This window comes from Deinococcus puniceus, assembly GCF_001644565.1.
GTDB lineage: Bacteria > Deinococcota > Deinococci > Deinococcales > Deinococcaceae > Deinococcus > Deinococcus puniceus.
Genome location: NZ_CP011387.1, coordinates 1,113,084 through 1,227,695, shown reverse-complemented (window position 1 = coordinate 1,227,695; position 114,612 = coordinate 1,113,084). Strand labels below are relative to the sequence as shown.

Below are 114,612 nucleotides of genomic sequence, written 5' to 3'. Positions count from 1 at the left end.
GCAGAGGCCAGAATCGCATCTTTGGAAAAGAAGCCGCTCCAGATCGGAATGCCCGAAATAGCCAGCACGCCCGCCAGAGAAACGATGTGGGTAAAGGGCATGAATTTCCGCATCCCGCCCATCTGCCGCACGTCTTGCTGATCGTGCAGGGCGTGAATGACCGCGCCCGCCGCGAGAAACAGCAGGGCTTTGAAGAAGGCGTGGGTGAGCAGATGGAACACGCCCGCCGAGTACGCATGCAGGCCCACCGCCATGAACATGTAGCCCAGTTGCGACACGGTGGAATAGGCCAGAATCTTCTTGATGTCGTGCTGGTTGAGGGCTGAGAGCGCACCGTAGAGTGCCGTCAGGCCGCCGATCCAGGCCACCCACAGCGAGGCGTTGGGGGCCAGATCGTACAGGAAGTGGCTGCGAGCCACCAGATACACGCCCGCCGTGACCATCGTGGCCGCGTGAATCAGGGCCGATACCGGGGTGGGGCCAGCCATCGCGTCAGGAAGCCAAGTGGTGAGGGGCAACTGGCCGCTTTTGCCGATAGCGCCCACCAGCAGGAACAGGCAGGCCAGTTCTATTCCGGCCACTGCTACCCGCGTGGATTCGGCGCGTTCGGCCAGCTCGGGAATAGACAGCGTGCCGTACAGCTTGTAGATCAGGAACATGCCCAGCATGAAGCCCAAGTCGCCGATGCGGTTCATGATGAAGGCTTTGCGGGCAGCGTTGGAATTGCTGATGCCCTCGCGGTTGCTTTCATCGGCCAGTTGGGGATTGGTGGTGGCGGCGTGGCGTCCGGCGTACCAGAAGCCGATGAGGAGGTAAGACGCCGTGCCCACGCCTTCCCAGCCCACGAACATGAGGGGGTAGGAGTCGGCCAAGACCAGAATCAGCATCATCGCCACGAAGAAATTCAGGAACGCAAAAAAGCGCGTGAATTTGGGATCGTGGCTCATGTAGCTCAGGGAATAGACGTGAATCAGGAAGCCGACGCCCGTGATGATCAGGGCCATCAGGGCGCTCAGTTGATCGAGGTAAAAGCCGACGCTGAGGTTGGCATTCAGGGCCATATTGGGCAGCCACGTCCACAGAATTTCGTGGGAGGGCGTGTCAGTTTGGCCGAAAAAGCGCACCAACGCGACTAGAAAGCTGGCGAGAACCGCAGCCGAACCCAGCAGGCCGCCGGATTTGCCGGGAAACAGGCGCGGCAGGCAGATCAGCAGGGCGAAGCCGAGGAGCGGAAACAGCGGGAGAAGATAAAGGGGCACTGTCTGCACTCAGCCTTTGAGGGTGGCGAGATCATCCACGTTGGTGGTTTCCCGCTTGCGGAAGATGGCGATGATGATGGCGAGACCGATGGCGACTTCGGCGGCAGCCAAGGTCATGACGATGAACACGGCGGTTTGCCCGGTCAAGTCGCCCCACGAGCGGGCAAAGGCGACGAGGGCGATGTTGGCGGCGTTCAGCATCAGCTCTACGCTCAGGAACACCATGATGGCGGTGCGGCGGGTGAGGACGCCGATCATGCCGAGCGCGAACAGGAGGCCCGACAGCGCGATGTAATACGTGGTGGGAACCATCAGGCACGCCCCCTTTCTTCCAGTGTGGCTTCTTTCAGTACAGTTTGTTTGAGGGCCGCTTGTTGGTTCACCGCTTCAAAAATCAGGCCAGTCTCCGGAGACAGCACGCCAGCGGGTTCGGTGTCTGGCACGCCGTCCGGCTGGGGCACAGGCCGCTGCACCAGCGCCACTGCGCCCACGATAGCTACGAGCAGCAGCACACTGACTGCCTCGAACGGGAGCAAAAAGCGGGTGAGCAGCGTTTCGCCAATGGCGCCCGCTGTGCCGTCACGCAGAGCCGCCGCCGATTCGGTCAGGGGGCGGGGGTCTTCGTAAGTGAAGGCCAGCACCACGAAGGCCCCGGCCAGCAGCGTGCCGCCGATGCCCGCCAGTTCGCGCACTAAGGGCACCGGATCGCGCCCGGTCACGGGTTGGTTGGCATTGAGGAGCATGATGACGAACAGGAACAGCACCATGATGGCCCCGGCGTACACGATGACCTGTGTGGCCGCCAAGAATGAGGCGTTCATGGTGGCGAACAGACCGCCCACGCACAGCAACGTGGCGACAAGGCCAAGTGCGGCATGAACGGCGTTGCGGGCAGCAATTGTGATGACACCGCCCACGAGCGCCAGAGCGCCGAGAATGATGAACGCGAGCATCATTGAGGGTACGTCACCCCCTCCAATTCGGCTCTGGGGCCGCCTTCCACCTTGAAGCCGAGCCGCACCGGTTGACCTTTGCGGGCGGCTTCGCGGCGCTGGGGCAAGCTGCCTTCCACACCCACCAGCATGTCTTCTTTGGCATACACGAAGTCGCCGTAGCGGTAATCGGCCATCTCGAACTCGTTGCCCATGACCACCGCTCCGGTGGGGCAGGCTTCCTCACACATGCCGCAGAAGATGCAGCGCAGCATGTTGATCTCGTACACGCTGGCGTAGCGTTCGCCGGGGCTGGTGGGGTTGGCGGGGTCGTTTTCGGCGGCCTCCACGTATATGGCGTAGGCGGGGCAGGCGGCGGCGCATAGGCTACAGCCGATGCACTTTTCCAGGTTGGTGCCGGGGTGGCGGGTCAGCACATGCCGCCCACGAAAGCGGGGTTGCAGGGTGGCCCGCTGTTCGGGGTAGCTGACAGTCACGGGCTTTTGAAACAGTTTGCCGAGCGTGATGCCCATGCCCTTGGCGATCTCAAGGACGCCCATAGTTGCCTCCGGCAGTGAAACGAGTGAGTGATAAGGAAATGATTTGGAGTGGGCAGAAGACAGGCAAGATTAACATTCAGTCTCCCCCGGCAGGCCGCGCAGGACTCAGGTTTACGTCTTCGCGGCGAACGGTGGGAGCCGTCCACAGCACGCGCATCCGGTCACTGAAGCCGATGAGCAGGGCCACGCCCGTGACGCCCAACAGAATGAGGAGCCACACGCGCAGGCTGCCCGTTGTAAAGGCGATGATGGCCGCCGTGAGTACCGTGTTGGCGAGGGCTACAGGCAGCAGCAGCTTCCAGCCAAAGCGCATCAGTTGGTCGTAGCGCAGGCGGGGCAACGTGGCACGCACCCAGATGAACAGGAACAGGAACGCGGCGATCTTGGCGAACAGCCAGATGAAAGGCCAACTGGCGATGCCGGGGATCAGGCCCTCCAGGAACGCTGGCCCCCGGTAGCCGCCAAAAAACAGCGTTGCCATGACCGCCGAGGCCGTGATCATGTTCACGTATTCGGCCATCTGAAACAGTGCCCACTTGATCGCGCTGTACTCGGTCAGGTAGCCCGCCACGATTTCTTGTTCGGCTTCCGGCAGGTCGAAGGGGGTGCGGTTGGTTTCGGCAAACGAACTGATCAGGAACAGCACGAAGGCCGTGAGTTGAAACATGATCAGCCAGCCGCTGTTGGCCTGCCAGTTGGTGATGGCGTGAAAGGACGTGGAGCCGACGAGCATCAGCAGGCCGAGGACGCTGAGGCCCATGCCGAGTTCGTAGGAAATCATCTGGGCGCTGGAACGCAGGCCGCCCAGAATCGGGTATTTGCTGCCCGACGCCCAGCCGCCGAGGAAGATGCCGTACACGCCCATAGACGTGATCGCCAGCAACGCCAACAGTCCGGCGTCGAGGTTGTACACCCAAGGATCTGCCCCGAACAAGCTTCCGGCAGGGCCAGCAGGCAGGCCACCAAAGGCGGTTAGCGCACACCCGATGGCGATAATTGGTGCGAGAGTGTACACCAGCTTGTCGGCCAGCGTAACCGTCAGGTCTTCCTTAAAAATGCTCTTGATGGCGTCAGCGAGCGGCTGCAAGAGTCCCATCGGGCCGACGCGGTTTGGCCCCAGCCGAATCTGCATGCGGGCCAGCAGCCGCCGCTCGATCAGGGTCATGTAGGCGAAGGTGGTGAGCAGGCCGAGTGCCACGCCCACCCCCTTGAGCAGCGTAATCAGCAGTTGAATAATCCAATCCGGCATCAGTCGTCGCTCCCTGTGACCTGAGAATTGGTCAGCTGTGGGCCGCTTCCCGCCATCGGCAGTTCCCACTTGTTGTCCACCAGACTCTCTATGCGGTCAACCCAAGTGGCCTTCCACGGGTCAGGCTTGAGGGTCATGCGCTCCGTCCAGAGCTGCGGGCGGTGCGTTTGTCCGGTGGGCGCGGCGTACACGGGGCCGAGGGGGCGAATGGCTCCAGCTTCGGGCAGGTCGGTCACGTCTACACCGAGGCGGGTTTGCAGCAGGGCCTGTGCGGATTTGAGGCCACGAATGCGGGTGCGCAGGCCCAAGGCTTCGGCTAAGGCGGCCAGTGTGCGGGTCAGGTCAGCGGCCTCGCCCGCGTTCAGGGCGGCTTGTTGCAGAGGCAGGAGGCGGCCTTCGACGTTCACGGTGGTGCCGCGCTTTTCGTAGTTGGTGACGGCGGGCAACACCACGTCGGCAGCCTGCGCGGTGGCGGTCAGGTGCGTGTCGTGGACGATGGTGAAGCCACCCAAGCGCTGTCCGGTGGCGACGGGATCGAGGCGGGAAATGAAGGCCGCCCGCGTGTGATTGACGGCGGCATAGCCCTGCCCTCCACTGCGTGGCACGAGGTTCAGATGTGCGAGGCCCCGGCTGTTGGCGGCGGCTGGAATCGCCATGACTTTGGCCCCGGTGCGCGAAACGAGGTCGCTCAGTTGGGTGGCGAATGCACCCGCAGAAGCCCCGTTCAACACGTCTGCACCTAAGATCAGCACCGGATTCTGGGCACTGTTCAGCAGGTTCAGAGCGGCCCGTGCGCCTTCGGAATCGGGGCGAATGAGGGTCAGCAGGTCAACGTTGGCAGCCTGCACGAAGGTTCCGGCATTGCCCGACAAGCGGGAAGCCGAGCCGATGACGGCCAGCTTTTCCGGCTTCCGCGCAGGCCGTTCGACGAGGCGCAAGTCGGCAATGGCCGTGCCATGCGCGTATTCCGGGGGCAAGATGCCGCCGCGCAGCATTTCCAGCACCCGCAGTTCGACAATCGGGGCTTCTTCGCCCAAATCTGCACCCAGCACCACCACAGCGTCGGCAGTGGCAATGTCGTTCAGGGTGGCGTTAGAGGGGATTTCGGCGGGATAGCGGGGCCAGTGATCCACCGAATTCGTGCCTGTCAGTGCGGCCAAGGCTTCCAGCGCCGCGCCTTCTTCCAGCGTGGAGTCGGCGTGCAGGAACAGGGCAAGATCGGCGGTGTTCATGCCGCCCAAGCCTGCACGAATGGCGGCGATGGCTTCATCCCAGCCCGTTTCCACCAGTTCGCCGTTCACACGAATCAGCGGTTTGGTCAGCCGTGCTTCGGAGGCGAACACGTGCCCGAAGCGGCCCGCATCACAGATCCAAGCCTCGTTCACGTCACGGTTTTCGCGGGCCACCACGCGCTCCAGGCGGCCATTGCGGGCGTCGGCGGTAATCGAGCATCCGGCGGGGCAGAGGGTACAGGTGGTGGGCGTATGATCGTATTCCCAGTTGCGTCCCCGGAAGCGGGCCACGTTGTCCAGCAAAGCTCCCACCGGGCAAATGTCGGTGATGTTGCCCTGAAATCCGGTGGGCAGGCCGCCCTCTTCGGTGTCGATGAAAGTGTGCCCGCCGCGCTCGATAAAGTCCAGCACCTCTTGCCCCGGCACTTCCTCGAAATAGCGCACGCAGCGTTTGCAGTGAATGCAGCGCTCCTGATCCAAGATCACGAAGTCCGACAGGGGGTAATGCTTGTCGGCGTGGCGGCGGTCAAAGCCGAAGCGGCTCGCGCCGTAGCCGTACTCGAAGGCCCGGTCTTGCAGCTCGCACGCGCCGCCCTTATCGCAGGTGGGGCAGTCCAGCGGATGGTTCAGCAGCGTGAATTCCATCATGCCCGCCTGCGCCTTGGCCACCACATCGGACGTGGCGGCGGTGCGAATGTGCATGCCCTCGGTGGCCTGCATGGTGCAGGACGCCATCGGCTTGGGGAACCAGAAAATCTTGGGTGTGGCGGCGTCGCCCTCCCCTTCCATCACAAAGGAGCCGTCTGGGTTTTTGCGCGGGCTGCCCGATTCGATCAGGCACATCCGGCACGCGCCCACGGGCGACAGGTACGAGTGGGCGCAGAAAAACGGCACATCCTGCCCCGCGTGGAACACGGCGTCGATGGCCGAGGTTCCGGCGGGCAGTTCGACTTGGACGCCATCTATGGTGACTTTCATGCCTCTTTCCACCTTTTGCGCGGCCCATACAGCGGCGTTTGCGTATTCGCCAGCGCGTCATATTCTTCGCGGAACAGCTTGATGCTGCTCAGCACCGGGCCGAGGCAGGCATCCGCCAACGCGCAGAAGCTGCGCCCGCCGATGTTTTCGGACATATCGAGGATCAGTTGCACGTCGCCGGGTTGCCCATGCCCGCGCACCTGTTTCTCGTACATCCTGACCATCCAACTCGAAATCCCTTCACGGCAGGGCGTGCATTTGCCGCAGGATTCGTGGGCGTAAAAGCGCACCATGTTCCAAGTGGCGTTCACGATGCAGTCGGCCTTCGGAATAAGCGTGACGCCGCCCGTGCCCAACATGCTTCCGGCGGCGGCAATGGCTTCGTAATCCATCGGCGTGTCCAGCGTTTTGTCGTCGTAGGGCAGCATGGGGCAACTGGAACCGCCGGGAATCACGGCCTTGATCTCTTCCAGCGGGCCACCCGCCCAGTCGAAAATCAGTTCGCGGAAGGTGGTGCCCAGCGGCAACTCGTACACGCCGGGCCGCGCCACCGGGCCGCTGATCTGAAACAGCTTCATGCCTTTGCTCTTTTCGGTGCCCATGCCCGCGTGCCAGTCGGGGCCGAATTTCAGAATCTGGGTGGCGGCGCAGAAGGTTTCCACGTTGTTGATGGTGGTGGGCAGGCCGTACAGGCCAGCGGCAGCGGGAAACGGCGGCTTCAGGCGCGGATTGGCCCGCAGGCCCTCCAGCGAGTTCATCAGCGCGGTTTCTTCGCCGCAGATGTACGCGCCCGCGCCCCGGTGCAGGTGAATCTGGAAATCGAAGCCGCTGCCCAGAATGTTCTGGCCCAGCAGCCCGGCATCCCGCGCCTCGTGAATGGCGGCCCAGATGCGCTCGGCGGCGTGCACGTACTCGCCCCGGATGTAGATGTAGCCCACCGAGGCCCGCATCGCAAACGCGGCAATAATCATGCCCTCAATCAGTTGGTGCGGGTCTTCGGAGAGCAGGTAGCGGTCTTTGAAAGAACCGGGTTCGGACTCGTCGGCGTTGCAGATGATGTAGTGCGGCTTGCCGTCGTTGAGCGGCATGAACGACCACTTGAGGCCAGTGGCAAAGCCCGCGCCACCGCGTCCGCGCAGGCCGGATTTCTTGACTTCATCAATTACAGCGTCGTTGCCAATGGCGAAGGCCCGCGTGACGGCTTGGTAGCCCCCGTGCTGGCGGTAGTACTCCAGCGTCCAGCTTTGATCTTGGCCCACATGGGCATACAGCGTGGGTGCAAAGCGGGGGTCTTTGCCGCTGGTAATCGGCTTGGGCGGCGTCAGGGTGGCGGTCATGCGGTGCCTCCGGTCAGGGGAGAAAGACCGCCGATACTGGCCCCCACCATGTCTCCGTTTGCCAGCGTTTGCCGCCCCTCGGCGTTCACGGTCACGGGCACAGGGTTGTCGGGCGTGGGCGGCGCGTCGGCGTGCAGGGCGGCCAGAATGCGGGCGCACTTGCTGGGGGTCACGTTCTCGTAGTAGCCCTCATCACCAATCTGCATCATGGGGGCCGTACCGCAGGAGCCGAGGCATTCCACCTTCTGCACGCTGAATCGGCCATCGGGCGACACTTCGCCGGGTTGCACGTCCAGCGTCTCCACGAGGTGATCCCACAGTTCGTCGCTGCCCGCCAAGGAACACATCAGCGTAGAACAGACTTGAAGGTGGTATTTGCCTGTAGGCACCGTGTGGTACGTGGAATAAAAGCTCATGACGCTGCGAACTTCGGTGGCCGTCGTGCCGCACAGCGCGGCAATTTCGGTCATCTGAGGTTCGGACACGTAGCCGTAAGCGTTCTGGACTTCACGCAGCAAGGGCATGAGCGCCGAGCGGCGGCCCTGCGGCGAGGCCGGATAGCGGCTGAAAATGTCGGCCACGAGGGGTTGTTTATCTTCAAAATAGGTCATTCTTCTCCCCATAGCCCATACATTGCTTGGCGAATTTCAGGCCGTTTTCTGCCATTAATCCGCAAAACACTCATGATGGTTCCCCGATGATTGGCATCGTGCGCCAAAGTTCGGGCAAGAATCATGGCTGGATCGGCGTATCCTTCAAAGCTCCGGCCCTGTGCTTTGGCGGCTTGAACAGCCTGAAACGCAGCTTCATCACCGTCCAACAAAGATGTTTTGATGTCTTCCGGTTCGCTGATCAGCATTTGAATACTGCCGTCGTCACCGCGCTTCATGGTGGCGCGAGCATTTCCCATATGTTCGGGCGCAAGTTCCTTCAGCCATCCGTAGCGAAAATGAGCAATATGGGTCAGTTGATCCCGAATGCTTTCCCCGCCCAGGCCGTCCGTAAGGTTCCAGTCGTCCGGTTCCAGCCCATCAATCATTGCCGCATTGATGCGTCCGTTCGTTCGTACCATTCGCTCTATGGAATCCATCCCCGTCACCGATCCACATCCCCCAGCACGGGGTCAATCGTTGCGAGAATGGTGATCAGGTCAGCGAATTGGCTGCCCACGCAGGCATACTCCAGCGCCTGCAGATTCACGAAGCTGGGGGCGCGAATTTTCACTCGGTAGGGCATAGAACCGCCGTCCGACACGATGTAATAGCCCACCTCGCCGCGTGCGCTTTCTACGGGCACGTACACTTCGCCCACAGGCGGGTGAAAGCCCTCCGTGACCAGTTTGAAATGGTGGATGACCGCTTCCATGCTGGTTTCAAGCTCGTGGCGCGGCGGCAAGCTGATCTTGCGGTTCGGGTCTTTGACTGGCCCCGGCTTCAGCATTTTTAGCGCCTGCCGCACGATTTTGGCGCTCTCGCGGAATTCCATCAGGCGCAACTGGAAACGGGCGAGGCTGTCTCCGGCGGTGCTGACGGGCACATCGAATTGGTAGTTTTCGTAGCCGCAGTACGGGTTGGCCTTGCGGTGATCGAGGGCGACGCCACTGGCCCGCAGGTTCGGCCCGGTCAGGCCCAAATCCAGCGCCACATCACGCGGAATAACGCCGACGCCCGTCGCACGGTCTAGGAAAATCGGGTTCTTGGCAAACAGGTTCTCGTACTCGGTCACGCCCTTTTCAAACTGCTCCAGAAACACCGACACGCGGGCAGGCCAGTCTTCGGGAATATCGCGGGACAGGCCGCCCACGCGGAAATAGCCCTGATTCATGCGGTAGCCGCAGACCGACTCGAACAGGTCTTGCAGGGCTTCCTTTTCGCGGAAGGCGTAGAAAAACGGCGTCAACGCTCCCAAATCCAGCATCCCTGTGCCCACGAAGACCAGATGGCTGTGAATCCGGCCCAATTCGTGCAGGATGACCCGGACGATGGTGGCCCGCTCCGGCACCTCGGCTTGTAGCAGTTTTTCCACGCCCAGCACGTAGGCCAGCTCGTGCCCAAAGCAGTGCAGGTAGTCGGTGCGCGGCGCATAGGTCACGCCCTGCTGGTAGGTGCGGTTCTCGAAGGTTTTCTCGAAGCCCGTGTGCAGGTAGCCCATGTGCGGCGTCACCTTGATCACGTATTCGCCGTCCATGTCGACCACCAACCGCAATACGCCGTGCGTACTGGGATGCTGCGGCCCCACGTTCAGGCTCATGATCTCGGTGTGCATCAGTGCGCCCGAATTCTCGGTATCGCGCTCGATGGGGGCAAGCTTTTTAGACTGTGTGACCGTCATGGGGTTGCCTCCAGCGCGGGTCTAAGGGTCAAAGGGTCTGAGGGTCTAAGGTGCTGGGCCGCTAATGTCTGGGTCTGCTCTGTTCTTAGACACTGTGTGTATAAACGCTGTGACCCTTGACCCTTAGACGCCCTTCGCACGCTTCCACTGACCGCCCCGCTCACTTCGGCCCACCTTCCGGCATCACGGGCGGCATCCGGTCTTCGCCCTGGCCCCGGCGCAGCTCTCCCCGGTATCCGGTCAGGCCGCGTTGCTGCCCGCTCAGGCCTGCGCGGAAGGTGGCCGGGTCAAGGAAACGGCCCTCGCGGAACAGCGTCGGCGTTTCGCCCAACGGGAAATCCTTGCGGAGCGGGTGGCCTTCCAGATCGTCGGGCGTCAGGACTTTACGCAAATCGGGGTGACCCACAAACTCCACACCCATCAAGTCGTACACCTCGCGCTCTAAGTAGTTGGCCGCCTTCCAGACCGGATACAGGCTGTCCAGCGGTTCGCCGTCGTGCAACCACACGCGCAAGAACAGGCGGCGGTGGTCGTCGGGATGGTAAACGTTGTGCAGCACCGCAAAACGCTTGGGCCGCGGGCTGGTGTAGGCGCTGTAGTCGATGCCCACCGTGTCCATCAGCATGAAGCCGCGTGCTTTGAGCTGCATAGCAATGTCGCGCAGTTGCTCGGCGGGCACGATGGCGGTGGGTTCGGCAGCGTCGTCTTCGATGAGGCCCAGCGCGGCCATCAGCGGGGTCACGTCACGGGGATCGGCAGGATTGAGGCCCTGCGCGGCCAGCGAATGCCGCCCCACACTGGGGTCGTCTACGGGCACGGGCCGGATTTCCGCCACAGGCCGCACGGGTTGGCTCTGAGAACTCTGCATGCTGGCATTGCGTCCGGTCAGCTTTTCGCCGCTGCCAGAACCATCATTACCGCCCGTCACAGTCTTCCCCCCTTCACCGTGTCCACGCATCCACCATCGGCAACTGGTGGCCCAACTGGTCAAAGGCTTCGCCGCGCACTTTCTTCTGAAGCTGCATCACGGCGTAGATCAGAGCCTCGGGGCGAGGCGGGCAACCGGGCACGAAGATGTCGACGGGCACCACGCTGTCTACGTTTTGCACAATCGCGTAGTTGTTGAACATGCCGCCGCTGCTGGCGCACGCGCCCATGCTGATCACCCATTTGGGGTCGGGCATCTGGTCGTACACCCGCCGCATAATCGGGGCCATTTTTTTGCTGAGGCGTCCAGCCACGATCATCACGTCGGCCTGCCGGGGCGAGGCGCGGAACACCTCGGAGCCGAAGCGGGCCAGATCGTTGCGTCCATCGGTGCTGCTCATCATTTCGATGGCGCAGCAGGCGAGGCCGAAGGTGGCGGGCCACATGGAATTGCTGCGGCCCCACGCCACCAGTTTTTCTAGGCTGGAAAACAGGACGCCTTCGGATTCCAGTTCCTGCCAGTCGCGTTCGAACAGTTCTTTGAGTGGCATACATCTACCTCTGGCTTGCGTGTAAGGAGCTTGTCTAAGGGTCTAAAGGTCTGGGCCTGAGCATCAAGAGTGTGGGATTGCCAGAGCCGTGTGCTGTTCTCAGACTCTTAGACGTGTGTTACGCGGCGCAGCACTCACTGCCGGGCCGCCGTTACGCCCACTCCAGCACCCCTTTTCGCAGGATGTAGTAGTAGCCCACCAGCAGCAACAGCACGAAGGCCAGCGCCTCATAGAAGGCGAAGGGAATCAGCTTCTGATAGGCCACCGCCAGCGGGTAAAAGAAGGCGGTTTCGATGTCGAAGATGATGAACAACATGGCGACGAGGTAAAAATGAACCGGGAAGCGCTGGCCGGTGCCCACGCCGCCGCCTTCGGGATCGTTGCCGCTCTCGTAGGCCATCAGTTTGGCGCGGCTGGCTTTTTTCGGCCCCAGGATGGCGCTGACGATGACGGCCAGCACGCCAATTCCAACGGCGATCAGCAGCATGATGACAAAATTCGCGTATTCGATAAGACTGCCCTCCTAGCGCCCCAAACTCTCCCGTACTTCCTACAAGCTCGTGAAAAACAGCACGAGCAATAGGAAAAAAAGAGAGGGGCCAAACGAACTTGCCGTACAACCTGTGCGGAAATTAAGCTGTGGTACGCCCCTAGTTTTATCACGAACCTCGGCGGCTAGGGCGGAATAAAGGCACAAGTGGCTGCACGACTGGCCCCGCCAAGCAGACCACAAGAATGTCAGGCCGCATCCCCCAGAGTGGCAGGATGCGGCAGGTGTGGCGAGTCTAGGGTTATGGGCTATACGCCGTGAAACGCAGTGGTGTACTGCCGCTGATGTTCAGATTCTTTGAACCCGGTTGGAGCCAGAAGAACTCGGCCACCACGCCTTTCCCACTGACCATTGACAGCATTGTCCCCACTACAGATCGCCAAACTCCGTCACAGCCCGCGCCAGAGCGTCCGTCGTGGTGGCCTGATGCCCCGCCCACGCCAGCCAGAGCGTGTGCAGGGCGCGTTCGGCGGCCATCAGCGCGGCCTTGACGCCGGGGGTGGCTTCGTCGCCCGCTGCGGCGAGGGCCAAGGTCAGGTGCAATTTGGCGTGCAGATAGCGGTTTTGCTCGGTGCGGAAGCCGTCGTAGATGTACACCACGCCTTCCCAAACCGGAGCAAAGGACTGCCAGATCAGGTACGTCACGGCCTCATGGCTACCGATACACAGCTGCGCGGCGGGAATACCATCGGGCGTCAGCAGTTGGCGCTCGAAGCAGTGCTGAGCGGCCAACCCACTCACATCGCTGTCTACACTGGCACGAAAACGGGCCTGAATGACGCTGCGGGCGGAGTCTCTGGCCGTGGAGTCACGCGGAGTGTAGGACATAGTGAGCTTAGTATATTCTGTTTTGCGCTAAGTGTCATGGGGCAGGTGAGGGGCTAAGGCTGCGCTAGCCTGAGCCGTGTTCACTCCTCCTCCCCTGCGTGTGCTGGTGGCCGGGAATACTAATACGGAGCTTCATGTACAAACACCCATCTTGCCTCTGCCAGACGCTGAGAACACCACCTACCCGCACGACCTCACGCTGGGCGTCAGTGGGGTGGGGTTTAACGTGGCGCACGCTTTGGCACGTCTGGGGGCACAGATAAACCTGCTGACCTTTGCCGGAAGCGATCCTGCCGGAGAACTGGTTCGGATGACACTGACCCGCGCTGGCATTCGCCCCTGTGTGCAGGACGCGCTCGGTACGCCCCTGTCGCTGGTGCTGTCGGGGCCGAATGGCGGACGGCAGATTCACCGGGATTTGAAGGCACAGATGGCTTGAACGTTGACGCAGAGGCGTTCCGAGTAGAGTTAGCCGGGGCTGACGTAGCCGTGCTGACCAACGTGGGCTGGACGCGCCCGCTGTTGCCCGTAGCACGGACGGTGGGCGTGCAGATCGTGACGGATTTGCAGGCCACCCCCGGCCCAGCCCATCCCTATGACCAACCGTTTTTGGCCCATGCCGACGTACTTTTTCTCAGTGCCGAACGGCTGACCGTCCCGCCCCTAGACGCGCTGCGGGACTACCGCGAAAGGTCTGACCCGGCAGTGATCGTGATTTCGCTGGGGGCTGATGGAGCGCTGATGTCGGAACGGGGGCAGCCGCCGCACCATCAACCCGCCGTATTCACCCGCCCCATAATTTCTACCAACGGCGCGGGTGACGCTCTGCTCTCGGCTTTCGCTTGGGCCTATTTCAGTGGACAATCTACGCGGGAAGCGTTGCGGATGGCCTGCACCTTCGCCTCTTGGAAGTGTGGCGAGATGGGCGGCGCGGCAGGGCATCTGTCTGGAAAAGAACTGTCGGCGCTGTGCCTGACGGGATAGCTTGACCTGTGACAACTTGGCCTGCGACTGCGCCCACCCTCTCCCCCACCGCTCACCTGACCGCCGAGCAGCAAGCTGTAACGGTGCGGGCGGCGCAGGCCATAGCCCAACACGCCCAAGAGTGCGAAGCCGCGCAGGACGTGACCGGGGGCGCTGCCACAGCATTACGCCAAAGTGGATACACCCGCCTCACCCTACCCACCACTCAAGGCGGCTTGGGCGCGAGCCTGACGCAATTCGCGGCGGCACAGGCCACCTTGGGCGAGGCGGGCGCGGGGCTGGCCCTGATTCTGGCGATGCACGGGCATATCGTGGGCGCGGCATTCGGGGGACGTACCCTGCCGGATGACCTGCTCAAAGCGTTGGCCGACGCCAGCCTTGACGGAAAGCTAGTCAATGCGCTCGCCAGCGAACCGGAACTGGGCAGCCCTTCTCGTGGAGGCTTGCCCCGGACTGCCGCCACGCCCGATGAGATGGGTTGGCGTATTTCGGGCCGCAAAACATGGGCCACCGGAGCGCGGGCGCTGGACTTTGCGCTGGTGAACGCCGCCACACCGGACGGGCAAGTCGGGCGCTTTTGGGTAGACCTGAAAGCGGCGGGCGTGACGATAGAGCCGACGTGGACGGGCGCTTTGGCGTTGCGCGGCAGCGGCAGCCATGACGTAGTGTTTGACGGCGCAGCGGCCCGCTTGCATGCCCCTCCCAGCGGCGGGCATCCGGCCAGTGCGGCTTGGTTCTGGACAGCCATCGCCGCCACTTATTTGGGAGTCGGCTGGGCCGCCCTGCACGCGCTGACCGCCTATGCCCGCCAGCGTACCCCTACCGCGCTGGGTGCGCCGATTGCCACGCTGCCCCGCGTGCAGGAACAGGTGGGCCGAATTGCCGCCGAGCTGCACGCTGCCCGCGCCTTTTTATTCACCGCCACGCAGCAGTGGGACGCGCACCCGGACAGCACCTCCGTGCCCCTGATCGGGGCAGCCAAAGCCTACGCCACCAATGCCGCCGTAAACGCCACCGATGTGGCGGTGAGGACGGCGGGGGGCGCGGCCCTGACGCCTGCGCTGCCGCTGGAGCGCCTGCTCAGAGACGCCCGCGCTGGCCTGACGCACCCGCCGAGTGACGAGGCGGCTTATACGGCGTATGGACTGAGTGTGCTGGAGCAAAAGTAGGCCATCTGGCAGAGGTCAGAGGGGTTGGCATCCTTCAGACTCGGTGGATGAGAGATTGACTCCCAGCCCACGTTTTACCCGGAAGGGCAGCGTGGCCTGATCTACCCACCTTTGCCGCCCCTTGTCATGTGCGGGGTGAAGGCGTCGGGAGTCAATTCTAACGGCACTGGCCTCTGCTACTTGCTTTTCCAGTCGCTTGACCTGACTGACACCCTTGCGCCCGCGCTGGAGTTCGCCTTGAACGCCTTCGCTGAACTACCTGTTTTGGATCAATACACCCAACGCGCCTTTGATCGTCTCTCTGCTTGGGAGGATACGTGGGGGCCGGGGGGCGTCCCCCTCGCTTACACGCTCGCCACACTTTCCGGCCTACGCGCTGGGTCGCGTGTCCTGGATGCTGGCGGCGGCACAGGCGAGAGCGCTTGCTTTTTGGCAGCCCATTTCGGCTGGAACTTAACTTTATTAGACACTGACCCGGACGCCCTACAGATGGCCGCACACAAGATTAAAACGCGCGGGCTAACAGGCCGTGTCAACACTATTTTGGGGTCAATGGTCAATCCGCCTACGGGGTTGGGGCAATTTGACGGAGTAATCGTGCTGGACGCGCTAGAGATGTTGGAGGAAACGCGCCCACTGGCTGTACAACACTTGGCTGGGTTATTGCGAGGAGGCGGCGTGATGATGTTGGGTGAACCTATTCTGCTGCATGGACTAACCGACGCCCAACGTCGGACATCGCATGACGGCTCAGATTGGGCAGCCTGTTTTTGGCCGTTGGCAACGCACGCCCAAGCCATGACTTTTGCTGGCCTCACCGTCACTACTCTTGCCCCTCATCCCGATTCCGCCCGCCTCTGGGAAGCATTTGTTTCTCCGTGGTTCAGCTCAGATGGTGCATTGTTGCGGCCAGAGGTTCAATCTGTTGCTGAAGGCTGGAGGCGAGATGGTGGCAAAACAGTGGGGCTAGGTGTCATGGTGGGCCAAAAACCGGGCTGAGTTTGCTAAACGAATTGGCCTGAACCGCGCCCCCGCCCGCTCCCGTATTCTGGCTCCCGATGCGTCTGTTGCCCCGTTTCAGTCCTTGGTCTGTGGTGGCCCGCCTGAGCTTTTCGGCGGTGCTGGGCGTGCTGCTTGGGGCGCTGCTGGCAAGGGGCGCGGTATCGCTGGTGCTGGCGCTGGTTCCGGCAGGGCAACCGTATGTGCGCGGTGTGGTAGGCACGTTGGCCGCCGTTCTCAGCGTGATGGTGGGCTTCGGGCTGTCGGGGGCGTTGTCTACGCGGGCGCTCCCGATTGCCCGCTTGGGCCTCTCGCGGGCACAGGCGCGGATTCGCGGCGGCATCGCGGCGGGGGCCACGGCTGGTCTGCTCATCGTGCCAGTCGGCGCACTCATGGGTCTGGCGGGCATCTACCGGGGCGGCCTGCTCGGAGATTCCTTCGGCGCGGGCCAACTGACGGCAGGACTGGGCTTGGTAGCAGCGCTGTACGGCCTGTTGTCGGGCGGCGTACTGGGCCTCCTGACCGTGCGGGCGCGGCTGGCGTGGCGTCCGGCGGTGGCGGGCCTGTTGGGGTTCGGGGCGGTGGGGTTGTTGGCAGGCGCGGCAGCAGGAGCAGTGGGCGTACCGAATGTCTTGGGCGGCGGAGGTTGGGTGCTGTTGGCGGTGCTGGCAAGCGTGCTGGCACTGGGGCAGGTGGTCGGTGACCTCCTGATCGCGGCCTCCATAGACGCCGCCACAGACCGGGGCGAACAAGACCGGGCGCATTACGGACAAGTCGCGGCCACCCTGCTGGTGCTGGCGCTGGCGCTGCTGGGAATCTGGACGGTGGCGCGGGCGGGCGTGAATTTCGTGCAGTCGCGGCCTTCCAATCCGGTGCCGCTGGCCGTGCCCGTGCGTCAGAACTTGAGCACCAGCCTAGGCTGCGCGGCCCCTAACGATCCGCTGGAACTGGCCGCTTGGCGCGTGACCACCCAGAATGGCCGCCCCGATTTCTCGTGTGGCAATGCCTTCTTGGGCCTGTTGCACACCCCCAATCCCGATCCGGCCTTCAGCGATGTGCCCCCCACCCCACACGGCGGGTTCGACGGGCTGGCCGCGCAAATGGCAGACGCGAAACGGGAAGTGCTGTTTGCGGTCATGGAATGGGACGATGAGCCGGGGCGGGGGCCGGGAGCGGTGCTGGCGGGCGGCGTAGCGCAGTTGTACGAACAGGTGCGGGCCAATCCTGCCGCTTACCCAGACGGCGTGACCGTGCGGATTGCGCTGGGGAATTTTCCGGTGCCCGTGAATTTGGACTGGGGGCCACAGGTGTACGCGGCGGCCCGCGACCTGCTGGCGGCTGGCGTCCCCCTGACCGATGCGGCCCGCAAGTGGCGCGTAGAAGTCGCCAACTACAGCGGCACTTTTCCTCACAGTCACGCCAAATTGCTGGTCACCGACGGCGTAGACCTGACCGTGATGGGCTTCAACGTGGGGCCGCTGCATCTGGATTCGGCCAAGAATGGGGGCTACGGCGGCAACGTGCGTGACCTCGGCGTGCGGGTGCGCGGCCCCGTCGCCGCCGATGGCCTGAACGTGTTCGATGATCTCTGGACGCGCAGCAGCTTGCTGAGCTGCGCCCCGGACGTGACGGCGGCCACCGTACAGCGGGCCTGCCGACTGGGAGAGGCGGCCAAAGCCACGCATCCGCAGGGCACCGACCAAGTTCAAATTGGTGTGAAGGGCCGGGAGCGCGTGTTCAGCCTGTACCGCCGCGAGGGCTTCCGCGCCGCCGACGACGCCACTGTGAACATGATCGGCGCGGCCACCCAGACCATAGACCTGATGCACGTGTCGTTCAGCATGAGCGTGGGCTGCAATCTGGCGCTGCTGAATCCGGGCCTGTGTACTTTTGACGAGGCGCTGCCGTGGATGGAGGCGCTGGCCGACGCTGCGGGCCGGGGCGTACAGATCCGCGCCCTGCTGTACGAACACGGCTTTCTGGGGCTGGAAAACCGGGTGGGACTAGCCGTACTGCGCCGCGAACTGGAACGCCGGGGCGTGGCAGACCGGCTGGAAGCCCGCTGGTATCCGGGCGCTGTGCATGCCAAAACCCTGCTGCTGGACGGCAGAATGCTGCTGGTCGGTTCTCAGAACCTGCACTATTCCTCGTGGACGCCGCGTGGCCTGAACGAATACACGCTGGCGACTTCGGCCCCCGCCGCCACTGCCGGATACGCCCGCGAATTCGCCTTCTTTTGGAACAAGGCTCAGCCCGCCGAGCTTCCGGGATGGCTGAGTGGGGCAGGCGGGGAAGTCGATTGAAGGTGGTGGGTGAACCCCCCCGTTGCTTCGCAATGCCCCCCCTTGAGGGGAGGACAGTGCATTTTTAGGCGCATCGGTTTTGCCCTTCTTAGACCCTTCGACCCTAGACCCTTAGACCTTCGCTAGCCAACCCGAACAACCCACACCCCAACTGACTGCCATTTCCCCTACAGCACTGCATCTTTGGGATGTTGGCGCGGCAGCCCTGCGCCCGCTACACTCGCCCTGTGCGCTTTGGTGTGGTTGTTCTTGTTGCTCTGGCGGGGGCTGTGGCCCTCTGCTCTCCAGCTTTTCCGGCGTTCGCCCGGTACGGCGCGCTGCCCCGCAAGGCCGACGCTCCGGTCACGGTGCTGCTGGCAGGCGTGGCCCCCAAATATCCGCCCAGCGCGGTGTGGCCCTATCCTGCTCTTCCCGAAGACTACAGTGGGGCTGCCGACACGCTGCTGCTGGCCCAACTGCGCCCCGACGGAACCACCAACCTGCTCAGCATTCCGCGCGATACGTGGCTCAATATTCCGCGCTGGGGCTTCGGCAAGATCAACGGCGCGAACGTTCACGGCGGCCCCGAGATGCTGGTCTCGGCGGTGGAAAGCCTGACCGGGGTGAATGTGGACGCCTACGCCCTACTGAGCCTGCACGCTGTGCGCTCTATGACCGACGCGGCGGGCGGCGTGACGCTGGATGTGGCCCAGCGCATGGAATATGAGGACAAGGCGGGCAAGCTGTCTATAGATCTGCAACCGGGGCGGCAACACCTGAGCGGCGAGCAGGCCGAGGGCTACCTGCGCTTCCGCAAAGACGGCTTGGGCGATATAGGCCGTGTGGCACGGCAGCAAACGTTCCTGACCGCCTTCACGGGCAAGCTGAAGAACCCGCTGAACGTGTGGCGCGTGCCGGGCATCGTGGGGGCGCTGAACTCCAACGTGAAATCCAACCTGTCCCGCGCTCAGGTGGGGGCGCTGCTGGGAGGCGTGCTAGGCGGGCCGAGCATTGCCATGCACACCGTCCCCGGCGATTTTGGCGGCGGCGGCACGTGGCTTCCCAACCGCAGCGCCCTGCAAGCTCTGGTGTCCAAGCATTTCCGCGATCCCAACGATCCGCGCACGCTGAATATCGCCGTGGTCAACGTGGCCGCCCCTGACGGCAGCGCCCGCCGCCTGAAGGAAAAGCTGGAAGGCATGGGATACCAGAACGTCAGTATTTCGTCGGCATTGGGCAGCGCAGCCACGACTACGGCGTCGGGCACAGCGGCGGCGCGGGTGTTGCAAGACGTGGGCTACGGGCGGGTAGAAGCGGCCCAGAGCGCGGGCGGTGCAGACGTGACGGTGCGGCTGGGCAGCGACACGCCGGGGGAATGAGAGGTGTGGTTTTTCGGTTGTGGGACGTAGAAAAAAGTTTAAGGGTCTAAGGGTCTGAGGGCCTGAGAAACCCAGCTTGACGCCGTTGCCCTCGCTTTTCGCGGGACTTGCAGAGCCACACAACCAACACTCACACTCCCTGTCTAGACCTCCCTTCTGAAACGATTCAGACTCCCCATCATTCCTGCTAGCATTTGCGTATGACACAAGCTCCGCAGGCTGGCGCGGCGACCCTGACGGGTGAGCTGAAATGGTGGCAACACGGCATCATCTATCAGATTTATCCCCGTTCTTACCAAGACAGCAACGGCGACGGCGTGGGCGACCTGCCCGGTATTACGGCGCGGCTGCCCTACATTGCCAGCCTCGGCGTGGAGGCGGTGTGGCTGTCACCCATTTTTACCAGTCCCATGCGCGACTTTGGCTACGATGTGGCCGACTACTGCGATATAGACCCGCTGTTCGGCACGCTGGAGCAATTTGACACGTTGGTGGCGGAAGCGCACCGTCTGGGCCTGAAAATCATGCTGGACTACGTGCCCAACCACAGCAGTTCCGATCATGTCTGGTTTCAGGAAGCCATTTCCAGCACCGACAACCCCAAGCGGGACTGGTACGTGTGGCAAAACCCCGCACCAGACGGCGGCCCGCCCAACAACTGGAAGTCGTTTTTTGCTGGCCCCGCGTGGACACTGGACGAGGCGAGCGGCCAGTATTATCTGCACCAGTTTTTGCCCAGCCAGCCCGACCTGAACTGGCGCAACCCCGATGTGCGGGCCGCCATGTTCGATGTGCTGCGCTTCTGGATGCGGCGCGGCGTGGACGGCTTCCGGGTAGACGTGATCTGGCTGTTGGCCGAAGACGAGCGGTATCTGGACGAGCCGGAAAACCCCAACTGGCAACCCGGCCAGCCCGACCACTGGCGCTTAGAGCATCCCTACACCCAAGACCAGCCCGAAACGCACGAGTACATCCGCGAGATGCGCCGCGTGCTGGACGAATTCGACGACCGCATGATGGTGGGAGAAATCTACTTGCCGATAGACCGCCTGCTGCCCTATTCCGGCACGCCTGACGCCCAGATGGTGCACCTGCCCTTCAATTTTCACCTGATTTTACTGCCGTGGACAGCGAATGAGGTGCGGGCCTTCGCCGACAGCTACGACGCGGCCAGCATTGCGGCGGGCGCTTGGCCCAACTGGGTGCTGGGCAACCACGACCAGCACCGCTTCAAATCGCGTGTGGGGGCGGCCCAGTACCGCGTGGCGCAAACCCTGCTGCTGACCCTGCGCGGCACGCCCACTGTGTACTACGGCGACGAACTCGGTATGGAAAACGTAGCGATTCCGTTGGAGCAAATGGTTGACCCGGCGGGCCTGCAACAGCCCGACGTGCCCAGCGCCAGCCGCGACCCCGAACGCACCCCGATGCAGTGGCAAGCTGGCCCCAACGCCGGATTCGCCCCCGCAGGCGTGACGCCTTGGCTGCCCCTCGCCCCCGATGCCGACACGGTAAACGTGCAGGCCCAGCAAGACGACCCACACAGCGACCTGAACTACTTCCGCGCCCTGACCAAGCTGCGGCGTGAGTATCCGGTGTTGCTGGGCGGCGATTACCGCAGCCTAGACACCGCCCACGACGATGTTTTTGCCTTTGAACGCACACAGGGTAACCAGCGCCTGACCGTGCTCCTGAACTTTGGCGCACAAACGCGGGGAGTGGCGGGGATGGACGGCCAAACGGTACTGAGCAGCTTGAACGATCTGCCAGCCAGCGCAGCCGCCCTGCGCCCCAACGAGGCAAGAATCATCTTGAACTGAGCTTGGAAGACAGGGAAGACAAGTCGTCTGGGCTTGTCTTCTCCTGTGTTTGACTCTGGGCCTTGAGCTATGGGCTGTGAAGCAGACTCTCTCCCCTGACCTTCCTTAGACCCTTCGACCCTAGACCCTTAGACCAAGCCCCCAAAATCTAGCCCTCCCGCTAATACGGCAATCCCGCCAACGCCAGCAACTCTGACCGCGCCCACAGCGCATTGTTCGGGCGGCTCGCGGCGTCTCGGCGGGTCAGGATGATGTGCAGATGCGACAGGGGATCATCGCTATGGGGCGGCGTTTCGCCGGATTCCAGCACCGAGCCGTGCAGCCCCCAGCCCAGCAACACGCCCACGCCGTACAGGTCACTTTCTGGGCCCAGCGGTTCTCCCCGGTACGCCTCCGGACTCTGAAAAGCCGCTGTGCCCATGCGCGTCGGCGCAGTCAGGACTTCGTGCAGCGGCCCCGACAGGTCAAAATCCACCAATTTGGCGCTGCCGTCCGGTTCGGCCACGATATTTTCGGGCTTGATGTCGCGGTGAACCATGCCGCGTGCGTGCAGGTAGGCCAACGCGTCCAGCAGATGCACCAGCGTCAGCAAAAAGGCCCGGCGTTCTTCGGTCAGGGCGGGGCGGGAGGCGTAGCGGTCAAACAAGGTTTCGCCGCGTGCCAGCGTCACCACCAGCGCGGGCTGATCCAGCACGGTGGTGCGCTCCAGCACCCGCACCAGCCGGGGATGATCCAGCGGCGCGGCGTTCTCGTATTCGCGGTCTGCATAGGCCGCCAGATGCAGCGGAAAGATTTTGACCGCGCAGGGCGTGCCTTCCTTGGACACCGCGAAATAAACCACGCTGTGCGAACCACGCCCGACGGGACGAATCAATCGCACCCCATCGCCCACAAGTTGACCCGCCAAAGGCATCGGCTCCACGCTAGCGCACGAGTGGCCCCTCTGGGTAGACACCCCAACCAGATGAAGACGCGTGTAGCTCGGCAGTAAAAGAGGCCGTCAGCGCGCAAACCGCGTCTATCGAGGCCGCGTCTCTGACCGTTGGCCCGTAGAATCGCGCATATGACGGGGTATGGATGACAGGATACGGCTTGGTCTTGGGCGGCGGCGGGGCGCGCGGACTGGCGCACATCGGCGTCTGGCGGGTGCTGGAAGAAGCGGGAATCAAGCCCACGGTACTGGCCGGAACCAGCATGGGCGGGCTGGTGGGTGCATTCATCGCGGCGGGCTATTCGGGCGCGGAACTGGAAAAAATCTCGGCGTCGGTGTCGTGGCGGCGCTTGGTGGACTGGCGACCCGGCACCGGCCTGATCCGGGTGTCGGCCTTCGAGTCGTGGCTGTCGCAGCATTTGCCCGCCACCTTCGAGGAACTGCCCTTGCCCTTGGCCGTCACGGCCACCGATGTCCTCACGGGCCGGGGCGTGTACCTTTCACGCGGCAACCTGCTGACCGCCTTGCGGGCCACCACCGCCTATCCGGGGGCGCTGGAACCTGTGCCAATTGGTGAAATGCTGCTGTCGGACGGCGGCGTGCTGAATCAGGTTCCGGTGGACGCCGCGCTGTTTCTGGGCGTGCGGAAGGTGCTGGCCGTGGACGTGACGGCCCCCAGCCCACTGGAACTGCACGGGCGGCGCGTGCTGCTGTGGCGCAGAGAAGCGCATCTGGGGCCAGTACAGGCGCTCCGCCGGGCCGTAGAAATCATGCAGGCCCAACTGACCGACGCCCGCCTGAGCCTCTACCGCCCCGACATTTTGCTGCGGCCCGTGCTGGGCGACGTAGACCTGCAAAATTTCAACCGTTCGGCACAGGCCATAGAAGCGGGCCGGAACGCAGCGCTGGCCGAGTTGCCGCGCATTCATACGCTGCTGGGAAGCGCGGGCACCGACTGATCTGGATTCCACTGCACTCCGCCCCCAGCGGGACTGCACCGCTTGTGGCTCCCTTCGGAATTCGGCTGAACACACCCGCCGCGTGAAGCCGGTGCTGACCCTGATGGCCGTTCCTCACCCTGCATCCGCTATCCTGCGCGTTGCATGACCAGATTGCTCAAGTCCGCCCCCGGCCCTCTTCAAAAACTGTGGAAAGAACTACTGGAACCCATCGTTTTCGCGGTGGTCATTACGCAGTTTGTCGCCACGTTGGTGGGTGTAGACGGCGTCAGCATGATGCCCAACCTCCGCAACCGCGAGCGCGTGTTCGTGCCCAAGTACGAAACGTGGCTGCACAAAGCAGGCATCGGTGAATTCAAGCGCGGCGACATCCTGATTTTTAAACCGCCCCGCGCCGCCGCCGACGCCATTCCGGCCCTGAACAGAAGCGCCCCGCTGAATCTCTGGACGTACCGCCCCTTCCTGATCAAGCGCCTGATCGGGCTGCCCGGCGACAAGATCAGTATCAGCGGCGGCGAAGTGACCCTGAACGGCACCAAGTTGGATTCCAGTTGGACAACCGACTACTGGCGCGAGCAGGGCTGCTGGGACACCCAGAGTGACCTCGCCAATCTGGCCTCGTCCAGCCGCAACAACTACTTGCCCGACCAGCCCGAAATCACGGTGCCCGCAGGCCACTACTTTGTGATGGGCGACAACCGCACGCCGGAAGGCAGCGAGGATTCACGCCTGTTTGGGCCTGTACCCAAGCGCGATATCGCGGGCCGCGCCGCCGCCGTGATCTGGCCGATCATGCGGAAAACCAACATCAAATACGACTGCGCCGCCAACGCCGTCGCCGCCGATGGACTGACCGGAGAAAACGTGCTGAACTGGCGCGTGCTGACCCGCCCGGAAGCGTTCGACAGCGTCAACAAGTAATCACAACTTGCGATGATGTGCGAACATCCGCAACCCCACCGGATGTTCGGGAACCAGAGCAAGTTCGTCTGAAAGAGCTTGAGTAGGAAGTGGGAAAGGCGTGGTAGCCGCAGCATTCTTGCCTTGTGTGGGGGCAGGAGCTTTTAGAACACGGTCACCGATACGTTCACTCGACACACAACAGGCGCGTCAACAAGAAGGGGAGCCAGTCACGCCGACGGCTCCCTTTTCCTGCTGACGTGGCTCCTGCTGATGGGACTGCGGCCTACTCGTCCTCGTCGTCCCCGTCATCTTCGCCCAGCACGGTGATTTCGGTGGTTTCCCACGCCACGCGGTATTCGCCTTCACGGGCGATGTAGTCGGCGGCCATGCGAAGGGTTTCTTCGACCCACACGTAATCGTTGCTGAGGGTCGCCACACCGATGATCTCCCAGTCGTGGGCGTCCAGACCGTCGAGGCGGGCCACCGTCAGGGGATACCGGGATTTCAGGCGTTCCACGACAGGCCGCACCAGCGCCCGTTTTTCCTTGAGGTTACTGACCCACGGCATTTCTACGCGGATGGTCAGCACGCCGACGTAGCCCAACGCCACCGCGTCTAGAGCATTCCGGCAAGGAAGCCCTGCCCGCGCACTGCGCGAACCAAGTCCATCACCGTCAGTTGAGAGGGATCGTAATGCACTTCGATTTGGCCGTCGTCGGGCATGGCACGGACGACACCGGGCAGCGCCAGCAGCGCCCCGGCCACTTTTTCGCCTGCTTCTCGGTTCATACCGCGTACACCGAGCAGGACGCGGGTTGCAGATTTCGTCATAAGCAGCAGTATAGAGGCTCTAACGGCCCAGTTCGGGCAACTCTGACGGCCCCAACTTCTGACCCGGCGCGGTGTCGGCCCGCGTGCCCAGATGCCGCACGGCGTAGCGCCCCAGCACATGTGCGCCCTCGGCAACGGCGGCGGCCTCCAGCGCGGGTGTCACGGCAAAATGCACCTCGTAGACGGCGGTATCGTAGGCACTCTTGACGGTGGCGTGCAGCAGCCCCTCGGCGGTGGCGGCCTGTGCATCAGGCTGGGCGTGGGGCGCGAGGGCCACCGTGCGTACCAGCACCACCGGGCGGTCTCCCTGCCATACGCTCTGGGCGAAGATAAAGCCGTGCAGCACGCCGTCATCTTCGGCCACGAAAGAATGCTCGCTGCGTTCATAAAACTTGAGGGCGGGCAGCGTGGTACAGATCCGGCCCTCGCGTTCGCGGTCGGGCAAGGTGTCGAAGGCTGGATCGGCATGGCGCAGGGCGGCGAGGTCAAGCGCGTGCAGGGCGTCGTAATCGTGTTCGGTGGGGACTCGGTAACGCATAGGGGCAGCGTATCAAAGGGCGGGGTGTTAAAGGACAGCGCAATGGGCGGGCAGCTTTAGGATAAAAGCCATGTGGCCGCCTTCCGTCACCGCCCTACTCGGTCACCTGCTGGCCGAACAACAAGCCGTGTTGGGGCCGAATCTGGTGGGCCTCTACCTGCGCGGCTCCCTCGCTTTGGGGGACTTCGACCCTGAGACCAGCGATGTGGACGCTCTGTGCATCACAGACCAGCCTGTCGATCCTGCTGAATACGCTGGGCTGGCCGCGTTGCATATCCGTCTGTTTGCCTCTGGGCAGCCGTATTGCCGTGAGTTGGAAGTGGCCTACCTGTCCCGCGCCTCTGCCGAACGATGGCGACCAGAAGAGCGGCATCCCACGTTGTCTCGCGGGGGCGGGGTGCTGGACTGGCAGACTCACCATGAAAACTGGGTAATGGAACGCTGGGCCGTGCTGCACGGAGAAAGCCGGTTTTTTGGCCCCGAGCCGCACACCCTGATTGCCCCCGTCTCCGAGGCCCACATTCGCCGCGCCGTGCTGAACCGCCTGCACGATTGGCGGGCCTTCGCGCTCACGCCCCACGATCCCGGCTGGGGGCACCGGGGCCACGCCGTCTACGCTGCCGAAACCATATGCCGCATTGCCCACACGCTCAGCACAGGCCAACTGGGCAGCAAACCCGCCGCCGTGCGCTGGGCAGTCCTGACCTTCCCAGAGCCTTGGCACACGCTGATCAGCAACTTGGACAGGTGGAGAAGTGACCCGGCCATCGACGCTGATCTGAACGGGCGGGTACAGGGATTGGTGGTCTGGGCGGCACAGAACGTCGAACACCATGACCGATGATCTAGCGCATTCTCTCCGCTGCCACCACCTCTGCCCAACCGGGCATGCTGTCCTGTGCGCCGGGTCGAGTGCAGGCCAAGCCCGCCGCCACGCCCGCCCAATGCAGCGCTTGGGGCAAAGGGTCGCCGCTGGAGAGCCGCGCCGCCAACACGCCGCAAAACGTATCGCCCGCTCCGGTAGTGTCCACGACTTGCACCGAATGGGCCGCGATTCGGTAAGTCTGATCTGGGGTAACGGTCAGACTCCCTTGTGCACCCAGCGTGACCGTCACCGTCTTCGGCCCCAACCCCAGCAGGGAATGGGCGGCCAATTCCAGTGTCTCGTCCTCCACGGTTCGCCCCACCAGCGCGGCCAACTCATGCTCATTGACGATCAGGTGGTGGGTGTGGGCCAACAGGTCTGGGTCAGCGGTGCGGGCGGGAGCGGCGTTCAGAAGCACGGTCAGTCCGGCGGCGTGGGCGCGGCGGGCGGCTTCCAGCGTCACGGCAGGCGCAAGCTCTTGTTGAAGCAGAACATGGGTGAAGCCGCCCCAGTCGGTAGGCAGATGCTCTGGCCCAAAGCGGGCATTCGCGCCGCTGGCAACCGTGATCGCGTTTTCTCCGTCTGCCGCCACCGTAATCAGGGCCAGCCCGGTGGGGGCGTCCAGCGTGTGCAGGCCCGATAAATCTACGCACGCACGGGTCAGGCCCGCCAACGCCGGGAGCCGGAAGGGGTCAGAGTCGCCGCCCACCGCGCCGCACAGGCTGACGTGTGCGCCTGCCAGAGCGGCGGCCACCGCCTGATTCGCACCTTTTCCTCCCGCCGACACGCGGGCGTCGCCGCCCAGCACGGTTTCGCCGGGGGCCGGAATGCGGGCCGCCTGCACGGTCAGGTCAGCATTCACGCTGCCGATGACAAGAATGGTCATGCGGGAAGGCTAGAGCATTCAGTCCTTCCCGTCTTCCCCGCCCTGTTTTTCCCCACTTTCTTCTACTTCCGCCGTTTCTGCCGGATACCGCTCCCGCCACAGTTCCCAGCCCTCATCAGGAAAAGCGCGTTTGGCTTCGGGGGCAAACAGGCGTGCGCCCTCGGCCTCCAGATCGGGGTAGGGGCAGGCCATGACTTCGGTGGACTGCATGGCGGGATGATCGGCCCACTTGATCAGGCGGCCCGACCCGCCCCAAGCGTCGTCGGTGGCCCACACCACGCGGCCCACGCCCAACAGTGAGGATGCGCCGCCGCACATCAGGCAGGGTTCGAGGCTGGAATACAGGGTCAGCTTGCCAGGATTTTTCAGCTTACCCAGCGCAAAAAACACGTCCATTTCGGCGTGCGCCACGCTCGCTCCGCCCACACGTTCAGCGGTTTGGTCTTCGCCTACACGGTTGCGGCCCTTAGCCACCACTTCGTCTTTTTCATTGACCAACACGGCCCCAACAGGAGAACTGCCCGCCGCCACCGCCTCACGGGCCATCTCTAATGCGGTTTGCAGGTGCGCCCGGTGGCTGAGGGTCAGGGGTGGGGAAGGCTGATCGGTCATGGATGCAGTCTGTCAAAAGCCGTGTGAGAGCGGCTTGAGGCGACCTTGAGTCGGCCTGCTCAGCTTGTGTCCCGCTCGTCGTCCGCCTAGTGGGGGTGTGCTGGCAGGAGCAGGAGCATTTTGTTATACTCAGTTCAATTACAAAGCATTGCCGTGTTGTGGGTGCATTCCTGCTGGTTGGCCGCCGTCCCGTCGTGCTTCCCCCGTGCTGCGTTCGTTGTTCTCATCAAGGCCCCGTCCTCCCTTCGCCCCCAAGTCGTTTAGAGCTGTTCACGAGTTTTTCAAAGGAGCGTGTCTGCGCCCATGACTGCACCCCAACCCCCTGCTGCCAGCCCCCTGCCCCGCCCTTGGTTGGCCCACTACGAAACGGGCGTGCCACACGACTTTACGCCCAGTGCCGATACGGTGCCGATGCTGCTGGAACGGGCCGCTGCCAAATTCCCAGACCGGCCCGCCCTGACGTTCGTGGGCGCGTCTATGACCTACAAGGAGCTGTGGCAAGATGCCCAGCGGTTTGCGACGGCGCTGCAGAAGGCGGGCGTGGCAGCGGGTGACCGCGTGTCTATCATGCTGCCCAACTGCCCCCAGTTCGTCGTGGGCTTTTATGGGGCGCTGCTGGCAGGCGCGGTGGTGGTCAATACCAGCCCGCTGTACACGCCCAAAGAGCTGGAACACCAACTGACCGACAGCGGCAGTGAAACGCTGATTATCTTGGATACGTTTTACCCGCGCTTTGCCGAAATCGAGTCCCGCGTGGGCGTGCGCCGCGTCATCGTGACCGGGATTCAGGACGCGCTGCCGTTTCCCAAAAACCTGCTCTATCCGGTGAAGGCGCGGCGTGAGGGAACTTGGGTCAGCATCAAGGCCACCGGAAAAGTGCTGCCTTTCAAGGCACTGGTCAAATCTCAGCCGCCTACGCCCAGTCCAGTGCGGGTCGAGCCGGACGATGTGGCGCTGCTGCAATACACAGGAGGCACCACCGGCGTGCCCAAGGGGGCCATGCTGACCCACCGCAACTTGGTCGCCAACTGCGAGCAGGCCCGCGCTTGGATGACCGACCTGCGCGACGGCCAAGAAGTGACGCTGGCCGCCATTCCATTTTTTCATGTGTACGGCATGACCGTTGCCATGAATCTCAGCGTGCTGGTGGGCGCGACGATGGCTCTCGTGCCCAATCCCCGCGACATCAAGATGGTGCTGGGCGCGATCACGGCCAGCAAAGCCACGCTGTTTCCGGGGGTGCCCACGCTGTACAACGCCATCAACAACCACCCCGACACCCCTAAGCACGACCTGACCAGCATCCGCGCCTGCATCAGCGGCAGCGCCCCGTTGCTGCTGGAAACCTCGCGCAAATTCCGCGAAATCACGGGCGGCGCGAACCTCGTGGAGGGCTACGGCCTCACCGAAGCCAGCCCGATCACGCACACCAACCCGATTTTTAGCGGCCAGCGCGAAGGCAGCATTGGCCTGCCCATGCCCGGCGTAGACGCGGTGGTGGTGGGCGACGACGGCCAGCCCGTGCCCTACGGCGAGGTCGGAGAGTTGTGGGTGGCTGGCCCCATGATCATGAAAGGCTACTGGCAACGCCCCGACGAAACCGCCAAAACGATGCGTGAAGCGTTTGGGCGCATGTGGCTGATGACGGGCGACATGAGCATCATGGGCGAAGACGGGTATTTCAGCATCGTAGACCGCAAAAAAGACCTGATCATCGCCGGGGGCTTCAACATCTACCCGCGTGAAGTGGAAGAAGTCCTGATGAGCCATCCGGCGGTGCTGGAAGCCGCCGCCGTGGGCCTGCCCGACGCCTACCGGGGCGAAAACGTACACGCGGTGGTGGCCCTGAAACCCGGCATGAAGGCCACCGAAGCCGAAATCATCGCCCACTGCAAAAAAGACCTGAGCGCCTACAAAGTGCCCCGCAGCGTGGAATTCCGCTCCGAGTTGCCCAAAACAGCCGCCATGAAAATCCTGCGCCGTCAATTGGCACAAGAAGCGCGGGAAGCTCAGGCGATAGGCAAGGGCTAATACGAACTTAAAATGAGTTGAAGACGAATTTCGAGCGAAGCGAGTAGAAGAAAAGACGGGATGGCGACGATGGACGACCCTATCGGTGGGTTTGCGGCTGTTCGGGAATCAAAGCAATCCCGTATAAAGCCCCAAACTTCGCCCCAAAACGGCGCACCCCCGCCCCACCCCCGCCACTGTGTGGGGGTTTCTCATACCCTTCTTGTGCAGGTGACGTTTCTTACAGGGCCGCCCTGCACTATCATGGGGCTTATGGCGTATACCATCCTCGTCGCTGATGACGAACCGGCCATCCGGACTATGCTGGAGGTCATTCTGTCGGCAGACGGGCACGAAATCGTGGCTGTTCAGGACGGCAAGACTGCACTGGATTACCTCCGTGACCACACTCCCGACGCAATGCTGCTCGACGTCAAAATGCCGCATATGGACGGCTTCGAAATCTGCTCGCGTGTCAAGCGCATCAAACGCTTACGCAACACCCCCGTGCTGCTGCTGACCGGCTTCGACGATGACCAGACCCGTGACCATGCCAAGTTGGTCGGCGCAGACGACATCGTGTACAAACCCCTGTCCGGCAAGAATTTGCGTGGCCGCGTGAACCAACTGATTGAGGCCCGCCGCCGCTGAGGCCGGGGTGCTGCGGCGCTTGGCGCACAGTGGCGGGTAGACATGTCTGATACACATCCCTGATACATAGGCTTGGTACACACTGGTGGACAGGGGCCGCTTGATCGACAGTGGACAGTGTTCAGAGCTGCGAGCGCCGCACTGGCAAGAGCCGCACCAGAGGAGAGAGGCTTGATTTTCGTACTGAGATTCTTAAAATTTCTGACTTCCCTGCTGATCGCGGCGCTGGTCGCGGGGGCGGGCGTGGCCGCGACCTATGCCAGCAAGTGGGCACGCGAACTGCCCGACTACCGCGAACTCGATTCCCTGACCCGTTCTCTGGGGGCAGAAACGCGGGTCTTTGCCCGCGACAACACCTCTCTGGGCAGCCTGATTCCCAAAATCGGGGAGCAGGCCATCAGCCGAACCCTAGTGACGCTCGATGAAATCAGCCCGTTTATGGTGGCGGCCCTGATCTCTAACGAAGATCGGCGGTTCTTCGAGCATTACGGCCTTGACCCCTACGGGCTGGCACGGCAATTTCAGCGACTGGCACGCGGTGACGAGGTTCAGGGCGGCAGCACGCTGACCAACCAACTCGTGAAGAACACGCTGTTGCTGGAGGAATACAATCAGGCCCGCACGCCTGACCGCAAGCTGAAAGAATGGATGCTGAGCGTGCAGGTGGAGCGCAGCTTTACCAAAGAAGAGATTCTTCAAAACTACCTGAACACCATTTATTGGGGCGACGGCGGCCCGGTGGAGTTGTACGGCATCTACGCGGCGTCTCAGGCGTATTTCCGCACCACGCCCAAGCGCCTGTCGCTGGCCCAGAGTGTGTACCTGACGGTTTTGGTGCCCAGCGCAGGCCGATACTTCAATTATGAACAAGTCCGCCCGCTGATGAAAGTGGTGCTGGCCCGCATGGTGGAAGACCAGTGGGTCACTCAGGCGCAGGCCGACGCCGCGTGGCAGGAAAAACTACAGCCGCGTGGCTGGCAAGTGGTGTATGCCGCGTCCGGCGACGTGAAGACGGCCAAACTGGTAGACCGCACCGCCAAGGAACTGAAAGCCGTGACCACCACCCGCGCACCGCATTTTATGGGACAGGTGGAGGGCGAACTCGTGCGCCGCTTCGGACGCGAGAAGGTGTACGGCAGCGGCGGCCTGCGCGTGTATACCACGCTCGATCCCAAAGTTCAGAATGCGGTGGAAACGGCCAGCCGGGAAGCCACCGGCTTGCCCCCCGGCGCGACGTTGGGCGCGACCATCCTTGACCCCTATAGCGGGGAAGTGCTGGGCATGATCGGGCAAAAGCTTGTCGGCAACGCGCCGCCCGACGACTGGAACAACGCCGCGCAGGGCCAGCGCCAGATCGGTTCCACCATCAAGCCGCTGCTGTATACCACCGCCCTCAGTACCGGACTGACCCAGGATCACCGCGAAGACGACAAACCGGTGTCCTACCCGTGCATCGGCTGTAAAGACGGCGTGTACGAACCGGAAAACTTCGAGGGCGCGACCACTTACCGCTCCATGACCATTCGGGAAGCCCTTGACCGCTCGCTGAACTTGGTCACGGTGCGCCTCGCAGACCGGATCGGCCTTCAGACCTTTTTCGGCAAGCTGCGCGAATTGGGAGTGCCGCCCAACGACGGAACCGGGCTGGCTGCCGCGCTGGGCGCAGTGGAAACCACTCCGGTGAAGATGGCAGCGGCCTACGCTCCCTTCGTCAACGGCGGCCTGTACCGTGCGCCACGCTACCTGACGCGCGTGACCACTGCACGCGGCGAAGTCCTGTACGACGCCGGAACCACTCCCATCAAGCCCAAGCGCGTCTGGACTCCGCAGGTGGCGTATCTGGGCCTAGACATGATCAACGGCGTGGTAAACGACCTGACCGAGCGACTAGGCGGGCTGGCGACCAAGGCCAAGTTCGGAGAGTGGCCGGTGGCAGGCAAAACGGGAACGAGTAACGGCCCCAAGGATTTCTGGTTCGTGGGCACCACCCCCCTCTACACCGGAGCCGTCTGGGTGGGCAAGCAGCAGGGCGGCGAAATGCCGGTCAACTTCTTTTCCGGTTACGTGAACGCCCCGATCTGGCGGCGGATGATGGAAGTGGCGCACGCGGGCAAGACGGTGACGCAGTACGTGGAGCCTCCCGGCATTCTGACGGCGGACGCGCCCGACCCCGGCTACTTGCCCGGCGTCAAGATCGCGCTGCTCGACCCCAACTACCGCGACGCCGCCAACACCCAGATTCAGCCCGACGCGCCCCTCCCCACCGTGTACCGCGAAACCACCTTTGCACCGGGCGGAGAAGACCCCCGCACGGTCATGATCGACATAGACCGCACGACGGGCAGGCTGGCCACCGAATTCACGCCCCCCAGCAACATCGTGCAGCGGCGCGTGTACATAGAGGAATTGCCCGGTTATGCGCCCGACCCGAATCCGGCTCCCCTGCGCGACGAAAAGCCCGACCCGGCGGCCCTGAAAGCGGTGAAGGCTCAGTCCAGCACGCTGGCCCCCACTACACCCTAGTTCTTCCCCTGTCTACCTTCTCCCCTGTTTGGCGGCCCCTAGCGTTTCGGTGGGCCGCTTCTCTTGCTCGCCGCTCTCATCGATCAGTCACGCATTCCTGACGCGGGCGGCGCATCATGACCCGCATGCGTCACGCCCCGCTTCTGACTTTGTTGCTGACTTTGGGGGCAGGCCAAGCCGACGCCCGCGTGCGTTTGGGCGAACCTTTGCCGCCCCACCCGTGGACGAGTGCCGCTGACCGCGAAGTGGTGGTGGTCTACTCGCACGACTGCGGCGACCTGGGCGAGCTATGGCAGGCTGTGCTGGACAGCGGATTGCCTGTACGGGCCGTGAACGCCGAAGACATCCCCGCCCCGGCCCCCGCAGGCATCAACCCTTGGCGCGGCGCGGAGGCTACCACTTTTGCCCGCAACCTAAAAGTCGGAGCTTACCCGACGGTGTTGTTGGTGCAAGGCGGGCGCGTGCTGAACGCATGGGAAGGGACTTTTCGGGGCGAGTGGTAGGGCGATTGTCGATTGCTTGGGGCGCGTAAAGGCGTCTAAGGGTCAAGGGTCTAAGAAAGTCGAGGGCTGTCCTAGACGTAGTTAATTAGCTGCTGTTCCCAGCCGGAACCTCACCGCCCCAGCACCTTAGACCCTAGACCCTTAGACCTACCCCACCGCCACCCCAAGACACCGAGCCGGGACGCCCCGCCCACCCCGCGCCCGCTAGACTGCCCGTATGTTGACTTCCGGCCTATCTGCCCCCACGTTCGCTGTGGCGTTTCTGGCCGGGCTATTCTCGTTTCTTAGCCCCTGCGTGCTGCCGCTGGTGCCCAGTTATTTGGGCGTCATCGGCGGCGCACGCTCTCCGCTGCTGCGGGCGCTGGGTTTTATTCTGGGGTTCGGGCTGGTGTTTATTGCGCTGGGAGCGACAGCCAGCAGCCTCGGCGCGGTGCTGGCCCCGCACAAATTTTTGCTGGGGCAGGTGGCAGCCGTCCTGATCATCTTTTTTGGGCTGGTGATGCTGGGCGTCGTGCGCCTGCCCTTCCTGATGCGCGATACCCGTGCGCTGGCCGATGCGGGCGGCTACGGCCCCGTCGCCCTCGGCGCGGCGTTCGCCTTCGGCTGGAGTCCGTGCCTCGGCCCGGCGCTGGGCAGCATTTTGGGGTTGGCGGCCAGCACGGCCAGCCTCGGCCAAGGCGTGGGCTTACTGGCCGCCTACACGCTGGGCCTCGCCGTGCCGTTTCTGCTGGCCGCCCTGCTCTGGAACCGCCTGAATTTGCGCCGTCTGAACCGCTATTCCGGCACTTTCGAGCGCGTGGGCGGCGGCATTCTGGTGGCGGTGGGCCTCCTGATGATCACCGGGCAATTTACGCGACTGGCCGCATTTTTTTATGGAGTGACGCCGGAATGGCTGAGGATGTAAGGATCGTGGTGGACGGATCGTGGATCGTAGAAAAAACAGTGGGGCTGTTGTTTTTCTGGCCTCTCCACACCCGGATGCAGAATGTCTAATCCCGCCCTCTCCACGATCCACGATCCACGTTCCGCCCTTCCCCACGCCGTCCAGTTGCGCGGTGTCTGGCTCCGTTTGGGCCGCGAAGTGATCTTGCGGGGGCTGGACTTGGACATTCCCGCCGGAAGCGGCGTGACCCTGCTGGGCGAAAACGGGGCGGGCAAAACCACGCTGCTGCGCCTGATTTCTTCGGGTCTGAAACCCACGCGCGGGGAGGGGCGGGTGCTGGGCTTCGACCTGCGTGATGGGCGGGCGGTGCGCGACTGTGTTCACCTGATGCCCGTAGACGCGGGCCTGTACCCTGACCTGACGGGCGAAGAGAACCTGAATTTTGCCCTCCAGATGCACAGCTTGAAGGGTGATGCGGCTTCAGCCCTGCGCCGAGTGGGGCTGGAACGGGCGGCAGCGCGGCGGGTGCGCTTCCTGTCGGCTGGCATGCGGAAGCGGCTGGCACTGGCCCGCGCTCACTTGCTGGCCCGCCCGATCACGTTGGTAGACGAACCCTTTGCCAATTTGGACGACGCCGGACGTCAACTGACCTTAGACCTGTTGGGCGAGTTGTCCGGGCGCGGCGTGACCCTGCTGATCGCCGCCCACGAACCGCAACTGGCGCGGCAGGTGGCCCCGCGTGCGCTGCGGCTGGCGTCCGGCGTGCTGAGCGAGGTGGACTATGGCGGGCAGTAAGGCGCAAGACCGGCAACACGAGGGCATCACCACGATCCACGATGCACCCACCACCATTCAGACCCCACGCTCCGCCTTCCAGACAGTACTCACGGTGGCCGCCAAAGACCTGCGCGTGGCAGGCCGTACCCGTGACGCGCTGCTGGCGACAGGGTTTTTTGCCGGACTGGTGCTGCTGGTGCTGGGGCTGGCCCTCACCGGAGGCGTGACCCGTTCCGACGATGGGGCGGCGGAATTGGCGTCGGGCGCGGTCTGGACGGCTCTCGCTTTGGCCGCCGCCGTGGGCGCTCAGCGGGCCTTTGCACAGGAGCAGGAGGCCGGGGCGCTGGAGCAACTCACCCTCTACCCGGGGGCGCACGGGGCGCTGTATCTGGGCAAGTTGCTGGGCGTGTTGGGGCCGCTTCTGCTGGTGGCGGCGCTGGCCGTTCCGATGGGTCTGATCCTGTTTGGCGCGGCGGGCGCGGGCCGTGCTGTGCCTTGGCCCGAGCTGGCGCTCCTGACCGTGCTGGGCGTACTGGGCTTTGCTGCCGGAACCACGTTCTACGGCAGCATCACGGTCAGCCTGCGGGCGCGTGAGGCCCTACTGCCTGCGCTGGCCTTTCCCATCTTGGTGCCTGTGGTCATCTCTAGCGTGAAGGCCACCACCCTGCTGCTGCAAACGGGCTGGACGCCGGAAGTGACGGCGTGGGTGGGCTTCTTGGCGGCGTTCGATGTGGGCACGGTGATTCTGGCGACGCTGCTGTTTCCTTACGCGGTGGAGGGATAGGAGCGCTCTGGGCCGGGGAGTGGTCAGTGCGAAAAGCACAAACAACCGCAGCCGCATAAGGGGAACTGAGCAAAGCGATTGCCCTTCCTTAGACCCTAGACCTTTAGACCCTTGGACAATCGACCCACGATCCCGAACTCTCTCTCCCAGCGCCCTACAATTCTCCCGTGACCTTCTCCCCTGCTCCTATCGACGCCGCCCCCGTAACGCTGGCCCTTGATACTGCCACTCCATTCCTGACCTTGGCGCTGGCGTGGCCGGGTGGCATGCGGGTCTGGTCTGCCGAGGTGGGCCGCGCCCATGCCGAGCGGGTGGCGGGCGCAGTGGCCGAGCTGTTTGAAGAAGCGGGCTTGCCGCTGCGGGCAGAGCGAATTGTCATTGGCACGGGGCCGGGGTCCTATACGGGCGTGCGGGTGGGCGCAAGCTACGCGCTGGGGCTGGCGCGGGTGTGGGGCGCGGAGGTGGTGGGCGTGCCCACGCTGGAGGGGCTGGTGCGCGGGCCAGACGGCGTGCGACTGTCGGAATCGGTGGCCGTGTCGCTGGATGCCCGGCGCGGCAACGTGTACGGCGCGGTGTACCGGGTAGAGGCGGGCATAGTGGCCGAAGTCCTTCACGCGCCCGAAAAGCAGAGCATGGAAGACTTCCAGACTCGGGCAGCGGGCCTCCCTTACTTCCATGACGGCGCACCGAGTGGAGAAGCCCTGCTGCGGGCCGGACTGGCGCACGGGCAAGCAGACTGGGCGTTGGCTTACCTCTGATCAGCAGCTCTAGTTTAAATGACATACTAGTCATAAAAGAGCGGTCAGGGCGTTGTGTGATATAGATTCCTTAACCTGACTTGCACAATCCCGCCTGACCCGTGAAGTGGCGTCCGAACCGTTGGCCGTGTGCCAGTGCGTCTTTATGCCAATCACTTTGGCCGGAGCAGGGAGAAGGCAGTGGGGTGGGCGGCATCATCTGACCCAGCCTATGAACTGTTGATAGGATTGGTCATCTGTTCTGGGGTCAACCCTGACCCGTTTTGGAGGCTTGACTATGCGAACCACTCTGCGAACCCGTCTTGTTCTGACCACCGCCCTGCTCCTCAGCTCTGCCGCCAGCGCTGCCACCACCACCCTGAATGTCTTCATGGGCAGCCAGCAACGCCCCGAAATCTTCCAACCGCTGTTTGACCGCTTTCAGAAACAGAATCCGAACATTAAAATTAAGATCGAAACGGGCGGGGCCACGAGTGAGGCGCAGAACCAGTACCTCACGACTGTGCTGGCGGCCAAAGACAACACGCTGGATATTTTCTTGATCGATGTGGTTCGCACGGCCACGTTTGCCGCCGCAGGGTGGGCCGAACCGCTGGACGCCTACGTGCCCAACAAAGAGGTGTACCTGAAAGCCTTCCTTGCTGGCCCGGTGAACGCTGCCAGCGTGGGCGGCAAGTTGTACGCCATGCCCGCCTTCACCGACGCGCAGTTCCTGTATTACCGCAAGGATCTGCTGGCCAAGCACAACGCCAAAGTGCCCAAAACCTGGGACGAACTGGCTGCCACCGCCGCCCGCATTCAGAAGGCCGAGGGCGGCAACTTGCAGGGCTTCAACTTTCAGGGCGCGCCCATTGAAGGAACGGTCTGCAACTTTTTGCAACTGACGTGGACGGGCGGCGGCAACGTGAACGACGTGACCAGCCCCGCCGCCAAGCAGGGCCTCGGCTTTTTGGTGAACGCCGTGAAAACCAAACTGGCCCCCGCCGCTTCCAGCGAGATGAAAACCGACGACAGCCGCCAGCAGTTTCAGGCCGGAAACGTCTTGTTCGGCATGAACTGGAGCTACGCTTGGGCGCATTTTCAGGGCAGCAGCCCCCAGCCCACCAAAGTCAAGGGCGATGTGGGCGTAACGGCCATTCCTGCCTTCGGCAAAAACAGCACCGCCACCTGCACGGGCGGCTGGCAATGGGCCGTGAGCGCGTACAGCCGCAACAAGGCCGCCAGCGCCAAACTGCTGCAATTCATGGCCAGCAGCGACATTCAGAAGGAAATGGCGATTAAAGGCGCGTACCTGCCTATCCGCAAGAGCCTGTACAACGATGCCGGAGTCGTGGCGGCCAATCCCCACTTCAAGAGCCTGTTCTCTATTGTGACCAAGGCCCGCCCCCGCCCGATTACCGCCAACTATCCCCGCGTCAGCGAAATTATTCGCAACAACGTGTCGGCAGCGGTGGCCGGAAGCAAGACGGTAGATGTGGCGCTGGCCGACATGCAGCGGGACTTGGAGCCACTCCTCAAGTAAGGGCGCTGGTCTGAGGGTCTAAGGGACTAGGACGAGCGGCAGCTGGGGGCGGTTGAAATTGAAGTCGCGTGCACCCCCCCGTCGCTGCCGCACCGCCCCCTTAGACTTGCAAAGCTCCGCAGGAGAGGTGGGGACAGTTACCCCTACGCGTTTGCCCTTAGACCCTCGACTCTTAGACCCTTAGACGCCCTCCTCAGCAATCTAAATCGATTTACCTCCACCTTAAAGCGAGGTCTGTGTATGGCTCTCCCCTCTCAATCCACCTCGCTTCCGGCCAAGCCGCACCGCTTTCGCCGGGAACCGTCCGAGGGCTGGCTGGCCGTGATGTTGCTGGCTCCCGCCGCGCTGCTGCTGTGCGGCATTCTGCTGTTTCCCATGATTACGACCCTGCGCGACAGCCTGTTCGTGAACAAACTGACCGAGCCGGGGCTGGGCACGCCGTTCGTGGGCTTTCAGCAATACGTGCAGATGTTCGGTGACCCCCGTTTTGGGCAGGCGCTCCGCAATACCCTGTTTTTTGGCGTGCTGACCGTTGTTGGTTCGTTTCTGGTGGGCATTCCTATGGCGCTGGCGGCCCATACACCCAGCCGGTTGCGCGGGCTGGCGCGGGTGGCCCTACTGCTGCCGTGGGCCATGCCGCCCGTCATCACGGGGCTTATATTCGCGTGGCTGTTCAACGGGCAATACGGCGTGTTCAACGACCTGCTGGTACGCACGGGCATCATTCAGGAGCCGCTGCGCTGGCTGTCTACGCCGGGGCTGGCGGTGGCGGCGATGGTAGTCACGATTGTCTGGAAAACCAGTTCTTTCGTGGCCCTGATCGTGCTGGGCGGCTTGCAGGGCATTCCCCGCGAACTCACCGAGGCCGCCGATGTAGACGGCGCGACGCGGGTGCAGTCCTTCTTCCGCATTATTTTGCCGATGCTGGCTCCCAGTCTAGCAGTGGCCTTCATCTTCCGGTCTATCAGCGCCGTGCAGGTCTTCGATATTCCGTACACCTTCATTCAGCAGGCCCCGGCGCAGGGCTTGTTGGAAACGTTGGGCGTGTACATCTACCGCACGTCTATCGAGTTTCTGGACTTCGGCTATGCGGCGACCCTGAGCGTGGCGCTGTTTGCCGTGAGTTTGGCCGTCACTGCCGTCTACGTGCGCTTCGTGCGCGGGGGGGACTGACATGGAAGACGCACCCCCACGCCTCTCACCGCTGGAACGGGCGGGCCGCTGGTTAGGCCTCGCTGCCCTGATCGTCGGTGGATTCTTCCCCTTTATCTGGATGGTGCTGACCTCCATCAAGACAGAGGGCGAATTGCAGAAATTTCCCGTGCAATACCTGCCGAGTGCGCTGAACTTTGCCAATTACGCGCAGGTGTTTACCGAGCAGCCGTTCGCCCGCTTTTTCTTCAATTCCCTCACTGTCAGTCTGCTGAGTACCGTGCTGGCCATCGTGGTGGCCGCGCCCGCCGCCTACGCCCTCTCGCGCCTGAACATCCGGGGCCGGGGTGTGCTGCTGACCGTCGTGGTGGCCTTCTCCATGTTCCCGGTGGTCAGTCTGTTGGTGCCGCTGTTCCGGCTGATGCGCGGCGCGTCGCTGCTCAACTCCTATCCGGCGCTGATTTTGCCGTATGCGGCCCTCAGCCTGCCCGTCGCCATTCTGACACTCGTGGCCTTCTTCAGCTCCATTCCCCGTGACCTCGAATCGGCGGCGATGGTGGACGGCTCCACCCGCTTCGGCGCACTGACCCGCGTGGTGCTGCCCCTGTCGGCCCCCGGCGTGGTCACGGCGGCGCTGCTGGTCTTCGTCAATTCTTGGAATGAATTCTTGCTGGCCCTCAGCTTCAATACCCGCCTGAGCATGCGAACCGTGTCGGTGGGCGTCACGCTGTATCAGGGCGAATTCGCCTTTCCGTGGCCGCTGATCGCCGCCGCTGTGGTCATCGCCACCGTGCCCATCGTTGTCCTGATCGCCGTGTTCCAAAAACGCTTTGTGGCTGGTTTGACGGCGGGCGGGGTGAAGGCGTGAGGCTTTAAATTGAGCTTGCGTGTGAACCCCCCCGTTGCTTCGCAACGCCCCCCCTCAAGGGGAGGACAAAAGCTGTTGCGCTCCCCTTGAGGGGGGCTGGCTGCGAAGCAGACTGGGGGTTCACCAACAATCCCCGCCGCCCACTCACCACCAACAGAGGTTCCCATGACCCAACCTTCCCAGTCCGAATTCCTGTGGTTCTTGCAACTCTCCCGCGACGGCGAGTACATCGGCACCCGCGAAAGGCCGCCGCGTAAGCCCACGCTGCCCTACATTTCCAGCCTGATCGAAACGGCGGGCGAGGCCGGATTCGACGCCCTGCTGACCGCCACCAACTACCACTCCGAGCATGAAAACTACACGGCGGCAGTGGCAGCGTTGGCCCGCACTGCCGCCACCGATCCGGCCCTGCTGATCGCGGTGCGGCCCGGTATGTTCCATCCGGCCATGTATGCCAAGATGCTGGCGACCCTGCAAAACCTGTTTCCGGGGCGGGTGCGCCTGAACATCGTGACCGGAAGCAGTCCCGCCGAGAATGCCATGTACGGTGACAATGAAGATCACTCCCGCCGCTACGAGCGCACCCGCGAATTTATGACCATTTTGCGCCAACTCTGGACGCAGCCGCCGCCGCAATCCTTCAAGTCCGATCTGTATTCCTTCGAGAAAGCCGTGTTAGACCCCGCCCCCGTGCAGCCCATTCCGCTGTATTTTGGCGGCGCTTCCCCGGTGGCTCAGCAAATTGCCGCCGATCTGGCCGACGTGTACCTGATGTGGGGCGAGCGCGAAGACATGTTGGCCGAGCGTATGGCGCAGATGCGGGCGCTGGAAGCCCAAACTGGACGCAAGCTGCGCTACGGCCTGCGAACCCACGTGATCGTGCGCGAAACCGAAGCCAAGGCCCGCGCCGCCGCCGAACGCCTGATCAGCCGGGTTGATCCAGCGGTGCGGGCGGCGTTTGTGGCGAGTTATGCCCATGTGGACGGCGTAGGCCAGCAGCGCCAAATAGAGATGCTGTCGGGCGTGGGCGAGGATTTAATGGTGGAACCGGGCCTGTGGGCGGGCGTGGGCATGGCCCGCAGCGGCGTCGGCGTAGCCCTGATCGGCAGCCCCGAACAAGTGGCCGCCAAAATCCGCCGATATGAGGAGATGGGCTTCAGCTCGTTCATTTTCAGCGGGTACCCGCACCTGGAGGAATCCCGGCGTTTCGGGGAACTGGTGATGCCGCTGCTGAAGGGCAAGGCCGAAGAACTGCGCGTGATTCACAGCGACGAGGTTGCGCCTGTGGCGTAAGGAATCCAGATGCTAGGGACGGCGGGGGCTAAAGCTTCCGCCTCTTTTGCTGGCGCTCCAAGTCGGATTGCATTTACTTAGACGCCGTACTACTATGAAAGACAAGTCACAATTTTTGGGTTGGGCTGGCCCGTCTTGATGCCACAGGTCTGACTCTGCCCGCGCAGAATCCAAACGAGTCGGGATAGGCTCTGGCTGTGCTGTTCCATCACACTCAAAGCAGTCTGAAATTCTTGCCGCTACACCCTCCACTCACGCCCTCTCCCCTTCTTTCTGGACGGTGACTGTGACTCAGAGCGTGACCCAACCCCAACAAGCCAATTCTGTCCCGCCTGCGCTGCGGCTGCGCGGCATTACCAAGCGGTTTCCCGGCGTGGTGGCTAACGATTCGGTAGACCTGACCGTAGACGCGGGCGAAGTCTTGGCCCTGCTGGGCGAAAACGGCGCGGGCAAAAGCACGCTGATTTCTATCCTGTACGGCCTCTATCAGCCCGATGAGGGCACGGTGGAGTTGCGCGGCCAGCCCGTGCGCGTGACCAGTCCGGCGCAGGCGCTCAAATTAGGCATTGGGCTGGTGCCGCAGCATCCCTTGTTGGTGGCGCGGCATACTGTGGCCGAAAACCTTGCGCTCGGCGGGGGCAGCGGCTTGTTCCCGGCGCGTGGGGTGGCGGGGCGGGTGCGCGAACTGTCGAGCAAATACGGCCTAGAAGTGAATCCGCAGGCCCGCGTGTCCGACCTGTCGCCCGGAGAAAAACAGCGGGTGGAAATCGTGCGGGCGCTGATGCGGGGGGCGCAAGTCCTGATTCTGGATGAGCCGACTAGCGTGCTGACCCCACAGGAAGCCGACGCCCTGTTTCGCGTGATGCGCGAGCTGAAAGCCGATGGGCGCAGCCTGATTTTCATCTCTCATAAGCTGGATGAGGTGCTGGCGGTGGCTGACCGCGTGACCGTCTTGCGGCGCGGCAAAGTGGTGGGCGGGCGCGACACGGCAGGCGCGACCCGCGAGGATTTGGCCGAGATGATGGTGGGCCGCAGCGTGGACTTTACCCGCAAACGCACACTGAGGTTAGATACAGGCGCTGCGAGGCCAGAAACGCCGCTCTTGACGGTGCGGAACCTGACCGCACTGGGCGCACGCGGTCTGCCTGCCCTGCGCGGCTTGACTTTTGATCTGCGTCAGGGCGAGGTCTTGGGCGTGGCCGGAATCGCGGGCAACGGCCAGAGCGAACTGGTGGAAGTGCTGGCCGGACTGCACGCTTCGGCGGGAGAGGTGACGCTGGCGGGGCAACCCCTGACCGGAAATGCCGACGAACGCTTTCGCGGCGGCGTGGCCCACATTCCCGAAGACCGGATTCATTCCGGCACCGTGCCCACCATGACGGTGGCCGAAAATCTGGCCCTGCGCGACTATGCGCGTGCGCCGCTGGCAAGGGGGCTGGCCCGCGACCTCGCCGCTACCGACGCCCGTGCGCGGCAAGACGTGGAAGCCTATTCAGTGGCGACTCCCGGTATTCATACCCCCAGCCGCCTGCTCAGTGGCGGCAACATTCAAAAGTTGATTTTGGCACGGGAGCTGAACGGTTCGCCCAAGCTGATTTTGGCTGTACACCCCACCTATGGGCTAGACATCGGGGCCACCGATCAGGTTCACCGGGTGCTGCTGGAACGCACCGAGGGCGGCGCGGGCGTGCTGCTGGTCAGCGAGGATTTGGACGAGTTGCTGAGCTTGTCTGACCGAATCGGCGTGATGGTGGGCGGCGAATTGCGCGGGCCGTTCCCGGTGGCCGAAGTCACGCGGGAATCGTTGGGCATGATGATGGGCGGGGCGCATCCGACGGTGATCCCCGGCGCAGATCAGGGGGTTATTGCATGAGGTTCACGGCTCTGTCCGCCCCATCTGCCGCCCGCGCCGCGTGGGTCACGTTGGCCGCCGTTGTCGTGGCGCTGCTGTTGTGCGCCCTGATTTTCGTTTTCTACGGCGTCAGCCCCGGCACGGTCTACGGCACCATGCTGCGCGGTACGCTGGGCGATTCCACCGGACTGGCCGAAGTCGCCCGGCGCACCATTCCCCTGCTTCTTATCGGCTCCGGGCTGGCGTTGGCGTTCCGGGCGCAATTCTTCAACATCGGGGCGGAAGGGCAAGTGCTGTTGGGGGCCGTGTTCGCCGCAGGTACGGCGCTGTTTTTACCCCTGCCCGGCGTGCTGCTGCTGCCTGCCATGTTCATCATGGGCGCGGTGGGCGGCGGGCTGTGGGCCGGAATCGCCGCGTGGCTGCGCCGCCTGAACGTCAACGAGATTCTCAGCACCCTAATGCTGAATTACATCGCCGTGGCGGTGGTGACGTACCTGATCGCGGGGCCGTGGAAGGGCAAAGAGGTGCGCGGGTACATCTACACCGACCTGTTTCCCGAAAACGGCTTTCTGGACGTGATTCCCGGCACGCAGGTGCATTGGCCCACGCTGGTGCTGGGGGTGGCGGGCGCACTGACGCTGCAATGGGTACTCAGCCGCTCTACGTTCGGCTACGCCCTGCGCGTGGTGGGCGAGAATCCCGGCGCGGCGCGGTACGCGGGCCTCAGCGCGGGCCGGGTGGCAACGACGGTGGCCCTGATCACGGGCGGCATGGCAGGCTTGGCAGGCGCGGGCGAAGTGGCGGGCATCCATCACCGCCTGCTGGAAGCCGGACAGATCAGCCTCGGCTACGGCTTTACTGCCGTGATCGTGGCGTGGCTGGCTCGCGGCAACCCGGCGCTGTGCCTGATCACGGCCCCCGTGATGGCGATCATTCTGGCAGGCGGCGACCTGCTCAAGATTGACCTGAATATGCCTTTCCGCGTGGTGGACGTGTTCAGCGGCGTCATTTTGCTGTGCCTGATCAGTTCCGAGGTGTTTATCAGAAACCGGGTGACGTGGGGTACAGCCCGTCCCGCAGGGAGTAAAGCAAATGGATAACGTCTTTGTAGAGGCGCTGGTGCGGGCGCTGGCGGTGGGCACGCCGCTGCTGCTCGCCAGCCTCGGCGCAATTTTGAACGAGCGGGGCGGCGTAGTAAACCTCGGCGTGGAAGGCATGATGGCGGTGGGCGCACTGGCGGCCTTCGCGGTGGCAGTTGCGCCGGGGGGAAATCTGTGGCTGGCCGTGCTGGCAGCGGCGGCAGCGGGCGCACTCTTGGCCTCGCTGCACGCCCTTGCCACCGTGACTTTGCGGGCCAATCAGTTTGTGAGTGGGCTGGCGTTGGCCCTGCTGGGCACGGGTGCAGCGGGCCTGCTGGGCAAGCGCTACGAGGGTGCGCCTCTGTTTAACAAGGTGCCCGATTGGAATTTGGCCGGATTCGTCATCAGTCCGTTTACAGTGTTCGCGTTGCTGCTGGCGGGCGCTTTGGCTTTTTATCTCAATTCCACCCGCTCCGGCCTCACGCTGCGTTCGGTGGGAGAAAACCCCGCTGCCGCCGACGTATTGGGCGTGAACGTGGGCCGGGTTCGCACGCTGGCGGTGCTGGCCGGGGGCGCGTTGGCGGGCGTGGCGGGAGCTTTTCTGGCCCTCAGCTACCGCGCTTCGTGGGCCGACAATATGACGGCAGGGCTGGGCTGGATCGCCGTCGCGTTGGTCATTTTCGTGGGCTGGCGACCCCTGCGGGCCATCCTCGGAGCCTTGTTTTTCGGCGTGCTGTACTACTTGCAGTTCCGGCTTCAGGGCAACAGCCCCATTCCCACCGAGGTCTTTTCGGCCATGCCCTTTGTGCTGGTGCTGGTAGTGCTGGCGCTGGCGGGCCTGCGCGGACAGCAGGGCGACGCCCCGGCAGGGTTGGGGCGGGCGTATGTGCGGGGGGAAAGATAGGAGCAGGATCGTGGAGTGTAGAACGTGGATCGTGGGGCAACAGCCAAACCACGATCCACGTTCTACGATCTACCCTCTTGTTTCAACCCACCACTGATCGCCGCGCTTTCTTGCGGCCCAGCAACCGCAGCGCAAACAGCCCCGCAATCACCAGTGCAGCAATCAGCGGCGGCGTGTGATCCTGTTTCACGCCCCACCAGTAATGCAGCGCTCCCAAGCTGACCGCCGCATAGGCAAGCTGATGCAGGCGCGTCCAGCGGGCAAAGCCTAGGCGTTTGACGGATTTGGGCGTACTGGTCAGGGCCAAGGGCACCAGCAGCAGCAGCGCCGTAAATCCGGCGGTCACGAAGGGGCGCTTGACCACGTCTTCGGCCACTGTAGACAGCGTGAATCCCTGATCGAACAGGTAGATCAGGAAGTGCAGGACGCCGTAGCCGAACGCCAGCAGGCCGAGGCTTTTGCGGATGCGGGCGGGCCATGTCCAGCCCTTGCCGCCCGCCAATCCCAGCCGCGCCGTGACCAAGCGCAGGGGCGTTGTCGCCAGCGACAGGATCAGCAGCACCAGACAAAGCAACCCGGTTTGCAGTTCGGCCCGCTGGACTGGGTTTGCGCCCAGTGCGCCCGTGGAGGCGTCCCAGATCAGTACGGCCAGCGGGAGTAGGCCGCCCACCGTCACGGCGGGTATTAGCCAGCCCAGCGGCTTGGGTGCCGTGCGTTTGGATAGACTGCGCTGGGCCGGAGTTGCAGAGCTTTCAGACATAGATTTGCTCACGCCTTACCCAGCGGCATCAGTAGAACTTCTTCAAATCCATGCCCTTGTACAGGCCCGCCACCTGCTCGGCGTACCCGTTGAAGGGCAGGGTTTTGCGGCGGCTCAGATCACCAATGCGGCGCTCGGTGGCCTGACTCCAGCGGGGGTGCGGCACGGCGGGGTTCACGTTGGCAAAAAAGCCGTACTCGTCGGGCGCGGCAATGCTCCAAGTCGTCTTGGGCTGCTTTTCGGTCAGCGTAATCCGCACAATAGACTTGATGCTCTTGAAGCCGTACTTCCACGGCACGGCCAGCCGCAGCGGTGCGCCATTTTGTCCGGGCAGCACGCGGCCTTGCAACCCCACCGCCATAAACGCCAGCGGGTGCAGGGCTTCATCTAGCCGCAGGGCTTCCACATAGGGCCAGTCCAGCACGCGGCTGCGTTGGCCGGGAAACTGCTTGGGATCGTTCAGGGCCGTGAATTGCACGTATTTGGCCTTGCCAGTGGGTTCCATGCGCCGAATCAGAGCCGCCAGCGGAAAGCCCAGCCACGGCATCACCATCGACCAGCCTTCTACGCAGCGCATCCGGTAAATGCGGTCTTCAAGGGGGAACCACGACTGAAGGGTGTCTATATCCACGGTCTGCGGCTTGCGAACCTCACCGTCGATTTTCACCGTCCAGGGGCGCACTTTCAGCGATCCGGCGAGGCGGGCGGGGTCGGCCTTGTCGGTGCCGAACTCGTAAAAGTTGTTGTAGCTGGTGGCCTGCGCGTAGGGCGTAATGGGTTCGCTGGTGTCGTATGGCCCCAGTGGGCGGCGCACTTGCCCCTGTGCCAAGTCTCCAAACTCGCCGGGAGCAGCCTCGGCAGCGGCTCCGGGCCTGCGCGTCAGCAGTTCTAGGCCGCCGCCCAATGCCGCCGCCGTGCCCGTAAACAGTGCCGCAGACCGCAAAAACTCCCGGCGCGGATTGACGATGCGGGAGGGGCTTTCTTGGGTGGTTTGCTCGTCGTTGGGCAAGTCGTCGCGGTTAGGGTCAGGGGGCAAAATAGTCATGAATTCTCCTTGAATGGACACAATGTGGGGGGCAATGACAGGCTTACTAAGCTATACGCAATCTGAGCGCAAACGGTTCACTTTTCCGCAGGATTGGCGGGAATTGAAAGCAGCTTTGGGTTATGGACGGTGAATCATGGACACTACACATCTTGGGCCGCTGCTTCTCAAATCCTTGTCACAAGCCCTCATGACCCACTGCACTTTTGTGCTTCCCTTGACTGGTACAGCCCGAAGGGAGGGGGGTGGCCGCTAAGCAGACTGGGGGTTATCTTGGCCGCGTTCAGCCCCCTAGCTGCCCCACCCCGCCACCCCCACCGCCGCGCCGTGAAACAATCGGGCACGTGAGCGTTGTCATTTTGGATTTCGGCAGTCAATTTACCCGCCTGATCGCGCGGCGGTTCCGTGAACTGGGAGCGTATTCGGTGATTTTGCCCGGTACAGCCAGCCTAGAGCGGATCGCGCAGGAGAACCCGCAAGGCATTGTCTTGTCGGGCGGCCCCAGCAGCGTGTACGACGAGGCGGCTCCCCGTCCGGCGGCTGGAGTGCTTGACCTGCCTGTGCCGATTCTGGGCGTGTGCTACGGCATGCAGTTTTTGGCGCAGCAAGCGGGCGGTACGGTGGCCCGTGCAGGTAGGCGGGAGTACGGCAAGGCCGATCTGACCCGCTACGGCGGCCAACTCTTCGAGGGCATCGTGGGCGAATTCGTGGCGTGGATGAGCCACAGCGACTCGGTGAAGGCGCTGCCCGCTGGGTATGAAGTGGTGGCCGAAACCTTGGACACACCCGTCACGGCCATCGAGAACAACGTGACCCGGCGCTACGGCGTGCAGTTTCACCCCGAAGTCGTACATACGCCCAAAGGCGGGCAACTGCTGGCGAACTTTCTGGGTATTTGCGGCATAGAGCGCGACTGGAACGCCGAACATATCGTCGAAGACCTGATCGAAGGTGTGCGGGCGCAGGTGGGCGACGGGAGGGTGCTGCTGGCGATCAGCGGCGGCGTGGATTCCAGCACGCTGGGGCTGCTGCTGGCGCGGGCGGTGGGTGAAAAGCTGACGGCAGTGTTCATCGATCACGGCCTGCTGAGGTTGGGCGAGCGCGAACAGGTGGAAGCCGCGCTGCTGCCCCTCGGCGTGAATCTGATTACCGTGGACGCCCGCACCGAATTCATGGGCGCACTGACGGGTGTGTCTGACCCGGAGCAAAAGCGCAAGATCATTGGCCGCGAGTTTATCCGGGCCTTCGAGCGGGAAGCCCGGATTCACGGCCCCTTCGACTATCTGGCGCAGGGCACGCTGTATCCCGACGTGATCGAGAGCGCGGGCGGCCTGCATTCCGAGAAATCGGGCGCGGCCAACATCAAGAGCCATCACAACGTGGGCGGCCTGCCCGACGATCTGGCCTTCAAGCTGGTGGAACCCTTCCGCACGCTGTTTAAGGATGAGGTACGCGAAATTGCCCGCCTGCTGGGACTCCCCGAACACATCCGCATGCGCCACCCCTTCCCCGGCCCCGGCCTCGCCATCCGCGTGATTGGGGCGATTACCGAAGAAAAACTGGATATTTTGCGCCGCGTAGACGACATCTTTATTTCGGGCCTGCGCGAATTCGGACTGTACGACGGCTGCTCTCAGGCGTTGGCGATTCTGACTCCCATTCAGTCGGTAGGCGTGATGGGCGACGAGCGCACCTACAGCTACACGGCGGCGCTGCGGGCCGTGACCACCGACGACTTCATGACGGCGGAGTGGGCACGCCTGCCCTACGACTTCCTCGCCACCATGAGCAACCGCATCGTGAACCACGTCCACGAAATTAACCGCGTGGTGTACGACATCACGGGCAAGCCGCCTGCCACGATTGAATGGGAATGAGAGAAGCAGGCTAAAGCGCGGAACAAGCAGGAAGTGGGGAACGCCAGCAACACAGGGCGTTCCCTTTTTCTATGGCAGACCAGCGGCCTTCATCAAGTCTTTAATTAGGAATTCAGCATTCTAAACGAAAACTCAAGGGGCAATTTTCCAGCCATTTGGCAACTGTTTTAAGGCACACGAGCATTTTCGTTTGACCAATTCTGACAACTTTCTTACACTGACCGGGTATCACATCCTCATTTTTGGTCGTTTTTCTCCGGGTAGGTCTGTCGTTGAAGTTCTGGCCGTCGTTCCTTCTTTTCGCCCTCACCGAGTCAGCACTCTTGATCTGGAGTTCTCATGAGAAAATCACACCTCGTCTTGGCCCTCAGCAGCGCATTGTTGCTGGCGGCCTGCACTCCGTCTCCCGACGGTCTCACCCCGCCCAACGGCACCACTCCGCCGAGCAGCAATATCGTCGGCACAGGTAGCACCCGCGTTCTGGGTTACGTGGTGTCGTCCAATTCCGGCGCGGTGGTAGCAGGCAGCACCGTGACCGTGACCGACAGCGGCGGCACGACTGTGGGCACCGCCAGCACCGACGACAAGGGCACATTTGTGCTCAGTGTCGCGCCCGGTACCTACTCGCTCAGCTTTGCCAAGCCCGGCTACGCGGCGTCACGTGTGGTCAATTACCCGGTGCTGGGCGCGGGGCAACAGTTGAATGTGGTGCAAAAGATGGCGTTTTCCAGCACCTACAAGGCCGTGGCTCCCGAACTGGGTGCGGCGGCGCTGGAAGGCGAAACCCGTGTGGCACTGTCTAACGACCCGGCCAAGGCGTACACCTTCAGCGCCAGCAAAGGCGTGACGCTGGGGCTGACCGTCACGGCGGGCGACGCGGGCCTGAGTCCCGAAATCGTGTATGCCAACGTGGGTCTGGAAAACACCCCCGGCGCTGGCTATTTCGGCAGCCGCGCATTGGGCGAGAACGACCCCAAAAACACGGTCATGGAAGCCAAGCTGGCCGTGACGGGCAACGCCCTGCGCGGTATTCGCGGCCCCACGTACCTGAATCTGGTGGCCTACGATTACAACTCCAACCGGGTCAACAGCTATATTCCGGTCAATATTACGGATGATCAGCCGGTGACGACGCCGCTGGGCGCGTTTTTGGATACCCGCGCTATGGCCTACACCGTCGCTCAAAAATTAGGCTACAACTCGGGCGTGCGCCCCACTGCCGCGCCCACCGAAGAGAGCCAGATGTGGGCCGAACTGAAATTCAACTATCAGGCGGGCCTTCAGGGAGACGTGCTGGGGTTCCGGGTCTTCGGCAGCGCCGACAACACCGCCTTCCGCCTCGTCCGCACAGTTGCGGCGGCAGACGGCTTCGCCAACGGCGTGCGTATCAGCGATCCGGCGCTGGTGGCAGGCCAAAAAATGTACTACTACGTGCAGGCCTACACCAGCACCCAGAGCATCAATAGCCCTGTGGTCGACATTACGCCGCTCGACAGCTTCAAGCTGACCGACTTGACGCCCGGCAACCGCAGCGGCGGCGTCAGCCTGACCCCCACCCTGAGCTGGACGGTAGACAAAAAGGTGGGCGACTACCGCAAGTTCTACGCGCTGGTCAACGACTATCCCAGCCTCGGCGCGTATTGCTTCTGGGGCGACGCCCTGTGCGGCGACACCAGAGAAGCCAGCAACAACGTGTATACCGACGACGGCAAGTCGCCCGCGCTGACCATGACAGGCAATACCTACAGCGTCTTGTTCAATGAAAACGGCAAAGCTTTGCTGCCCAAGCTCGAAGCGTTCCACTCGTATTCCTTCGATGTCTCGGCGGCGGCCTTCAGCGCCGATGGCCGGGCTGTGAGCATCGCGCAGGACTACTACAACATCTTTTCGCCCAACGGCGGCTGCAACTTCGGCGGCCCCGTCTGCGAGGGTCTCATAAGCACCTTTACCACCGGAAACGGGAGCAACTGATGAAGCATCTACCCCTGAACACGGCGCTGCTGGCCCTCAGCCTCGGCCTGCTGCTGACGGCTTGCGGCGGCACCGATTCTGCCGCGCCCACAAGCAATGTTCCGCCTACCGAAACCCCAGTCGCCACCACGCCAGCATTCGACCTGAAGGCGGGGCAGTCGTTGGCCGCACGCCTCGGCGTCCAGAGCTTTGCACAGCTGGCCCCCCAGTCCTTGCCGGATCTAGCCTCCCTTCAGCGTGAAGCGGGCGACCTGACCTCTGGTGAAGTGGTGGTGGGCTACACCAGTCAGGCGCAGCTCTCGCGTCTGGCCGCGCACCTCGGCGCGACAGTGAAAGCCACATTGCCCCAGCTGAACACGGCGCTGCTGGTGTTGCCCGATGCGCTGTCGCCTCAGCGCACCGCACGCGCCCTCCAGATCAGCGGCGCACGCTACGCCGAGGTCAATCAGCGCCGCCGCCTGCTGGGCGACGTGACCAACCAGAACGTGGGCGTACAGAGCTTAGCGACACAGAGCTTAGGCACGCAGGCCGCCCTCCAGCCGCTCGCAGACGCCGATCCCCTCTCGGCCAAGCAGTGGTGGATCAGCCAGATCAAGGCCGATCAGGTGCGCGGCATCGCCACCGGGAAAGGCATCGTGGTGGGCGTAGTCGACGATGATTTTGACCGCCAGCACGAAGACCTGATGGCCGAGGGCAAAATCGTGACCGGCTTTGACGCCACGACCTTGAAGGAACTGACGCCCGACATGCCCCTGACCAGCGGTTCTCACGGCAGTGGCAGCGCCGGAACCATAGGTGAGCGCCTCGGTAACGGCAAAGGCGGCGCGGGTGTGGCCCCAGACGCCGTACTGATGCCCGTGCGAATTTTTGATGAGAAGGGCTTTGCGGGCGATTTCAACGTGGCCTACAGCATCGTCTGGGCTGTGGATCACGGCGCACAGGTGCTGAACAACTCTTGGGGCGGCGGCGGCTACGGCCAAACCCTCAAGGACGCCGTGGACTACGCGCTCAGCAAGAATGTGGTGGTAGTGGCCTCGGCAGGCAATGACCGCCGCGACCTGCACAACGGACTCGGTGCATTTCCCGGCGTCATCAGCGTAGGGGCCAGCATCGGTGACGACCTGAAGGCCGATTTCAGCAACGTGGGCAAACGGGTCGATCTGTACGCGCCCGGCGATCAGGGCCTGACCACCTACATCAACGAAAGCTTGCCCCCGGCGCAGCGTGCCCAGTCGTATGGGCTGTTCAACGGCACCAGCATGGCGGCCCCAGTCGTCACCGGAGCCTCGGCCCTGCTGCTGGAGCGGGCCAAGACCTTGGGCATAACCCTGACGCCGTATCAGGTGAAGAAAATGCTGGTGGCGGGCGGCGACCCCATGAAAGACCCGCGCCTGCCCACCGACAAGCGCGTGAATGTGCTGACGGCCCTGAACAACTTCACGGCGGCCAGCGTGCCCGCAGACGGCGGCAAAGTAGTGGTGCAGGTGGCCGATCTGGTGATGGGGTCGCCGCTGACCGGCAGCGACGTGATATTGACGCCGCTGGGCGGGCAAAACAAAGGGCTGGATTATCTGGCCCAGACCAGCAACGGTGACTTGGAGGGCGCAGAAGCCGACGCCAAGGCCGCCCCGGCCCCCGCCTGGGGCAGCGCCTTCTTTTACGGCATAGAACCCGGCGAGTACGAAGTGCGCGTGGCTGGCCCGAGTTGGGCCGTGTATGGCGGCAGCCGCACCCCCCTGCTGGGCAAAGTGACTGTCACCAGCGGCGCAACCGTGACCCGCAGCTACCAGCACGAGGCCGATCTGTTCGAGTACGGCGCAACCGCACGCAACGGCAGCCCGGCCACCGCCACCAATTTCAGCGCCGCTCCTGCCGAGGTACTGGCACAGGGCCTCCTGCTGGGCGGCACCTTCAGCAACGACAATTACGTGCTTCCGCCCGCGCCCGGCGTACCTGCGGGCACACCCGACACCGATTTCCACCGCTTCGTGGTGCCCGCCGGACAAACCCTGACCGTACACGCCATCGCCCGCGCCACAGGCAGCAAAGCCAGCGCCCGCGTCACGGTGGTCGACGCCACGGGCACCCCGCTGGCCGGTGCCCAAACCAGTGCAGGCGGCCTCGGCGGGTTGGCCGACAGCACCGCGACCTTCAAGGCAACAGACGCCACCACCGTGTACCTGAAATACGCCAACACCAGCGGCAGCGAAGGCCTCGGCCACTGGTACGGCGCGTTGGTGACCATCAAGTAGGCCCATCGGCCACGACGGATCGGTCAGGGAGTGGAAGTAAAGGACAGAGGGGCGGCGTGGGAGTCGCCCCTTTTTGCCGTCCTGATGACCCTGTGCATCTGCGCTGTCTGTGCCATTATCCAGTCTTGTGACGGCCCTTTCCGCAGACCTCCTCCGCCGCGAGGGCGTACAGATTAAGCGCAGGTACGCCAACGTGTTTTTGCTGACCAGCCCGCAGGGGCGCTTGATGGTAGATACTGGGGCGCTGCCTTATGCCCCAGATTTTGCCCGTCTGCTGCGTCGATTTCAGCCGGACGCGGTGCTGGTGACCCATGCCCATGTCGACCATGCAGGCGGGGCATTCGTGGCGGCGCGGTTGGGCTTTCCCCTGCTGGCGCACCCGCTGGAACACGCCCAACTGACGGGACAGCGCCACGAGTTGCCCTACCCCGCCGGAATGCCGGGGATGGGGGCCGTCATTTCGCGGCTGCATCCCAAGGTGCCTGCCGCGTCCCTGACTGGTGTGGGGGCAGGCGAACAGGTCGTGGGCTGGGAAGTCGTGGCCCTGCCCGGACATTCACACGGTCAGATCGGACTGCTGAGGAACGGCGTGCTGATCGCTGCCGACGCCGTGTTGTCCGCCCCAGACGGCAAGGGTGGAATGCGGGCTGCCCTGCCCCACGCGCCTTACAACGCCGATCATACACAGGCACTTCAGACGCTCCAGCACATCGCGCAGATGGAGTTACGGGTGATCTTGCCGGGGCACGGCAGGCCGCTGACGCCGGAGCAAGTGCGGCAGAGGGCAGGAAGGGACAGCTAGATTGTAGAGGGTGGATTGTGAAAAAGAGGGTGTGGGAGACTTGGATTCTGTCTCCCACACCCTCTTTCAGGTCGTCTTACTGCTGGGGTGTCCTACTGCCTAGCGCTCAGGCTTATTTCGGCTCGTCGGCCACCTGACCCATCACGCCGGGGGCCACCCAGCTCATGTTGTTCAGCTCCGCGATGGTGCTGACTTTGCCTGCTTTTACGCGTAGTACGCCGTTACGGTCTTTAATCGGGCCAGTGAAGGGGTCAAATTTGCCGCCCTTCTCCATGTCGGCTTTCAGGGCCATCACGCGGTCATACACGCTGACCTGTTTGCCGTTCACGGTCATTTTGGCAGCCTTCAGTTGCGGCACCCACTTGGGATTGATCGCCATGCCGTCCTGTGCGCCGAGTTCCACCGAGCCGCCGCGCAGCAGGTTCCAGTAGTCCACGTTCTGAAGGTTCTTGGTGGTGTAGGTCTTATTGCGCACTTTGGTCAGGAAGTCGATGTAAATGCGCTCCCAGTGAACGAGTTGCCCGCTGACCACGTAATCGGGGGCAAATTTGTACATAGGGCTGTAGTGGCCGAATGAGGGCACCTTGCGGGCGGCGGCAGTCTGCACCACCGTCGCGGTGTCCTCGGTAAAGGCCAGCGCGTCGTTGCCCTCGCTGATCAGGGCTTCGGCGGCTTCGCGGGCCTTGTTCGGGTCGACCCACGCATTGATCCACTTCACGTTCACCACGGCGCGGGGATTGACGGCGCGTGCGCCGAGGGCAAAGGCGCTGATGTGGCGCTTGAGTTCCGGAATGGGGAACGCGGCCACATAGCCCAGCTTGCCCGTTTTGCTCAGGGCGGCGGCCATCATGCCGTTCAGGTAGTAGATCTGGTAGAAGTCGGCCATGTAGGTGGCCATGTTGGGCGCACGCTTGAAGCCGCTGGTGTGGGCAAAAATGACGTTGGGGTACTTCTTGGCCGCTTCCAAGGTCTGATCCATAAAGCCGAAAGACGTGGTGAAGATGACTTGACACTTGTCCTTCACAAGGCGGTCGATGACAGGCGTGGCCTGACCTTCCGGCACACTTTCCACGTACTTGGTTTCCAGCCAAGGCAGCGCCTTCTCGGTCTTTTTGCGGGCTTCGTCGTGCGCGTAGCTCCAGCCGATGTCGCCCACTGGCCCCACGTAAATAAAGCAGGCCTTGAGTTTGGCCGCAGTTTGCGCCTGTGCTGCGGGGCTGGCCGCCGTGCCGAGCAGGACCAACGTCACGGGAACGGTAGCAGCCAGCATGGACAGTTTCAGTACGGGTTTCTTCATGAACATCCTCCGGGGAAGGGGTGCGCGGTGATCTGAGGAAAACGGTGATCCGAGGGAAAACACAGCGGAACGGAGCGGGAAGGCAACCTGACGCAGATTGAACCGAACAATCTTAAATCTGCCTTTATTCTATGCAAATTGTCAGGGGAAGGTCTGACGCCTGACCCCCAGACCTCTGACTCTGGGGAACTTGATGAAGCGGGACTTGCTGCAACGGCTGCCGGGGGCGACTACGGCCCCAAGTCGATGCGGATGGGCTGTGAAGTCGGAGCCGTGACGCTGAGCGTGCCGGGGGCGTACCCATCGGCGGCCACGCGCAGGCGGTAGGTGCCGCGCACAGGCAATTTGATGGGGCCGGGGGCCACGCCCACATCCTGTCCGGGGGTCAGGTTGGCCCCGTCCGGCGCTTCCAACACCGTCAGGCGGGCCGTGACTCCGGCTGCGCCCTGCACGGTAAAACGCACGGTGCAGCAGGGCGCTTCGGCGGCGGGTTGATCGGCACCGGGTTGATTGGCACTGGGTTGATTAACACTGGGCAACGCAAAAAAGGCCCAGACCGCGCCGCCCAGCAGCAGCAGGGCCGCCAGCAGGGGCAGCAGCCAACGCGGGGCGCGGGGACGGGCCGGAGCCGCCTTGCCGGGCGCTCTGACCACGCGCCAAGAATCGTCTTCGGCCCAGCCGATGCGGATCGGTTCGCCCTGAGTTCGGCGGGCGGGCAGGCGGCCCACTTCCTGTGTTCTTTCCACCTGTGTCTTCTGCTCAGGCTCCTCCGACTCTTCTGGCGGCAGGGGCGCACGGCGCATAGACGCGGGCACGCGCTCCACATTCACCGGTGTAGGAAAGCGCGGCCCATTCCCCCCGATCTTTTCACTCTCGGAACCGACTCCGGGCAATTCCGGCAGATCATCAAATTCGATCTGAACCACTGCTGGCTGCGCCGCCTCTCGCTCCCGGCGGGCAGCGGCCTTGCGCTCGGCGGCGGCGCGGCTGTCCTGCATGGCCTGTGCGCGGCGCTCGTCGTTCTGGCGTTTGCGGCGTTCCTGCGGCGTTTCGGCCACTCCGGGCGGTGCGTTGGAATAGGCCGACACGGGCGACACGGCAGGCAGACTCGGCGGCGATTCCGGAGCGGCAAGGGGCCGGATCGCCGTGATGGTCACGCCTTCATCAGAGGCACCGGGACTGGGTCGACTCAGTTCAGATTCACTCAGACCAGGCTGGGTCAGGTCTATCTGGATCACCGGAACGCGCGAGTCTGCCCCAACGGTGTCAGATGGGCTGGGACTAGGCCGACTTGCCTCCGCTTGGGGCTTGGGCTGTTCGGCAGGTTCGGGGGCGCGGTGCGGGTGTGCGTCGTCTACCGCTGGTACATGGGACAGATGCGGAAAAGCCACATCGACCACTGCCCCTTGCGCCTTGCCGCTAGGCGCGTCCAGATCAGCGGCGTTGGGCGCAGGGGCAACGGCAGCGTCGTCCAAGACAATAGGCGTGCCGTCATGGGGCGCGGGGAGATCAACCTGCTGGGCCTCAAGTTGCAGTTGCTCTGCGGGGGCCAGTGCAGGCAACGTCTGGACTGAGGAAGCCGGAGCGGGCGCGGCAGCCTGACCAGAGCGAGCCTGACTGGAATCGGCCTGAGTGGAATTGGTCTGACCAGAGCCATCTGAATCACCGGAAGCCGTCCCCACTTGCAACCGCGCCAATGCCGCCTGCGCCGTGAGGGTGCCGGGAGTGTCCTGCAAAGCCCGCAGCGGTTCGGGGACGCCGCCCAGTTGCGCCAGCGCGTCGGCCAGGGCCTGCAAATCGTCGTCAGGCGATCCCGGCTCCTCTGACCAAGGGAGGCCCGCACCTGCCAAGGCCACGCGCCCGTCCACACTCCAGAGTTGCGAGGCACTGACGCCCCCGTGAACCAAACCCGCGCCGTGCAGGGCTGCCAATCCCGCCAGTGCCCCCCGCGCCGCCAGCAGCGGGTCAGCCGCTAACACCGCGTGCAGCGGGAGTTCCGTAACAAGGTAGGCGTCGTTGCCGTCCATGCCCGCATCGGAGTAGGGCAGCAAGGCCGGGTGGTCGGGCAACTGCGGCACAGGCAGCGCGGGGGGCGTCGGCGAGTGTGGCAACACATGCACCAGCACAGGCATTCCGGTCAGGCGGTCTGTGGCCCGCAGTGTCCGCACTCCGGTGAGGACAGACCCTCCTCTCGCCACGTCACGGCCCGGCAGTTCCCGTGCGGCCACGTACACACCAATCGGCTTCATTGTGGGCAAGTATACGGCGCAGTGGGGTGGAGATCGGGTGGGAACCGAGCCAGAGGGCATCCATAGAGGCTTTAGCGAACACGCTTAGGCGGCGTGCAAAATTATCATGCACGCCGCCTCTTCATTTGAACCCTGTTTTTGCCCTGAAATTACAGTCGCCACACACCAGAACCAATCAAGCACAAGGCATTCAGGCCACGTTCCAGAGTTACCCCTAGCTCAATTTACACTAGCGGTTTTGCACGCCCACTCCCAAATTCTGGGTCACGGCGTCCTGCATTTTCTTCTGGCTGTCCTGTACTTCTACGGCCACCGTTTCGCCGCTTTCCAGATCCATCACGAAATGGTCGCCGTCCAACCGCACCCGCGACAAAATCTGTTCGTCGCCTTGCGGGCGCGTGGTGGCCCGCAGTTCTACGTATTTCCGCATGGGCGTGCGGATCACCTTGGGGGCCAGCACTTCTTCCACCTGAAAAATACCGCCGGAATTGTTCATGGTCACGCTGATCAGCACGGGCATATGGCGGCCCCGCTCGATGACCACCTGATCGACGGCCAGCGCACTGATGGAATGAATATCGACGCTGCCCAGATTGAACGCCTTGCGGCCCCGGCCTTTGGTAATATCGGTGCCGTCGGCCACAGCCACGATGCCGCCTTCTAAGGTCAGCGGAGCCGGATTCAGGTCGTGGGAGTTGATGGCCCCCAGAATAAAAGCCCGAACTTTGGTGCGCTTGAACGGATCGGCGTACAGCGGCCCCATGATGCGGTCAAGGATCGGCAGGGCCAGCGCCACCCCGTGCGCCTCATGGCCCTGCCGGTGAACTTGGTTGCCGATATCGTGCAGCATCGTGCCCAGAATGATGGTCAGAAATACGTCTTCGGCGTCGCCCACCCCCGATTCCATAATGTCGGTCTTCACGCCAGCGTCCAGCAGCAGTTCGGTAATGGCGAGGCTGGCCGCCCCGGTAATAAAGGCGTGCACGCGCCCGTGATCGTTGTAGCCGAGCTTTCTCATGGTGATGTAATTCGCCATGTCCCAGTGCGCCAACGCTTCCGGGTCGCTGCGGAGGGCGTTGTAGGCGGCCAACGCTCTGGGGTACGGCTCCAGATCAAGGCGGATGGCCTGATTCGCTTCCTCGATCAGCTTCACACGGGGCGTGGAATATTCCACCACGCGCCCCGGCTGTTTGCCTTCCACGTCCTGCACCTTGCCGCCCGACACACTCAGGGTAAATTTGGCGTCGCCCGCGTTGGCTTCCGATGCGGATTCGAGTTGATCTGAAGCGTCTTGCACGGGCAATTTGGAATCGTCGTTCATCTGTGTTCTCCCCTGCTGGCGCTTACGCCTTGCCCAGCCACCCCAGTTCACAGCGCGTAGCACACGAGTCGAAATAGAAACGGCCCGGCCTGAACCGGGCGCTCATTTCATCACAACTGGTCTGACAAGAGCTTGAATCCTGATTTATTGAGGCTGAACGTCCTAGAGCTGAAACGGATTGAGACTGACCCTACTCGCCCTGAAAATCTGCCGGACGTTTTGCCAAGAAAGCCGCTGTGCCCTCGCGGAAATCCTTGGTGGCGGTGGTCATGCCGAACAGGTCGGCTTCGATTTCCATGCCGCCCTCCAAAGTGGTGTCCAGCCCGCGCCGCACGGCTTCTTTCACCAAGGACAGGGCAATCGGCGCGTTTTTCAGGATCTGCTCGGCCACTTCGCGGGCCTTCATCAGGGGATCGTCGGCCACGTAGTTCACGAGGCCCATCATCAGGGCTTCTTCGGCCTTGACCTGACGGGCGGTGAGCATCATGTCCAGTGCGCGGCCCATGCCGATCAGGCGTGACAGGCGCTGCGTGCCGCCAAAGCCGGGAATCAGACCCAGCGACACTTCGGGCAGGCCAAGGCGGGCCAAGGGAGACGCCACCCGAATATCGCAGGCCAGCGCCAATTCCAGCCCGCCGCCCAACGCGAAGCCGTTGATGGCCGCGATGACCGGAATGGGCAGGCTGCTGATCTGGTGCATCACATCTTGGCCCGACAGGGACAGTTCGCGGCCCGCGTACACGCCGTCTATGCTGGAAAACTCGGCGATGTCGGCCCCGGCCACGAACGCCCGGTCTCCGCTGCCCGTGATGATCAGTGCGCCGATTTCAGCGTTTTCGATCATCAGGTCGAGGGCCTGCGAAATCTCGCTGAGGGTGTCGCCGTTCAGGGCGTTCAAGGCTTTGGGCCGCGCAATCGTCAGCACGGCGATGGGGCCATGCTGGTCAAGCTGCACGTTTTGGAAGTCGTATTCGTCGATCATCGTCATGCTGCCTATCCTGACACGGGCGAGCGGCGTTTGGGGGCGGTCTGAGGGCCGAGGGTTCAAGGGTCTGAAAGCATGTTGATGAGGGGCCGCCATTTTTTCGGAGTCACGTGCAGAACAGCATTAGCGTTGCTCACTCCCCTCCCTGCGGTCTGTACCAATCGGGGCGAGCGCGACTGGTGTCGTCTTCCTGTACATGGGGTTGGTGATCTTCCCCGCCAGTTTCCCCGCCCCACCTCCTCAAATTTCATCAAGGCTCAGATTTCATCAAGGCCGACTCAGCGCCTGCCCACTCACCGGGACTAGCCTGCACGCATGACCCAGCGCGACGACGATTCCACCAACGACCAGAATGCCCAGACCGACGACATGACCAGAGAAGCCCGCCAATCCGCCGAGACTCGCGGCGAACTGGTGGATGAAGGCACGACGGGCGAACTCCTGCAAGACAAGATGGCCGTAGAAAGCATCCTGCGGGCCGATGTGGACGACGACAGCCGCAATGCCAACGATCAGCCCGGCTTCGACGATGGACGCCTCGGCGGAAGCGACTTTGAAGACCGTCAGGGCACGCCCAACAACGACGGCGACAGCGATCTGGGCGGCGACGCAGAGGGCGGCCTCGGCACCAGCCGAAGCGGAGGCGTAGACGGCGGCCCGGTGCGGAGCAACCCATTGCCCGGCACCGACAAGTAAAATTCGTCTGAAGCTTACCCTACAGCAGTTGTCATAATAATGACCGAGCGAAGCGAGTGAATTTGACCGAGCAGGACGGAGAATAGAGCCACCGAAAGTCTCTTTTTTCGGTGGCGTAATTCGGAGAACTGTCTTAAGAGACCTGATGGTCAGAGCAGGCTCATGACCAACTCAGCATTGCTTACGGTCAAGTGCCGCCGGAACGGTCAAGATGGGAGGCGATGAACGATTCCGGCGCTCCACCTCTTTCGCCGGAACAGGACTCGACTGCCATGTTTACGGCGTCCGAAGTCTCGGCCCGCACGGGGGTGTTGGCCGTCACGCTGCGGCAGTGGGAGCGGCGCTACGGCTTTCCGTCGCCCGCCCGCAGCGAAAGTGGCTACCGCCTGTATTCGCCTTACGATCTGGCCCGCATAGAAGTGATGCAGGCCTTTTTGCGCGACGGCGTACCCGCAGGCCGCGCCGCCGAACTGACGGTACGCGGGTTTTTGCCGGGAGAGGGCCAACCCACCGACAACCCCTCTACGTCGCCTGCCGAACGCGAACGGGCGGGCGAGGCGTGGTCGGGGGCGCTGCTGCGTGCCCTGATGACCCCCGACATGGCCGGGGCCAGCCGCATTCTGGCCGAGGCGCAACTGCACTTGTCTGTAGAAGACGTGCTGCTGGGCGTGATGGCCCCCGCCTTGGTGAATGTGGGCGAACTGTGGGCACGCGGCGAAATCACGATTGCCCACGAGCATCACGCCAGCGCCTTCCTGCGTTCCCGTATTACGGCGCTGCTGGATTCGGAGGCAGAAAGCAGCACTGGCCCGCTGCTGGTGGCCGCCTGCGCTCCCGGCGAGCAGCACGAACTGGGCCTGATGATGCTGGTGCTGGTACTGCGCCGCCGGGGGGTGCGGGTCACGTATCTGGGGGCCAATACGCCGCTGGGCGATCTCGCTATTTTTGCGCGGCAGGTGGGAGCGCACGGCGTGCTGCTGGCCATGAACGGCGACTGGGCACTGGACGCCACACGGGGCCAGTGGCCTGACCTGAACGATCTGGACTTGCCCCTGTTTCTGGGCGGCGGCTTGCTCAATGCCCGCCCCGAACTGGCACAGACGCTGGGCGGCATCTATGCTGGGCCAGATGCAGCTCAGGCCACGCAGATCATTTTGGCGCGGCTCTCGGGCACAGGTTCCAAGGCGGGCGCAGTCTCCGAGGCGAGCAGAGTCTCCGGGTCAGCCACGCCCCCGGCCAAACAGGCGGCTGCACCACACATCCAGACCAACACGACGGAGGAACAAGCATGAGGGTACTGGTGACAGGCGCGACAGGATTTGTAGGTAAAGCAGTGGTGCGGGAGTTGCAAGACCGGGGCCACGAGGTGTTCGCGGGCAGCCGCAGTGGAGCGGCGGGCGGCGGGGGCGCGGTGGGCATCACGCTGGACGTGACCGATCCCGGCAGCGTGTTGCGGGCCGTAGGGCAGGCCAACCCCGACGCTGTCATTCATCTGGTGGGCATCATCACGCAGCAGGGCACGCAGACGTTTGAACGGGTGCATGTGGAAGGCACGCGCAACGTGTTGGCCGCCCTGCCACGCGGCGCACGCTACGTCCATATGAGTGCCCTGGGCGCACGCGAAGACAGCACCAGCCGCTACAGCACCTCCAAAGCGCGGGCCGAGGCATTGGTCAGGGCCAGCGGCGCGGCGTTCACCATTTTTCAGCCCAGCCTGATTTTTGGCGTCGGAGACGACTTCTTTGGCCGTGTCTTGCGCGAACTCGTCAGCACCGCGCCCATCGTGCCGCAAATTGGCAACGGGCAATTCCCCTTCCGCCCGGTCAGTGTGCAGGACGTGTCGCGGGCCTTCGTGGGGGCGCTGGAACTACCCGCCAGCGTGGGCCAAACCTACGCCCTCACCGGCCCCGACGAATTCACCTTCCGTGCCCTACTGGAGCTGGAGCTTGCGGCGCTGGGCAAAAAGAAACCCATCGTGGCCGTGCCCTTGGCCCTGATGAATCTGGCCGTGCCTGCCATGCAGATTCTGCCCAAGCCGCCCATTACCGCCGACCAGTACGCCATGCTGAAAGAAGGCAACACCGCGCCCAACGAACCCGCCCGCAGCACGTTTGGCCTGCCCATGCTGAAGCTGCCCGACTACCTGCCCGACATCGTGCGGCAGGCGGTGGGCAAGTCGTCCAGTGGGGCGGAGGAAGGCGTCAAAGGGTCTAGGGTCTAGTCTAAGGGGCAAGGGTCTAAGAAAAGAGTCCCAAGCAGCTAGAGCCGTCGCTTTTGCCACTTCTGTGCAAAAGCGACGGCTTTTAGAGCGGGCTGGAGAGCAATTCCGCCGCGCCCCCGCCCCACCACCTTAGACCCTCGACTCTTAGACCCTTAGACGGCCCCACCCATCAAATCCTCTTCGGCAACTCCTGCAAAAAGTGGAGCGGCACAGTCGTCTCCCCCTGTTTGAAGGCCGCCAAGAAGCCGTTGACCGTGCCGCCCGCCCGCTCCGTCAGCCGCGCCAACGCTTGAGCAGTGCCGCCACTGGCGATCACGTCCTGCACAATCGTGACGCGCTTGCCCTTCAGGCGTGCGGCGTGCGGGCCGTCCAGCCACAGCGTTTCCGACACGCCCATGGTCATGCTCGGAACATCTACGATCAGTGGGTCTTGCATATAGGTGCGGCGCTTTTTACGTACCACCACATACGGAATGCCGCTGCGGTCACTCAGCTCGTGTACCAGTGGCAGGGCGTTGGTGACCACCGACAGCAGCATGTCTGTTCCGGCGGGAATCAGCGCCACCATTTCGGCGGCCACCGCGTTGGTAAATTCCGGGTCGCCAATAAATTCTACGAGTGGCACGCGCCCGGTGCTTCCCACGCGCACGGTAGGCAGGTCACGGGAAACGGCCCCGACAGTTACGTTTAGTTGTTCCACCCGCACAGGGTAGCGCGGCGGGAGCGGGGCAGCGTCAGATGTTGAGTCGGCAGGTCAGGTGAAGAGTGGCAGATGCCCCAGCGCCGTCACTTCGGGGCGCTCCTGCCCCTCGGTGAACACGGCGATCACGGCGGCCACCTCGCCGCCCACTTCCTGAATAATCTGCGAGATGGAGTGCAGCGTACCGCCGCTGCTGACCACATCGTCTACGATGGCAACTTTGCGGCCCCGGATTTTTTCCACGTCGAAGCCGTCCAGCACCAGCGTTTGCGGCTTGCCTGTGGTGATGCTGACCACTTCGCGTACCACTGGGTCAACCATGTACGGCTTCTGGGTTTTGCGAATCACGATGTACGGCTTGCCCGACTCGCGGCTGATCACGTGCGCCAGCGACAGCGCCTTGACTTCCGGCGTGACCAGAATATCCACGTCTGCGGGAATCAGTGCGGCTAGCGCTCTCCCTGCCGCCTCGGTGACTTCGGTGTCGCCAAGCATATTGAACAGCGCCACGCTGACGCCGGGCGCGACTTCGACGATAGGCAACTCCCGCGAAACGGTGCCGACCTGAACATGATGGGTTTTCACAGGGCAGAGTGTACAGGGCGGGAAGGTGAGGACGCGAAAGAGTCGTCTCTTCGGGTAGCCCGGAACTGGATCAGTCCTGATCGCTGGCCACTGAATCTGGCCGTATAGGGCTGATGCAAAAACGAATGAGCGCCGAAGAGTTGGCTTTCCTCAGACCCTTAGACCGCTTGCCGCGCTCCAGCCAAAAAAAGAGAACCCCTTTCGAGGTTCCCAATTTGTGGAGAGATTTAGGCTTAGAAGAAGAACTTCAGGCCGGTCTTGATGGTGCCGCCGAAGCCACGATCTGTAGCGGCGGTGCCAGCGAGGCCCGTGCCTGCGCCCTTGTTGCTGAGGTAGTAGCGGCCATCGGCTTCGACGAAGGCGGTGATGCTGTCGGTGACGCGGAAGTCCACACCGGCCAGAGCGTTGGCGTAGATGTCGCTGGCGCTCGCGTTGGCGTTTGCACGGGTGCGGCTGCTGGTGAGGCCCAAGCCTGCGCCGACGTAAGGCGTGATGTTGCTGCCGTTGTTCAGGCTGTAGGTGGCATTGATGTCGGCGTTGAAGCCGTTCTTGCCGGGGACGTACTCGGCGGCGAGGCGCACACCGACGGGGCCGATCACGTTGTTGGCACCGACCATCGCACCACCGGAAAGGCAGAAGTTGACGGCGCGGCCACTGGAGTTCAGGAGGTAGCAGGGGTCATTGCCCTGGGTGTTCTGAGCGCCGACGCTGACGCCAGCGTACAGGTTGGTGCTGCGAACGGCGTCCACGACGGTATCGGTGTTGCCGATGACCACAGTGGTGGGGGGCGTCGCTGGGGTGGTAGTACTGGGCGTGGTGGTCACGGTGCCGGTGGTGCTGCCCGTCGTGGTGGCGCGTGCTTCGAGGGCAGCGATACGGGCGGCCAGAGCGGCGGTGTCGGCGGCGGCTCCAGCGGGGCCAGCAGGGCCGGTTGCGCCAGCAGGGCCAGCGGGGCCAGCAGGAATGTTACGGATGGCAGCTTCCAGCGCGTCGATGCGGGCAGTCAGCGCGGTGGTGTCTGCGCCAGCAGCGTTGGCGGCGGGCGTACCCAGCGCGTCGATGCGGCCTTCCAGCGCCGTGATGCGGGCCTGCTGTTCGGTGGTCAACGCTTCCAGATCGGTTACGCGGGTGCTGATGGCGGCCAGCTCGGTGCTGACTTCCTGCATGCCAGCCGTAATGGTGGCGAGGTCGGTGGCGCTCAGGCTGGAGTTGCTGAGCTGGCCGCTTTGCAGCAGGCGGTAGAACACGAGTGCGGCTTGGTAACGGGTCAGGCTCTCGTTGCCACGGAAGGTGCCGTCGGGGAAGCCCTGAATCAGGCCGCGCTGCACGATCAGGTCAACGGCGTCTTTGGCCCAGTGGCCTGCGGGGACATCGGTAAACTGCACGACCTGTGCAGGAGCAGCGGTGGTCGCGGGGGTGGCGGTTGCAGGGGCTGCGGGGGTTGCAGGTGCGGCGGTATCGGTCTGGGCGCTGGCCATGCCGAGGCCGAGAGCGAGCAGGGAAGACAAAATGAAGGTGTTACGCATGGTGGTTCTCCTTGAATGGGGACTGAGGACGAAGAAAAAAATGGCGCACGGGAACGCGGAGCGCCTCCCTGCCTGTGCATACCGTAGGCAGTCGGCGTGAGTGGCCTATGAACAATCAGACTGTTCACTGCGCTGCAATTGAAAGGATTTTGCCTAACTGACTGAAAGTTCACGAATATAAGAGGGGCGTGATAAACAAGCCCTCCGACATGAGAGTAATTTTTGTGTTGGCAGCGCTAGCTTTAACGGTTCAGATGAGAAACCTGTCAGAGTGTTCAGGCTTCGGCTTCATGAGAACTCTCTCATGGGTGTGCCACTTAGTCGTTGTTCATCCACCAAGGAAAATCAGCTCCAGCCGCTCCTCCGGCGGCGCGGGGCCTCGTGCCGGGTCAGATGAAGGTCTCCCTCTCTATACTCTGTTCTATGAGCCAGATTCATGTTCGTGCCCAGCCGGGCGACGTGGCCGACTACGTGCTGTTGCCCGGCGACCCTAACCGCGCCCGCCATATCGCGTCCACATATTTAGAGGACGTGACCGAGTACACCAGCCACCGCCAACTGTTGGGGTTCACAGGCACGTACAAGGGCGTGCGCGTGAGCGTGCAAACCACCGGAATGGGCTGCCCCAGCGCAGCTATCGTGACCGAAGAATTGGCGCGGCTGGGGGCCAAAACCCTGATCCGGGTGGGTACACTGGGCGGCGCGACCCCGGCGGTGGCCCCCGGCGATCTGGTGATTGCCACCGCCGCCGTACCCAATGACGGCACCACCCGCCAACTGCTGGGCGGCGCTCCCTACGCCCCAGCCGCCAGCTTCGAGGTTGTGGAGGCCGCCGCACACGCGGCCCGCGCTTTGGCTGCCCCGCACCATATCGGCCTCGTGATGACCGAAGACGCCTTTTACGCCAGCACGCCCGAACACGCCCGCCTGTGGGCATCGCGCGGCGTATTGGGCTTCGAAATGGAAGCCAGCGCGATCTTCTTGGTGGCTGCCCTCCATAACCTTCGGGCCGCTTGCCTCACCGCGTGCAGCAACGATATAGGCGATCCCCAATTGGTGCCCGACGATGTGCTGGCTGCTGGCGTAGACCGGATGGTGCAAGTGGCACTGGAAGCGGTGGTGAGATTGGCAGGGGCGGAAGGGCGGGCCTGACGCGGAAGCAGGGGCAGGGGAAAGAGGGGGCGCCTCCCCGACTCTCTAACGTGCCTCAACTCCTTGCCCCCAATCGCCGCAACCCCGTAAACTGGCCGGATGCGTTTACTGCTTGACCTCCACCCCGATTCTTACCCCCTCGAAGGCTTCCGAAAACGGCAGCTCTTGGAGTGGGTGTTTGTTCAGGGCGCGGGCAGCTTTGAAGCCATGACCAACCTGCCCGCCGACCTGCGTGCCACATTGGGCGAAGAATACGCACTGAATCCGTTCCGTGAAATAGAAACGGTTCGCAGCACCGACGGCTCGGTGAAATACCTGTTTACTCTGCACGACGGGCGGCAGATGGAAGCGGTGTATATGCCCTACCTGGATCGCCGCACCATTTGCGTGTCTACGATGGTGGGCTGCCCCGCCAAGTGCGCCTTTTGTGCCACGGGCGCGATGGGCTTTGGCCGCAACCTGACCCCCGGCGAAATCGTGGGGCAAGTGCTGGCAGTCGCGGGCGGCGAGGGCATCGCGCCCCGTGAACTGCGGAATCTGGTGTTCATGGGCATGGGCGAACCGTTGCTGAACTACGATCACACCATGCTGGCCGCCCGGATTTTGCTGCACCCGCAGGCCCTCGGCATGAGCAAACGGCGCGTGACCCTCAGCACGGTGGGTCTGCCCAAAGGCATTCGCCGCCTCGCTGCCGAGGATGATCTGGGCATCAAGCTCGCCATCAGCCTGCACGCGCCCGACGAGGAAACCCGCCAGCGCATCATTCCCACCGGACACCGCAACTCTATTGTGGAAATCATGGCGGCGGCGCGGGAATATCAGGCGACCACCGGGCGGCGCGTGACCTTTGAATACTCCATGCTGCGCGGCGTGAACGACCAGTTGTGGCAGGCCCGCGAACTGGCCGGACTGCTGCGCGGCCTTGTCAGTCACGTCAACCTGATTCCCATGAACCCTTGGGATGGATCGGGGTTCGAGAGCAGCACCGAAGCCGAGATTCAGGCTTTTTACGATGAACTGGAAGCACGGGGCGTGGACGTGAGCGTGCGCCGTTCTCGCGGCAAGGATGCGGGCGCGGCCTGCGGGCAACTGGCCCTCAAGCGCCCCGACGCCGTGACCGGGAGTGCAGCGAGCGCGTAAAATTACCTTTCATTTTCTACTGTGCTGGGCCGCCCATCTTCATACAATGGGCGGTCTTTACGTGACTGGGGGAGGTTTCTCACGCAGGAGCCGCCGCGCTGTGAGAAACCCAGCGGCTCTCCCACCACTCTGGCCTCTCAGTCATGAGACAATTTGGTGCGCCCAGCGCAGTTCAGCCCACCTGTCTTCTTCAGGCACTGTACCCTTGCAAAAGTAAGGGTTTGGAAAGAACCGGATGATTAGGCTCAATTCGTTTCCGACTCTCAGGAGGCTCTTAAGTGACGCAATCCACTCGCCCGGCCTTGACATTGTTGCTGCTCGCCCTCACCTCGAGCGCGGCGGGGCAGACGCTGATCGAAACCACGACCAGCATCGGTATTCAGAACACTCTTCAGCAGGGCACTTCGGGCGGACTCGGCTCGGCCCTGCAATCGGCACAAAACGCCGCCCAGACGGTACAAAACGCCCAACAGGCCGCAGCGGTAGCGTTACCCGCCGTGCCCGCCCCGACGCCCTTCACCCCGGCCCAGACCACACAGCTGTCGGCCAGCCAGAGCCTTCTCAAAGAGGGCAAATATCCGCAGGCCCGCGCTGGATTCGAGGCCCTGATCGCCCAGAATTATGCCCAGCCGGAGCCTCATTTCGGCCTCGGTTTGGCCCTGTTTGCCCTCGGCGATTTCAAGGGCGCGAACTTCGAGTTTACGCAGCTGAGTCTGCTGGCTCCTGACCGCTTCGAGGGGCCATACAACCTTGGCGTCATTGCTTCCCGCGAGCGCCGCTACGACGATGCCCTGCGGCTGTACGGCAGCGCGGCAACCCTTGCGCGTGGCCGGGTAGCCCTGACGGTGCAGCGGCAGGTGCTGGACGCCCTCGCAGCCGAACAGACCCGCGCCGCTGCTTACCCGGCGTTGGTCACCACCCTGACCGAAATTGCCACCCTCGCGCCCGACGACACCGCCGTGCAGTTCCGGCTCGTGCAGGCGCAAACGCTGGCCGGACAGGGCGCACAGGCCTTGCCCGGAGCCTACGCCCTGATGCAGCGCGAACCTGCGCGGGCGGACATCGTGCTGCTGATCGCCGACATTTATGTGGCTCAGGGCCTGTCTGAACGCGCCATTCGGGAACTGGACGCCGCCACGGCCCGCGTGACTGCCGGAGCGGCCCGCGGCAGCTTGCTGCTCCGCAAGGCCAACCTGCTGAGTGCGGGCGGCGACACCCGTGGGGCCGTGTTGGCCGCGCAGGCTGCCGCCGACACCGATGGCCGTTCTGCCTCTATCTTGGCCCGCCTCGGAGAACTGCGGGTGGCCCGCAATGACCGCCCCGGCGCACTCACCGCCTACCTGAACGCCGTCAGGCTGGCTCCCAAAAACGCCGCCTACCGCACCGATCTGGCCGCCGTGCGCCTGACGCTGGGCCAGAATGCAGGGGCATTTGCCGACGCGGTGGCCGCCATCAGACTGTTTCCCGAAGCCGCGACGTTGGCCCGCGCCCAGTACGTGCAGGGTATCGCCGCCTACCGTCAGGGCAACTACCCGGAAGCCCGCGCCGCCCTGCGCTCCAGCGCCCTGCGGGCCGCCAACGCCGACACCTATTTCTGGCTGGGCCTCAGCCACTACGCCCTGAAGGACTACGCGGGTGCGGCCACGGCACTGGGCGAAAGCGTGAAGCTGGAACCCACCGTGAATGCCCGCCAAAATCTGGCCTCGGCCCTGCTGGCAAGCGCCCGCTACCCGGAAGCCGAAGCCGTGCTGCGCGGACTGGTCAGCGACAACCCCAAAAACGACGAGAGCTGGTATCTGCTGGGCGTGACCCAGCGTGCCCAGCGCCGCGAAAGTGAGGCGAGGCAGGCCCTGAAAACGGCGGCCAACTTGGGCAACACCCGCGCTGTGGCGGCCCTGAAATGACCTCGCCGCAAACGAACGGCAGCGGGAACGGCGGCAATGGAAGCAACAAACGCAGCGCCCCCCGCTGGCCTGACCTCCTGATCGGTCTGCTGGTGCTGCTGCTGCTGGGCGGCTTCGGCGTGCTGCTGTTCGGGCAACGTTCGGGGAACACGGCCAATACGCCCGCACCTACAACCACACCCGCCCCCACCACGCCCGCAGAAAGCACCGAGATTCCCGCTGCACCCGGCACGGCCACCATCACGCCCGCACCTGCCCCAGCGGCCACTGACCCAGCCCCTGCCAATCCAACCGCGAGCAATCCAGCCGCGAGCACTTCAGCGCCCACAGAAGCTGAGGCGGAGATTCCTCCCGCCACCGAGCAGGCCCAGACGCCCGCTCCACAGACGCCCGCCACCACTCCGGCGGCACCGGAAACCGCCACGCCCGAAACGGCTACGGCTCCCACCACCACTCCAGTCACCCCAGCCACGCCGGACGCAGGTGCCACCACGCCCACCACGTCGCTGGACGATATTCCTACGATTGTGGCGGCCCCCATAGAAACTACGCCTGTGGAAGCCGCGCCCGCTGCCCAGCCCGGCACGCCCGCAGCCACCACCGATCCAGCCACCACCAATCCTGTGGCCCCGGTCTCCCCCGCTGCCCGCACTGGCGGGGCCGTCGCCACCAGCGAAACGCGCACGCCTCTGCGCTCCGATTACCGCATCAGCCTCGGCACCTTTTCTTCGGAGGCCACCGCCAACAGCCGCACGGCGGGCGTCAGCGGCCTCGGCTACCGCGTGTATGCCATCGACCTCGGCTCCGAAGTGGTGGCCCAAATCGGCCCGTTTTCCGATGAAGCCACCGCGCGTCAGGCATTGGCCGACGTGCAGCGGGCCTACCCCGGCGCCATCCTGTATCCGCCCCGCAACCGCAGCCTGACGGGAGGTACGGTCAGCGGCAGCACTCCGGCCCCGACCACTCCCAGCACCACCGAAAGTACCGCACCCGCCCCGGCGGCACCCGTGACGCCCGCACCCGCAACCCCCACGCCCCAAGCCGCCGCGCCCGCTCCCACTGGCCCGGTGTACCTGCAAGTCGGCGCGTTTGACCGGGTAGAAGGCGCACAGAATTTGGTGGGCACGCTGCGTGAACAGGGCTTCGCGCCCACCGTGAACGCGCCCGAAGGCCGCAAGGTCACTGTGTTGGTCGGCCCCTTCAGCGGCGACGCCCTGACCCGCGCCGAGGAACGCCTGAGCAGCAGCGGCCTCGATTCGTTCCGGGTGCGCTGAAGCTATGGCCGATATTCCCACCGCCGCCATCAGCCGCCTCGTGACCTACTTGCGCATTTTGGAGCAACTGGAAACGCAGGACGTGAGCCGTACCAGCAGCAACGACCTTGCCGAACGCGCCCAAGTCAGTGCTTTTCAGGTTCGCAAAGACCTCGCCTATTTCGGGCGCTTCGGCACACGCGGCATGGGCTACACCGTGCCGATTCTGAAGCGTGAACTGGTGCGCGTGCTGGGCCTGAACCGCACGTGGAGCGTGGTGATCGTGGGCATGGGGCGGCTAGGCCAAGCCATCGCCAACTATCCGGGGGCTAGCGATTACCGCTTTCAGTACGTGGGCCTCTTTGACGTCAATCCGCAGATCGTGGGCCAACAGATCCGCGATCTGCGCGTGCAGCACACCGAGCAGTTGCGCGATTTCGTGAGTGCCACACCGGTAGACATGGGCTTTTTGGCCGTTCCACCTGACCGCGCCCAAGACGCCGCGCAGGCACTCGTAGACGCGGGCGTGCGCGGCATCCTGAATTTTGCTCCGGTGGTCATTCAGCCGCGTACCACCGAACGCGGCGGCGTCAGCGAACCCGGCGAGGAGTGGCGCAACGTCACCATTGAAAACGTCGATTTCTTAGCAGGCATGAAACGTCTCGCCTTTTACATCCTCAATCCCACCTTAAAAGCTGCCCTGACGGAGGACACCGAATGACCCAAGGTATGAGCGCCCGCATGAAAGCCCGTATGAACAACCGATCTTTAGCCGCCTCCGCCCTCTTCGCCCTGCCCCTGCTGCTGGCCTCCTGCGGCAGCGTCACCGGTTCGCAGTTTTCTTCTCAGGCCAGCGTGTCCGGCGCACGCATCGACGTCACGATCAAGCGCGTGTTCGACAAGACCAGCGGACAACTCAAGCGGATTGAAAGCCTCTTTGTGATGAACCAGCCGCAGGTCACCTTTATCACTCGGGCGGGCAGCGTGGGCGGCAAGATCATGAGCGCCCAGATTACCGTCAACGATGAGAGCGGCAACCGCTACGCCGATACCAGCGGCCAGTACGTGCAGAACTTCGGTGACCGCCTCTGGCAGGGATACGCCTGTAAAGCGGCTGACGGCACCGTGAATGCTGCCCTCGACCCCGACACCTGCACGTTTGTGAATAAGGTGGAATACACCCGCCAGCAGACCTTCCCCACCGCCAACAACGCGGGCACCATTCAACTCCTGACGCCGCGAATTGGCGAAACGGCAACGGACGACTGTATCAACGGCCCGTGCCCGGCCAACCTCTCTATGAACGTCACTTTCAACATCGTGGACGATCTGGGCCGCAGTCAGACCCTGCCCGTCGTCAAAGCGCCTATCCCCGTTTTCCGTATCAGTGACACCGGAGTTGAAGAATGAATCCAGCACGTTCTGTTTTGGCCCGCAGCTTTTCGCCTCAGCGTAGCCCCGTGTTGTGGCTGCTCACTGCCGCCCTCACGGCCTGCGGCGGCGGAGGTGCGCCTGCCCCCGGCAGCAACACCGCGCCGGAAGTCAGTATCAAAACTGAGGCTGGAACAGCGCTTACGGCTGGCACCTATATCGCCAGCGGCGGTCAACTCTTGGTCACGGCCTCCGATCTGGAAGGCAGCGTCAAGAAAGTGGTGTACAGCATCGACGGCGGCCCCGAGACCGAACTGACGCCCGCCAGCCGCATGACCCTCAGCCTTCCCGCACTGACGGGCGGCGCGCACACGGCCAAAGTCGTCGCCACCGACGATGCAGGACTCGCCACCACCGTCAACGTTCCCTTCTTGATAGACAACGCCGCGCCCGTGCTGAACAGCGTGACCCTGAACGGCACGGCTGCGGCCAGCGCCACCACCTTTACGGTGGGCGACGCCGCGACCCTCGTGGTGCGGGCCAGCGATACGCGGGGCGACGCGGCCAATACGCCCGCCAGCGTGACTGTACGGATTCTGGAAAACGGCACGGTGCGGGCCACCGGAACGGGTTCGGTGAACGCCGACCTCAGCAAAAATGCGGACGGCACGGCCCGCACCGCCGGAACCGTCACCGTGACCATTCAGGCCATAGACAGCGTGGGCTTCGGCATCAGCCGCACCGTCAACCTGACCTTCTTGGCTGCCAGCACCGGAGAGGGCGGCGGAACGGTCACCACGCCTCCGACCCTGACGTGGCTCACCCCCGCCGCCGATTTCGTGAGCGGCAACGGCAGCGTGAATCTGCGGGCCAGCGCCGCCCGCAACGGACAGGACGTGACGGGCACCCTGACCTATTCGGCCACCTGCGGTACGGTGGTAGGCAACATCTGGACGCTGGGGGCCGATTGCGCCGACGGCAGTAAGCAGGTGCTGACCGCCACAGTCACCGACGGCGGCAAACAGTATTCGCTCTCTAAAACCGTCACGGTAGACAGCTCTAACCCCAGCGTGCAGCTCACCAGCCCGCAGCAAGGCCAGAACATTACCGCCAACCCCGTGACCGTGAAAGTGAACGCCACCGATTCGGGCAGCGGCGTGGAAAAAATAGACGTGACGGCCACCGACGCCAGCGGCGCAGTGACCCGCGTGGGCAGCTTGCAAGGCGCGTCGGGCGACGTGATCTGGGCACCCATGAACGGCACCTACACCCTGACCGCTACCGCCACCGACAAGGTAGGCCGCACCAGCCTCAGCACGGTCACGGGCGTCCGGGTACAGCTCAGCAGCACCGACGCCACCGATCCCACCGTAACGGCCATAGCCCTGCCCGCCGGAACCCTGCGCGGCACGCAAACCGTGACCGTAGACGCCACCGACGCGGCTCCCAGCAGCGGCATTGCCAAAGTAGAACTGCTCGACGGCAGCACCAGCCTCGGCGCACAGAGCGCGGGCGTGAATGGCCGCTACACCTTCAGCCTCGACACCACCAAACTCAGCGACGGCGCACACACCCTGCGGGCCGTGGTGACGGACAACGTGGGGCGCTCCGGCGAAAAAACCGCCACAGTGACCGTAGACAACACCGCCCCTGTGGTGACGTGGCAGTCCCCGGCGGCAGGCAGCGTGACCAAGGGCCGCGTGACCCTGAACGCCACCAGCAACGAAGGCACCGTCAGTTACCTCGTGGACGGCAACGCTGTAACGGACGTGGACGCCGCTACCGCCGGTGTACAGGTGAATCTGGCCGACGGGCCTCGCCAACTGACTGCCGTTGCCAGTGACGCCGCGGGCAACCGAACCAGCGTGGCCATCAGCGTGACGGCAGACAGCACTTCTCCGACAGTCCAGATCACCAGCCCCACCGCCAACCAAAACTTTACTGCCGCGCCCATCAGCGTAGCGGTGCAGGCACAGGACATTGGCAGCGGCGTAGCGTCTATCGCGGTGTATGCCAAACCCGCCACAGGCAACGAAGAGTTCGTGGGCACCCTGACGGCCAGCGGCAGCCTGCCTTGGTATCCGCAAAAGACCGACAGCACCGCCTACGAACTGCGGGCCGAAGTGACCGACAAAGCGGGCAATACCAGCCTCAGCACCTTGGTCAGCGGCGTGAAACTGCAATCGGGCAGCGTCATTACGCCGCAGGCCGTGACCGTGTCTGTGCCTGCCGCCGCGCCTCAGGGCAAAACGGTCAATCAGTCGGGGCGCGACTATGTGCGCGGCTACCTGAATGTCCGGGCCAGCGCCACCACCAACGCTGTCAGCGGCCTCAAGTCGGCAGAACTGCTGGTCGACAACACGGTTGTGGCCACCGAAACCCAGAGCGCAGGCAACCCCACGTTCAATTTCAACTTCGATACGCTCAATGACGGCCTGCATGACGTGGCTGTGCGCTTTACCGACAATGTGGGCACCGTGAATGCGCCCAAGATCAGCGTATTTGTCGATAAAACCGCGCCTGTGGTGGCGTGGACGACGCCCCTGAACGGCTTGGTGACCAACAACGCCGCACCCACCCTAACGGCCACTGCCACCGACGCCGTGTTCGGTACGCTGACCCCCACATACACGGTAGACGGTGGCCCCGCGCCCGCCGCGCTCAGCGAAGGCCCCCATCAGTTGGTGGCGACTGGCACCGACCCGCTGGGGAACACCAGCCAGAGCAGCATCAGCATCACGGTGGATCAGACGCCGCCTGATATGAACGTGACCAGCCCGACGGCGGGGCAAGAATTTAGTACCGCGCCTATCACGATCAGCGGCACGGCCACCGACAGACTGAGCAGCGTGGTGAGCATCAGTGCGACGGTTACCAACCCAGACGGCACCACCACCGTGTTGGGGCAACAGGCGGGCGGCAGCTACTCCACGCCGTTTACGCCCAGCAGGCCCGGAACCTACAGCGTGCAGTTTACGGCCACCGACGCCGCTGGAAACACCAGTTCCACCGTCAGCCGCACCTTTACCCTGCGGGCTACTCAGGAAGCCAGCGCACCCGCACCTGTTATTATCGTGAACAACACGGGGCCGCAGCCTTACAGCAGCATTTTGAGTATCAACGTGTCGGCGGGGGTGTCCGCAGGTGTCACGGTGCGGCAGCTGATTCTGGAAGTCACGGATTCCAAAGGCATCGTAGATACGACGACCTACACGGCCAACCGCGAGAACGCCACCTTCAACATAGATACCACCAAGTTCCCAGACGGGGCCTTGACCCTCCGCGCGATAGCTATAGACACCAACAATCAGCGTGGGCAGAGTACCGTGACCACCGTTCAAGTCGCCAACAAGGTCGCTCCGACAATCTCTATCACCTCCCCGACTACGGGCGGTTCCGTCTCCGGCCCCAGCGAAGTCGTGGTTCAGATTCGGCAAAACAACACCGCTTTCAATTTTGTGACGAACAGCATCGTCATTGAAGTCATAGATTCCCGTGGGCAATTGGTGACTACGCGCGACGTTATGGTTGAGCCCGTCAATCCCGGCCTGTGGCAGGCCAGAACGACGGTGGACTTTAACGCGACTGAATACGTGAATGGGAACTATACGATCCGGGCCAAAACGAATGTGCAGTTGTCCGGCGAAGCCACACCCCGCGAGCTTTCTACAGCCAATACCGTCAGCAACTTGAGTAAGGTCGACCTCTCACCTGCACTCAACATCATTTTGCCCGCCTTCTATGGAAACCCCATTGATCCGCAGAAACGGCCCGTACTGACCCGTAAGAGCGCCGTCGCCATTCAGGTCAGCGACAGCGACAGTATCAATCAAGTTCAGTTGCAATTCGTCTGTAATCCAACAGAAGTTCTGGCTGGACAGGTTTGTAATACTGTAGCCTACAACTTCAATCTGCCCATTGGCGCGGCTGGGTTGTTCTACCGGGTCTTCAATACGGGCGTCCTGATCGACTCTCAACCGTTTGTGCCGGACGGCAATTACGTGATGCGGGCCACCGCAACCGATGCGGCAGGCAACAGCAACATCAAAGAAATGCGGGTAGAAGTGAGGCGGAATGCCGCAGGTATCGCCAATTTAGGCAACTTGGTGACCACCACCGAAGAGAGTTCCTCCAGCAAATTTACGCCCGCCTCGGCAACATGGGCGCTCTCTGGAACGACGTTGAACGATACCCGCGTCCTGCGCTTGGAATACAGCTCTATTGGGCTGGGCCTGGGCACCGAGATTCCTACTCTAACGAGTATCAATACCCAGTTGCCCAGGAGCAGCACCATCAGCAACAAAGTGACCTTTGCCCAAGCCGGGACTTTTCGCCAGTCTTACTTGGTTCAAGATCTGGTGACCGGAGTGGTGGAGTTCTACGAGGGCGCAACGGTCAACGTGACGACCAAGGAAGGCGCGACCTCCAAGTAAATCAGGCAATAAACAAAGCTCCCCGCCCATCACAGGCGGGGAGTTGTTGTTGACCTCTAGAGCAGTTCTCCAAATGGAGCCACCGAAAAAAGAGACTTTCGGTGGCTCCATTCTCCGTCCTGCTCGGTCAAATTCACTCGCTTCGCTCGGTCATTATGATGACAAATGCTGTAGATCAGAACTTGATCGTGTACTCTGCGAAGCCATCTTCGCGGGTACGGAGCAGAGTCGCCCCAGCAGGCAGCGCCTTAGCTGCATTTGGGCTGGTGGCGTAAAGTAGCGTCGCGCCGGGGATGGGGGTCAGCTTCCAGTTGCCGTCGGCGGCAGGGTTCACCGTTTGTTGCTGCGTAAAGTAGCCGATGAGGGCCTGACGGGTTTCATCAGGGGCCTGAAGGATGATGTTTTTGCCGTCTAGGCCGGGGAAAGAGCCACCGCCCGACGCGCGGTAGTTGTTGGTGGCGACCACGAATTGCGCGGCGGGGTCGATGGCCTTGCCGCCAAATTGCAGGTTCTTGATGCGGCGGGCGTTGGCGTTGGCGAGCTTGCCTGCCGTGTCGTAGCGGGCGGGTTGGCTCACGTCAATTTCGTAGGTCACGCCGTCGATGATGTCGAAGTTGTAGGTGGGGAACGCCTCATTGACCAACGCTTGCGGTTCGGTTTTGCTGGGGTCTATTTGCTTGAACTGCCCGGCGGCGCGTTCCAGCCATTCCTGCACCTGTGCACCCGTGACCAACACGGCCTGAACGGTGTTGGGGTACACGTACAGATCGGCCACATTCTTGATCGCCAACGTTCCGGCGGGAATATCGGTGTAGTAGCTGGGGCCGCTGCGTCCGCCTGCCTTGAAGGGTGCGGCGGCGCTCAGCACGGGCAAATTGGCGTATTGGCCGCCCGCCAACGCTGCTTTCACATACGCAATTTGCGCGTTGCTGACCAACTGTACGCTGGAATCGTCTTGGGTCAGTGCCCAGTAGGACGTGATCGGCGCGGTCAGGTCGGCCACCTTGCCACGCACGTAGGCCAGCGTCCCTTCATGGGCGGCTTTCACTGCGGCGGCAATGCGCGGGTCGGGCTTCACGAGGCTTGCCTTGGCGGTCTTGTCCCAGATGGGGCGAATGCTCGCCACGCCGTCCTGAATCGTCCACTTTTGGGCCTTGCGGTCAAAATTCAGCTTCAGGTCGATGATGCCCAAGTCGTTGCCCCAGAATCCGGCCATGACCACGGGCTTGCCGTTGATGGTGCCCTTGGTGATGTCTGCGCCGGGAATGCTTTTGTACACCGGGCCGGGGAATTCTTGATGGCTGTGGCCCGACAGCACCACGTCGATGCCCGGAATCTTGGTCAGTTCGGTGGCGACGTTTTCTTGCCCCGGTTGGTAGTCGGCAGTAATGCCGGAATGCGCGATGGTAACGATAATATCGGCCCCCGCCGCCTTCATCTGGGGCACGAATTTACGCGCCGTTTCCACGATGTCGCGGGTGGTGACTTTGCCCTCTAGGTTGGCCTTGTCCCACTGCATAATCTGCGGCGGCAGCAGACCGATGACGCCCACATTGATGATGTACGGGCGGCCCGTCGTGTCGTAGACCAGTTTGCGCTGAATCACGTAAGGCGTGAAGGCGTTGGGGTCGTTGTCAGGGTTGGTGTCGGCGTCGGTGGCATACACGTTAGCGCTCACGTAGGGCATGGGCGCGGCCTTCAGGATGCCCTGCAAAAAGGGCAAGCCGTAGTTGAATTCGTGGTTGCCGAGGTTGCCCGCGTCGTAACGCAGCACCCGCATGGCGGCGTGCATCGGGTGAAGTTGGCCCGCTGCCAGCGGCTTGATTTTTGCCACGTAATCGCCCAACGGATTGCCCTGAATCAGGTCGCCGTTGTCGTACAGCAGCGTATTGCGCTTTTCGTTGCGGGCATTCTGGATCAGGGTGGCGGTGTACTCGAAGCCGAATTCCCCGGTGGGCTTATCTTGGTAATAATCGTACCCAAGCGCGTTGGTGTGCAGGTCGGTGGTTTCCATGATACGCAGGTCGACAGTCTGTGCGCCTGCCGCCGAAAAACCAGTTGCAGTCGCCAACGCCGCGCCAAGCAGGAGCGGGGCTGTGAGGGTGCTGAATTTAGGCATGGGCCGCAGCATACCGCCCCCATTTGGGGGAATGCTAGACAAGCTGACAGTTACAGCGACCCAACCGGGACGGCTTACAAACTCGCCGCCAGCCTTGCAAACAGCGCCGGAACGGACGGCATCTCTCCCCCACTGACCCAGCTTTGGCCGAGGCGCTTGGTACGGAAATCGTGGAGTGGGCCGCCGAGTCCCAAACCGATGCCGTCTGGGAAAAAAGTGTTCAGGTCAGTGGGAGCCGTCACTTCAGCCGCACCCGGCAAAGCCGACACAGCGAGATCGACTGTGCGGGCGGGGCCAAAGTGCAGGAGGTGAAGGGTGGGGCCGTGTTGCCACACGAAACGGGCGGCAGATTCGGGCAGCGTGTCTAGTGTGCCGGGGGCCGAAACGTGCCGCATGCTCAGGCCGGGGCGAAGGCGAAGCGTCACTGTCTCTGCCGTGCCCAGCGCTCCGAAGCTGCCCACAAACGGGCGGGTCAAGTCATAGCCCTGCACATTCTTGACCGTGCGCCCGCCCGCCACGATGCGTTGGCCGCTGGGGGATATGAAGGTCAGGCCCAATACTTCGGCGGCAAAAAAGAAATTCTGCCCGAATCCCCCACGACTGACCAATCCGCCCACGCCCCCCGGCAATTCCACGGGAGGAAAGGGTGGATACAAGCCAGCGGGCAAGGCGGCGTAGACTTCCAGCAAGGCAGTATCCCCAGTCACGGTCAGCGTCTGGTCACTGGGAGACAGCTCAAGAATGGGCATAGTTGGCCTTTGGACGCAGTGACCTGTCACGGGTGGACTTTCTTAGCCCCTTAGAGCCTTGACCCTGAGACAATCTCGTCACGCCAACTCCTGTGGCAAGACCTTGCCGGGATTCAGCGCCCCGTGTGGATCGAGCGCGTGCTTGACCCGCCAGAGAGCCGCCAACGTGCCCCCGTCCACCGCCTCACGCATGAAGGCCAGTTTCATGGAGCCGATGCCGTGTTCGCCGCTGAGGACTCCGCCGTGCCGCAACGCCACCCGCGCCACTTCATGCGCCAGTTCATGCACGGCCTCCAGAGACTCGGTGCGCGGATCGAACAGGATGTTGGGGTGCAAATTGCCGTCGCCGATGTGCCCGAACTGCACCAGATGCAGGCCCGACGCGTCGCCCAATGCCCGGATTTCGCGCACGACTTCGGACAAGACGCTTCTGGGCACCACGATGTCCTCGTTCATGCGCTGCGGGCGAATGCGGCCCAAGGCAGGCGACACCGAACGGCGGGCCTGCCACAGTTGCGCGGCCTCGGCGTCACTCTCGGCGCGGCGCACTGTGCCACCCGCATTGCGGCAGGCGGCTTCCACCAGCGCCCGTTCTTCTTCCACCGTTTCCAAATCATCGCCATCGGTATCGACCAGCAACACCGCCTCGGCTTCTCTGGGCAATCCCAGATGCAAATAATCTTCGATGGCGTTGGTGCAGGCCCGATCCATGAATTCCAGTTTGCTGGGCACGGCTCCGGCGGCAATGGCGGCACTCACGGCTTCGGCACACGCGCCTACTTCGGCAAAATGGGCCATCAGGGTACGGGTAAATTTGGGCGGGGAAGTCAGACGCAAGCGGGCTTCGGTGATCAGGCCCAGCGTGCCTTCCGAGCCGATCAGCAGGCCCGCCAAGTCGTAGGCGTCACGGGTGAGAGCATGCACCTCGCCGTCTGCGTCCACGAATTCCAGCCCCTGCACATAATCCCCAGTCACGCCGTATTTGAAGCACAGCGGCCCGCCTGCATTCTCAGCCAAGTTGCCGCCAATGGTAGAGGTACGGAAGCTGGCTGGATCAGGGGGATAGATCAAGCCAAACGGTTTGGCCGCTTCCGTGACGGCCAACGTGATGACCCCTGCTTGGGCTGTGGCTTCCCGTTTCACCGCATTGATGCTCAGCCGGGTCATGCGGGTAAACGAGATGACCAAACCGGGTTCTGTCGGTGCGGCTCCACCACTTAGACCAGACGCCGCGCCGCGTCCGACAATGGGCACGCCCGCCGCCCGCGCCGCCTTGACCGCCACCACGACATCGGCGGTACTTTCGGGCAAGACCACACACAGCGGCGTTTCACCAAAAGCGATAGCGTCGTAACGGTAATTCAGGCGCTCGGAGAGGCTGGACAGGACTTTGCGCGGGCCGAGCAGGCGGGTTAGGGTGGCGGCGAGGGGGGAAACAAGTGGCGCAGTGGGCACTTTGGACATGGTGCGGGTTGTCATGCTTGGCCTCCAGACATCTGAACAAGGTCAGCAACCCACTGACCCGGAGCCACGTATAACTGACTTGATAAATGACCCCTCTGACCAATTCCACATCCTCTCTTCGTCAAAAGTCCCCGCCCTCCATGATCTTTAGCATCATGTGCGTCATGACCGTTGTTTTCGGCCTGTGGGAAGTGGGCTGGGACTTCGCCCTGCTGCCCCTCTGGTTCTACGGTTACGCGGTGCTGGTTGGATTCGTCAGCTCGTTGGGACAGAATATGCAGAAGTTGGAGCGTCCGAACTGGCCCTTTGGGGGACGCGCGGTGCTGCTGGGAACGGGCATGAGCCTTCCACCGATGTCCCTCTTGTTCGGCAGAATGTTGCTGAGCGGCGACGCCTTCAATCCTCTCTTGCTGTTGTTCTTTTTCATCCTCTGGACGCTGTTTGCTGTGATTTACGGCGTATTGGCCGTATATCCTCGCACCAAGAAGTGGGTCTAAAGCCCTCACAACTCCCCCCGGTACGCCAAATCCAGCACTTCTATGGTGTGCATGACCGGAACCGGGCTGCCTTGCCTGCGGGCGTGGCTCTGAATCTGGGTGTGGCAGCCGATGTTGCCGCTGGCGATCAGATCGGGGGCAGTAGACAGGATGTTTTTGGCCTTGCGAACCCCGAGTTGGGTGGCAAGTTCGGGCTGCTCTAGGTTGTAGGTTCCGGCGCTGCCGCAGCACAAGTCGCCTTCGGGCACTTCTAGCACGGTCACGCCGGGAATGGCCCGCAGCAGGGCACGCGGCGCAGACCGGACACCCTGCGCGTGGGCCAGATGGCAGGCGTCGTGGTAGGCCACCGTCAGCGGGCGCGAGGTGGGCATGGGCGGTTCCAGTTCGCCCTCCTCCAAAAGTGCGCCCAAGAATTCGCTGATGTCCTGTACTTTGGCGGCAAAAGCCCGCGCCTGCGCCTCGTCGGGGAGGCCGTGCAAAATAGCCGGATATTCTTTCAGGCCCGCGCCACAGCCTGCCGCGTTGGACAGAATGGCATCGAAGTCGTCGGGATTGAAGGCCGCGAGATTGGCCCGCACCAGTTTCAGCGCCTCGCCGCGTGCGCCCGTGTGCAGGGCCGCCGCGCCGCAACAGCCCTGACCGTCGGGGATGACCACTTCTATGCCGTTGCGGGCCAAGACTCGCAGGGTCGCCGCATTGAAATTGGGCGCGAGAGCTTGCTGGGCGCACCCCACGAGGAAGGCCACCCGGCCCCGGCGTTGGCCGCGTACAGGGGTAAACGCGGCGCTGGGTTGCATGGCGGGCACCCGTTCGGGCAGCAAATCCAGCGGAGAACGCAGCGCCGTGGGCAGCAGCGGCGCGAGGGGTTTGGCAAACTGGCCCACCCGTGCCGCCAAACTGAACACTTTGGGCGCAGGCAAAATCTTGAGAATAGCCGCACGCTTGGCCCGGTCTAGCGGGCTGCGCTGGCGCTGCGGTTCGCTCCAGCCGCGAAAACTGGTGATGAGTTCGCCGTAGGGCACACCACTGGGGCAAGCCGTCACGCAGGCCTGACAGCCGAGGCAGCGGTCTAGGTGCGGCGCGGCGTCGTACAGCGGAAGCGCCCCTTCCAGCACTTCCTTCATCAGCACGATGCGCCCGCGTGGGCTGTCCATTTCATCGCCAAGCAAGGCATAGGTGGGGCAGGCAGGCAGGCAAAAACCGCAATGCACGCAGGCGTCTACGGCGTGCGCCATCACCTCGCCCTGCCCGTCCGGGTGGTGGGTGCGAATGTCGTTGTTCATAGCAAGGCCGATTGAAGATGGTTGGCAAAAACCCTGAACTCTGAGCCAAGCGAACAGGACAGAAGACAGATTCCGGAAGATGAACAGGCATTCGGCGCTTGTCCGAGTGCATGGGAATTGAACGGAATCTGTCTCACGGGTGCCTTGCCCTCATGCCCACAAGATAGGCGTGTGGGCGCGGGACAATTGGAAGACATGTAGAGGAATGGGCAGGTGGCCCGACGACAGCCCCTCTCCATCCCCCGTTGCCGTAGCTTCCGCTGTGTTTATGGGGCCGTTCAGGGGTTGTGCAGGGAGAGGGAAAAGTGCATTGTGAGAACCAACACCAAGCAAGCCAACGCCAACCCAGCCAACACGAACGCTGCCGAGGAGGGGAGACACCCCAAGAGCCGAAGAAGTGAGCGCCCGGATGAAAGGCCGGTTGCCCGTCGCCTCAAGACCTCACCAAGCGAATGAACCTCAAGGGAGAACGGTCATGAGAAACGTTTTTGCTACCGTCAGTGTCCTGACCGCCGCACTCACGCTCGCTTCGTGCAACAATCCGGTGCCTCCATCAACAAATCAGGCCCCTGTCGCCGCGTTTATCAGCACGGGTCAGGCCGCCTTCAAGCCCACCCTACTGGATGCCAGCACCTCCACCGATCCAGAACAGGGGGCGCTTACGTACCTCTGGGATTTAGGCAATGGGCAAACGGCACAGGGTCAGAAAGTGCAGACCAGCTTCGCCGGGGGGACTCACCCCGTGAAATTGACGGTCACTGATCCACTGGGGTCAAGCCACACGGTCAGCAATACCATCGTGGTGAATTCGGCACCCGCCACCGGTCAAGCGGCCTTGACCCTCAAGGTGATCGACCTGAACGGGGCGGCCCTCAGCGGAGCCAGTGTCCAGTTTGCGGGCCAGAGTGCCACCACCAATGCACAAGGCGTCGCTCCGCTGGCTGGCATTCCAGTTGGCACCACTGCCCTACTCAGGGTCAGCAAAGCTGGATTTATCAGTCAGGTGACCCAGCAGAGTCTGGTGACTGGAACCACCCTGTCCAGCCTCCGCATCAGCTTGCGCCCGGTGGGCACGACGGCAACGCTGGACGCCTCAGCGGGCGGTACTTTGACTGCCCCCAATGGCACCAGCATCGTGATGCCGCCCAATGCGTTGGTGGACAGCAGTGGCAACGCGGTCACAGGCAACGTTCAGGTACAGATGACACCCATTGCTGGAGCCGATGCCGCGTTCCTTGGGGAAGGCAGAGCCATCTCGGCGGCAGGCGCAGAATCTCGCCTGATGACCTACGGCATGCTGGATGTCGTCTTGACCAAGAACAACCAAACACTGCACTTGGCTCCGGGCAAAACTGCTCAACTCAAGATGAATCTCGCCATCGACAACCATTTGAACGGCTCAGCAATTGCTGTTGGCGATTCTATCCCGACGTGGTGGTTCAATGAAAACAGCGGCGTGTGGATTGAAGAAGGCCAAGGCCAAGTGGTCGCCAGCAGCACGGCCCCCACAGGCAAAGCCCTGACGATGACCGTCACCCATTTCACCAGTTGGAACTGGGATTTGTTGATCAGTGGTTCGGCCAGCACTTCTCTGGCCGTAAAGTGCATGTACCTCGACGGCAGCGGCAATCCCACTGTGCCGCTGCCCGCCGGACAAAGCTGCGCGGTGAATGCTTACGTGACCCAGCCCAATAGCACGACACCCATTGCCACCACCAGCGGTTCTGTCAGTCCAAACGGCGATCTCATCTACAACCTTCCGGCAGGAATGGCGGTGAGCGTGACTGGCGTGGCAGGCGGCTTCGTCGGCTCGGCGGGCACCTCCACCGGACAACAGACCTCGCTGAGCAACCCCCTGATTATTCCGCTGACAACTGCACTGACGCCCACAGCCCCCTTCAGCTTTACCACCACCACCTACGGGCCTTCTTACGGATTTTTCAGGCAAGTGGCGCTTGGGTTTACGGGAACAAGCGGCTTGACACCCACGTTCACCGCTGCTCTGAATGCGGGTGCATCACAGGCTATGACCACTTGCTCCCCTATGTCTGGCGGCGGATATACCACGCTTCCCTGCATCGAGCAACTGAGCGCCGCCCTCGTCCAAATTGCCTTCCCTAACGTCTCTGGTCAGGTCTTTACGGTGACAGGCACTGCTGGCAGCAGTAGCGCCACCGCAACAGTGACTCTGCCCTAAACATTCAGCCCTAAAAGCTCAACACCGCCCTACAGCGGCAAATCCAACTTGCCCAACAAATCCCGCAACTGCTGGCGCTCCGGCTCGGTCAGGCCTGCCAAGAGGCGGCGTTCGTTGGTGAGGTGCAGCGGCAAGACTTGATCGACCAGAGCCAGCCCTTCGGCAGTAAGGGCCACCAAAAAGGCGCGGCGGTCTGTGGGATGCGCCTGACGGCTGACCAGCCCACGCCCTTCCAGCGAGTCTATTCGCTTGGTCACGGCGGGCGGCGTAATCGCCATCAGGGTGCCCAATTGAGACAGCGGCAGACCTTCCGGGGGTGCAGAACGGCGCAGCGTTGCCAGCACATCGAAGCTGGACGGCGTGAGGCTGTGCCGCGCAAAAAAGGCTTCCAATTCTTCGCCCAGCAAGACGCCCGTGCGCTGAATGGCGATGATGGTCAGCATAGGCGAGGGGTCTAGATCGGGCCGAGCTTGCCGCCAATCGTGGTCTATGCGGGCCAAGAGGTCGGGGGTTTTCATGGTTGAGCCTGCACCGTCTGGCGTTCGCGGGCCAAAATCAAGACTGCTGCCACCAGCAGGGCCGCCCCCAGAATGGCGGTGACGCTGACTGGGCGCACCGGTTGGCCCAGCAGCCCGAAAGCGTCTATGATTCGCGCCCCCAAAATCTGGCCCAAGGTGACGCCTGCGGTACTGGCCGCCACCCCCAGCAGCCGCGCCGTAAACAAGGTCAGCACCACGTATCCGGCCCCGACTGCGCCGCCCAGCCACATCCAAGCTTCGGCCCCGGCGGGAAAACTGGCCTGCCCCAACACACCCAGCAGCGCCAGAATCAGCGTGACAGTCATGCCCACCAAAAAATTGATCAGGCTGGCGAGGACGGGTTGACCGCTGTGGGCCGCCAACCGCACGTTCAGCACCAGCCCCAGCGACAGGCCGAGGCCCGCAGCGACGGCACCGACTAAGGGAATCAACATCAGAGCACCTGAAGGCCAAGTCCGGCCAGCACGAGCACGAGGACGGTGGCCCGCTGCCTGTTGAACGGGCGCTTGGGCAGCCCCAGCACGCCAAAATGATCGAAGGCGAGGCTGGCGATGACTTGCGCGGCGATGACCAACGACACCGCCAACGCCGCACCCAACGAACGGGTCAGCACCACGCTGGACACCACGTAGGCGCTGCCCACCAAGCCGCCCAGAAAGCTCCAGACCGGAGCGCCGCGCAGGGGGGCAAACGAGAGGCGGCCCCGCCCCGCGATGAGCAGCCCCAGCGTGAGGAACAACGCGCCGACGCTGTAAGACACGGCAGCGGTAGCGACTGGAGAATGCGTGTAGGGCGTAAGCGAACTGTTGAGCGCGAACTGCACGGGCAAGAGCAGCCCCACCGCCACCGCGAACAGCAGGCGTGGATTCATGGAGGTAGTGTACCAGTTAAAATTAAACTGGTGAAAGAGTTTAAGAAACGTTTCTAGGCTTGGTAGAGTTCTCGGGTGACGCCTTTTGGTTCGCCCGACACGCGCCTGATCGTTTTGCGGGGCAACTCCGGCTCGGGCAAAAGCAGCGTGGCCCGTACACTGCGTCAGGCCTACGGCTACGGGCTGGCGTGGGTAGAACAGGATTACTTGCGCCGAATTCTGCTCAGGGAACACGATCTACCGGACGCGCCCAACATCGGCCTGATCGATCAGACGGTTCGGTACGCACTTGATCACGGCTTCCATGTCGTGCTGGAAGGCATTCTCTATGCCGATCATTACAGCGAGATGCTACATGGCCTACAGCACGACCATGCTGGACAAACAAACTTCTACTACTTTGACCTCGATTTTGAGGAAACGGCTCGGCGGCACGCGACCCGCCCACAAGCGACTGAATTTAGCATTGGCGATATGCGGCCTTGGTTTCGCACCGGCGATACCCTGAATGTCTCGCACGAGCGAACCTTTGATGCGTCACTCTCTTTAAACGACGTGGCTCAATGCATTTTGCTGGAAGCGGGCCTGTTGAGCAGCCAACCCGTTCTGCCTTGAAAGTGTGCCGAAAGCCAATGGGTTTTCTCAGTTCACTTCCAAATAAATCGCTTTCAAATACTCGGCTTCGGTGAAGGAGGCGTGGTGGTCAGGGGCGTGGCGGGTGGTGCGCTGCTCGCGCCAGCCCCGGCCACTTTCATCGGCGGCGCGGCGCACGGCGTCCCAAAATTCGTCGGCGCTGACGTGGGCACTGCACGACGCACTGACCAGAATGCCGCCCGGCGAAAGGAGGCGAATGGCGTCGGCGGCCAGTTTGCCGTAGGCGCGGATAGCGCCTTCCCGCTCGGTTTCGCGGCGGGCAAGGCTGGGCGGGTCAAGAATAATCAGATCGAAGGTCAGGTCGGTTTCGGCCAGCCACTCGAACACGTCGGCCTGAATGGTTTCGTGCGTGGCGGCGGCTATCCGGGGATTGCCTGCATTCATGGCAAAGTTGCTTTTGGCACTGGCGAGGGCGTGGGCGCTGAGATCCACACTGAACACATCGGTGGCCCCGCCCCGCGCCGCGTACAGGCTGAAGCCGCCCGAAAACGAGAAGGCATTCAGCACCCGCCGCCCCCGCGCCAGCGATTCTACCCGGCGGCGGTTCTCGCGCTGATCGAGGAAAAACCCGGTTTTCTGGCCGCGCACCACATCAGCCTCGAACAAGATGCCCGTTTCCGAAAAGACGACGCTGGCTTGGGGTAAGTTCCCCTGCACGACCTGTCCATCGGCCAGCCCCGCCGCCCGCGCCCGCTCTTGAATATTGCGGCTGAGGCGCAGTACCACGGCAAAATCGGGGAACCGTGCGGCCAGCAGTCCCAGCACGCGCTCTAGGTGAGGAAACCAAGCCGCCGTGTACAGCTTGACCACCAGCACCGAGCCGTAGCGGTCGAGCACCAGCCCCGGCCAGCCGTCCGATTCGCCGTTGATCAGGCGGTAGCCGTCGGTATCCTCACCAAACAGCGGCGTGCGGAGGTCAAGCGATTTGTCTAAATGGGCGGCCCACCAAGCGTCGTTGAGGGTAGCAGGAGAACCGGCGTGCAGCACGCGCACCCGCAACGGCGACTGTGGATCGAACAGGCCGATGGCGAGGAAGCGGTCACGGCGGTCATAGATCACGGCCAGTTCTCCGGCCTCGGCGTCGCGGTTTTGCTCGCGCACGCTGGATTCGTACACCCACGGATGGCCCGCCCGCACGTAACCTTCTGCCGCCGCCGTAATGCGGAGGCGCAGGCGCGGCGGGGTGGGGGGAGTTGAGGGAGTAGACATCGTTAAAGGTTAGCGCAAGGGCAGAAGATGGGGGAAAGAGCAGTGGATGGGCAAATGAGGCAACACGCCGTAAAGTTCGACCCTACAGTTTTGAATGTGAGACGCCTAACTCTTCCGCTGATCAGTACTGCCCTCCTGCTGGCCGCATGTGGAGGCGGTGGCACAACTCCCCCAGCCGCCGATACCACAGCGCCTAGCGTCAGTTTGAGTGCTGCTCAAAACGGCACAACCGTGAACCTCACGGCCAACACCAGCGACAATGTCGGCGTAACGAAGGTGGAATTTTACAGGGGTACGGAAGCAACGCCGTTTGAGACTGATACGACTGCCCCTTATACCGCAGGCTTTACTGTGTCCAGCGCCAATAACGGCACCCTGAACGTGACGGCCAAAGCCTACGACGCCGCTGGCAATCAGGGTCAGGGGGGCGCTCAGGTTCTCATCAACGTGGCCCGCACACCAACGCTCTATCAGGGTGTGTGGGGCTGGGCCGTTGCCAACACTTCAGGCACGGTTATAGCCAACGGCGTGTTCATCCTCTCCGAACAAGTCGCTGAAGCTGGCCGCACGGTTGCTTTTGGCGTTTATACCAATGACAGTCAGACGCAAACGGGTTTTACCTTACTTGGGCCAATTGCAGCGGCGGGAACGCTAGAAACAGGCTTTACCTATGACCTCAGCACAACCGATAGCCGCATCTATTTGATTGCCAGAGACACCGATGGACAATTGGAAAACTTTCAAGGTTCAGCTACCTTTTTTGGAGAAGGGACTGTCTTCAACCGCACGACTCAGGAACCCAGTCAGGCTGTTAGGGTCGTCCTTGTTCAAGTCTCTGCCGAGGTGCCCACCAGCCAGAGCGCAAAAATTCAGGCCGAAAGTGCCGCCCGGAACTTGGCCGCTGACGCTGTGAAACGGCAGTTTGCCAACAACCGCGCCACAACACCCAACCTCGCCCCCGCCAGCCAAAGCTTCAGCCCGCTTAAGAGTGCGGCACTCCATCTGCTGAACAACCGCTGAGGATCAAGTCATAGATGAGGGGCCACCAAACTTACCCGGTGGCCCCTCTCCCATTCCTACTCCTCAGTCAGCCGCTAACGCCACGTCTGCCGGATACACTTCGATAATTCCCGCCGCGCCCATGCCGCCGCCGATGCACATGGTAATCAGGGCTTTGCCGCCGCCGCGCCGCTGCAACTCGTAGATGGCGCTCGTGGCGAGCTTGGCCCCGGAGCAGCCCAGCGGATGCCCCAGCGCAATCGCGCCGCCGTTCACGTTCATGATCTCCTGATTCAGCCCCAGTTCGCGGGCCACCGCCAAGCTTTGGGCCGCGAACGCCTCGTTCAGTTCGATCAGGTCAATGTCGGCCAGTGTCAGGCCAGTTTGGGCCAGCACTTTGGGCACGGCTTTCACGGGGCCGATGCCCATCAGTTCGGGTTCCACGCCCGCCACCGCGAAGCCGAGGAACTTTGCCAGAGGCTTGATGCCGAGTTCCTGCGCCTTCTCGCCGCTCATGATCAGCACGGCGGCGGCTCCATCGCTAAAGGGGCTGGAGTTAGCCGCGCTGACGCTTCCGCCCATTTTGAAGGCGGGGCGCACTTTCGCCATATCGGCAATGTTGGCGTCGCGGCGAATCAGTTCGTCTTTGTCGAAGTTGACGGTGGTAGACGTGATTTTGGTGCCCTTCACCTTGTCTACGCGCACAGGCACGGCAATGATTTCGGCGTCGAATTTACCCGCATCCTGCGCGGCGGCGGCCCGCTGGTGGCTGCGGTAGGCAAAGGCGTCCTGATCCTCACGCGACACGCCGTATTTGGCGGCCACGTTTTCGGCGGTCAGGCCCATGCCGATGTACGCGCCGGGACGCACGTCTACCAGTTCGGGGTTCGGGCTAGGGTTGTGGCCGCTCATGGGCACCATGCTCATGCTTTCCACGCCGCCCGCCAGCATCACGTCGGCCTGCCCGGATTGAATGGCCGCCGCCGCCATAGCGATGGTTTGCAGCCCGCTGGAGCAAAAGCGGTTGACGGTCACGCCGCCCACCGTATCGGGCATTCCGGCCCGCAGCGCGGCCATTCGCGCCACATTCAGGCCCTGTTCGGCTTCGGGAATGGCGCAGCCAAAATACACGTCTTCCACGAGGGACACGTCTACGCCTGCCCGCCGCACGGCTTCATTCAGCACGAGGGCGGCCAGATCATCAGGGCGAGTGTTGGCGAGCGTGCCTTTGACGCCCCGGCCTACTGGGGTACGAACGGCTGAAACGATAACTGCGTCACGTAAAGTCATGATAGTTCTCCTTGATAACGGTGATTCTTTAGACAGCCCACTCTGAACTGTAAACAATGGGATTTATAGACAAACGTTTTTGCGGTTGACATCAACGAGTTCACTTACGCCCGCCTGCTCAAAAAGTTCAAAAAGCGCATCTCCCCCATTAGGCGTATCTATTTTGAATTGCATCTCTTCAGGGAAGACAGGATAAATTGCATAGAACCAAACAACTTTATCGCCTATTTCTAAGCCTACAAACTCATCGGGCATCGTAATTGCAGGGCCAATGACACAACCGATAAAGTCTGTGTTGGCTATGGGATTTTCAGAATCACCCAGAGGAATGCTATGACCCCAGCCCAGCCAAGTGCGGTTCTGGTGTGGCAATCGGGCTAAGAATTTTAGAGTCTGAATAGGCCAGTAATTATTGAAGTCAGCCAATTCACCTTGAGTTGTGCTGTCGCCAAGCTGTCCTAAAGGCCACTCTGGCGGTAAGCAGATCAAAAGCTCTGCCCGTGCTGCTCCTTCCATGCCTTCAGGCACGGTCATAGGCAGATCAGACATGCCGGAAGTGACCAATGTTAAGAATGGGCGCTCAGGCGTCGGCTCAAACTTATACACGTCAATATGTACCAAGTCAGACACAATTTCGTGCCAAACACTGGAACTAGGGCCGAGAAAGCGTTCTACATGGGCCTCCACAGCTTCCCTAATTTCAGAATCCTGCTCAGGGATAACCCAACCGCGCTCCTCAGGTGTACTCCGAATGATGTCCTGACCGCCTTTCGTCTTGTTATCAGTCATCCCCCACCCCCCAGCACCCGCGCCACAAAACCCTCAACCGCTGCGTCGTACTTCTCCGGGTCTATGTTCCAGACCCGAATATGTTTGCCGCCTTCTACGCGGTGGTATTCCACGATGTCGGGGCGGGCGGCGGCCAACGCATCGGCCTGAGCAATAGGAATGGTACGGTCACGCGTGCCGTGAAACAGCAAAATCGGCACGTTAAAGCGGGGCGCGGCCTGAAGCTGGTCTACAGCGTCGAAGTCTTGCCCACTGCGGCGGGTGACGAGGCGCTGAACGAACAACGCGGTTTGACGGGCCATGATCGGCGGCAGGCCGAAGCGGCGGCCCTGCCACAAAATCACGTCGCGCCAATCGAGGGCCGGACAGTCCAGCATGACGCCCAGCACGGGAATTGGAAAGGGTTGGAACTTCTCACGCAGCACGCTCAAGGCCACGTTGCCGCCCATAGAAAAGCCGTACAGCACGGCGCGGCGGTAGCCATTGGCCTTGGCCCAGTCCAACGCGGCCAGCACGTCTTCGGCCTCGGCGTCGCCTAGAGAGTGGTAGCCCTTGCCAATGCGCGGCGCACCAAAGGCATTGCGGAAGGTGACGAACAGAGAACCCGCCCCCGTGCGCTGCAACGCCGGAAGCATTCGCAGCGCTTGGGAACGCTGCCCGCCATGCCCGTGAATGACGATGATGAGGGTGTCAGGCTCACCGGAACTTGGCGGGATGTGCCACGCGGGCATCTCCCCCACTGGCGTAGACACGGTGGTATCGGTGTACTCCACGCCCAATTGGGCAGGCGTGCCGTTGTAGACGAACGTGGAGGCCCATGCCAGCGCTCCATGTGGCAACACGCCGCGTTCGTCCTGCACGCCGCGCCGCACCAAGGTTCCGGCCAAGCGTGGCGGCCCCAGCAGCGCATGGCCCTTGTTGGGCTTCAGCGGCACAATGCCGATCACACCGCGCGACAGGGTTTCGGGCAGGGCAGGCAGCCAAATGTCGTTGCCCCGCCGCCCCACCGGAACGAACACGCCCTTCACGCGCCGCGTCTTGGAGCGCAAGGTGATTTCCGCGCCCGCCAACGTGCCGAGGCCGAGGGCGACGGCATACGCCACCGCCCCCCACGCCAGCACGCGCCGCTTGCGAATCTGTCCCACCGAAGGCAGGCCAAAACGCTTGATTCTGTTGGTCTTTTTGCCTGTGTCAGCCACTCAAACTCCCTCTTGACCTTGGCCGGGTTGACCCTTGCTGTTGCTGACCGCGTAGCAGGCCAGCACATTGCCGGAACCCTGCCAAGTGCGCGTGTGCAGCAACTTAAAAGACACGGGTGGTCTCCCCACGAACAGCGGCGTACCTTCGCCTGCGATGACCGGAAAAGTCGTGAGATGCAGTTCGTCCACGAGGCCGTGTGTCAGCAGATGATTCCACAGCACCCGGCCCGCGAACATAAAGATTTCACGGCCAGCCTGCGCTTTCAGGGCAGCCACTTCTTGAGCGGCGTCGGCCACCTTCACGATGCGGGTGTTGCCGTCCCAAGGAGCCAACTCCTGCGGGGTCAGTTGATCGGACACCACGATTTTCTCCATTCGGCGCTGCAACTCGGCCATCTCGCGCCGAACGGCGGTGGCGCTCTGATCGCCTGCCACACTTTCCCAGTAGCGCATGTTGTCCAGAAAATTGCGGCGGCCACTCAGAATCAGCGTATCGGCGGCCCGCATGCGCTCGGCGGTGTAGTGATCGAAGTTCTGATCGCCCTGATAGTCGGGATGGAAATACTCGAAGATGGCGTCAAGGCTGCGGCCTTTGCCCTCATAAAACCCGTCCAGAGTCACCAGATTGCTGACGATCAGTGTTCGCATTCACACTCCTTCTACCGAATCTTTGCCCACAGCCGACAATCCACAGCCGATTAATTCCGCAGCGGCTTGCCCGTTTTCAGCATGTGCGCGATCCGGTCTTGCGTGCCTTTTTTGCCCAGCAAGGTCAGGAAGGCGTCGCGTTCCAGATCAAGCAAGTGCTGCTCGGACACTTTGGCGGTGCGGTTGTTGCCCACGCCGCCCGACAGGATGCGGGCCAGTTGGGTGGCGACTTGTGCGTCGTAAGCGCTGGCGTAGCGGCCCTCGGTCATGCCGTACAGCGCACTCTTGATGGCCCCGATAGCGGCGTCGCCCATCACGGGAATATCGGTGCGGGGGGTAGGCTGGATGTAGCCGGGCGCGAGGGCCAGCACTTGCCGCTTGGCTTCCATCAGCAGGTGGCCCCGGTTCATCACGATAATATCGGTGGGGCGCAGGAAGCCGAGGGCGCGGGCTTCGAGGGCGCTGGTGCTGACTTTGGCCGTGCCGATCAGCTCGAAGGCACGCTGCACGGCGGGAAGCAACGTGGCTCCGGTCTGCTGCCCCGGCTGAAGCTGATCGGTAAAGCGCAGCAGCATCTCTTTGGTGCCGCCGCCGCCGGGAATCAGGCCCACGCCCACTTCCACGAGGCCCATGTAGGTTTCGGCGCTCGCCACGATGCGGTCAGCGTGCAGGCTGAATTCGCAGCCGCCCCCGAGGGCCAGCCCAAACGGTGCGGCAACGGTGGGATGCGGGCTGAAGCGCAGGCTGGTCGTGGTCTGCTGAAACTGCTTGATGGCGTCGTCCAGTTCGTCCCATTCTTCGGCCTGCGCCTGCGCCAGCACGAGCGGCAAGTTGGCCCCAGCGCTGAAGTTCTCGCCCTGATTGCCGATCACGAGGCCCGCATAGCCCATGCTCTGCACAGCTTTATGGCCGTCTTGCACCATCCGCAGTTGGTCTTCGCCCAGCGCGTTCATCTTGGCGTGCCATTCCACCAGCAACACGCCGTCGCCAAGGTCTACAAGGCTGGCTCCGGCTTTCTTCTTGATGATCTTGGTGGCGTCTTTTTTCAAGTCGGTCAGGATGAAATACGGCGCGGCGTAGGGCGTCGGCTCGCCCGCTGGCGTGACCACTTCATCGGCGCTGTAAAAGCGTTCGCGCCCGCTGGCTTTCATGGCGGCCAGCAGCGGGGGCAGGGTGCGTCCCTCGGCTTCCAGATTGGCAATGACCGTTTGCACGCCCAGAGAATCCATCGTCTCGAAGGGGCCTTCCTCCCAGCCGAAGCCCCATTTCAGGGCATTGTCTATGTCTTGCAGGCGATTCGAGACGTTTCCGGCCATCTTGGAGGCGTACCAGAAACTGTCGTTCATCACGCCGCGCAGGAAGTCGCCTTCTTTGCCCTCGGCGGTGTAGAGGGCCTGCACGCGGGCAGCGAGGGGCTGGTTTTTCACGGCCTCCACGACGGCCACGCTGACTTTGCCCCGGTCTTCGTACTCCAAGGACTCCAGATTCAGGCTCAGAATCTTGGTCTTGCCCTTCTCATCCTTGGTCTTCTGATAAAAGCCGCTGCCGGTCTTGTCGCCCAGCCACTTCTTCTCTTCTACCAACTTACGGAAGGTATCGGTGAGCGTGAAATCTTCATCGGCGGGCGTGGCTTTACCGAGGTCGTTGGCGACATGGTAGATGATGTCCAGCCCGCTCAGATCGGCGGTGCGGAAGGTGGCACTCTTGGCGCGGCCCAGCGCAGGCCCGGTCAACACGTCTACTTCGTCGGGCGTCAGTCCCGCTTTTTCCATGTGCTGCATGGCCCGCACGATGCCGTAGACACCGATTCGGTTCGCCACGAATCCGGGCACGTCGTTGGCAACCACGATGCCCTTGCCCAGCACGCTCTCGCCAAAATCGCTGAACTCTTGCAGCACGGCGGGGTCAGTTTTGGCCGTAGGAATGACTTCCAGCAGGTGCAAGTAGCGCGGCGGATTGAAGAAATGTGCGCCCACAAACCGGCGTTGGAAGTCCTCGGAACGGCCCTCGATTTGCAGGTGCATAGGAATGCCGCTGGAGTTGCTGGAGATGATGGCCGTCTTCTTGGCGACACCTTCCACCCGCGCCCACAGATCACGCTTGGCGTCCAGCTTCTCGATGATGGCTTCCAGAATCCAGTCGGCGTCCTTCAGCTTTTTCAGGTCATCTTCGAGGTTGCCGGGCGTAATCAACGCGGCGCGGGAAGCGTCCATGAAGGCGGCGGGCCGGGCCTTCAGCGCCCGCTGAATGCCCTGCTTGGCCAGGAAATTGCGGTCAGGGTTGCCCTCCAGCACGATGTCCAGCAGCATCACGGGAATGCCAGCATTGGCGAGTTGCGCGGCGATGGCGGCACCCATCACGCCTGCACCGATCACGGCGGCCTGACGAATATTTACAGGTAACTTCTGCATATGTCCTCCGGGGGAGAGAGAAAGCGGGCGATCAAGGCGTGCGGCCCTCAGCATGGGCCAACAGTCTGAACCCGGTTGAATTATTGAACTCGGTTCAAAGTTTAGGGCGCGACGGGGGCGTTTGTCTATCGGATGTGGGTTTGGGCAAGGGGTTGGGGGCGGGGCAGAGGGACAGTCTAAGGGTCTAAAGGTCTAGGGTCTAAGGAAGGGCAGAAGGCTACTCGCTGGCGCTCACTCACCCCCTCCCAACCTCCCCCCTCAAGGGTGAGGGAGCGAACACCACGACACCGCCTCCCTAGATCGTCCCCGCCCAATTCCGTGTGAGGCCGTCGTGCGTGCAACGCGCGGGCCAATTCCATCTGTGGATGAACTGGCAATTCCGCTTCAATAGAACGATGCAGCCGAGTCTGGACGCGACAAGATCAATCCTCCCGAGCGGAGCGACCACTCCCCTGACCCCTTAGGGGGCGGGGGCTGGGGGGTGGGGGAATCCAACGTGGGACAAGACCCAAAGCACCGCTCTCAAATAAACCCCTTCACCACCACCACCAACCCCAATCCCCCTAGCGCGGCCAACGCCGCTAAGCTCAGGCGACGGTCTGCCTTCCACGCACCGAACGCCACCCACACGGCAGCCAGCACCGGAACCAGCGCGACGCACGCCACTCCAACCACAGCGTAATCGGGGAAAAAGACACCCACCGCCAACAACGCCACCGCCAACCAAAACCCAGCCGGATACAACCACGCGGGCAACCCGGCCAGTTCAGACTTCTGCCCCTCAGCACTCATGCGTTCCCCCAATACTTCCAGAGCAATTGCCCCGCTGTAAAAATGAGCAATAGACTGAAAAACAGTTTCAGTTGCGCGGCGGGAATGCGGCTTTGCAGGCCCGCTCCGGCCCGCGCCCCAATGAGGACGCCCAGTGCGATTCCGGCGGCTAGGCGCACATCCAGCAATCCGCCTGCCTGATACACCAGCGCGTTGCCCACCGCCGTCAGACCCATGATGAAGGTGCTCGTGGCAATCGCCTGACGGATCGGCACGCCCGCCAGCAGGTTCAGGACTGGCACTTGCACCGTGCCTCCGCCGATGCCCAAAAGTCCGCTCATGATTCCGGCGAAGGTCATGGCAGGCGGCACGAGGCGCGACGGCTCCCGCTCCACTTCTACCCGCTTGAGGCCGCGCAGCAGGTTGTAGGCGGAGTACAGCAGCAGGCAGGCAAACACCGTGGCTACCGCCCGCGAAGGCAGCACCAGCCCCAGAAAACTGCCCGCCGCGCCGCCCAGGATGGTGTACGGAGACAGCAGATACCCGGTACGCGCCCGCACCAGCCCTTGCTGCAAGTAACTGGCCGCCCCGCTGAGGCCCACCGCCAGCACCCCGATCTGGCTCACCGCCACCGCCTGACTGATGGAGATGTCGCGGCCAAAGTACGGCAGCACGAATTCCAGCGCCGGAACCACGATCACGCCGCCGCCGAGGCCCAGAATCGCGCCCAGTACGCCTGCCAGTATCCCAATGCCGATCACGGCGAGGGTCAGGGCGGAAATCAAGGCCGAACACTCCGGAAAAGGGGCAGCATTCTCCAAGTTGCCCGCATCCAAGTTGTCTGCATCCAAGTTGTCTGGGTCACAGGTGCGAGGCTAACACGGTCTGAAGGCCGGGCGCTCCACTTTGCGGGCCGGAAGGTGTCAAATAGGGCGCTATGTTCACCGCTTCCTGCCGCCCGCTGCTCCGCCTATGACCGCCCCCGCCCTGACCGCCCTGCGCCGCTTGCCTGCTGCGCTGCCTATGCTGATCGCCGCGTTCATGATGGGGCTGGCGACCTCGTTTGCCGCGCCGTTTATGCCGCTGTTCGCCGTAGAGACGGCCAAGATGTCGCCGCTGCAACTGGGGGTGTTTCTCACCGTAACCTCGGTGGGCAGCATCGCGCTGAGTACCCTGATCGGGCGCTGGTCTGACCGCCTGCCCAGCCGCCGCCCCGCCGTGCTGCTGAGCATGGGCAGCGCCGCGCTGGGCTTCGTGATGCTGACCACCACCACCGCCTATGTTCCGCTGCTGCTGATCGGGGCGCTGCTGCTGGGCACAGGCGCGTCGTCGTTTCCGCAACTGTTCGCCTATGCCCGCGTGCAGTTCGGGCCAGCCGGAGCCGAAGCCGCCCAGAACGGCCTGACCACCCTCAGATCGGTGTTTTCGTTGGCGTGGGTGGCGGGGCCGCTGCTGGGCGCAGGATTGGTGGGGGCGCTGGGCTTCCGGGGCCTATTTTTATGCGCGGCGGCGGCGTATGTGGGGGCCGCGCTTCCGGTCATCTTCAGCCGGGGGCGCTCGCGGGCTGCCCTGACCGCCGCCGCCGTCGCCTCCAACCTCACCGAAACGCCCGCACCTGTCGGCCCTCGCCAACTGCAACTGATTTCGCTGGGGTTCGTGCTGTACGGCACCTCCTTGGCAATGGGCGCGGTGGCTCTGCCACTGTTTATTACGCAGGAATTGGGCGGCAACACCGGGCAGGTGGGCCTCTTGGTGGGTCTGTGCGCCCTGCTGGAAATCCCCATCATGCTCAGCTTCGTGCTGCGGCCTCCGCGTTTCCGCACCGCTACGCTGATGGTGGTGGCCTTTGGACTCTTGGCCGCCTACAGCCTACTGACCGGGCTGGGCGGGCTGGTGGGCGGCGCGTGGCTAGCGCTGATGCTGGTGGCCCAAGCCATCCGCGCTATCGTCGTTGCCATCGCGTCCTGCCTCGGCATGGCCTACTTTCAGGAGCTGATGCCCGGACGGGTGGGCGCGGCCACTACCCTGTTTGCCAATACAGGCAGCGCGGGAAACTTGGTGGCGGGCCTGCTGTCGGGGGCTTGGGCGCAGGCGTTCGGCTACGGCAGCGTGTTCGGGCTGTGCGGCGTGCTGGCTGCCGTCGCGTGCGGCCTGATGGTGGTCAGTCGGCGCAAGGGCGGGAGGCGGGAGCTGGCAGCTTGATCACTAACGTGCAACTCGTTTGAATCCAGCCACCACACTCCCCCAACTCTCCACCCTGTTTCTGTACATGTAACACTATTCGTCCAGATTGCCTGTACAGGGGCAGCGGCCAGTATGCGTAGACTCGGAAGCATGACGGATGCCCTTTCCCAGTCGGCGTACAGCCCCGAACGTCCCCTGCGCGTGGCAGTAATCGGCAGCGGCCCCAGCGGAGTGTTTGCCGCCGAAGCCCTCATCAAGCAAACGCAGGTGCCCGTGCAAGTGGACGTGTTTGACCGTCTGCCCACGCCTTACGGCCTCGTGCGCTACGGCGTGGCCCCCGATCACCTGACCATCAAGAGTGTGACGCGGGGCTTTGAGAAGACCCTGAACGACCCACGCGTGCGCTTTCTGGGCAACGTGGAATTCGGCACCGACCTGACGCACGAGGAAGCCCGCGCCCATTACGACGCGCTGATTTATACGGTGGGGGCCAGCAGTGACCGCCGCCTCGGCATTCCCGGCGAAGACCTGACCGGCAGCATGAGCGCCACCGAATTTGTCGCGTGGTACAACGGCCACCCCGACGCCGCAGCACGCGACATGGTACTCACGGCAGGCGGCGTGGCTGTGGTGGGTGTGGGCAATGTGGCGCTGGACGTGAGCCGGATTTTGGTCAAGACGGTGGCCGAACTGCACGAATCCGACATCGCGGCGCACGCGCTGGATGCTCTGGCCCACAGCCATGTGCGCGACGTGTGGGTGCTGGGCCGACGCGGCGCGGCACAGGCCAAATTTACGACCAAGGAACTGCGCGAATTTGGCGAGCTGCACGAGGCCGACCCCATCGTGAAGCCCGAAGAAGTACTGGTAGACGAGGCCGCCGAAGCCGCGATCACCGACAACACCGTGAAGAAGAATCTGGAAGTGCTGCGCGATTTCGCCGGACGCACGCCGGAAGGCAAGCCGCGCCGCATTCATCTGCGCTTTCTGGTCTCCCCCACCGAGATTTTGGCCGATGGCAACGGCCACGTGGCGGGCCTGAAGATTGAGCGTAATACGCTGGACGAGGCAGGTAACGCAGTAGGGACGGGCGAATTTGAAACCCTGCCTGTACAGATGGTGTTGCGTTCAGTGGGGTACAAGGGCGTGGCCCTGCCCGGAGTCCCCTTCGACGAGCGCCGGGGCGTGATTCCCAACGCCGAGGGCCGCGTGGAAGGCCGTCCCGGTGAGTACACCGCCGGATGGATCAAGCGCGGGCCGAGCGGTGTGGTAGGCACCAACCGCAAAGACGCGACGGACACGGTGGCCCACCTGCTCAGCGACGTGGCGGCGGGCCTGCTGTCCCCCGCGCCCCACGCCAGTGCCGAGGCCGTAGACGCCCTGCTGGCGGGCAAAAGCGTGGACGTGTACACCTTTGAGGACTGGCAGGCGCTGGACGCCCACGAGCTGTCGCAGGGGCAAACGCTGGGCCGCCCCCGTGCGAAGGTGGTGCACAAGCACGAGATGTTGACGCACCGGAAGCGGTAAACGGCGTCAGGAACGTGGATCGTGGAGCGTAGGCAACCGCCACACCACGATCCACGTTCTACATTCCACAATCTCCTCTCTGACCCGTCTGGCATACTGACCCTATGTCCCCTGCCCCGCCGTTGCGCTCCGACATTCTGGTGATTGGAGGTGGCCCCGCTGGGCTACACGCGGCCTTTTATGCAGCTTGGCGCGGCCTGAAGGTGCGGGTGCTGGAGGCGCGGGCCGAGGCGGGCGGGCAACTGATGGCCCTCTACCCTGACAAAGTGGTGTACGACGTGCCGGGGCTGCCCAGCACGCGGGCGGCAGGCGTGGTGGCCGGGTTGCTGGGGCAACTGGACACGCTGGACGTAGATATTCGTGTGAATGAGGTGGCGCGCACGCTGATCTCTGATGCCGAGGGCGGCTGGCTGGTGGGCACCGATTCCGGCACCTTCGCGGCGGGCGCAGTCATCGTGGCGGCGGGCATGGGAGCCTTGCTGCCGCGAGAGGCACGGGTGCCGGGGGCGGGTTCACATCCCGACGTGAGAACCGATTTGCCGGAACCCAGCACCTTAGCCGGACGGCAAGTCTTGGTGGTGGGCGGTGTGCCACAAGCCACCCGCGCCGCGCTGGAATTGGCCGACGCCGGGGCTTCCGTGACCCTCACGCACCGCCGCGCCGGATTTCGGGGCGAACCGACGGAGCTGGCCGAACTGGACGCCTGCCGCACCACCGGACGGATCAATATCTTGGCCCCCGCCATCCTGATGAACCTCGTACCGGGCGGCGCACACCTGACCGTAGACGGCGAACCGGTGCGCGTGCAGGCCGAGACCGTACTGATCCTCAACGGCTATTTGCCTGACCTGTCGCCCGTGCAGAATTGGCCGCTGGACTGGCAAGGCGAATACGTGCTGGACGGCCCCGGTGGGCAAACCCACTTGCCCGGTGTGTTTGCGGTAGGCGACGTGGCCCTCAGCGGCGGCCAGTTCAAGCTGATTTCTTTGGCCTTTGCACAGGCAGCGGTGGCCGCCAACCACGCCGCACATTACGTGAACGCAGCCCTGCGCGTGAGGCCGGGGCACAGCAGCGAAAAGCGGTAGCGGAAAGACTTCCTGTGAACACTTCTTTTACCCGCCGTGAGGCCGAGGCGTCAGGCCGTTGGCCCGCACCATCCGCCGCACTTCTTGGCAGCGGCAACTGCTGTACGTACACAGCAGGGCTTCCGGATCGCGGGTGAGCATGGACACGGTGGCGTCTACCAGATCGCGCACGCGGTAGAGCTGCAAATTGGCGTTGCCCACACGGGCCGAACGTGCCTGTACCAGCGGGGCCAGCCGCTCGAAGTCGGCGGAACAGTTGGGAAACGCGGTGGGCAACACGCCGCCCCCGAGCGGCACATAGCGCGTCAGCAGCGGCATTCCGGCCACGTGTTCACCGTAATGCACGCTGGTGTTGCTGCCAAAATCCACGCCCATCATCAGCGCGTAGCCGTCTAAGTCGTACAGGGATCCGATGGGCTGGTAAGGACTCGCCAGCGTCTGAGACGACACCACCCGCTCTGCTTCCGCACCCAGCGCCACAAAACTGAGGGTGGGGTGGAAGGAGCGCAGCGCCTCCGAGCGTTCCACCAGCGTTTGCGGAATGCGGCCAATATCGCGGCTGACCCGGCTGTCGCGGTGAAAACGGGCATGAACGGGTGAGGTAGCGTGCCGGAGCAGGGTGTTGTAGGTAAATGAAGGAGCCACCAGCGTGGCCGTGCGGGCGGCCAGCGTATCGACTACTGCCCGCGCCCCACCTTCCAGCGTGCCGAACGACTTCAGACTGGCGTGAACGATGACGTGCTGAGTGCCGTCCAGCCCCAATTCTGCCAGCCCGGTCTCCAATTCGGCGGGCAAAGTAGCGGGGCGACGCAGAAGATTCAGCACCCTTCTAGTCTACCGCTGTTGTCAAGCATTCGGTAGGTTTTCTGATGAAGTGGGCCAGAGAAGGCGCAGCAAGTAAATCAAAACGAAAGGGGGCGCAGGCCAAAGCCATACGCCACCAGTTCGCTCTGCTCGGTCATCCCGGCAGGCAAGGCACCAGCCCTGACGACAAATGTTTACGAGTTGTGCAGCACGTTCATGATGTCGCCGTCTTTCATCACGTACTCTTTGCCTTCGGTTCTGACCCAGCCCTTGCTTTTGGCCGTGGCCCAGCCGCCCGCTTCCACCATTTTTTCCCACTCGATCACTTCGGCCCGGATAAACCCGCGCTCTAGGTCGCTGTGAATCTCTCCGGCGGCTTCGGGGGCTTTTTCGCCGCGCCGAATCGTCCACGCCCGCACTTCTTTTTCACCCGACGTAATGAAGGTGATCAGGCCCAGCGTTTCGTAGCCCACCTTCACGAGCTGATCCAACCCGCTTTCCTCGACGCCGAGGTCGGTCAGGAAGGCGGCAGCTTCGTCTTCGGGCATCTCGGCCAACTCGCCCTCGATTTGGGCACTGATCTTCACGACTTGTGCGCCTTCGCGGGCGGCATATTCGCGAACGATGCTTACGTACTCGTTGTCTTGGGTCAGTTCGTCTTCGCCCACGTTCGCCACGTAGATCACAGGTTTGGTGGTAATCAGGCCAAACTCCTTGGGAATAGGGGCGTCGTAGGTTCCGGCGCGTGCGGGTTTGCCTTCGCCCAATACCGCCAGAATCTGTTCGGCCAAATCTGCCTGCTCTTTGGCTTCCTTATCGTTACCCCTCGCCTTCTTCTGAAGGTTGGACAGGCGCTTCTCCAAGCCGTTCAGGTCGGCCAAAATCAGTTCGGTATTGATGGTTTCGATGTCGTCGAGGGGATCGACGCGGCCCGCCACATGAATCACGTTGCCGTCTTCGAAGCAGCGCACCACATGGGCAATCGCGTCGGCTTCACGGATATTGGCGAGGAACTGGTTGCCGAGGCCTTCGCCTTGGCTGGCTCCCTTCACCAGTCCGGCAATGTCCACGAATTCCACGAAGGTGGGAATAATCGGCGGCACGCGCTCGCCTTTGGTGAAGATGCGGCTCAGGGCCGACAGGCGCTCGTCGGGCACCATGACGCGGCCCACATTGGGTTCGATGGTGGCAAACGGGTAGTTGGCGGCCAACGCCCCCGCCCGCGTAATGGCGTTAAACAGCGTACTTTTCCCGACGTTGGGAAGTCCGACGATTCCAATTGCTAAGCCCATGATGTTCGCTCCTCTTTCTCCGCACGCAGCCTGACCAGTGTTTTGACCCCAGTTTTAGAATCAGGGGCGGCGCGGCAACCCTGCCAGTGTAAAGGATGGCGCTGAGTGGAGGGCCGGGGCCTTTCACTTTCCCGGCCCGTAGCCCGTAACCCCAGCCCCAGCGGCATGTGCGGCAACGCGCCCGCCCGCTCTCGTTTACGCTGCAATCCATGACCGACGCCGCTGCCCACGCCGCCGCCAATGCTGAGCAACTGCGGATGCTGCGCGAAGCGTTGGAAGAGGCGTCGGTGACGGCGTCGCCCGCGCCAGAATGCCCCACCAGTGTGTCAACGGATGCATCTGCGTTGCCTTGCCCCGACGCTGATCAAGGCAAGAACTTGCAAGGCGAACCAGAGAAGGACGCTTGGCCGTAAACAGGTCGTCGTCTACTGACCACCCGCCAAGAGCTTCCAGAATCTGCCCGCCCCGATGGGCTACAGTGGCCCGCGTGACCCGTTCCGCTCCCTTTGCTGCCCTCACGCGGTTGCCTCCGCTGGGGCGCTACGCCCTCCTCATGTTTGGGCTGTTTCTATACGGCCTGAGCCTGCGCCTGATGCTGGACGCCCGCGTAGGCGTCGCGCCTTGGGAGGTGCTGCATGTGGGTGTGACGCGGCATTTGCCCCTCAGCGTGGGCGTGGTCAGCATCCTGACCGGGCTGGTGATCGTGGCGTTTACGGCCCTAAAACTGCGCGAACCGGTTGGCCCCGGCACCGTACTGAACGTCATCTTTATCGGGGTGTTTTTGGATGTGCTGGGGCCGTTGGTACCCGACCCGCAAGGCTTGGGCCTGCGCTGGGTGCAGTTTGTACTCGGCGTGATCCTGCTGGGGCTGGCTACCGGAACCTATGTGGCGGCGGGCCTCGGCGCTGGCCCCCGCGACGGCCTGACCTTGGGGCTGCGGCGCGTGTATGGCTGGCCTGTGGCGCGTACCCGGACTGGCGTAGAAGTGGTGGTGCTGGCAACAGGCTTGCTGCTGGGCGGCCCGATTGGATGGGGAACCTTGGTGTTTGCCCTGACCGTCGGCCCCGCCATGAGCAGAGGCATGGGGTTGTTCGGCTTGGCGCAAAAGAGGGAAGTGGCTGTGGTGAAGGGGTTGGCAGCGGACTAGATTGGGGGCGGCGGCTGGGGTAAGGGGGTTCTGAGGTTTTAAGGCAGGGCAATTGCTGGCGCTCACTCACCCCCTCCCCAGCCCACTGCTCCGCAGCTCTGCGAGTCCCCCCTCAAGGGTGAGGGAGCGAAACCCAGATTTTCGCTATTGCTGTTTGCCCTCGCCCCTTGTGGGAGCGGGGTGCGGGGAAATGAGCGCAGCGATTGCCCTGCCTTAGACCCTTGACCCTTAGACCCCCCCAGCCAAAGCGACGCTCCCGCCTACCCCGCCAAACCCCCCGCCTCCAAACTCTGATATAGTCTCCCGTTGGGTGCGCCCGTGACCCTGCCCATCCGCGCTGGAGCGTCGCGTTTGGGCCTGACCCGAAGAACCTAGACCACCTGCACAAGCCGCAAGGCTGCATGGTGAGCTGACGGTGGGTTGGCACGGGGAACGCAAACTTGGCCCGTCTAGTAACGCTCAGGAGAGAACATGTCGTACATCAGCATGAAGCAGTTGCTCGAAGCCGGAGTGCATTTCGGCCATGAAACCAAGCGCTGGAACCCCAAATTCAAGCGCTTCATCTTCGCCGAGCGCAACGGTATTTTCATCATCGATCTTCAGAAGACCCTCAAGCAGGTGGATCGCTCCTTCGATTTCATCAAGGAACTCGCCGAGCGCGGCGGCGTCATCCTGTTCGTGGGCACCAAGAAGCAGGCGCAGGAAATCGTGGAACTTGAAGCGCGCCGCACCGGGATGCCATTCGTGACCAGCCGTTGGTTGGGCGGCATGCTCACCAACTTCAAAACCATGCGTACCCGCATTGACCGCCTGAACGAACTCGACGAAATGTTCGAGTCGGGCCGCATCAATGACCGCCTGAAGGCCGAGCGCATCAAACTGGGTGCCGAGCGTGAGCGCCTGCTCCGCTTCGTGGGCGGCATCCGCAAGATGACCCGTTTGCCCGACGCTATTTTCGTGGTCGACCCCACCAAAGAAGTGATCGCCGTGCAGGAAGCCAACCGTCTGGGAATTCCCGTAATCGCGCTGGCCGACACCGACTCCGATCCCGATGTCATCGACTACATCGTGCCCGGAAACGACGACGCCATCCGTTCCATCCAACTCATCGCGCACCGCATCGGTGACCTGCTCGTGGAAGCACGGGGCGGCGGGGAAGACGTGAGCGGCGAGCGCGTGGAAGGCAGCACTCCAGAAATGGACGCAGCCGAGAGCGGCGCAGAAGGCGACACCAGCCAACTGACGAGCAGCCAAGGCCGCAGCTAAGTTTGCCGCGTTTATCGCTTAGATAAACCGAGCGGAGCGAGTATCGGACAAGGAACGTCGCAGCGGCAATGGAGAGTTATCCCGCCTTTTGGGATCACTCGCAATGTGAGCGGTGACGTTCCTTTCAGCAAATCCGGAACACAAGTGGGGGCGTGTCCGGCCAATGGTTCGGATTCGCCCCTATTGTCAAGTCTCCCCTAACAACCCACCTCACGGAGGAACAAATCATGATGGAATCGATCAAGAAAGTACGCGAACTGACGGGCGCGGGCATGATGGATGTTAAGAAGGCCCTTTCCGACGCCGGAAACGACGAAGAAAAAGCGGTGGCCCTGCTGCGTGAGCGCGGCATCGTGAAGGCCGCCAAGAAGAGTGACCGCGAAGCCAAAGAAGGTCTGGTGCGCTTTGTGGTGGACGGCAACAAGGCCGCCATCGTGGAAGTGAACAGCGAGACCGATTTCGTGGCCCGCAACTCCGACTTTCAGGCGCTTGTTCAGTCCTTGGCGCAGGCCGCCCTCGCCGCTGGCACCAGCGACGTGGAAGCCTTCAAGAACACTGACCTGAACGGCGAAAGCGTGGGCACGTCTGTGGCCGCCGCCGCTGGCAAAATCGGTGAGAATCTCGTGTTGAGCCGCGTGGCCTACGTGGAAGCCGCCGAAGGCGAAACCCTCGCCGGATACGTCCACAGCAACGGCAAAATCGGCGTGCTGGTGCGCGTGGCAGGCGGCAGCGAAGCCCACGCCAAAGACGTGGCCCTGCACGTGGCCGCCGAGCGTCCTCAGTACATGTCGCGTGACGAGGTGGACAGCACCGACATCGAGAAAGAGCGCGAAATCCTGACCAACAAAGCCCTGAACGAAGGCAAGCCTCAGCAGATCGTGGACAAGATCGTGAGCGGCCAGATCAGCAAGTTCTACGAAGAAAAAGTGCTGCCCGAGCAGAAGTTCGTGAAGGACAACAGCGTGACGGTGGCGCAGTACCTCGGAGACGCGGCAGTCAAGCAGTTCGTCCGCTTCGAGATCAGCTCTTAAGCAAATGAATAGCAGGGGCGGCCCATCACAGCCGCTCCTTTTTGCTGTATCACCTGACCTGCGCCTCTCTCGTCTCTCCTCCCCCGAGGTACTTCATGTTCAAACGAGTGCTGCTTAAACTCTCCGGAGAATTTCTGGCCGATGAAAACGGCTTCGGCATCAGCCCTAACACCACAGCGCGGCTGGCCCGGTTGCTGACCGCAGCCATTGCGGGCAAAGAGATCGAACTGGCCATCGTGATCGGGGGCGGTAATTTTTGGCGCGGCGCTCGCAACGGCGCGGGCATGGACGCCGCCACCGCCGACTACATCGGCATGCTGGGCACGGTCATGAACGCGATGGCCCTGCAAGACGCCATGGAAACTGCCGGACAGCCCACCCGCGTCATGAGCGCCATTCATATGGCGGCGGTGGCCGAGCCGTACATTCGCCGCCGCGCCATGCGTCACCTTGAAAAAGGCCGTGTGGTCATCTTTGGTGGCGGCAACGGAGCGCCGTTCTTTACCACCGATACCACCTCTACGCTGCGGGCGCTGGAAATCGGCGCGGAAGTGGTGCTGATGGCGAAAAACAAGGTGGACGGCGTGTACGATTCCGATCCCCGCAAGAACCCGGACGCCAAACGCTACGACACCCTGACCCATCTGGACGTGGTGGAGCAGCGCCTAGAAGTCATGGACGCCACCGCGATTACGCTGTGCATGGACAAGGGCCTGCCTATCGTGGTGTTCGATTTGTTCGAGACGGGCAATCTGGAACGCCTGTTCGCGGGCGAGCGCGTGGGCACGCTGATTCAGACATCCTGAACTTGGGTCTGAGGCGCAGCAGCCCAAGCCGCCGATTTACCCAAGCCGAAAGATTGCAAAAGGGCACATATCCTGACATCACGGTAGAATCCAGCCATTGCTGTCCGGGGCGCTTCTGTGCGGTGAACGCCTGATTGCCCCCGTTCTCTGCTTCCCAGTGGGGCTGCCCAGTGACGCTCCTCAGGGATTCGGCCCCAAGACTGCACTTGCTTAGGAGATTTCAATCATGGCAGACCTTAAAACCATTCAGTCCGATACCCGTGAACGCATGACCAAAGCCATCGAGGCGCTGGAAAATAACCTCAGCGTATTGCGTACAGGCCGCGCCAACCCCGGCATCCTGAAGAAGATCGTGGTGGATTATTACGGCTCCACCGTGCCGATTGATCAGGTCGCCAGCATTTCTACGCCCGACGCCCGCACGCTCGTTATCGCCCCTTGGGATCGGGGCGCACTGAACCCCATCGAGAAGGCCATCCGCGACAGCGATCTGGGCCTGAACCCCAACAACAAGGGCGACACTATCTTCATCAGCCTGCCTATGTTGACCGAAGAACGCCGCAAAGACCTCGTGAAGAACGCCAAGAACTACGCCGAGGACGCCCGGATCGCGGTGCGGAACCTGCGCAAGCACGCGCTGGACGAAGTGAAGAAGATGGAAGGCGTGGGCGACGACGAGATCAAGCGCGGTGAAGCCGAGGTGCAGAAGATCACCGACGAATATATTGCCCGCGTGGAATCCACGTTTACCAAGAAGGAGCAGGAAATCCTAGGGTGAGTCGCCCTTCACCTCGCCAACGCTCCGTTTTCCGTGACCGCCGGGCCTTCCGGCGGCGCGTTGTTATGAGTTACGTCTGATGGAAACCCTCTGGACACGCCTAGCGACCTCCTTGGTGGGGTTCGCCATCGTAGGCATCATCGTGTGGATCGGCTGGTGGGCGTTGCTGCCCGCGCTGGTGTTCCTCTCGGTCATGGGCCTGTTCGAGTACATCCGCATGCTTGACCGCAACGATATAGACGTGCGGCGCGTAAGCCTCGGCGTGTTCGCGGCGGCCATCATCGTGGCGAGCCTGCCCATGTGGCCGCAAGCGCCGTGGCCGGGCGGGTCTTGGCGCGAAGCCGTGCTGACGGTGGCGGTGGGCTACATCTTGGTGATGGAGGTGATGCGCCCCGGCGAGCGCCCGCTGGAACGCATCGTGTACTCGCTGTTCGGGCTGCTGTACATTCCGTGGCTGCTGGGCTACTTCTTGCTGCTGCGTTACACGCCCAACGCCGAATTGGGGCTGCTGTATTTTGCCCTGCCGCTCATGGCGACGATTTCGGCAGATGTGGGCGGATTCTTCGTGGGCTACTTTTTCGGCAAGCGCAAACTGGCCCCCGAAGTCAGCCCCGCCAAAACGGTAGAAGGCGCACTGGGCGGCCTGCTGCTCAGCTTCCTGATGGTGCTGCTCATGACCCAACTGACCCACATCTGGTCACCGCTGGACGCCCTGCTGTATTCCATTTTGGTGGCGAGTGCCAGCCAACTCGGAGACCTCAGCGAGAGCCTGATGAAACGCTCGCTGCGAACCAAAGACAGCGGCACGAGTTTGCCCGGTCACGGCGGATTCCTAGACCGGATGGACAGCCTGCTGTTCGCGGTGCCAGTGACTTATTTGTTCCTGCATATCAGCATGGGCGTGGCATAAGGACTGGAGTGTGGATCGTAGATCGTGGTCTCCGGTTTTCCTACGATCTACGATCCACGTTCTTGAAGCCTTCTTTGCGGCATGCTGTACCCGATGAACTTGACCGTGTTGGGCAGCACCGGAAGCATAGGCACGCAAACGCTGGACGTGGCGCGGGAGCGGGGATGGACGGTGGGCGTGTTGGCCGCCGGGCGCAATCTGGACTTGCTGGCCGCGCAAATAGCCGAGTGGCGGCCCGCTGTGGTCAGTGTGGACGGCAGCGTGTACGCCGAAGCTTCGGCCCGCTTTTCGTCCCTAGATATCCGGCTGATAGCCGATCCTACCGAAGCCGCCACCCTGCCCGCTGATGTGGTGGTGAACGCCATGAGCGGCCTGCCCGGACTGGCTCCCACACGGGCAGCACTGGAATCTGGGCGGGCTGTAGCTTTGGCGACCAAAGAGGCGATGGTCACGGCGGCAGCCCTGATCTGGGAGGCGGCGGCGCGGGGGGGTGGGCGCTTGGTGCCCATCGATTCCGAGCATACGGGCGTGTACCAATGTCTGAACGGAGAGGCGCTGGAAGACGTGGCCGAAGTGATCCTGACGGCCAGCGGCGGCCCCTTCCGCGACGGCCCCGCCGACCTGAGCGGCGTGACGCCCGCGCAGGCGCTGAAGCATCCGTCGTGGAGCATGGGCCAGAAAATCACCATCGATTCGGCCACCCTCATGAACAAGGGGCTGGAAGTGATGGAATGCGCCAGCCTGTACGGGCTCCCACTGAGTCAGGTAGGCGTGGTGGTGCATCCCCAGAGCCTCGTGCATGCCGCCGTGCGCTTCCGTGACGGCAGCCTGAAGGCGCAATTTGGCCCCGCCGATATGCGGCTGGCAATTGCCTACGCCGTAGACGCCGCCCCAGACGGCATGACCCGCCCCGGCGATGTGCGGGCAGCGCGGCGCGGCGCGGCAGTGGGCGAACACTTGGGCTGGCCCATGCGCGGTACGTGGGAATTTCGGGAGCCGGATCACGCCCGCTTTCCCTGCTTGGGGCTGGCGTACCGGGCGGGCGAGGCGGGCGGCCTGCTTCCTGCGGCCCTCAACGCCGCCGATGAAGTGGCCGTGCCCGCATTTTTGGCCGGGCAAATCGGCTTTACTGACATTCCGCGCCTAATCGGGCGCGTGCTGGACGAAACCCCCGCCGGAACGCTGACGTGGGACACGCTGGAGGAAGTGCAGGCGTGGGCCACCGCACGGGCGCACGAACTGGTGAACGGAGGAGTGAATTCATGAGTTTCCTACAAGGCATCGCCGCCGCCCTCACGCCCTTGGGCCTGATCTGGACGATTCTGATTATCGGCCTCGCCACCTTCTTGCACGAGTTGGCGCACTACGCGCTGGCCCGCTGGCAAGGCGTGGCCGTCAAATCGTTCAGCATCGGCATGGGGCCAGTGCTGGCGCGGCGGGCGTGGCGCGGCACCGAATGGCGGCTGAGCCTGCTGCCCATCGGCGGATACGTCGAAATTGACGGCATGGCCCCCACCGAAGACCCGGACGGCACCTACCGCCAGCCCACGCGCGGCTTTGCAGGACTGCCCGCGTGGGGCAAAGTGGCGATTTTGCTGGCAGGCCCTCTGATGAACCTGCTGGTGGCGATTGTCCTGATGACCATTACCTTTACGGCGCAGGGTGTGCCTGCCCCAGACCGCGCCAGAGTGGAAGCCGTGCTGCCCAACTCCCGCGCTCTGCAACTGGGATTGCAGGCGGGCGACGTGATTACCGCCATCAACGGGCGCGATATTCCCGACACCCAAACCGTAGACGGGCGCTTGGTGGCAGGCTGGGAAGGCGTGCGAACGGCGCTGGGGCAAGATGGCCGCAAAACCCTGACGGTAGAACGGGCCGGAGCAGTGCGCGAGGTGGCCTTCGACTGGACGGCCCGCGTGAACGGCGTGGTGCAGCGGCTCGGCATTCAGTACGGCCCGGACGTGCAGGCCGCCACCTTGCCCGTCGCATTTGCCACCTCCATTCAGACCACCATTGAGGCCGTGCCGCAAATCTTGAGGGCCTTCGGGAACCTATTTGCCCGCTTCGTCACACTAGACCTGTCGCGGGATGAAAACGTCAGCGGGCCGATTGGCACGGCAGAAATCGTGAGCCGCGCCGCTGCCCTCAGCCCTTGGGCATTGGTGCAAGTCGCCATTTTGCTGAACCTGTCGCTGGCCTTCTTCAACCTGATTCCTATTCCGGGGCTGGACGGCGGGCGCATTCTGCTGGTGCTGATCGGAGCCGTGCGCCGCCGCCCCCTGACGCTGGCGCAGGAACAGGCCATCAATGTGGCGGGCTTCGCCTTCGTGATGCTGCTGATGGTGTTCGTGGTGGTGCGGGACGTGAGCCGGTTCTTCTGAGGGGTGTGGGACATGGCGTGTAGGAAGTGCAAAAGCTCCATTCCAGACGATGCTCTCGCCTTTCCTGCTCCCTCCTGACCACTCCCCACTGACGGTTTCCTCACCCTTTCCCTTACCATGAAGGCAATGACGGCCCCCGCCTCACCCGATTCCGCACCGCTTGGCCCGGCACAGGTGGCGGTGGTCATTCCCGCTTTTAATGAGGCAGACACGGTGGCCGAGGTGGTGCGCGTGGGCCTGACCCTGACGCCCGAAGTGGTGGTGGTGTCGGACGGCAGCACGGACGGCACAGCGGCGGCGGCGCGGGAGGCCGGGGCGCGGGTGCTGGAACTGGCCGAGAATGGCGGCAAAGGCCCGGCCCTCAAAGCGGCGCTGGAACACACGGAAGCCGAATTCGTGGTAATGCTGGACGCCGATCTGGTGGGCCTGACGCGGGAACATCTGGATTTGCTGCTGACGCCTGTGCTGAACGGCTCGCTGGACATGACCATCGGCGTATTCGAGGGCGGCGGCTTCGTGAGCGACTGGGGCAACAAATTGACGCCGCACCTGAGCGGGCAACGGGCCTGCCGCCGCACGTGGTTGCTGGCCGTGCCCCGGCTGGGAGAAGAACGCTGGCCCGAACCACCGATCACCGACGCCCTGAAAAGCACCGGAGTGCGCTGGGACTACGTGGAATTGCCGTATGTAGCGCAGGTAGTCAAGGAGAAAAAGCGCGGGTTCTGGAAGGGCGCACAGGCCAGAACCAAGATGTATGCCGACTTGCTGACCTACCGTGCCCGAAAAAAACGCGACGGGTCATAGAGTGGAGGCTCTCAACACTGGGGGCAACACCACAGTCTAAAGACATTCAAAAGCCCCCGGCGCTACAATAGCGCGATGCGCTTTCTGTTGGTTGTGCTGGCACTGGTGTTGGGGCTGGTGTATTTCTTTTTCGGCCTGCGCTTTGGTTACGTGACCCTGACGCCCACGCGCATGCTGAACGCTCAGGGCGAAAACAACTACACCTTCAACGTCTTCGATCCCGGCCAGTCGGTGGGCGTGACCGGAACTTGCAGCACCTCCAGTGGCCGCGCTGTTGTGCGCCTGTACGACCCCAAAGGCACGCAAATCGCCGGGCAGGCCTGTCCCAAAGGGCAATGGGCGCTGCAAGTGCTGGGCAAGGGCGACGCGGGCAACTACCGCCTGAACGTGCAGTTCGATCACTTCACAGGTGTGATCGACCTGAAAGAAACCCGCAACAGCGGGCGCTGAAGCGGGCAGCCGGGTCTGGCGTTCGCGTTACACCGACTGGCCCAGAAAGGGCACAGAATCGGCGCACTCTTTAGCGAACCCAGCGCCCCAGCAGCGTGAGCAGGCGGGCGGGCGTAACGTTGCGGTATTCCTGATCGTCGATGCGGACGAGCGGAGCGTCGGCGGGGTCTACGCTTGCCCCGCACTGCTTGAGGGTCAGTTCGACGTTGCCGTTGGCGCTGACCATGCCGGGGCTGATGCGGAGGGTGTCCCAGACGGTATCCAGCAGGGCTTCGCGCTGGTCTACGCTGATGTGTTCTACACAAATTTCGAGGCGAATAACGGGCAAGAACGGGTCTCCTTCGGGCTGCCTCAGTGCTTCACCAGACAGGCAACATCGCCGGGCAGGGCGGCAGTCATGCTAGCCCAAGCCGGGGCAAAACGCGAAAACGGGGGGAAGGCGGGGGATCGCCAGAACATGGGGTCAAGAATCGTGAGATTGGCCGCGCCTCATGTGGGCACGGAGCGATAGTCTAGACTCTGAGAGCAGCACTGCCCGTTCCACCTCGTTTGGCCCTCACCACCTTCAAGACCATTTTCTGAACGTCTTCTGCCCGCGCGTCTCTACACTTGTCCTGCATTTGTTTTGCGCCGAGCATTGCGCCCACAGCAGCTCCAGTGAGCGCCGAGTAGTCCAGACCGGGGGTAGCCCATGAACAGATACGATGACCGCGCCCGACTAGTGTTTCATTACGCCCGCGAGGAAGGCAACCGCCTCGGCCACGCGATGGTCGGCCCCGAACACCTGCTGCTGGGCCTGATGCGGGAGGGCGGAACTGCCGCCACCATCCTGACCGAGTTCAGCGCCAGCCTAGACGGACTGCGCCGCCGGGTGGAAGAAATTATTGGCCGGGGCGAAGGCAACCGCCTGAACGACGCCCCCTCCATCACGCCCCGCGCCCGCCGGGTGATGGAGTTGGCGAGTGCCGAAGCCCGCAGCCTCGGCGCGCAGGTGACCTCCACCGAGCATATTCTGCTGGGCATTATCCGCGAGGGCGACGGCGTGGCCTTCCGGATTTTGCAGGAACTGACCAAAGACGTGGATACCATTCGCTGGCGCGTGCTGGCGCAGGGCGAGGCAGGCGGCGGCAAGGCAGCCAAACCGGTGGCGACGCCCTTTTTGGACGAGTACGGGCGCGACCTGACCAAGCAGGCGCGGGAAGGCAAGCTTGACCCGGTGATTGGCCGCAGCGAGGAAATCCGCCGCGTGACCCAGATCTTGACCCGCCGCACCAAGAACAACCCTGTGCTGATCGGTGATCCGGGCGTGGGCAAAACCGCGATTGTGGAAGGGCTGGCCCTCGCCATACACGAGAAGCGCACGCCGCCCAACCTGCACGGTGTCCGGTTGGTCAGTCTGGACTTGAGCGGCGTAGTGGCAGGCACCAAGTACCGGGGCGAATTTGAAGAACGCCTGCGCCAGATCAT

General features: G+C 63.0%; 105 protein-coding genes (2 of these 105 running past the window's edge). 58 read left to right on the top strand and 47 right to left on the bottom strand.

Translation table 11 applies throughout. The features are described 5' to 3' along the window. The 14 genes from nuoL to SU48_RS05525 form a co-directional block, all read right to left on the bottom strand. A protein-coding gene (nuoL, locus tag SU48_RS05590) for an NADH-quinone oxidoreductase subunit L (protein ID WP_064015868.1) crosses the window boundary here: on the bottom strand, window positions 1–1,259 show its 5' portion. 658 nt of this gene lie to the left of the window's left edge; the window shows 1,259 of its 1,917 coding nt (coding positions 1–1,259); its start codon is at window positions 1,257–1,259; its stop codon lies off the left edge, out of view. A gap of 9 nt (window positions 1,260–1,268) precedes the next feature. Further along, complete coding sequence (nuoK, locus tag SU48_RS05585; RefSeq protein ID WP_064014391.1) at window positions 1,269–1,571, bottom strand: NADH-quinone oxidoreductase subunit NuoK; 303 nt, start codon at window positions 1,569–1,571, stop codon at window positions 1,269–1,271. Further along, window positions 1,571–2,215 carry an NADH-quinone oxidoreductase subunit J family protein gene (locus tag SU48_RS05580; protein ID WP_064014390.1) on the bottom strand — a complete coding sequence of 215 codons (645 nt, stop codon included), beginning with the start codon at window positions 2,213–2,215 and terminating at the stop codon, window positions 1,571–1,573. Before SU48_RS05580 ends, nuoK begins: the two co-directional genes overlap by 1 nt. Beyond that, entirely contained in the window at window positions 2,212–2,751 is a 540-nt protein-coding gene (gene nuoI / locus SU48_RS05575; protein ID WP_019010036.1) for an NADH-quinone oxidoreductase subunit NuoI, read from the bottom strand. Before nuoI ends, SU48_RS05580 begins: the two co-directional genes overlap by 4 nt. A 76-nt stretch (window positions 2,752–2,827) precedes the next feature. Then, complete coding sequence (gene nuoH, locus SU48_RS05570; protein ID WP_064014389.1) at window positions 2,828–4,000, bottom strand: NADH-quinone oxidoreductase subunit NuoH; 1,173 nt, start codon at window positions 3,998–4,000, stop codon at window positions 2,828–2,830. Next, the gene (gene nuoG / locus SU48_RS05565; RefSeq protein WP_064014388.1) at window positions 4,000–6,210 is read right to left on the bottom strand and encodes an NADH-quinone oxidoreductase subunit NuoG; all 2,211 of its coding nucleotides are present in this window, start codon (window positions 6,208–6,210) and stop codon (window positions 4,000–4,002) included. The genes nuoH and nuoG overlap by 1 nt, the downstream gene beginning before the upstream one ends. Continuing rightward, window positions 6,207–7,547 (bottom strand): NADH-quinone oxidoreductase subunit NuoF, encoded by a 1,341-nt coding sequence (gene nuoF / locus SU48_RS05560; RefSeq protein WP_064014387.1) that lies wholly within the window; start codon window positions 7,545–7,547, stop codon window positions 6,207–6,209. Before nuoF ends, nuoG begins: the two co-directional genes overlap by 4 nt. Beyond that, complete coding sequence (nuoE, locus tag SU48_RS05555; RefSeq protein WP_064014386.1) at window positions 7,544–8,158, bottom strand: NADH-quinone oxidoreductase subunit NuoE; 615 nt, start codon at window positions 8,156–8,158, stop codon at window positions 7,544–7,546. The genes nuoF and nuoE overlap by 4 nt, the downstream gene beginning before the upstream one ends. After that, entirely contained in the window at window positions 8,155–8,619 is a 465-nt protein-coding gene (locus SU48_RS05550) for a DinB family protein (protein ID WP_197474688.1), read from the bottom strand. The genes nuoE and SU48_RS05550 overlap by 4 nt, the downstream gene beginning before the upstream one ends. Window positions 8,620–8,642: 23 nt before the next feature. Continuing rightward, window positions 8,643–9,878 carry an NADH dehydrogenase (quinone) subunit D gene (gene nuoD / locus SU48_RS05545; RefSeq protein WP_082869684.1) on the bottom strand — a complete coding sequence of 412 codons (1,236 nt, stop codon included), beginning with the start codon at window positions 9,876–9,878 and terminating at the stop codon, window positions 8,643–8,645. Window positions 9,879–10,038: 160 nt separating this feature from the next. Further along, window positions 10,039–10,806, bottom strand: a complete 768-nt coding sequence (locus SU48_RS05540) for an NADH-quinone oxidoreductase subunit C (RefSeq protein WP_331710204.1) — start codon at window positions 10,804–10,806, stop codon at window positions 10,039–10,041. A gap of 13 nt (window positions 10,807–10,819) precedes the next feature. Beyond that, window positions 10,820–11,356, bottom strand: coding sequence for a NuoB/complex I 20 kDa subunit family protein (locus tag SU48_RS05535; RefSeq protein WP_064014384.1), 537 nt, complete (start codon window positions 11,354–11,356; stop codon window positions 10,820–10,822). A 151-nt stretch (window positions 11,357–11,507) separates the two neighbouring features. Continuing rightward, window positions 11,508–11,843 carry an NADH-quinone oxidoreductase subunit A gene (locus tag SU48_RS05530; protein ID WP_064014383.1) on the bottom strand — a complete coding sequence of 112 codons (336 nt, stop codon included), beginning with the start codon at window positions 11,841–11,843 and terminating at the stop codon, window positions 11,508–11,510. Between the two features lie 432 nt (window positions 11,844–12,275). Then, the gene (locus SU48_RS05525; RefSeq protein WP_064014382.1) at window positions 12,276–12,734 is read right to left on the bottom strand and encodes a hypothetical protein; all 459 of its coding nucleotides are present in this window, start codon (window positions 12,732–12,734) and stop codon (window positions 12,276–12,278) included. 76 nt (window positions 12,735–12,810) lie between these two features. Between SU48_RS05525 and SU48_RS05520 the strand changes: the two genes are divergently transcribed. The 7 genes from SU48_RS05520 to SU48_RS05490 all read left to right on the top strand — a co-directional run bounded on the left by SU48_RS05520 (window position 12,811) and on the right by SU48_RS05490 (window position 21,367). Beyond that, entirely contained in the window at window positions 12,811–13,173 is a 363-nt protein-coding gene (locus SU48_RS05520; RefSeq protein WP_064014381.1) for a carbohydrate kinase family protein, read from the top strand. Beyond that, window positions 13,170–13,718, top strand: coding sequence for a carbohydrate kinase family protein (locus SU48_RS05515; RefSeq protein ID WP_064014380.1), 549 nt, complete (start codon window positions 13,170–13,172; stop codon window positions 13,716–13,718). The genes SU48_RS05520 and SU48_RS05515 overlap by 4 nt, the downstream gene beginning before the upstream one ends. 8 nt (window positions 13,719–13,726) lie before the next feature. After that, window positions 13,727–14,887, top strand: a complete 1,161-nt coding sequence (locus SU48_RS05510; protein WP_082869682.1) for an acyl-CoA dehydrogenase family protein — start codon at window positions 13,727–13,729, stop codon at window positions 14,885–14,887. Window positions 14,888–15,013: 126 nt separating this feature from the next. Next, a complete protein-coding gene (locus tag SU48_RS05505; protein ID WP_064014379.1) occupies window positions 15,014–15,886 on the top strand; it encodes an SAM-dependent methyltransferase in 873 nt (290 codons plus the stop codon). 59 nt (window positions 15,887–15,945) lie between these two features. Beyond that, window positions 15,946–18,189 (top strand): phospholipase D-like domain-containing protein, encoded by a 2,244-nt coding sequence (locus SU48_RS05500; protein ID WP_064014378.1) that lies wholly within the window; start codon window positions 15,946–15,948, stop codon window positions 18,187–18,189. Between the two features lie 227 nt (window positions 18,190–18,416). Beyond that, window positions 18,417–19,547: an LCP family protein gene (locus SU48_RS05495; protein ID WP_231881692.1), complete on the top strand. Its 1,131-nt coding sequence runs from the start codon at window positions 18,417–18,419 to the stop codon at window positions 19,545–19,547. Window positions 19,548–19,747: 200 nt separating this feature from the next. Next, window positions 19,748–21,367, top strand: a complete 1,620-nt coding sequence (locus tag SU48_RS05490) for an alpha-amylase family glycosyl hydrolase (RefSeq protein ID WP_064014376.1) — start codon at window positions 19,748–19,750, stop codon at window positions 21,365–21,367. Between the two features lie 160 nt (window positions 21,368–21,527). Here SU48_RS05490 and SU48_RS05485 read toward each other — a convergent pair whose 3' ends face one another. Further along, window positions 21,528–22,280, bottom strand: a complete 753-nt coding sequence (locus SU48_RS05485; protein WP_064014375.1) for a serine/threonine-protein kinase — start codon at window positions 22,278–22,280, stop codon at window positions 21,528–21,530. Window positions 22,281–22,444: 164 nt separating this feature from the next. Between SU48_RS05485 and SU48_RS05480 the strand changes: the two genes are divergently transcribed. After that, window positions 22,445–23,257 (top strand): patatin-like phospholipase family protein, encoded by an 813-nt coding sequence (locus tag SU48_RS05480; RefSeq protein WP_064014374.1) that lies wholly within the window; start codon window positions 22,445–22,447, stop codon window positions 23,255–23,257. 144 nt (window positions 23,258–23,401) lie between these two features. After that, a complete protein-coding gene (gene lepB, locus SU48_RS05475; RefSeq protein WP_064014373.1) occupies window positions 23,402–24,178 on the top strand; it encodes a signal peptidase I in 777 nt (258 codons plus the stop codon). Window positions 24,179–24,443: 265 nt separating this feature from the next. Here lepB and SU48_RS05470 read toward each other — a convergent pair whose 3' ends face one another. Genes SU48_RS05470 through SU48_RS05460 form a run of 3 tightly spaced genes read right to left on the bottom strand, consistent with a single transcriptional unit; the run spans window position 24,444 to window position 25,529 of the window. Beyond that, window positions 24,444–24,770, bottom strand: a complete 327-nt coding sequence (locus tag SU48_RS05470) for a DUF503 domain-containing protein (RefSeq protein ID WP_064014372.1) — start codon at window positions 24,768–24,770, stop codon at window positions 24,444–24,446. Between the two features lie 5 nt (window positions 24,771–24,775). After that, window positions 24,776–24,991 (bottom strand): hypothetical protein, encoded by a 216-nt coding sequence (locus SU48_RS05465; protein ID WP_064014371.1) that lies wholly within the window; start codon window positions 24,989–24,991, stop codon window positions 24,776–24,778. A 19-nt stretch (window positions 24,992–25,010) separates the two neighbouring features. Next, on the bottom strand, window positions 25,011–25,529 hold the full coding sequence (locus SU48_RS05460) for a DUF1999 domain-containing protein (RefSeq protein ID WP_064014370.1): 519 nt from the start codon (window positions 25,527–25,529) through the stop codon (window positions 25,011–25,013). 70 nt (window positions 25,530–25,599) lie between these two features. Here SU48_RS05460 and SU48_RS05455 point away from each other — a divergent pair, with 70 nt between their 5' ends. Beyond that, the gene (locus tag SU48_RS05455; RefSeq protein WP_064014369.1) at window positions 25,600–26,373 is read left to right on the top strand and encodes an aminoglycoside adenylyltransferase domain-containing protein; all 774 of its coding nucleotides are present in this window, start codon (window positions 25,600–25,602) and stop codon (window positions 26,371–26,373) included. A gap of 1 nt (window position 26,374) precedes the next feature. On the opposite strand, the gene SU48_RS05450 is transcribed toward SU48_RS05455, so the two are convergent. Next, window positions 26,375–27,280, bottom strand: coding sequence for a ribokinase (locus SU48_RS05450; protein ID WP_064014368.1), 906 nt, complete (start codon window positions 27,278–27,280; stop codon window positions 26,375–26,377). Window positions 27,281–27,298: 18 nt separating this feature from the next. After that, the gene (locus SU48_RS05445) at window positions 27,299–27,892 is read right to left on the bottom strand and encodes a nucleoside deaminase (RefSeq protein WP_064014367.1); all 594 of its coding nucleotides are present in this window, start codon (window positions 27,890–27,892) and stop codon (window positions 27,299–27,301) included. Between the two features lie 303 nt (window positions 27,893–28,195). On the opposite strand from SU48_RS05445, the gene SU48_RS05440 reads away from it, so the two are divergent. From SU48_RS05440 to SU48_RS05370, 15 genes are all read left to right on the top strand, one after another. Then, entirely contained in the window at window positions 28,196–29,923 is a 1,728-nt protein-coding gene (locus SU48_RS05440) for a long-chain-fatty-acid--CoA ligase (RefSeq protein ID WP_064014366.1), read from the top strand. Between the two features lie 243 nt (window positions 29,924–30,166). After that, the gene (locus SU48_RS05435; protein WP_064014365.1) at window positions 30,167–30,553 is read left to right on the top strand and encodes a response regulator; all 387 of its coding nucleotides are present in this window, start codon (window positions 30,167–30,169) and stop codon (window positions 30,551–30,553) included. Between the two features lie 171 nt (window positions 30,554–30,724). Further along, window positions 30,725–33,076, top strand: coding sequence for a transglycosylase domain-containing protein (locus tag SU48_RS05430; protein ID WP_064014364.1), 2,352 nt, complete (start codon window positions 30,725–30,727; stop codon window positions 33,074–33,076). A gap of 116 nt (window positions 33,077–33,192) precedes the next feature. Continuing rightward, window positions 33,193–33,579: a hypothetical protein gene (locus tag SU48_RS05425; protein ID WP_064014363.1), complete on the top strand. Its 387-nt coding sequence runs from the start codon at window positions 33,193–33,195 to the stop codon at window positions 33,577–33,579. A 217-nt stretch (window positions 33,580–33,796) separates the two neighbouring features. Further along, a complete protein-coding gene (locus SU48_RS05420; protein ID WP_064014362.1) occupies window positions 33,797–34,483 on the top strand; it encodes a cytochrome c biogenesis CcdA family protein in 687 nt (228 codons plus the stop codon). Between the two features lie 81 nt (window positions 34,484–34,564). Next, window positions 34,565–35,257: an ABC transporter ATP-binding protein gene (locus SU48_RS05415; protein WP_064014361.1), complete on the top strand. Its 693-nt coding sequence runs from the start codon at window positions 34,565–34,567 to the stop codon at window positions 35,255–35,257. After that, window positions 35,244–36,023, top strand: a complete 780-nt coding sequence (locus SU48_RS05410; protein ID WP_082869681.1) for a heme exporter protein CcmB — start codon at window positions 35,244–35,246, stop codon at window positions 36,021–36,023. The genes SU48_RS05415 and SU48_RS05410 overlap by 14 nt, the downstream gene beginning before the upstream one ends. A 167-nt stretch (window positions 36,024–36,190) precedes the next feature. Continuing rightward, window positions 36,191–36,781 carry a tRNA (adenosine(37)-N6)-threonylcarbamoyltransferase complex dimerization subunit type 1 TsaB gene (gene tsaB, locus SU48_RS05405; protein WP_064014360.1) on the top strand — a complete coding sequence of 197 codons (591 nt, stop codon included), beginning with the start codon at window positions 36,191–36,193 and terminating at the stop codon, window positions 36,779–36,781. Between the two features lie 277 nt (window positions 36,782–37,058). Beyond that, entirely contained in the window at window positions 37,059–38,303 is a 1,245-nt protein-coding gene (locus tag SU48_RS05400) for an ABC transporter substrate-binding protein (RefSeq protein ID WP_064014359.1), read from the top strand. A 240-nt stretch (window positions 38,304–38,543) separates the two neighbouring features. After that, entirely contained in the window at window positions 38,544–39,476 is a 933-nt protein-coding gene (locus tag SU48_RS05395; RefSeq protein WP_064014358.1) for a carbohydrate ABC transporter permease, read from the top strand. A 1-nt stretch (window position 39,477) separates the two neighbouring features. After that, window positions 39,478–40,323, top strand: coding sequence for a carbohydrate ABC transporter permease (locus SU48_RS05390; protein ID WP_064014357.1), 846 nt, complete (start codon window positions 39,478–39,480; stop codon window positions 40,321–40,323). Window positions 40,324–40,488: 165 nt separating this feature from the next. Then, the gene (locus SU48_RS05385; RefSeq protein WP_064014356.1) at window positions 40,489–41,616 is read left to right on the top strand and encodes an LLM class flavin-dependent oxidoreductase; all 1,128 of its coding nucleotides are present in this window, start codon (window positions 40,489–40,491) and stop codon (window positions 41,614–41,616) included. 298 nt (window positions 41,617–41,914) lie between these two features. Continuing rightward, entirely contained in the window at window positions 41,915–43,489 is a 1,575-nt protein-coding gene (locus tag SU48_RS05380; RefSeq protein WP_231881691.1) for an ABC transporter ATP-binding protein, read from the top strand. Continuing rightward, the gene (locus SU48_RS05375) at window positions 43,486–44,568 is read left to right on the top strand and encodes an ABC transporter permease (protein WP_064014355.1); all 1,083 of its coding nucleotides are present in this window, start codon (window positions 43,486–43,488) and stop codon (window positions 44,566–44,568) included. The genes SU48_RS05380 and SU48_RS05375 overlap by 4 nt, the downstream gene beginning before the upstream one ends. Beyond that, a complete protein-coding gene (locus SU48_RS05370) occupies window positions 44,561–45,451 on the top strand; it encodes an ABC transporter permease (RefSeq protein WP_064014354.1) in 891 nt (296 codons plus the stop codon). The genes SU48_RS05375 and SU48_RS05370 overlap by 8 nt, the downstream gene beginning before the upstream one ends. Before the next feature lie 82 nt (window positions 45,452–45,533). Here SU48_RS05370 and SU48_RS05365 read toward each other — a convergent pair whose 3' ends face one another. Together SU48_RS05365 and msrP are read right to left on the bottom strand one after the other, a co-directional pair. Beyond that, window positions 45,534–46,211 carry a protein-methionine-sulfoxide reductase heme-binding subunit MsrQ gene (locus SU48_RS05365; RefSeq protein WP_231881690.1) on the bottom strand — a complete coding sequence of 226 codons (678 nt, stop codon included), beginning with the start codon at window positions 46,209–46,211 and terminating at the stop codon, window positions 45,534–45,536. Between the two features lie 28 nt (window positions 46,212–46,239). Further along, window positions 46,240–47,256 (bottom strand): protein-methionine-sulfoxide reductase catalytic subunit MsrP, encoded by a 1,017-nt coding sequence (msrP, locus tag SU48_RS05360; RefSeq protein WP_064015861.1) that lies wholly within the window; start codon window positions 47,254–47,256, stop codon window positions 46,240–46,242. 344 nt (window positions 47,257–47,600) lie between these two features. Between msrP and guaA the strand changes: the two genes are divergently transcribed. The 4 genes from guaA to SU48_RS05340 all read left to right on the top strand — a co-directional run bounded on the left by guaA (window position 47,601) and on the right by SU48_RS05340 (window position 54,158). Continuing rightward, window positions 47,601–49,133, top strand: coding sequence for a glutamine-hydrolyzing GMP synthase (guaA, locus tag SU48_RS05355; protein ID WP_064014353.1), 1,533 nt, complete (start codon window positions 47,601–47,603; stop codon window positions 49,131–49,133). A gap of 339 nt (window positions 49,134–49,472) precedes the next feature. Continuing rightward, window positions 49,473–51,104, top strand: a complete 1,632-nt coding sequence (locus tag SU48_RS05350; protein WP_082869679.1) for a carboxypeptidase-like regulatory domain-containing protein — start codon at window positions 49,473–49,475, stop codon at window positions 51,102–51,104. After that, window positions 51,104–53,356 (top strand): S8 family serine peptidase, encoded by a 2,253-nt coding sequence (locus SU48_RS05345; protein ID WP_064014351.1) that lies wholly within the window; start codon window positions 51,104–51,106, stop codon window positions 53,354–53,356. The genes SU48_RS05350 and SU48_RS05345 overlap by 1 nt, the downstream gene beginning before the upstream one ends. 127 nt (window positions 53,357–53,483) lie before the next feature. Continuing rightward, window positions 53,484–54,158: an MBL fold metallo-hydrolase gene (locus SU48_RS05340; RefSeq protein WP_082869678.1), complete on the top strand. Its 675-nt coding sequence runs from the start codon at window positions 53,484–53,486 to the stop codon at window positions 54,156–54,158. Between the two features lie 112 nt (window positions 54,159–54,270). Here SU48_RS05340 and SU48_RS05335 read toward each other — a convergent pair whose 3' ends face one another. The 4 genes from SU48_RS05335 to SU48_RS05320 all read right to left on the bottom strand — a co-directional run bounded on the left by SU48_RS05335 (window position 54,271) and on the right by SU48_RS05320 (window position 60,013). Further along, window positions 54,271–55,455, bottom strand: coding sequence for a BMP family ABC transporter substrate-binding protein (locus tag SU48_RS05335; RefSeq protein WP_231881689.1), 1,185 nt, complete (start codon window positions 55,453–55,455; stop codon window positions 54,271–54,273). Window positions 55,456–55,685: 230 nt separating this feature from the next. Continuing rightward, entirely contained in the window at window positions 55,686–57,704 is a 2,019-nt protein-coding gene (locus SU48_RS05330; RefSeq protein WP_064014350.1) for a hypothetical protein, read from the bottom strand. Window positions 57,705–57,933: 229 nt separating this feature from the next. Continuing rightward, window positions 57,934–59,025, bottom strand: coding sequence for a phosphohydrolase (locus tag SU48_RS05325; RefSeq protein ID WP_082869677.1), 1,092 nt, complete (start codon window positions 59,023–59,025; stop codon window positions 57,934–57,936). 190 nt (window positions 59,026–59,215) lie between these two features. Further along, entirely contained in the window at window positions 59,216–60,013 is a 798-nt protein-coding gene (locus tag SU48_RS05320) for an enoyl-CoA hydratase/isomerase family protein (protein ID WP_064014349.1), read from the bottom strand. 312 nt (window positions 60,014–60,325) lie between these two features. Between SU48_RS05320 and SU48_RS05315 the strand changes: the two genes are divergently transcribed. The 3 genes from SU48_RS05315 (at window position 60,326) to SU48_RS05305 (ending at window position 62,927) form a co-directional block, all read left to right on the top strand. Further along, on the top strand, window positions 60,326–60,706 hold the full coding sequence (locus SU48_RS05315) for a hypothetical protein (protein WP_082869676.1): 381 nt from the start codon (window positions 60,326–60,328) through the stop codon (window positions 60,704–60,706). Window positions 60,707–60,927: 221 nt separating this feature from the next. Next, on the top strand, window positions 60,928–61,998 hold the full coding sequence (locus SU48_RS05310) for a MerR family transcriptional regulator (protein ID WP_064014348.1): 1,071 nt from the start codon (window positions 60,928–60,930) through the stop codon (window positions 61,996–61,998). Further along, window positions 61,995–62,927, top strand: coding sequence for a complex I NDUFA9 subunit family protein (locus SU48_RS05305; RefSeq protein ID WP_064014347.1), 933 nt, complete (start codon window positions 61,995–61,997; stop codon window positions 62,925–62,927). The genes SU48_RS05310 and SU48_RS05305 overlap by 4 nt, the downstream gene beginning before the upstream one ends. Window positions 62,928–63,096: 169 nt before the next feature. Here the strand turns inward: SU48_RS05305 and SU48_RS05300 are convergent, their stop codons facing one another. From SU48_RS05300 to SU48_RS05290, 3 genes are all read right to left on the bottom strand, one after another. Next, the gene (locus SU48_RS05300; RefSeq protein WP_082869675.1) at window positions 63,097–63,633 is read right to left on the bottom strand and encodes a phosphoribosyltransferase family protein; all 537 of its coding nucleotides are present in this window, start codon (window positions 63,631–63,633) and stop codon (window positions 63,097–63,099) included. 48 nt (window positions 63,634–63,681) lie between these two features. Further along, window positions 63,682–64,212 carry a phosphoribosyltransferase family protein gene (locus SU48_RS05295; protein ID WP_064014345.1) on the bottom strand — a complete coding sequence of 177 codons (531 nt, stop codon included), beginning with the start codon at window positions 64,210–64,212 and terminating at the stop codon, window positions 63,682–63,684. Between the two features lie 233 nt (window positions 64,213–64,445). Further along, window positions 64,446–65,738, bottom strand: coding sequence for an S-layer homology domain-containing protein (locus SU48_RS05290; protein ID WP_064014344.1), 1,293 nt, complete (start codon window positions 65,736–65,738; stop codon window positions 64,446–64,448). 423 nt (window positions 65,739–66,161) lie between these two features. Here SU48_RS05290 and SU48_RS05285 point away from each other — a divergent pair, with 423 nt between their 5' ends. The 7 genes from SU48_RS05285 (at window position 66,162) to SU48_RS05255 (ending at window position 76,991) form a co-directional block, all read left to right on the top strand. Beyond that, entirely contained in the window at window positions 66,162–66,890 is a 729-nt protein-coding gene (locus SU48_RS05285) for a phosphorylase family protein (protein ID WP_064014343.1), read from the top strand. A gap of 99 nt (window positions 66,891–66,989) precedes the next feature. Then, window positions 66,990–68,030 (top strand): 23S rRNA (adenine(2503)-C(2))-methyltransferase RlmN, encoded by a 1,041-nt coding sequence (gene rlmN, locus SU48_RS05280; protein ID WP_064014342.1) that lies wholly within the window; start codon window positions 66,990–66,992, stop codon window positions 68,028–68,030. Between the two features lie 278 nt (window positions 68,031–68,308). Beyond that, window positions 68,309–69,934: a tetratricopeptide repeat protein gene (locus SU48_RS05275; RefSeq protein ID WP_231881688.1), complete on the top strand. Its 1,626-nt coding sequence runs from the start codon at window positions 68,309–68,311 to the stop codon at window positions 69,932–69,934. Continuing rightward, window positions 69,931–71,208: an SPOR domain-containing protein gene (locus tag SU48_RS05270; RefSeq protein WP_064014341.1), complete on the top strand. Its 1,278-nt coding sequence runs from the start codon at window positions 69,931–69,933 to the stop codon at window positions 71,206–71,208. The genes SU48_RS05275 and SU48_RS05270 overlap by 4 nt, the downstream gene beginning before the upstream one ends. Before the next feature lie 4 nt (window positions 71,209–71,212). Beyond that, window positions 71,213–71,908 carry a redox-sensing transcriptional repressor Rex gene (locus tag SU48_RS05265; protein WP_064014340.1) on the top strand — a complete coding sequence of 232 codons (696 nt, stop codon included), beginning with the start codon at window positions 71,213–71,215 and terminating at the stop codon, window positions 71,906–71,908. After that, a complete protein-coding gene (locus SU48_RS05260) occupies window positions 71,905–72,597 on the top strand; it encodes a hypothetical protein (RefSeq protein WP_157451085.1) in 693 nt (230 codons plus the stop codon). Before SU48_RS05265 ends, SU48_RS05260 begins: the two co-directional genes overlap by 4 nt. Beyond that, entirely contained in the window at window positions 72,594–76,991 is a 4,398-nt protein-coding gene (locus SU48_RS05255) for a beta strand repeat-containing protein (RefSeq protein WP_157451084.1), read from the top strand. The genes SU48_RS05260 and SU48_RS05255 overlap by 4 nt, the downstream gene beginning before the upstream one ends. A 175-nt stretch (window positions 76,992–77,166) precedes the next feature. On the opposite strand, the gene cpdB is transcribed toward SU48_RS05255, so the two are convergent. The 3 genes from cpdB to SU48_RS05240 all read right to left on the bottom strand — a co-directional run bounded on the left by cpdB (window position 77,167) and on the right by SU48_RS05240 (window position 81,338). Then, window positions 77,167–79,110, bottom strand: coding sequence for a 2',3'-cyclic-nucleotide 2'-phosphodiesterase (gene cpdB, locus SU48_RS05250; protein ID WP_064014337.1), 1,944 nt, complete (start codon window positions 79,108–79,110; stop codon window positions 77,167–77,169). Between the two features lie 74 nt (window positions 79,111–79,184). Then, window positions 79,185–79,859 (bottom strand): FAD-binding oxidoreductase, encoded by a 675-nt coding sequence (locus tag SU48_RS05245; RefSeq protein ID WP_064014336.1) that lies wholly within the window; start codon window positions 79,857–79,859, stop codon window positions 79,185–79,187. A gap of 78 nt (window positions 79,860–79,937) precedes the next feature. Continuing rightward, complete coding sequence (locus tag SU48_RS05240; RefSeq protein ID WP_157451083.1) at window positions 79,938–81,338, bottom strand: FAD-binding oxidoreductase; 1,401 nt, start codon at window positions 81,336–81,338, stop codon at window positions 79,938–79,940. A 149-nt stretch (window positions 81,339–81,487) separates the two neighbouring features. On the opposite strand from SU48_RS05240, the gene SU48_RS05235 reads away from it, so the two are divergent. Continuing rightward, window positions 81,488–81,820 carry a hypothetical protein gene (locus SU48_RS05235; RefSeq protein WP_064014334.1) on the top strand — a complete coding sequence of 111 codons (333 nt, stop codon included), beginning with the start codon at window positions 81,488–81,490 and terminating at the stop codon, window positions 81,818–81,820. A gap of 5 nt (window positions 81,821–81,825) precedes the next feature. Here SU48_RS05235 and glcF read toward each other — a convergent pair whose 3' ends face one another. Beyond that, window positions 81,826–83,103 carry a glycolate oxidase subunit GlcF gene (glcF, locus tag SU48_RS05230; RefSeq protein ID WP_064014333.1) on the bottom strand — a complete coding sequence of 426 codons (1,278 nt, stop codon included), beginning with the start codon at window positions 83,101–83,103 and terminating at the stop codon, window positions 81,826–81,828. Between the two features lie 475 nt (window positions 83,104–83,578). On the opposite strand from glcF, the gene SU48_RS05225 reads away from it, so the two are divergent. Further along, on the top strand, window positions 83,579–85,300 hold the full coding sequence (locus tag SU48_RS05225; RefSeq protein WP_064014332.1) for a PKD domain-containing protein: 1,722 nt from the start codon (window positions 83,579–83,581) through the stop codon (window positions 85,298–85,300). A gap of 29 nt (window positions 85,301–85,329) precedes the next feature. On the opposite strand, the gene SU48_RS05220 is transcribed toward SU48_RS05225, so the two are convergent. From SU48_RS05220 to SU48_RS05210, 3 genes are read right to left on the bottom strand one after another with little or no spacing between them, the layout of a single operon-like run. After that, entirely contained in the window at window positions 85,330–85,818 is a 489-nt protein-coding gene (locus SU48_RS05220) for a MarR family winged helix-turn-helix transcriptional regulator (RefSeq protein WP_064014331.1), read from the bottom strand. Then, window positions 85,815–86,273 (bottom strand): DMT family transporter, encoded by a 459-nt coding sequence (locus tag SU48_RS05215; protein ID WP_064014330.1) that lies wholly within the window; start codon window positions 86,271–86,273, stop codon window positions 85,815–85,817. The genes SU48_RS05220 and SU48_RS05215 overlap by 4 nt, the downstream gene beginning before the upstream one ends. Next, window positions 86,273–86,710 carry a DMT family transporter gene (locus tag SU48_RS05210; RefSeq protein ID WP_064014329.1) on the bottom strand — a complete coding sequence of 146 codons (438 nt, stop codon included), beginning with the start codon at window positions 86,708–86,710 and terminating at the stop codon, window positions 86,273–86,275. Before SU48_RS05210 ends, SU48_RS05215 begins: the two co-directional genes overlap by 1 nt. A gap of 75 nt (window positions 86,711–86,785) precedes the next feature. On the opposite strand from SU48_RS05210, the gene SU48_RS05205 reads away from it, so the two are divergent. After that, window positions 86,786–87,325 carry an AAA family ATPase gene (locus SU48_RS05205; protein WP_064014328.1) on the top strand — a complete coding sequence of 180 codons (540 nt, stop codon included), beginning with the start codon at window positions 86,786–86,788 and terminating at the stop codon, window positions 87,323–87,325. 27 nt (window positions 87,326–87,352) lie between these two features. Here the strand turns inward: SU48_RS05205 and SU48_RS05200 are convergent, their stop codons facing one another. Then, window positions 87,353–88,573 (bottom strand): 23S rRNA (cytosine(2499)-C(5))-methyltransferase, encoded by a 1,221-nt coding sequence (locus tag SU48_RS05200; RefSeq protein ID WP_064014327.1) that lies wholly within the window; start codon window positions 88,571–88,573, stop codon window positions 87,353–87,355. 96 nt (window positions 88,574–88,669) lie between these two features. On the opposite strand from SU48_RS05200, the gene SU48_RS05195 reads away from it, so the two are divergent. Continuing rightward, window positions 88,670–89,593 (top strand): Ig-like domain-containing protein, encoded by a 924-nt coding sequence (locus tag SU48_RS05195; protein ID WP_157451082.1) that lies wholly within the window; start codon window positions 88,670–88,672, stop codon window positions 89,591–89,593. 63 nt (window positions 89,594–89,656) lie between these two features. Here SU48_RS05195 and SU48_RS05190 read toward each other — a convergent pair whose 3' ends face one another. From SU48_RS05190 to SU48_RS05160, 7 genes are all read right to left on the bottom strand, one after another. After that, entirely contained in the window at window positions 89,657–90,862 is a 1,206-nt protein-coding gene (locus SU48_RS05190; protein WP_064014325.1) for a thiolase family protein, read from the bottom strand. Window positions 90,863–90,925: 63 nt separating this feature from the next. Beyond that, window positions 90,926–91,651, bottom strand: coding sequence for a suppressor of fused domain protein (locus SU48_RS05185; protein WP_064014324.1), 726 nt, complete (start codon window positions 91,649–91,651; stop codon window positions 90,926–90,928). Next, window positions 91,648–92,850 (bottom strand): alpha/beta hydrolase family protein, encoded by a 1,203-nt coding sequence (locus tag SU48_RS05180; protein WP_231881687.1) that lies wholly within the window; start codon window positions 92,848–92,850, stop codon window positions 91,648–91,650. Before SU48_RS05180 ends, SU48_RS05185 begins: the two co-directional genes overlap by 4 nt. Further along, window positions 92,851–93,498 carry a dihydrofolate reductase family protein gene (locus SU48_RS05175; RefSeq protein ID WP_064014323.1) on the bottom strand — a complete coding sequence of 216 codons (648 nt, stop codon included), beginning with the start codon at window positions 93,496–93,498 and terminating at the stop codon, window positions 92,851–92,853. Between the two features lie 50 nt (window positions 93,499–93,548). Then, a complete protein-coding gene (locus SU48_RS05170; RefSeq protein WP_064015854.1) occupies window positions 93,549–95,909 on the bottom strand; it encodes a 3-hydroxyacyl-CoA dehydrogenase/enoyl-CoA hydratase family protein in 2,361 nt (786 codons plus the stop codon). Window positions 95,910–96,431: 522 nt separating this feature from the next. Next, window positions 96,432–96,701, bottom strand: a complete 270-nt coding sequence (locus SU48_RS05165; protein WP_064014322.1) for a hypothetical protein — start codon at window positions 96,699–96,701, stop codon at window positions 96,432–96,434. Continuing rightward, window positions 96,698–97,465, bottom strand: a complete 768-nt coding sequence (locus tag SU48_RS05160) for a sulfite exporter TauE/SafE family protein (RefSeq protein ID WP_064015853.1) — start codon at window positions 97,463–97,465, stop codon at window positions 96,698–96,700. The genes SU48_RS05165 and SU48_RS05160 overlap by 4 nt, the downstream gene beginning before the upstream one ends. A 187-nt stretch (window positions 97,466–97,652) precedes the next feature. On the opposite strand from SU48_RS05160, the gene SU48_RS05155 reads away from it, so the two are divergent. From SU48_RS05155 to SU48_RS05145, 3 genes are all read left to right on the top strand, one after another. Continuing rightward, window positions 97,653–98,882, top strand: a complete 1,230-nt coding sequence (locus SU48_RS05155) for an MFS transporter (RefSeq protein WP_064014321.1) — start codon at window positions 97,653–97,655, stop codon at window positions 98,880–98,882. Window positions 98,883–99,014: 132 nt separating this feature from the next. Further along, window positions 99,015–100,391 carry an FAD-dependent oxidoreductase gene (locus SU48_RS05150; RefSeq protein WP_064014320.1) on the top strand — a complete coding sequence of 459 codons (1,377 nt, stop codon included), beginning with the start codon at window positions 99,015–99,017 and terminating at the stop codon, window positions 100,389–100,391. A 104-nt stretch (window positions 100,392–100,495) separates the two neighbouring features. Beyond that, on the top strand, window positions 100,496–101,476 hold the full coding sequence (locus tag SU48_RS05145; RefSeq protein WP_064014319.1) for an NAD(P)/FAD-dependent oxidoreductase: 981 nt from the start codon (window positions 100,496–100,498) through the stop codon (window positions 101,474–101,476). A gap of 27 nt (window positions 101,477–101,503) precedes the next feature. On the opposite strand, the gene SU48_RS05140 is transcribed toward SU48_RS05145, so the two are convergent. Beyond that, the gene (locus SU48_RS05140) at window positions 101,504–102,301 is read right to left on the bottom strand and encodes an AAC(3) family N-acetyltransferase (RefSeq protein WP_064014318.1); all 798 of its coding nucleotides are present in this window, start codon (window positions 102,299–102,301) and stop codon (window positions 101,504–101,506) included. Window positions 102,302–102,474: 173 nt separating this feature from the next. After that, the gene (ychF, locus tag SU48_RS05135) at window positions 102,475–103,572 is read right to left on the bottom strand and encodes a redox-regulated ATPase YchF (protein WP_064014317.1); all 1,098 of its coding nucleotides are present in this window, start codon (window positions 103,570–103,572) and stop codon (window positions 102,475–102,477) included. 209 nt (window positions 103,573–103,781) lie between these two features. On the opposite strand from ychF, the gene SU48_RS05130 reads away from it, so the two are divergent. The 11 genes from SU48_RS05130 (at window position 103,782) to SU48_RS05080 (ending at window position 113,145) form a co-directional block, all read left to right on the top strand. After that, window positions 103,782–103,985 (top strand): hypothetical protein, encoded by a 204-nt coding sequence (locus tag SU48_RS05130; RefSeq protein WP_064014316.1) that lies wholly within the window; start codon window positions 103,782–103,784, stop codon window positions 103,983–103,985. A 74-nt stretch (window positions 103,986–104,059) separates the two neighbouring features. After that, window positions 104,060–104,719: a YczE/YyaS/YitT family protein gene (locus tag SU48_RS05125; RefSeq protein ID WP_064015852.1), complete on the top strand. Its 660-nt coding sequence runs from the start codon at window positions 104,060–104,062 to the stop codon at window positions 104,717–104,719. Between the two features lie 471 nt (window positions 104,720–105,190). Next, window positions 105,191–105,985 (top strand): 30S ribosomal protein S2, encoded by a 795-nt coding sequence (rpsB, locus tag SU48_RS05120; protein WP_019009463.1) that lies wholly within the window; start codon window positions 105,191–105,193, stop codon window positions 105,983–105,985. Between the two features lie 227 nt (window positions 105,986–106,212). Further along, complete coding sequence (gene tsf, locus SU48_RS05115) at window positions 106,213–107,016, top strand: translation elongation factor Ts (RefSeq protein WP_064014315.1); 804 nt, start codon at window positions 106,213–106,215, stop codon at window positions 107,014–107,016. 95 nt (window positions 107,017–107,111) lie between these two features. Further along, a complete protein-coding gene (gene pyrH, locus SU48_RS05110) occupies window positions 107,112–107,822 on the top strand; it encodes a UMP kinase (RefSeq protein ID WP_064014314.1) in 711 nt (236 codons plus the stop codon). 226 nt (window positions 107,823–108,048) lie between these two features. After that, entirely contained in the window at window positions 108,049–108,600 is a 552-nt protein-coding gene (gene frr, locus SU48_RS05105) for a ribosome recycling factor (protein WP_064014313.1), read from the top strand. Window positions 108,601–108,679: 79 nt separating this feature from the next. After that, window positions 108,680–109,510 carry a phosphatidate cytidylyltransferase gene (locus SU48_RS05100; protein ID WP_064014312.1) on the top strand — a complete coding sequence of 277 codons (831 nt, stop codon included), beginning with the start codon at window positions 108,680–108,682 and terminating at the stop codon, window positions 109,508–109,510. 93 nt (window positions 109,511–109,603) lie between these two features. Next, on the top strand, window positions 109,604–110,776 hold the full coding sequence (gene dxr / locus SU48_RS05095) for a 1-deoxy-D-xylulose-5-phosphate reductoisomerase (protein WP_064014311.1): 1,173 nt from the start codon (window positions 109,604–109,606) through the stop codon (window positions 110,774–110,776). Further along, window positions 110,773–111,891, top strand: coding sequence for a M50 family metallopeptidase (locus SU48_RS05090; RefSeq protein ID WP_064014310.1), 1,119 nt, complete (start codon window positions 110,773–110,775; stop codon window positions 111,889–111,891). The genes dxr and SU48_RS05090 overlap by 4 nt, the downstream gene beginning before the upstream one ends. A gap of 126 nt (window positions 111,892–112,017) precedes the next feature. Continuing rightward, on the top strand, window positions 112,018–112,695 hold the full coding sequence (locus SU48_RS05085; protein WP_064014309.1) for a glycosyltransferase family 2 protein: 678 nt from the start codon (window positions 112,018–112,020) through the stop codon (window positions 112,693–112,695). A 75-nt stretch (window positions 112,696–112,770) separates the two neighbouring features. After that, complete coding sequence (locus SU48_RS05080) at window positions 112,771–113,145, top strand: hypothetical protein (RefSeq protein ID WP_064014308.1); 375 nt, start codon at window positions 112,771–112,773, stop codon at window positions 113,143–113,145. Between the two features lie 70 nt (window positions 113,146–113,215). Here the strand turns inward: SU48_RS05080 and SU48_RS05075 are convergent, their stop codons facing one another. Further along, window positions 113,216–113,473: an NAD(P)H-dependent oxidoreductase subunit E gene (locus SU48_RS05075; RefSeq protein ID WP_064014307.1), complete on the bottom strand. Its 258-nt coding sequence runs from the start codon at window positions 113,471–113,473 to the stop codon at window positions 113,216–113,218. A 363-nt stretch (window positions 113,474–113,836) separates the two neighbouring features. Here SU48_RS05075 and SU48_RS05070 point away from each other — a divergent pair, with 363 nt between their 5' ends. Next, window positions 113,837–114,612: the beginning of an ATP-dependent Clp protease ATP-binding subunit gene (locus SU48_RS05070; RefSeq protein ID WP_064014306.1), read on the top strand. 1,462 nt of this gene lie beyond the right edge of the window; the window shows 776 of its 2,238 coding nt (coding positions 1–776); the start codon lies at window positions 113,837–113,839; the stop codon falls past the right edge of the window.

Excerpts from the sequence above, each read along its gene's own strand:
- nuoK (WP_064014391.1), bottom strand. The coding sequence starts at position 1,571 with ATGGTTCCCACCACGTATTACATCGCGCTGTCGGGCCTCCTGTTCGCG.
- SU48_RS05580 (WP_064014390.1), bottom strand. The coding sequence starts at position 2,215 with ATGATGCTCGCGTTCATCATTCTCGGCGCTCTGGCGCTCGTGGGCGGT.
- nuoI (WP_019010036.1), bottom strand. The coding sequence starts at position 2,751 with ATGGGCGTCCTTGAGATCGCCAAGGGCATGGGCATCACGCTCGGCAAA.
- nuoH (WP_064014389.1), bottom strand. The coding sequence starts at position 4,000 with ATGCCGGATTGGATTATTCAACTGCTGATTACGCTGCTCAAGGGGGTG.
- nuoG (WP_064014388.1), bottom strand. The coding sequence starts at position 6,210 with ATGAAAGTCACCATAGATGGCGTCCAAGTCGAACTGCCCGCCGGAACC.
- nuoF (WP_064014387.1), bottom strand. The coding sequence starts at position 7,547 with ATGACCGCCACCCTGACGCCGCCCAAGCCGATTACCAGCGGCAAAGAC.
- nuoE (WP_064014386.1), bottom strand. The coding sequence starts at position 8,158 with ATGACCTATTTTGAAGATAAACAACCCCTCGTGGCCGACATTTTCAGC.
- SU48_RS05550 (WP_197474688.1), bottom strand. The coding sequence starts at position 8,619 with ATGGTACGAACGAACGGACGCATCAATGCGGCAATGATTGATGGGCTG.
- nuoD (WP_082869684.1), bottom strand. The coding sequence starts at position 9,878 with ATGACGGTCACACAGTCTAAAAAGCTTGCCCCCATCGAGCGCGATACC.
- SU48_RS05535 (WP_064014384.1), bottom strand. The coding sequence starts at position 11,356 with ATGCCACTCAAAGAACTGTTCGAACGCGACTGGCAGGAACTGGAATCC.
- SU48_RS05530 (WP_064014383.1), bottom strand. The coding sequence starts at position 11,843 with ATGCTGCTGATCGCCGTTGGAATTGGCGTGCTGGCCGTCATCGTCAGC.
- SU48_RS05525 (WP_064014382.1), bottom strand. The coding sequence starts at position 12,734 with ATGTCCTACACTCCGCGTGACTCCACGGCCAGAGACTCCGCCCGCAGC.
- SU48_RS05505 (WP_064014379.1), top strand. The coding sequence starts at position 15,014 with ATGTGCGGGGTGAAGGCGTCGGGAGTCAATTCTAACGGCACTGGCCTC.
- SU48_RS05500 (WP_064014378.1), top strand. The coding sequence starts at position 15,946 with ATGCGTCTGTTGCCCCGTTTCAGTCCTTGGTCTGTGGTGGCCCGCCTG.
- SU48_RS05490 (WP_064014376.1), top strand. The coding sequence starts at position 19,748 with ATGACACAAGCTCCGCAGGCTGGCGCGGCGACCCTGACGGGTGAGCTG.
- SU48_RS05485 (WP_064014375.1), bottom strand. The coding sequence starts at position 22,280 with ATGCCTTTGGCGGGTCAACTTGTGGGCGATGGGGTGCGATTGATTCGT.
- SU48_RS05480 (WP_064014374.1), top strand. The coding sequence starts at position 22,445 with ATGACAGGATACGGCTTGGTCTTGGGCGGCGGCGGGGCGCGCGGACTG.
- lepB (WP_064014373.1), top strand. The coding sequence starts at position 23,402 with ATGACCAGATTGCTCAAGTCCGCCCCCGGCCCTCTTCAAAAACTGTGG.
- SU48_RS05465 (WP_064014371.1), bottom strand. The coding sequence starts at position 24,991 with ATGACGAAATCTGCAACCCGCGTCCTGCTCGGTGTACGCGGTATGAAC.
- SU48_RS05460 (WP_064014370.1), bottom strand. The coding sequence starts at position 25,529 with ATGCGTTACCGAGTCCCCACCGAACACGATTACGACGCCCTGCACGCG.
- SU48_RS05455 (WP_064014369.1), top strand. The coding sequence starts at position 25,600 with ATGTGGCCGCCTTCCGTCACCGCCCTACTCGGTCACCTGCTGGCCGAA.
- SU48_RS05450 (WP_064014368.1), bottom strand. The coding sequence starts at position 27,280 with ATGACCATTCTTGTCATCGGCAGCGTGAATGCTGACCTGACCGTGCAG.
- SU48_RS05445 (WP_064014367.1), bottom strand. The coding sequence starts at position 27,892 with ATGACCGATCAGCCTTCCCCACCCCTGACCCTCAGCCACCGGGCGCAC.
- SU48_RS05440 (WP_064014366.1), top strand. The coding sequence starts at position 28,196 with ATGACTGCACCCCAACCCCCTGCTGCCAGCCCCCTGCCCCGCCCTTGG.
- SU48_RS05435 (WP_064014365.1), top strand. The coding sequence starts at position 30,167 with ATGGGGCTTATGGCGTATACCATCCTCGTCGCTGATGACGAACCGGCC.
- SU48_RS05425 (WP_064014363.1), top strand. The coding sequence starts at position 33,193 with ATGACCCGCATGCGTCACGCCCCGCTTCTGACTTTGTTGCTGACTTTG.
- SU48_RS05420 (WP_064014362.1), top strand. The coding sequence starts at position 33,797 with ATGTTGACTTCCGGCCTATCTGCCCCCACGTTCGCTGTGGCGTTTCTG.
- SU48_RS05415 (WP_064014361.1), top strand. The coding sequence starts at position 34,565 with ATGTCTAATCCCGCCCTCTCCACGATCCACGATCCACGTTCCGCCCTT.
- SU48_RS05410 (WP_082869681.1), top strand. The coding sequence starts at position 35,244 with ATGGCGGGCAGTAAGGCGCAAGACCGGCAACACGAGGGCATCACCACG.
- SU48_RS05400 (WP_064014359.1), top strand. The coding sequence starts at position 37,059 with ATGCGAACCACTCTGCGAACCCGTCTTGTTCTGACCACCGCCCTGCTC.
- SU48_RS05395 (WP_064014358.1), top strand. The coding sequence starts at position 38,544 with ATGGCTCTCCCCTCTCAATCCACCTCGCTTCCGGCCAAGCCGCACCGC.
- SU48_RS05390 (WP_064014357.1), top strand. The coding sequence starts at position 39,478 with ATGGAAGACGCACCCCCACGCCTCTCACCGCTGGAACGGGCGGGCCGC.
- SU48_RS05385 (WP_064014356.1), top strand. The coding sequence starts at position 40,489 with ATGACCCAACCTTCCCAGTCCGAATTCCTGTGGTTCTTGCAACTCTCC.
- SU48_RS05375 (WP_064014355.1), top strand. The coding sequence starts at position 43,486 with ATGAGGTTCACGGCTCTGTCCGCCCCATCTGCCGCCCGCGCCGCGTGG.
- SU48_RS05370 (WP_064014354.1), top strand. The coding sequence starts at position 44,561 with ATGGATAACGTCTTTGTAGAGGCGCTGGTGCGGGCGCTGGCGGTGGGC.
- SU48_RS05365 (WP_231881690.1), bottom strand. The coding sequence starts at position 46,211 with ATGTCTGAAAGCTCTGCAACTCCGGCCCAGCGCAGTCTATCCAAACGC.
- msrP (WP_064015861.1), bottom strand. The coding sequence starts at position 47,256 with ATGACTATTTTGCCCCCTGACCCTAACCGCGACGACTTGCCCAACGAC.
- SU48_RS05350 (WP_082869679.1), top strand. The coding sequence starts at position 49,473 with ATGAGAAAATCACACCTCGTCTTGGCCCTCAGCAGCGCATTGTTGCTG.
- SU48_RS05345 (WP_064014351.1), top strand. The coding sequence starts at position 51,104 with ATGAAGCATCTACCCCTGAACACGGCGCTGCTGGCCCTCAGCCTCGGC.
- SU48_RS05335 (WP_231881689.1), bottom strand. The coding sequence starts at position 55,455 with ATGAAGAAACCCGTACTGAAACTGTCCATGCTGGCTGCTACCGTTCCC.
- SU48_RS05330 (WP_064014350.1), bottom strand. The coding sequence starts at position 57,704 with ATGAAGCCGATTGGTGTGTACGTGGCCGCACGGGAACTGCCGGGCCGT.
- SU48_RS05325 (WP_082869677.1), bottom strand. The coding sequence starts at position 59,025 with ATGAACGACGATTCCAAATTGCCCGTGCAAGACGCTTCAGATCAACTC.
- SU48_RS05320 (WP_064014349.1), bottom strand. The coding sequence starts at position 60,013 with ATGACGATGATCGACGAATACGACTTCCAAAACGTGCAGCTTGACCAG.
- SU48_RS05315 (WP_082869676.1), top strand. The coding sequence starts at position 60,326 with ATGACCCAGCGCGACGACGATTCCACCAACGACCAGAATGCCCAGACC.
- SU48_RS05310 (WP_064014348.1), top strand. The coding sequence starts at position 60,928 with ATGAACGATTCCGGCGCTCCACCTCTTTCGCCGGAACAGGACTCGACT.
- SU48_RS05305 (WP_064014347.1), top strand. The coding sequence starts at position 61,995 with ATGAGGGTACTGGTGACAGGCGCGACAGGATTTGTAGGTAAAGCAGTG.
- SU48_RS05290 (WP_064014344.1), bottom strand. The coding sequence starts at position 65,738 with ATGCGTAACACCTTCATTTTGTCTTCCCTGCTCGCTCTCGGCCTCGGC.
- SU48_RS05285 (WP_064014343.1), top strand. The coding sequence starts at position 66,162 with ATGAGCCAGATTCATGTTCGTGCCCAGCCGGGCGACGTGGCCGACTAC.
- rlmN (WP_064014342.1), top strand. The coding sequence starts at position 66,990 with ATGCGTTTACTGCTTGACCTCCACCCCGATTCTTACCCCCTCGAAGGC.
- SU48_RS05270 (WP_064014341.1), top strand. The coding sequence starts at position 69,931 with ATGACCTCGCCGCAAACGAACGGCAGCGGGAACGGCGGCAATGGAAGC.
- SU48_RS05265 (WP_064014340.1), top strand. The coding sequence starts at position 71,213 with ATGGCCGATATTCCCACCGCCGCCATCAGCCGCCTCGTGACCTACTTG.
- SU48_RS05260 (WP_157451085.1), top strand. The coding sequence starts at position 71,905 with ATGACCCAAGGTATGAGCGCCCGCATGAAAGCCCGTATGAACAACCGA.
- SU48_RS05255 (WP_157451084.1), top strand. The coding sequence starts at position 72,594 with ATGAATCCAGCACGTTCTGTTTTGGCCCGCAGCTTTTCGCCTCAGCGT.
- cpdB (WP_064014337.1), bottom strand. The coding sequence starts at position 79,110 with ATGCCTAAATTCAGCACCCTCACAGCCCCGCTCCTGCTTGGCGCGGCG.
- SU48_RS05245 (WP_064014336.1), bottom strand. The coding sequence starts at position 79,859 with ATGCCCATTCTTGAGCTGTCTCCCAGTGACCAGACGCTGACCGTGACT.
- SU48_RS05240 (WP_157451083.1), bottom strand. The coding sequence starts at position 81,338 with ATGACAACCCGCACCATGTCCAAAGTGCCCACTGCGCCACTTGTTTCC.
- SU48_RS05235 (WP_064014334.1), top strand. The coding sequence starts at position 81,488 with ATGACCGTTGTTTTCGGCCTGTGGGAAGTGGGCTGGGACTTCGCCCTG.
- glcF (WP_064014333.1), bottom strand. The coding sequence starts at position 83,103 with ATGAACAACGACATTCGCACCCACCACCCGGACGGGCAGGGCGAGGTG.
- SU48_RS05225 (WP_064014332.1), top strand. The coding sequence starts at position 83,579 with ATGAGAAACGTTTTTGCTACCGTCAGTGTCCTGACCGCCGCACTCACG.
- SU48_RS05220 (WP_064014331.1), bottom strand. The coding sequence starts at position 85,818 with ATGAAAACCCCCGACCTCTTGGCCCGCATAGACCACGATTGGCGGCAA.
- SU48_RS05215 (WP_064014330.1), bottom strand. The coding sequence starts at position 86,273 with ATGTTGATTCCCTTAGTCGGTGCCGTCGCTGCGGGCCTCGGCCTGTCG.
- SU48_RS05210 (WP_064014329.1), bottom strand. The coding sequence starts at position 86,710 with ATGAATCCACGCCTGCTGTTCGCGGTGGCGGTGGGGCTGCTCTTGCCC.
- SU48_RS05200 (WP_064014327.1), bottom strand. The coding sequence starts at position 88,573 with ATGTCTACTCCCTCAACTCCCCCCACCCCGCCGCGCCTGCGCCTCCGC.
- SU48_RS05190 (WP_064014325.1), bottom strand. The coding sequence starts at position 90,862 with ATGACTTTACGTGACGCAGTTATCGTTTCAGCCGTTCGTACCCCAGTA.
- SU48_RS05185 (WP_064014324.1), bottom strand. The coding sequence starts at position 91,651 with ATGACTGATAACAAGACGAAAGGCGGTCAGGACATCATTCGGAGTACA.
- SU48_RS05175 (WP_064014323.1), bottom strand. The coding sequence starts at position 93,498 with ATGCGAACACTGATCGTCAGCAATCTGGTGACTCTGGACGGGTTTTAT.
- SU48_RS05170 (WP_064015854.1), bottom strand. The coding sequence starts at position 95,909 with ATGCAGAAGTTACCTGTAAATATTCGTCAGGCCGCCGTGATCGGTGCA.
- SU48_RS05165 (WP_064014322.1), bottom strand. The coding sequence starts at position 96,701 with ATGAGTGCTGAGGGGCAGAAGTCTGAACTGGCCGGGTTGCCCGCGTGG.
- SU48_RS05155 (WP_064014321.1), top strand. The coding sequence starts at position 97,653 with ATGACCGCCCCCGCCCTGACCGCCCTGCGCCGCTTGCCTGCTGCGCTG.
- SU48_RS05150 (WP_064014320.1), top strand. The coding sequence starts at position 99,015 with ATGACGGATGCCCTTTCCCAGTCGGCGTACAGCCCCGAACGTCCCCTG.
- SU48_RS05145 (WP_064014319.1), top strand. The coding sequence starts at position 100,496 with ATGTCCCCTGCCCCGCCGTTGCGCTCCGACATTCTGGTGATTGGAGGT.
- ychF (WP_064014317.1), bottom strand. The coding sequence starts at position 103,572 with ATGGGCTTAGCAATTGGAATCGTCGGACTTCCCAACGTCGGGAAAAGT.
- SU48_RS05130 (WP_064014316.1), top strand. The coding sequence starts at position 103,782 with ATGACCGACGCCGCTGCCCACGCCGCCGCCAATGCTGAGCAACTGCGG.
- rpsB (WP_019009463.1), top strand. The coding sequence starts at position 105,191 with ATGTCGTACATCAGCATGAAGCAGTTGCTCGAAGCCGGAGTGCATTTC.
- tsf (WP_064014315.1), top strand. The coding sequence starts at position 106,213 with ATGATGGAATCGATCAAGAAAGTACGCGAACTGACGGGCGCGGGCATG.
- pyrH (WP_064014314.1), top strand. The coding sequence starts at position 107,112 with ATGTTCAAACGAGTGCTGCTTAAACTCTCCGGAGAATTTCTGGCCGAT.
- frr (WP_064014313.1), top strand. The coding sequence starts at position 108,049 with ATGGCAGACCTTAAAACCATTCAGTCCGATACCCGTGAACGCATGACC.
- SU48_RS05100 (WP_064014312.1), top strand. The coding sequence starts at position 108,680 with ATGGAAACCCTCTGGACACGCCTAGCGACCTCCTTGGTGGGGTTCGCC.
- dxr (WP_064014311.1), top strand. The coding sequence starts at position 109,604 with ATGAACTTGACCGTGTTGGGCAGCACCGGAAGCATAGGCACGCAAACG.
- SU48_RS05090 (WP_064014310.1), top strand. The coding sequence starts at position 110,773 with ATGAGTTTCCTACAAGGCATCGCCGCCGCCCTCACGCCCTTGGGCCTG.
- SU48_RS05085 (WP_064014309.1), top strand. The coding sequence starts at position 112,018 with ATGACGGCCCCCGCCTCACCCGATTCCGCACCGCTTGGCCCGGCACAG.
- SU48_RS05080 (WP_064014308.1), top strand. The coding sequence starts at position 112,771 with ATGCGCTTTCTGTTGGTTGTGCTGGCACTGGTGTTGGGGCTGGTGTAT.